This window comes from Pseudomonas sp. GW821-FHT01E10 (assembly GCF_059422365.1).
On sequence record NZ_JBWKWT010000003.1, the window covers coordinates 322,783 to 434,968 of the forward strand.

Below are 112,186 nucleotides of genomic sequence, written 5' to 3' on the forward strand. Positions count from 1 at the left end.
GGAGCCGGATTTGAACCGACGACCTTCGGGTTATGAGCCCGACGAGCTACCAGACTGCTCCATCCCGCGTCTGTGTGGCGGCATTCTACAGGCGAACGCCGTAGTGTCAACCGTTAATCCAAGTATGGGTCAAATAAACCAGAATCAGCGCTGAACGGTCGCCGAGGAACGCTAAGTTTCGGAATCAGAAGGATTTCTCGTTTCTGCTCGGTAAAGCATGAAACGCTGATTTTTTATAAAACAGGCACGCACAAAAAAGGCCACTCTTTCGAGTGGCCTTTTTCGATGTTTGGTTGCGGGAGCCGGATTTGAACCGACGACCTTCGGGTTATGAGCCCGACGAGCTACCAGACTGCTCCATCCCGCGTCTGTGTGTCGGCATTCTACAGAGGATCGCCGGGCTGTCAACCTTCAATCTCGGTAAAATCTGTTCCTGTTCAATCGCTTAGGTGAAAACAGAGGGTGTGGATCGGGCTGAAACGCAGGCAGGGCAAGGCTTTTGGCTCTATCGGTAGGTGGCTTTCGATTGAGAAAATAAATTCCTCCGGTACTTTTCCTACCGCTTGAAAAGAAGATTCAGACTACTGGTGCTATATACAGGTGTCAGTGAGATACTGCCGGTACGACACGCCGATACTTCATTTCTTCGCCATGAACACCGCTTTTATATGACGCAGCGAAAAATCATCCACGTCGATTGTGATTGCTTCTATGCCGCCATCGAGATGCGTGACGACCCGCGCCTGGCCGGTAAGCCTTTGGCGGTGGGCGGCTCGGCGGATCGGCGTGGGGTGATTGCTACCTGTAACTATGAAGCGCGGGCGTATGGCGTGCGCTCGGCCATGTCTTCCGGACATGCCTTGAAACTGTGTCCGGACCTGACCATCGTCAAGCCGCGCATGGAGGCCTATAGAGAAGCGTCGAAGGAAATACATACGATCTTTCGCGATTATACCGACCTGATCGAGCCGCTTTCCCTGGACGAGGCTTACCTCGACGTGTCGGAGAGTGCGCATTTTGGTGGCAGCGCCACGCGAATCGCCCAGGATATTCGTCGCCGGGTGTCCAATCAGTTGCACATCACCGTGTCGGCCGGTGTGGCGCCGAACAAGTTTCTTGCCAAGATCGCCAGCGACTGGAAGAAGCCCAATGGCCTATTTGTGATCACGCCTGATCAGGTGGACGACTTTGTCAGCGGCTTGCCGGTGAGCAAACTGCATGGTGTTGGCAAAGTGACCGCTGACAAACTGGGCAAGCTCGGCATCATCGATTGCGCGCAATTACGCGAGTGGAACAAATTGGCGCTGGTGCGTGAATTCGGCAGCTTCGGCGAGCGACTCTGGAGCCTGGCCCGTGGGATCGATGAGCGGTTGGTGCACAACGACAGTCGTCGGCAGTCGATCAGCGTTGAAAACACCTATGACGTGGACCTGCCGGATCTGGTGAGTTGTCTGGATAAATTGCCGGAGCTGCTGGAGTCCCTGAATGGCCGAATGGCGCGGATCGACAGCAGCTATCGCCCGGGCAAACCGTTCGTCAAAGTGAAATTCCACGATTTTACCCAGACTACGTTGGAGCAGGCCGGGGCAGGGCGGGATCTGGGGAGTTATCAGCTGTTGTTGACCCAGGCCTTCAATCGCGGCGGGAAACCGGTGCGGTTGTTGGGGATTGGGGTGAGGCTGGAGGATTTGCGGGGCGGGTTCGAACAGTTGGAGTTGTTTGAGCGGTGAGATTTTAAAATCAAAAGATCGCAGCCTTCGGCAGCTCCTACAGGGTGTACTCCATCCAATGTAGGAGCCGTCGAAGGCTGCGATCTTTTAATAGGCCTTAATTCGGCCCCGGATCCGCCACCAGTCGCCCGGCATCCTTGGTCAGTGACTTGAGAAACTCAGCCTGCAACTCGGGATCGTTGCGGGTCAGTTCGATCAGGCTCTGTTCCAATTCGCTGGCTTCTTCTTCCAGGCCCAGTTCCGACAGGCGCTTGACCCGGTGCACCCACTGGCTCACCTCGTCGTCTTCGAGATCGTCGTAAATCAGCCCATGGGCTTCGAGCAGCTTGCCGCGCAAGTTGTTACTGATCGCCAGTGACGAGTCGGTGTGCACATCGTCCTTGTTGTCCTCGACACTGATCTGCAGCTTGCCCAGATGATTGAGGTCATGTTCGGCGAACGGGCTGTCCAGCAGGTTCAGGCGCAACACACCGTTGCGGTCGGTGCTCAGCTCGAACGTGTCCTTGCCGGCCTTGACCTGCACCGGACGCTCGCTCCAGGGCAGACTCGAGTATTCCGTGCGCTTGTCACGCTGGACTTCGTCGATGCCCGCCAGGTTCTGCTGCGCGCGACCGTGAGACTGCACGTTCATGAACGGGTTGAGCCCGGCAAAACCATAGCTGAGCCAATCCTTCGTCACGCTGTCCGGCAGATTACCGAGGGCGAACACGTTGACCACGTTCGCACCGATGCCGGCCACTACGGCCACCGCCCCCAGCGGGATCTCATAGATCTCCCTCCAGGGTTGGTAAGGCGTGTAGCGGTCATAGTGGCGTGTGACTTCGAACTCGGTGACTTCGAAGGTCTTCTGCTCGTGGATTTTCACCCGGCGTTGCGGCAGCTCCAGCACTTTGGGCTCGCCGACATCGATCTGCAGGCTGTGATCGAGCAACTTACGCTCGACCCGCTCCTCGTGCTCGCTGCGTTGTGACATGTGATTGGCACAGCCGCTGACCAGCAGGGTGCCGCACAGGGCGGCACCACCGAGGCCTAAGGTGTTTCGCTTGAACATGACGTCTCTATCTGGTGTCAGCGGCGGATACGGGCCTGGAGGAAAGACAGCACGTCAGCAACCGGCAGCGCTTGCGCCTCGGCTTCGGTACGGCTCTTGTATTCCAGATTGCCGTCGGCGAGGCCGCGGTCACTGACCACGATCCGGTGTGGAATGCCGATCAGCTCCATGTCCGCGAACTTGATGCCCGGGCTGGTTTTCTTGTCGCGGTCGTCCAGCAGCACGTCGAAGCCGGCGGCAGTCAGTTCTGCGTAGAGCTTGTCGGTGGCTTCGCGAACCTGTTCGGTTTCGTAGCGCAGCGGTACCAGAGCAATCTGGAACGGGGCCAGAGCGTCGCTCCAGATGATCCCGTTCTCGTCGTTGTTCTGTTCGATGGCGGCAGCTACTACGCGGGATACACCAATGCCGTAGCAGCCCATTTCCAGGGTGACCGGTTTGCCGTTCTCGCCCAGCACTTCGCACTTCATCGCTTTGCTGTACTTGTTGCCCAGCTGGAAGATGTGCCCGACTTCGATGCCGCGCTTGATTTCCAACGTGCCTTTGCCGTCAGGGCTTGGGTCGCCGGAGACAACGTTGCGCAGGTCGGCAACGGTCGGAACCGGCAGATCGCGCTCCCAGTTCACGCCGAAGTAGTGCTTGTCGTCGATGTTGGCACCGATGCCGAAGTCGCTCATCAGCTCGACGGAACGGTCGATGATGATCGGCAGCGGCAGGTTCAGCGGGCCGAGGGAACCGGCGCCGGCGCCAATGGCGTCGCGCAGTTCGGCCTCGGAAGCCATGACCAGTGGGCTGGCAACGCCAGGCTGGTTGGCGGCCTTGATTTCGTTCAGTTCGTGGTCGCCACGGATGATCAGGGCAATCAGCTTGCCTTTCTCTTCAGCGTGCACCACCAGGGTCTTGATGGTTTTTTCGATCGGCAGGTTGAAGCCTTCGACCAGTTGCGCAATGGTCTTGGCGTTCGGCGTGTCGACCAGACGCAGCTCTTCGGCAGGCAGTGGACGAGAGGTTTCCCGCGGTACGGCTTCGGCTTTCTCGATGTTCGCGGCGTAGTCGGAACCGTTGCTGAAGACGATGTCGTCTTCGCCGGACTCGGCCAGTACGTGGAACTCGTGGGAACCGGCGCCACCGATGGAGCCGTTGTCGGCTTCAACCGGACGGAATTTCAGGCCCAGGCGGGTGAACACGTTGCAGTACGCCTGGTGCATGCGGTCGTAGGTGACCTGCAGCGATGCCTGGTCGGCGTGGAACGAATAGGCGTCCTTCATGATGAATTCGCGGCCACGCATCAAACCGAAGCGTGGGCGGATTTCGTCACGGAACTTGGTCTGGATCTGATACAGGTTGATCGGCAGCTGTTTGTAGCTGCTCAACTCGTTGCGCATCAGGTCGGTGATGACCTCTTCGTGAGTCGGGCCGGCGCAGAAGTCGCGACCGTGGCGATCCTTGAAACGCAGCAATTCAGGGCCGTATTCTTCCCAGCGACCCGATTCCTGCCACAGCTCAGCCGGTTGAGTGCTCGGCATCAACACTTCGAGAGAACCGGCGGCGTTCATTTCTTCACGCACGATGGCTTCGACCTTGCGCATCACTCGCAAGCCCATCGGCAGCCAGGTGTACAGGCCCGAGGCGAGTTTGCGGATCATGCCGGCGCGCAGCATCAGCTGATGGCTGATGACGACCGCGTCGGAAGGCGTTTCTTTCTGTGTGGCGAGCAAAAATTGACTGGTGCGCATGGTTGGCCGTTGTCGGTTGCTGATAACGAGAAGTAATGGGGCATTGTACGGGCGAGATCTGCTGGCGTACAGGCGTGCGGCCGGCTGTGTGGCTGGAGGGCGAGAATCTGCTCGCCCTCTGCGTCCTGTATCAAAGAGGCTGCGATTCTTCCGTGACCGGGGTCTGAGCCGGTTCAGGTGTCGGGGTCGGACCGGCACGGCGGTTTTCCTGGAACCAGTGCAAGGCGATCAACAGCAGCGTCGGAACGCCCAGCAGGGCAGTGATCAGGAAGAAGTTGTGGTAGCCGAATTTTTCCACCATGACCCCTGAATAGCCGCCGATCAGGCGAGGCAACAAGAGCATGATCGAGCTGAGCAGGGCGTACTGGGTCGCGGAGAATTTGAGGTTGGTCAGGCTCGACAGGTAAGCGACGAACGCCGAAGTCGCCAGGCCCGAGCTGAAGTTGTCCAGGGAAATGGTGACGATCAGCATCCGCAGATTGGCGCCCATGTCCGTGAGCATCAGGAACAGCAGGTTAGTGGCCGCCGATGCGGCACCGCCGATGAACAGAATGGGCAGAATGCCGAAGCGCACGATGAGCAGGCCGCCCATACCGGCGCCGACCAATGTCATGATCAGGCCGAAAATCTTGCTGACACTGGCAATCTGATCCTTGGTGAACCCTTGGTCGATGTAGAACACGTTGGCCATCACGCCCATGACCGTATCGGACATCCGGTAGGTGGCGATCAGCCCAAGCAGCAGCAGGGCTTGCCAGCGGTAACGCAGAATGAAGTCGTTGACCGGCGTCAGCACCGGCGCCAGGCCACGGCGGCCCATGGCCGACAAGCACAGGGCGGTGAGCGTGGTATAGAGGATTGCCCGCAGGAATGCGCGGTCTTCGAGCAACAGGTCGAGCAGGCTGACGCCGTTGAATAGCACGCTGGCGAAGTCGGTGTTGTAGAACTGGGTGAACATGGCCGGTACGGACACCAGCAGTACGATCAGCACGAACACCGACGCCAGCTGGTGCACGAAGCTGTAGCGTCCGGCCTGAAGCTGAGTGCGCAGTGGCACCGGCGGTTCGCGCATGAAGAAGGAGGTCAGCAGCGCCGGGATCATCAAGATGCCGAACAGCAGATAGGTGCCAGTCCACGCCGCATGTTTGTAGTTGAAACCGGTGGAGCCGAAGCCTTCGGCAAAAAACAGCGCGCCCGCCGTTGCCAGCAGGGCCGCGACCCGATAACCGGCCATGTAGCTGGCCGCCAGTGCAGCCTGGCGGGTATCGTCGACGATTTCCAGGCGATAGGCGTCGATGGCAATGTCTTGCGTTGCCGAAGCAAAGGCGACTACCACAGCGATGGCGATCAGCCAGGACAGGTGTTTTTGCGGGTCGCAGAAACCCATGCCGATCAGGCCGAGGATCACCAGTGCCTGGGCCAGCACCAGCCAGGAGCGTCGTCGGCCCAGCTTGCCGAGCAGGGGTAGGCGCCACTGGTCGAGCAGCGGGGACCAGACCCATTTAAAGGCGTAGGCCAGGCCGATCAGGCTTGCATAGCCGATGGTTTCGCGGGCAACACCGGCCTCGCGCAGCCAGACTGAAAGCGTCGAAAACACCAGCATGTAGGGCAGGCCGGCGGCGAAACCAAGCAGCAACAGCACGAGCGTCGAGGGGCTGGCATAGGCGGCGAGCGCGGCGCGCCAGGTTTTACGGGGCATGGGCTGGAGTCTGCCTCAAGAATTACGGAAACAAAGCGCGCACTCTAACCGCTGTGCTCTACCGGGCGCCAGCCATGGCGCTGAATATCAACACGATTGTTCAGAACACTGATGCCTTCCATGCGCAATCGGGCCCGCTGTTCATCCCCTGAAGGGCTGCCTGCAGGCAGGCTGATCCGACCGCCGGCACCCAGCACGCGATGCCAGGGCAATTTAGTGTCACCGGGCAGTTGGCTCAATGTTCGCCCGACCCAGCGGGCGGCGCGACCCAGTCCCGCCAGTTCGGCGAGCTGACCGTAACTCACGACTTTGCCCTCGGGCACTTGTGCCAGGGTCAGGTAGAGCGCCGTGCGTCGGATTTGCGCTGCGCTTTCGGTTTCAGCGGTTGAGTCGGTCACGTCCGGGTTCCTGAAAAAAATACGCATTGACCGTCTGTAGGGTAAATCCTGGATTGTCAGTTGAGAAATGAACTCAATAGAAATAGCCGGGTCAGTCCTTGCCAGGGCCTTATTTCCAAGAATAATGCCGATTTTTTTTCGCAAAGTTGAGCTTTTGATTCGCTTATGTTGCCCAGAACCTTACTGTGCCTCGCTGTCGTCAGTGCATCCACTCCCTTGCTCGCCGATACGGTCTGGTTGAAGAACGGTGACAAGCTGAGCGGCAAGATTACGCTCTTCGATGGCGGCAAGCTGTTGATCCAGACCCCGTATGCCGGTGCGGTTCCGATTGACTGGAAAGAGGTCAAAACCCTGGAAAGCGATCAGCAAATGTTGGTCAAACAGGATGCTTACACTGGCGAGAAGGCCAAGTCGCTGCATGCGGCGGAGGACGGCAAGGTCATCCTGGCCAACGGCGATGGCCCCAAGACTGTGGAGTTGGCCAGCATTCAGCAGATGCTCAAGCCCAAGCCGGTGGTCGAGGATTTGGTGTGGAAGGGTAATGTCGACATGGCCCTGGATTATCGGCGGGCCGAAAAAGATACCGATGATTATGATGTCGGCTTCAAAACCAGCGCGCGTCATGGTCGGTGGCGTCATACGGCGGAAGGTGAGTACAACCGCGAGTTCCAGGATAGCGTCGTTACCACTGATAACTGGCGTGCCGAGTATTCTCTGGACCGATTCCTTACCGATAAGTGGTTCTGGCAAGGTCGTTTGAATTACAAGCGCGACAAGGTCGAAGAGCTGTCCCGGCAGCGCACCATCGGTACCGGCCCCGGTTATCAGTTCTGGGATGACGAACTGGGCGCCTTCTCCCTAGGGTCGCTCTTGAATAACACCGACTATGAGTATTCCAATGGCCGCAAGGAAAATTTCTATTCCTTGGCGATGAAGTGGGACTACAACCGTTATCTGGTCGGCAAGAAGGTTGAGTTCTTCACCAAGGGTGAGGTGGGTAAGCCTTTGTCGGGTGTCGCGGATTACGCCCTCGATGCCGAGGTCGGTCTGCGCTACAAAGTCACTGATTGGGCATCGCTGAATCTGAAGGCTGAGAGAGACATTATCAGCGGCAGCGATGAGGCTGACCTGAGCAAGACCCGATATACCGCAGGGTTTGGCGTGGCCTGGTAACACGCTGGAAGATCAAAAGATCGCAGTCTTCGGCAGCTCCACACTTGTGGGTGCCGCCGAAGGGTGCGATTTTTTGTTGCCTCACAAAACACACAGGCACAAAAAAGCCCCGCTTTTAAGGGCGGGGCCTTTTACTAAAGCAAGTACAAGTTAGATAACTTGAACTTCTTCAGCTTGCATGCCTTTCTGACCGCGGGTAGCGATGAAAGAAACCTGTTGGCCTTCTTTCAGGCTTTTGAAGCCGTCGGATTGGATAGCTTTGAAGTGAACGAACAGGTCGTCACCGGATTGTGGAGTGATGAAGCCGAAGCCTTTTTCATCGTTGAACCACTTAACGGTACCGGTTTGGCGATTAGACATGGTGTAACTCCTTGAACAAAGATAACTGCGACTCAGGAAGAACCCTGGCCGAGACTGAGTGCAAAGAGCAGGAAAAATTCTTGTAGATGGTTGGATCGAAATTCAACATATCGTGTAGAGATTCTCAGTGACACAAGCAGCACAGTGGCGCCACCTTAACCCTTTTTCCGGAACGTGCCAATGGTTCTTGCGAAGGTTTCTCTTTTTTAATGACTGACGGTTAATAACATGGCGGTGAGGCCCCGGAATTCACGGGGGAACGGCGAGAATTGTCTCCCAGACTTTGAACCCGGAGCGCCTGCCCGGTAAGATGCCGGACAGAATTTTTCCGCCTCGCTATTCAGGACACCCGCCATGAGCATCAAATCGGACAAGTGGATTCGCCGCATGGCGCAAGAGCACGGCATGATCGAGCCTTTCGTGGAACGTCAGGTGCGCGGCAGTGACGACAGTCGTGTGATCTCCTATGGTGTGTCGAGCTACGGCTACGATGTGCGTTGCACCAATCATTTCAAGGTGTTCACCAACATCAATTCGGCCATCGTCGATCCGAAAAACTTCGACGCTGGCAGCTTCGTCGACATCCACAGCGACGTGTGCATCATCCCACCAAACTCTTTCGCCCTGGCCAGTACCGTCGAATACTTCCGCATTCCGCGCAACGTATTGACCATCTGTCTGGGCAAGAGCACCTACGCCCGCTGCGGCATCATCGTCAACGTGACTCCGCTCGAGCCCGAGTGGGAAGGCCATGTGACCCTGGAGTTCTCGAACACCACCAACCTGCCGGCGAAGATCTACGCCAACGAAGGCGTGGCGCAGATGCTGTTCCTCGAGTCCGACGAGGAATGTGAAGTGTCCTACAAGGACCGTGGCGGCAAGTATCAGGGGCAGCGTGGCGTGACCTTGCCGCGTACCTGAGTCAACCGTCTGACAAACCGTTGGAATTCCTGGGCGGGCGTACACTCTATGGGGTGTACCGCTCCGATTCGCGCAAGGCGGATCGGGCCATCGCTCAGGAGTGCTTCATGAAGATCGATCCGCGAATAAGTGCCGAACTGGCAAGGCTCGAGCCCAATCAGGTTGGTGTGCTGGCCTGGTCCTTGTTGGCGCATCCGCCAGTCAGCATGGCAGGGGGCATCCCCCATCAGCCTGATCCCGACACCCCCAATGAAGATCCGACAGAACCCGGAGAGCCCACCCTGCCGGATGAGCCACCTCCCGCACCTGTGGTCTGATACCCGCTTTTGTGGGCGCGAGCATCGCTCGCTCCCACGGGAAGGTGGCGTTTTACTTGAGGTTGCCGCTCAAGAACTGCTTCAACCGCTCACTCTTCGGATTGCCCAGCACGTCTTCCGGCGCGCCTTCTTCTTCCACCAGCCCCTGATGCAGGAACAGCACCTGGCTCGACACTTTGCGGGCGAAGCTCATTTCATGGGTGACCATGATCATGGTCCGGCCTTCCTCGGCCAGGCCCTGAATTACCTTGAGCACTTCGCCCACCAGTTCCGGGTCGAGTGCTGAGGTTGGTTCGTCGAACAGCATGACTTCAGGTTCCATGGCCAGCGCACGGGCAATGGCCACCCGTTGTTGCTGACCGCCCGACAGGAACGCCGGGTACTGATCCGCCACACGCGGCGCCAGGCCAACCTTGTCGAGGTAACGTCGGGCGCGGTCCTCGGCTTCTGCCTTGGTGCAACCGAGCACCCGCCGCGGGGCCATGGTGATGTTTTCCAGCACCGTCATGTGGCTCCACAGGTTGAAGTGCTGGAACACCATGGCCAGGCGGGTGCGGATCCGTTGCAGCTCATCGGGGTCGGCCACATGGATGCCGTGACGGTCCTTGGCCATGCGGATGTTCCGGCCGTCCATGCTCATGGTGCCGTCGTTGGGTTGCTCTAGAAAGTTGATGCAGCGCAAAAAGGTGCTTTTGCCCGAGCCGCTGGCGCCGATCAGGCTGATAACGTCGCCGGTTTTGGCCTTGAGCGAAACGCCTTTGAGCACCTGATGATCGCCATAGCTTTTATGCAGGCCTTCGATGGTCAGTTTGTACATGGGGCATGCATCCTCAAGGCGAAAGTAGATAGCCGCTGCGATAGGCTTCGGTGCCCGCGACGTGGGCGATTACCATGCCGGCAGTGGCCATGCGCCGCAGCGAACGGGCGTACATCAGCCCGGCGACGGTGCAATGAACAGGGGTGACGCGATCATTGATCGGGTCGATGACTTCGGCGATCAGCTGCCCGGCCTCCAGGTATTCCCCGGGCAGGACCGTAAACACCAGCAGTCCGCCCACGGGTGTCGCGACCGGTTCGACGCCGGCCAGCGGCGTGGCCGGGTAGGGCAGTTCCGGTAAGGGCGCCGGCTCACCGGCAATCGCGCCGAAGTGAATCAGATAATCGATAAGCGCTTGGCAGTCGAGGCTGGCCAACGGGTGATTAACGTCGCCCTGACCGCGCAATTCGACGGTGACCGAAAAGCTGCCCAGCGGAATATCGAAATGCTCGCCGAAGCGTTCTTTCAACTGCCACCAGAGCAGGGTGAAGCATTCATCGAATGACTGGCCACCAGAGTCGGTGGCCAACAGGCTGGCTTCGGCACCGATGTAACGCGCCAGCGGCTCGACCTGAGGCCAGGCTTCGGGCGTGGTGTAGAGGTGTGCCACGGCTTCGAAATCGCAATGCAGGTCCAGCACCATGTCCGCATCGCAAGCCAGTCGTTGCAGGGTCAGGCGTTGGGATTGCAGTTGCGTGCTGGCGGTATGGCGCGCCAATACGTCGCGCAGGCTGCTGCGGATCAGTTCGAGGTTGCGTTGTGGATTGTCGCCCAGCAAGCCTTCGATCTCGTTGCCGACTTCTTCACTCAAGTCGACGAACCAGCGATTGAAGTTCTGCCCGCTTTCCAGCTCGTAACGGCCCAATGGAACGTCCATCAACACTTGTTCCAGGCCGACCGGGTTGGCCACGGGCACCAGCACGATTTCGCTGCGCAGCCGGCCGGCGGCTTCCAGCTCCGCCAGACGCTGTTTGAGGTGCCAGGCCACCAGCATGCCGGGCAGTTCATCGGCGTGCAGGGAGGACTGGATGTAGATCTTGCCTTTGGCCGCCTGGGGGCCGAAGTGAAAGCTGTGGATCTGTCGCACGGTCCCCGGCAGTGGGGCCAGCAGGTCATGAATCTGGTGGCGCATGTACGAATTGTCCTAGTGAGTCGGCCCGAGGAAGGCCAGCCATCGGCGTTCGGCGAGGCGGAACAGGCCGACCAGCGCAAAGGTAACGGTCAGGTAGATCAGCGCGGCGATGCCGAACGACTGGAAGGTCAGGAAGGTCGCCGAGTTGGCGTCGCGCGCGACTTTCAGGACATCCGGGATGGTCGCGGTGAACGCCACGGTGGTCGAGTGCAGCATCAGGATCACTTCGTTGCTGTAGTAAGGCAGCGAGCGACGCAGCGCCGACGGCATGATCACGTAGGTGTACAGCTTCCAGCCGGTCAGCCCGTAGGCTTTGGCCGCTTCGACTTCACCGTGGTTCATGCTGCGAATCGCCCCGGCGAAGATTTCCGTGGTGTAGGCACAGGTGTTCAGGGCAAAAGCCAGGATCGTGCAGTTCATCGCATCGCGAAAGAACGCATCAAGGACGGGCTGCGCGCGCACGGCCGCCAGACTGTAGATGCCGGTGTAACAGATCAGCAGCTGAATATAGAGCGGCGTACCCCGAAACAGATAGGTGTAGAACTGCACCGGCCAGCGCAGGTAGAGCTTGGGGGAAACCCGGGCGATGGACAGCGGGATCGACACCAGAAAGCCGATGAAGATCGACGCACTGAGCAGCCACATGGTCATGGCCAGGCCGGTGATGTTGTAGCCGTCGGTATAAAGGAAGGGTTTCCAGTATTCCTGCAAGAGTTCGATCATCGTACGGCCTCCCGGGCACCGGCGGCGTAGCGGCGTTCGAGCCAGCGCAGGACGACGTTGGAGGCACTGGTGATCAGCAAGTAGATCAATGCGGCCAGCACCAGGAAATAGAACAGTTGATAGGTGCTTTTACCGGCGTCCTGCGCCGCCTTGACCAGGTCGGCCAAGCCGATGATCGAGACCAGCGCGGTGGCCTTGAGCATCACCATCCAGTTGTTGCCGATGCCCGGCAGGGCGAAGCGCATCATTTGCGGGAACACCACGAAACGGAAACGCTGGCCACGTTTGAGGCCATAGGCGGTGGCGGCTTCGACCTGGCCCCGTGGCACGGCGAGGATCGCCCCGCGGAACGTTTCGGTGAAGTACGCGCCATAAATGAAGCCCAGGGTGATGACCCCGGCGCTGAACGGGTTGATCTCGATGTATTCCCATTCCATGAGGTCGGTTAACGAGGTCAGCCAGGTTTGCAGGCTGTAGAAGATCAGCAGCATCAGCACCAGGTCTGGTACCCCGCGAATCAGCGTGGTGTAGATCTGCGCCGGCACGCGCAGCAGTTTGACTTTTGACAGCTTGGCACTGGCGCCCAGCAGGCCGAGCAACACGGCCACCAACAGCGACAACACCGATAATTTGATGGTCATCCAAGTGCCTTCCAACAGCAACGGACCGAAGCCCTGAAGGCTGAAGGCTGAGAGCCCCAGGTTTTGTAATAGGTTTTCAAACATAAATCAGCAACCTGATCGGGTGAAAAAAGCGCCCATCGCGAGATGGGCGCCGGGCATTACTTGCCGCTGTACAGATTCAGATCGCCAAAGTGTTTCTTCTGAATGGTGGCGTAGGTGCCATCGTCGTGTAACGCTTTGATACCTTTGTCCAGAAGTGCCTTGAGGTCTTTGTTACCTTTCGAGATACCGACAGCAGTTTTGGCTGGCAGCAATTCGCTGTCGACAGGCTTGCTGACTTCGTAATCGGCGCCTTTTGGCGACTTCAGGAAGCCCAGTTCGGCTTGCAGCATGTCCTGGATCGCGGCGTCGAGACGACCGGAAGTCAGGTCGGAATACACCTGATCCTGGTTGGCGTAGGCCTGGGTTTTCACGCCGGCCTTGTCCAGCACGGCTTTGGCATAGGCTTCCTGAATGGTGCCTTGCTCGTAACCGACGGTTTTACCCTTCAGCGTGGCGACGTCAGTGGTGAGGCCGGAGCCCTTCTTGAACACGTAGGCGGTAGGGCCGGAGAACAGCTCACTGGAGAAGTCGATGACTTTTTCGCGAGCCGGCGTGACGGTCATCGAAGAGATCACACCGTCGAATTTATTGGCCTTGAGGCCTGGAATCATGCCGTCGAAATCGCTTTCGACCCATTTGCACTTGACCTTCAGCTCGGCGCAGATTGCATTGCCCAGGTCGATGTCGAAGCCCACCAGGCTGCCGTCGGCTGCCTTGGATTCGAACGGCGCATAGGAAGGGTCAACACCAAAACGCAATTCTTTGTATTCCTTTGCCAGCGCGGAGCCGGCAGCCATGCACAACGCCAGTGCAGAAAGGGTCAGCAATGCTTTTTTCATTATTCAATCCCTAAGAACCAATATGAGCGCTTGTGGCGCAGAAGTACTGTTACTGAAAAGCGTAAGACCTATTAAAAGTAGCAATTTCCGAACCAGAGTCCCGAACAAGCGTTTTAAAAGGTGACACAGGAAATGGCAAAGCGCGATTTGTGCACGAAAACGGGCGCTGCCAGATTCTTGCGTCTGGATGGTGCACAGGGAAGCTGATACCCATTAAATCTTGATGCTATTTGTGTAGCAGCTGTCGAGCCTGCGAGGCTGCGTTCGGCTGGGCAGCAGTCGCAAAATCAGAACTTGCGGTGCGTCAGGCGGACCGCATCAGCTGGATGCACGACGGCTGCGCCGCCGAACGCAGGCTTCGCCAGCTGCTACAAAGGCAGGGCCACAAGAGTCGGGTCAAGCCAGTAAATCCCGCAACGTCGCCAGGCTGTCAGCTTCTTCCACCGACTTGTCCTGCCGCCAACGCAATATCCGGGGAAACCGCACTGCAATCCCGCTCGGGTGCCGTTTCGACGGGGCAATGCTCTCGAATCCCAGCTCAAACACCAGGCTTGGTTTCACACGGATCACAGATCCGGACTTTTCCACCGTGGTCTTGCGCACGAGGCTGTCGATCTGGCGGATTTCTTCGTTGGTCAACCCGGAGTAGGCCTTGGCGAAAGGCACCAGTGTCCGCTCGCAGGCACAGGGTGGGCCGTCCCAAACGGCGAAAGTGTAATCAGTGTAGAGACTGGCCTGGCGGCCATGACCCTGCTGCGCATGGATCAGCACCGCATCGACACTGAACGGGTCGACTTTCCATTTCCACCACACACCCGTTTCTTTGTTCCGCCCGACGCCATACTGCGCATCGCGGGCCTTGAGCATCATGCCTTCGACCTTCAGTTTGCGAGAGGCTTCCCGTTGGCGGGCGAGGTCGAACCAGTCTTCGCCGATCAACATGGGCGAGGCAAGTAACACCGGGTTTGCGCAGGTGGTGATGAGGTGTTCCAACTGAGTGCGGCGCATGGCCTGAGTCTGGTTGCGCAAATCCTGGCCCTGCCATTCGAGCAGGTCAAAGGCCTGAATGACCACGGGCACCTCATCGAGGATTTTCTTGTCCAGCGTGTGACGGCTGCTGCGTTTTTGCAGCAGGGCGAAAGGCTGCACCGCCAGCGACGCAGGCGATTGCCGCTCGCAAGCGTTCCCAGAGCCCGAGGGCGCGGTTTTCCAGGCGACGATTTCACCGTCGATCACCGTGCCGTCGGGCAAGTCGTGAATCAGGCTGCCCAGTTCGGGGAACCGTTCGGTCACCAGTTCTTCGCCTCGCGACCAGACCCACAAGCGCCCATCGCGCTTGACCACTTGGGCGCGGATGCCGTCCCATTTCCACTCCACTTGCCATTGGCTGGCCGGGCCGAGCAGCGCTTCGAACTGCTCAACCGGTTGCGACAACGCATGGGCAAGGAAGAACGGGTAGGGTTGGCCACCCCGTTGGTCGTGTTCATCGGGTGCTTCGGGGGCAATCAGCTTCAGGTAACTGGCGGCATTCGGGCGGTGCGACGGGTCGGTGTAACCCACCAGTCGCTGGGCCACGCGTTTGCCGTCGAGCCCGGCCATTGCTGCCACGGCGCGGGTGACCAGCGATTTGGAGACACCGACACGGAAACTGCCGGTGATCAGTTTGATGCACAGCATCAGGCCCTGGCGATCCAGTTGCGCCCACAGCGCGGGCAGGCGTTCAGCGAGGACCCGCGGGGGCGCGCTGCGCAGTGGCAACAGTTTGTCCTCAATCCACACCGTCAGTCTGTCGGTAGACGTGTGAGGCGTTTCGGGCAGCACCAGCGAAATGGTTTCCGCCAGATCACCCACCGCCTGGTAGCTTTCCTCGAACAACCAGGGCGAGAGCCCGGAACACGCGATTGCCATGTCGCGCAGCACCCGTACCGGCACCCATTGCCGAAGCCGCCCGCCGGCCAGCAAATACACCGCCCAGGCGGCATCTTCGGGCGTGGCCTGGGCGAAGTAATGCTGCATCGCCGCCAGTTTGGCGTCGCTTGAGGTGGTGGCATCGAGTTCGGCATACAGCTCGGCGAAGGCTTTCATGCCTGCACCTCGGCGCTCTCGGGTTCGAAGGCTGCATTGTTCTCATCGTCGCCGTATTCGGTGCGCAACCCCATGGCATCGAGGCCCTGTTCGCGCAGATGCCGTACCAGCACTCCGATCGATCCATGGGTGACCTTCACCCGTTCGGCCCCGGACTGTTCGATGGTCCAGAGCAGGCCGGGCCAATCGGCGTGATCGGACAACACGAAACCACGATCCACGCCATGCCGCCGCTGCGTGCCGCGCAAACGCATCCAGCCGCTGGCGAGGCCATCGCTGTAGTCGCCGAAGCGCCGTACCCAATTGCCGGTACCCGTTGCAGGCGGCGCGAGGACCAGAGCTTTGCGCATCATCGGGTCCTGCTTTTTTACTTCGCTGGCATAAATCGTTGGCGGTAAATGAATGCCGCTCTGACGATAAAACTGATTGATCGGCTCAACCGCACCATGCACCAGGATGGGGCCCAGGCCGGCATCGAGGCCATGAAGAATCCGCTGAGCCTTGCCGAAAGCATGACAGAGCAGCACGCTGGTTTTATCGACTGCGGCGTTGGACTGCCACCACTGATTGATCTCGGCAAGGATCTGCGCCTGGGGTTGCCAACGGTAAATTGGCAGGCCGTACGTCGATTCTGTGATGAAGGTGTGACAGCGCACCGGTTCGAACGGTGCACAGGTGCCGTCGGGCTCTGTTTTGTAATCACCGGAGGCGACCCAAACCTCACCGCCGCATTCCAGCCGCACCTGGGCTGAGCCGAGCATGTGGCCTGCGGGGTGAAAACTCAGTTTTACGCCATGGTGCAGCAATGGCTCGCCATAGGGCAGCGTTTGCAGGTTGATGTCCTGGCCCAGCTGCGCGCGCAGAATGCCCGCACCCGGTGCCGCCGCCAGATAGTGTTGGTTGCCACGGCGAGCATGGTCGCTATGAGCGTGGGTGATGATTGAGCGCTCGACGGGGCGCCACGGGTCGATATAGAAATCCCCGGGCGGGCAGTACAAACCTTCAGGACGTGCGATAACAAGGTCCATATTGTTACCAGAATGGAGAGGCCTATTAGCTAGGAGGTTTGCCCGAAACGAGAAGTTCTATTTATTTTCACAGAGATTAATAACAAAAGATCGCAGCCTGCGGCAGCGCTTACAGATGGGTGCGAATCCCCTGTAGGCGCCGCCGCAGGCTGCGATCTTTTGATGTTACTTGCCAGGCGTCAGCGTCAACCGCGTCTTGCCATACACCTTGTCAAAGTTCTGCGGCTGCATCGGCAGGCTCATGTATTGACCCTTGAGCCATGGATCGACGCTGTCGAGATAGTGCGGGCTGGCCGGGTTGCCGGATTGGCCGGTAGCGTTCTGGCCCATCAGCGGTTCGGCCTGGCCGAAGTCGACAATAAAGCGCATGGCCGGGGCCTGCGTGGTGTTGAAGTCCTGACCCCAGGCGAACGAGGCGGTGTTGAGCGTAGTGTGATCGCCGCCGGCCGCCAGCGGACCGCGCACGGTCTGGCCGCTGGCGTTTTTCCACTCGTAGCGGTGCAGTTTGCCCCACTGCCAGGCTTTGTGATCGCCGCCCAACTGGCTGTCACCCGCGCTGATCGCAGCCGCCAGGCTACGGGCCAGGATCGCCGGTTTGTCTTCTTTCTGCGCGGTGCGCACGTCATCCCAGAACGGACTGTCCTCACGCCCAAGCAGATGATCGGCCTGGGCCGCGTAGGATAATTTGCCGTTGGCGATAAAGGCTTTCCACGCCGGGCTGCTTTCCGGGCCCAGTTCGTCGAGGAAAATCTGTTTGGTGCTTTCCTGCAGGAACAGCTCGTAAATCGCCGCGTCGGCGGAGGTCGGGCTGAGTTTGCCGTCGAAGGCCATCAAGCGGGTATACGCCTCGCGAGCCTTGCCGCGATCGGCCACCGGCAACGCTTCGATGGCCTGCTTGAGTGGCTGGGCCATGCCCGGCGCTTCAAACATCTTCTTCAGCTTGGCGGCGAAGGTGGTGGTCTGGTCGTATTGCATGGCGATCAGGCTGCGGGTGTCGTGTTTGCCCACGCCCGCCAGTTCGGCCATGCGTTCGCCACGCTCCGGCGCCGCCCAGGAATTGGACAGCTGCATGCCGTAGCCATGGGGAATGACCCGCTGGTTGGCGGTGCCGAGCCAGCCCTGCGCCGGGTCCTGGTCATACGGATGGAGCATCGGGTCGGCGTAACCGTCCCAGTCGTAGCGACCTTCCCAGCCCGGCGACGGCAGCAAGCCTTCGCCTTCGCGACGGTTCGGGTAGCGACCGGTGACTTGCCAGCCGATATTGCTGGCATCGGCAAACACCAGATTCAGGGCGATGGCGCGGATTTCACGGCTAGCGTCCGACGCTCTCTCGGTACTCTGCGCCCGGGACAGGTCGAAAAAGGCGTCCAGGGTTTTGTCATCGGTGAAGTCCGGCGCCTGCAGGGCCAGGCCGAAACCATTCGCCAGCGCCGTGCCCTGGGCGCTGTTGAGCAGTGGCCCATGGCGGGTTTCGTACACCGCTTCGCGAATCGGCCGCTGGCCTTTGACGAAATAGGTTTCGTTGCGCACGATCGCCGGCTGCCATTTGCCGCCCACTTCGTAGGAAAGGCCATTGCCCTGGCGTTTGATTTTTTCCAGGAACACGTCCTGGTTGTCGCCCATGACCGAGGTCATGCTCCACGCCACTTTGCCGTTGAAACCAGCGAGCACCATCGGTAACCCGGCAATGGTTACGCCGGAGGCCTGGTATTTCGGCGCGCGAATCTGCACGTAACTGAACAGCGACGGGACGCCCAACGGTCCATGGCTGTCGCTGGCCAGCAGGCTCTTACCGCTGCGGCTGCGTTGCGGGGCGATCGCCCAGTTGTTCGAGGAGGTAGCGCTCAGCAGATTCAGATCCGACAGTTGACCAGTGGCTTTGCTGATTTCGCTCAGCCCCGGGATTTGCCCGGTGAGTTTGATGCCCTGAAGTTTATCCGCTTCAGCCACCGGCAGTTTTTCGTCGGGAGCGGACGGGGTCAGCCACGCCAGTTTGTCGGTGCTGACAGTCTGGGCCAGCATCAGCGAGGAAATTTCTTCCGGCAGGTTCGCCGACTGGCTGAAGTTCAGCAGGCAGAACATCAGCGCCGAATCTTCCGGTTTCCAGTACTCAGGCTTGTAGCCGGTGGCCGCGAGGTCCGCCGGCAGCTTGTCGCGGTAGCGGAACAGGTAGGCGTTGACCCCGCGGGCATAGACTTCGAAGAAACGCTTGAGGCGTGGCGACGAGGCCTTATACAGCTCATCCGCGCTTTTCTTCAGGTTGACCGCACGCATGTAGCGGTCGGCATCGAGCAGGTCCGCGCCGGACATTTCCGCCAGACGGCCCTGGGCCAACAGGCGCAGAGTGACCATTTGGCTGATGCGGTCGCTGGCGTGCACGTAGCCGAGGGTGAACAGCGCATCGTGGAAGCTGTTGCTCTCGATCAGCGGCATGCCCATGGCATTGCGGCGAACCGAAACGTTTTGCGCCAGGCCCTTCAGCGCTTGCACGCCGGAGGTGGGCGGGAGGGTGTCCTGGGCGTTCCATGTCTGACAACCGGTCAGGCTCAAAACACCGGCCACTGCTGCGGCAACGCCGAACCGGGGAAGAAAATGTGTAAGGGCTGGCGAGGCCATGGCAAAGCTCCTGCGGGGGTAGTGACGCGACAAAGGCGCTACGTTAGTGAGCAGGAGGTGGACGCGCAAGCGGCGGCTGGGTTATTTCTTTTCGGTGATCGCCGGCATCAGGTCGTCCTGTTTGCGTTTGATGGCTTGCCGGTAGCAAGAGGCGATGCTGAAGTGCGGCAAATTCAATGGCCTCGCATGGGAAAAGTCGGCATGGAACTTAAGACAAACGCGGCGCTGATCATCATCGATCAACAAAAAGGCATCCTGCATCCCAAGTTGGGCCGTCGAAACAACCCTCAGGCCGAAGAGCGCATCCTGGAGTTATTGGGGCATTGGCGTCGCACCGGGCGGCCGGTGATTCATGTGCAGCACCTGTCCCGCTCTGTGGATTCGGTGTTCTGGCCGCAGCAATCGGGGGTGGAGTTTCAGGAGCGCTTCCAGCCATCGATCGGTGAGTGGCTGATACAGAAACAAGTGCCGGATGCGTTTTGCTCGACCGGGCTGGAAGCGAGTTTGCGCGAGGCGGGGATCGATCAGTTGATCATCGTTGGCGTGGCGACGCACAACTCGGTGGAATCCACGGCGCGAACGGCTGGGAATCTGGGGTTTGAGGCGTGGGTTGTGGAGGATGCGTGCTTTACCTTCGACAAGGCGGACTTTTTCGGCAATGCCCATTCAGCTGAAGAAGTGCATGCGATGTCGCTGGGGAATCTGCATGGGGAATATGCGACGGTCGTTAGCGCCGCGAGCATTCTCATGAACGACTGAAACCTTGAACTGACCCCAAAATTAGGATTGGTGTCCAACTTTTGGGGTGCAGATCAACTTGTAGGAGCGAGGCTTGCCCGCGAAGAACGATGACGCGGTTTTTCTGATTGATCGTGGCGCCCTTTTCGCGGGCAAGCCTCGCTCCTACAGGGATTGGCGATTCAACAGGCGAAGAAGTTATTCGCCCGAATCCTCAAGCCCCGTGGCACTTCTTGAATTTCTTGCCGTTGCCGCAGGGGCAAGGGTCGTTGCGACCGACGTCTTTCAGGGCGTTGCGCACCGGTTCCTGGTGGGCGTGGCCGCAGTTTGGGCCGTGGACATGGCCATGGTCGTGATCATGGTGGTCGTGATGGTCATGATCGTGGTTGCAGTCAGGGCCATGGACGTGGGGTTGCTGGGTCATCGGGGTCACTCCGGAATTAAATCGGCGGCGATTATCACGCCATTGCGCGCCAGGTGCACGTAGTGCGCGATGAATAAACCGGTTTCAAGTGTGCCTTCCAGACGATAGGGAATCGGTTGCTCGGGTTTTTTCAGCAGTTTCACCACATCCCGAACCCTGGGCCACAGGTTGGTTCGGATCGGCACCTTGAAGTAGGCACTGTGCTTGGGGCCGACGGTGAACCAATGTTCGTGCTCGCCTTCGGTCAGCAGGACGTCCCCCAGATGAATGCGATATTCCAGGGCGCGCACCGTCAGGTCTTCGTCATTGGGGTTGTCGACGCGAAAATGCAGCAGGAATTTCTGCTCCAGCAACTTGGCCCGGACCACCTCGACCTTGACCAGATGCACTTGCGGGTCTGGCAAGTCGTTGCTGAACCATGAGGCGCAGCCGCCGACTCCTGAAAACAGAAGCAGCAAAGTGAACAGATAGAGCGCGAATCGTCCGGTGATCATGGTCGTGTTTCTCCCTTTGTAGCAGCTGCCTCGCTGTAGCAGCTGCTACGGCCGAACGCAGCTTTCGGCAGCTGCTACAGGGGGCACCTCAAGCGCCGAAATAACTCGCGCAGCACTTCTTGAACTTCTGCCCGCTGGCGCACGGGCACGCATCGTTGCGCCCGGCCTTGAGCGGCACCGTAGGGTCGATGAAGTACCAGCGGCCGGCGTTCTGCACGAATGACGAACGTTCGCGGTGGCTGTGTTCGCCGCTGCCGTCGTGCCAGCGAGCGGTGAAGGTGACGAAGGCGTGCTCCGGCTGGCCGCCGAAGACCTCGGCGCCTTCCACTTCCAGGCCCAGCCAGGTGCTCTGGGCGCTCCAGTCGCTGATCGACTGGCGATCCAGGCCGGCCTGTTGCGCGGGCAGGGTGGTGGCCACCAGATAGTCGACCAGCCCCAGCACATAGGCGCTGTAGCGCGAACGCATCAGGACTTCGGCGCTGGGGGCCGGATGGCCGGCATGGTAATGACCGCAGCAGGCATCGAGCAGCGTGCCGCTGCCGCAAGGGCAAATGGATGTACTCATTGCGTTACCACCAGTATTTCCCGAAGTTTTCCGGATTGGCCCAGAAGCGTGAGTTGAGCCAGTCGGGTACCTGTTTGTAGTCAAGCAGATCGTAGGTAAACAACGTCAACACTTGATCGTCGCGCTGGAAGCGTTCGCTGGCTTGCAGGGCCAGGGAGAAAAAATCCGTCTCCTGCCAACCGCTGGCGGGCAAGTCGGCCAACACCGCAATGCGACTGGCATTGAGGTTGCGTATCCCGCCGAGCAGATTCAGGCCGTCGCGCTTGGGTAAGTGTTCGAGGCAATCGACCACCAGCGCCAGATCAAACCGCTGCGCCGCCAGTTCGGCCGGCAATGCTCCGGGTGCGGCAAAAGCCACGATGCTATCCGGGTGCGCGAGTTTGAATGCCTCGAGCGCGGGGAACTCACTGGCGCCAATCAGCAACAGACGCGTCGGGGCGTAACGATCAAGCAATGCGGCCAACGCCTGCTGGGGCGTGCGCGAAGAAATACTTGCAGTCATCGAAGATCCTCAATCAGAACGCCAAGATTAACGTGTCTTGTCGAGCGTGTTTAAGCAAAAAGCGCCGATCTTCCGTGAACATAAGGCAAAACAGCAATGGCCTATTGCTGGCGGAGATTAAAAGTCCGGTCTTTACTCCTTGAAATCGGTTATTAGCCGATCCCTCAGGAGAAAACTAGATGAGCATAGTTCGGACAGCATTACCTTTGGTTCTGCTAACCAGTGTGTTAACTGGTTGCGCAGGTTTGCAGAAAACCGACTGGCCGACCTGTGCGGCGGTCGGTGGTGTCGTCGGTGCAGGGCTCGGTGCGACAGAGAGCTCTTCATGGGCGGGGTATGGCGCACTGCTGGTCGGCGGCACGGCAGCGGCTTATTGCTGGGTGCATGGCGATGGCGACGAAGACGGCGATGGTGTGCCGGACAGCCGCGACAAGTGCCCTCACACACCGAGAGGCGTGCGAGTCGATGCCGACGGCTGTCCTCCACCCGCGCCTGCGCCGGTGGTCGAAGAGAAGGCGGTGGTCAAGGAAGAAGTCATCGTTATCCGTGATGTTCACTTCCAGTTCGACTCGTCCAAGCTCACTCCTTCCGATAAAGAGGTACTCAACACCGTTGCTACGCGCCTGAAACAGGAGCCCGCCAGCGCCCGGTTGACCGTGACCGGTCATACCGACAGCGTCGGCAGCGATAAATACAACCAGAAACTGTCGGACAAACGCGCCCATTCGGTGGTGGAGTACCTGATTTCCCAAGGCGTGCCACGCAGCAGTTTCGTGTCTGTGACCGGTGCCGGTGAAAGCCAGCCGGTGGCCGATAACAAAACCGCTGAAGGCCGTGCGCTGAACCGGCGTACGGAAATCAAAATCGACCGCTAACCCCCTTGTATTCCGCGGCTTGTGCAGTCGCGGATGCGGGTCTTTACTCCTGTGTGACCGGTATGGGCCGGTGACACAGGAGCATTCACAATGAGCGTTCTCACAAGGACCGTCTTGCCGGTTCTACTGCTTGGTAGTCTTCTGACCGGCTGCGCGACTCACAGCGATGGCACCGCCCCCTTGAATCAACGTACCTGGCCGATCTGCAGTGTCATTGGCGGACTGGTTGGCGGCGGTCTGGGCGCGATCGAAAGTGGCGGTTGGGCGGCAGGTGGAGCGGCGCTCGGTATCTTGACCGGTGGCTTGGTCTGTTACGCCCAGGATGGCGACGAGGACGGTGATGGTGTTTTCGATCGACGCGATCGTTGCCCCGATACGCCTGCCAATACACCTGTCGATCATCACGGTTGCCCGCTACCGCAATATCCGGCCAGCGTAAAACCTGCTGAACCGCCGGTATCCGAAGTCATCACGCTGAGTAGTAATGTGTTGTTCGCGTACAACAAATCCGACCTGACGCCCGAGGCACGCAGCGAGCTGGATTCGTTGATGCCCAAATTGCAGAGTGCCGATGTGGTAAGCGTCAAGGTCGTCGGCCATACCGACAGTCAGGGTTCGGACGCCTATAACCAGAAGTTGTCGGAACGTCGTGCCAGCAGCGTGGCGGCCTACCTGTTGAGCCGGGGGCTGGCGCCGAACAAACTCACCAGCGAAGGACGGGGTGAAACCCAGCCGGTGGCTGACAATGATACGGAAGAAGGGCGGGCAAAAAACCGTCGTGTGGAGTTGCACATCAATCGCTAGGCTCCGTGATCAAGAGGCCCGTGATAGAGCCGTCGGATGGCCGTCAAGGTTGACCCGGCGGCCATTCGATGCCTTTCGGAAGAATTTTCCGTTGCCCTCTGGCTTATCCCGCGTGTAAGCCGTTATGGTGCGTGCAAATAATAATTCTCGACGGGGGAGCGTATGAAGGTGTTTTGGGGGCTGGGGAAGTTGTTGACCCTGCTGTTCTGGTTGGTGGTGCTGGTCAATCTGCTCATACCGTTTGTTCGTCCACTGCACCTGTTGGTCGATCTGGCTGGCAGCCTGTTGGCGCTGGCTCATCTTCTGGAGCTGGTGTTCTGCAATCGTAGCCTCAAAGGTCGAGCCCACCCCTGGCGTGATCGCCTGAAGATTGTCTTTTTCGGCGTTTTCCACCTGCAAACCATTCCGGCCCCGGCCACTGCGAAGGCTTCCCATGCGTAAACTCTGTCTGCTCGCCGCACTTATCAGCCCATTGGCCTGCGCTCAGGTGGTGAGTGTTGAAACCAACTCGCTGATGCGCTTGCCCAACACCGCCAGCTCCCTGCAACTGGAACGACTGGAAGTCGCCGATTACGGCACCTTGCTGATTCCCTCGAACGTGACCGAAGTGACGGTCGGCGAGCTGCACCTGGGACGCGAAGCGCGGATCGCCATTGTGCCGAGCGAACAGGCTCTGGCGTTGAAGGTCAGCCGGGCCGAGTTGGCCGAAGGCAGCCAGATCACCGCGCGGGGCGCCCCCGGGACTTATCTCAAGGCTGCCCGCTCCGGGCGCAATCTGAATCTGCAGATCAAAGCGCTGAAGGCGCCGCAATTGTCGGTAGACGCTCGCGGTGGCGCGGGCGCCCCGGGTTTTGTCGGTCTTGACGGGGCCAACGGCCAAGCACCGGGTTGCACCTGGGGCCAGGCCGGTCGCGGCTTCGATGGCAGTGACGGCAGCGACGGCCAACCCGGTGCGCCGGGGGCGCTGGTTCGACTGGAAGTGCCGCGTGACTATCCGGCGGAGCAGATCAAGGTCGAGGTGGCGGGCGGAGTCGGTGGCGCGGCCGGACCGGGTGGCAAACCGGGGGCGGGCGGCAAGGCCAAGGGCTGCATTGTCTATAAAGCCGATGGCGGCAAGAGCGGTCGCCCCGGTGCCGATGGCCAGCCTGGGCCTGCCGGGGCGGCAGGCTCGGTGAGCATTCAGCGGTTGTAAGAACGACCGAGAACCCCTGTGGCGAGGGAGCTTGCTCCCGCTGGGTCGCGAAGCGGCCCCAAAGCCGGCGACCCTGTTTTTTCAGAACGTGCGCAGTGATCGATTACGACTGCTACGCAGCCGAGCGGGAGCAAGCTCCCTCGCCACAGAGACTATGCATTGCTCAGAACATCGGCCGAGCCGCAGCAATCGCCACCAGCACCAACCCGACCATCAGGTTAATCCCCACCAACCGGCGAATCTTGCCCAGCGTCGCCGCGCCCGTCGGCCAATCCTCAGCCGCTACCGCCGTGCGCAGTTCCGGCAGCAGCAACGCCTGAATCCGGATAAACAACGCGGTCATCACCACATACAATCCCATCATCGCCTGCACATACCGCGGTGCCGCTTCAAACCCGGTGAACTGCAAATGAATCATGCCCACACCGCTGATCGGCAAAAGCACCACCGCGACCCAGACCCAGCGGAAAAAACCTTGAAACACTTCCACCCACAGCTTCAACCGGGCAGGGCCTTCCAGCGCCTTCATCGCAGCGGGGCGAAGGACCATCCAGGCGAAAAACATGCCGCCGACCCAGACCAGGGCGGCCAGGACATGCAGGGTATAAACGATGCCAAAAGGTGTCATTGGGGTACTCCGTTCTGCGCGGGATTAATTAGCGGGGTATGATAGCGGCCGATCCGAACCACTGAAAATTTATCCAGCGTTTTTTGCGCCCGACAATCAATGATCAGCACTGAACTCAAAACCACGATCCAGGGCGCCTACTCGCGTTTTCTCGAAGCCAAGAGCCTCAAGCCACGCTACGGCCAACGCCTGATGATCGCCGAAATCGCCAAAGTCCTCGGTGACATCGACACCGACGACGAAGGCCGGCGCAGTGGCGACCCCGCGATTGTCGCGGTGGAAGCCGGCACCGGTACCGGCAAAACCGTGGCCTACAGCCTGGCAGCGATCCCCGCCGCCAAGGCCGCTGGCAAGCGTCTGGTGATCGCCACGGCCACCGTGGCCCTGCAAGAACAGATCGTCTACAAGGATTTGCCCGACCTGATGCGCAATAGCGGGCTGAATTTCAGCTTCGCCCTGGCCAAGGGGCGGGGGCGCTACATGTGCCTGTCCAAGCTCGACATGTTGCTCCAGGAAGGTCACGCGCAAACCGCTACCGCACAGCTGTTCGAAGAAGAAGGCTTCAAGATCGAGGTCGATGAGGCCAGTCAGAAGCTGTTCACCAGCATGATCGAGAAACTTGCCGGCAATAAGTGGGACGGCGACCGCGACAGTTGGTCCACCGCGCTCGAAGACGCCGACTGGGCGCGCCTGACCACCGATCACAGCCAGTGCACCAACCGCCATTGCCCCAACTTCGGCCAGTGCGCCTTCTACAAGGCCCGCGAAGGCATGGGCAAGGTCGACGTGATCGTCACCAACCACGACATGGTCCTGGCCGACCTGGCCCTGGGCGGCGGCGCGGTTCTGCCGGACCCGCGCGACACAATCTACGTGTTCGACGAAGGTCATCACCTGCCGGACAAGGCCATCGGCCACTTCGCCCATTACACACGCTTGCGCTCCACCGCCGACTGGCTGGAGACCACCGCCAAGAACCTCACCAAATTGCTCGCCCAACACCCGCTGCCGGGGGATCTGGGCAAGTTGATCGAACAGGTGCCGGAACTGGCCCGGGAAATCAAGACCCAGCAGCAGTTCATGTTCAGTGCCTGTGAGCAAGTCGCCGACTTCAAGCCCGGCGAAGACGTCGAAGGTCGCGAGCGGCCGCGTCACCGTTTCGTCGGCGGGGTGATTCCCGAACATATGCGTGAGATGGGCATCGAGTTGAAGAAGGGCTTTGCCCGACTGACCGACCTGTTCACCCGGCTTACCGAACTGCTCAAGGAAGGCATGGACGGCGAGGTCAACATTGGCATCGCCAGCAACCAGGCCGAAGAGTGGTATCCGCTGTTCGGTAGCCTGCTGTCGCGCTCTTCGGGAAACTGGGAGTTGTGGACCGCCTTCACCGTCGAAGACCCGGAAGATAACCCGCCCATGGCCCGTTGGCTGACGCTGGCCGAAAGCGGTTCGTTGTTCGACATCGAGGTCAATGCCAGCCCGATCCTCGCGGCGGAAATGCTCCGGCGCAACTTGTGGAACGTGGCTTACGGGGCGCTGGTGACCTCGGCGACCCTGACCGCTCTCGGCACCTTCGACCGTTTCCGCATGCGCGCCGGCCTGCCGAAAACCGCCGTGACCGCCGTGGTCCCGAGCCCGTTCCATCATGCCGATGCCGGCGTATTACGGGTGCCGGACCTGAAAGCCGACCCGCGCGATGCACCGGCCCATACGGCGGCGATCATTCGCGACTTGCCGGAACTGGTCGAGGGCTCCCGTGGCACCCTGGTGCTGTTCTCCTCGCGCAAACAGATGCAGGACGTGTTCGACGGGCTGGATCGCGACTGGCGCAAGCAAGTGTTCATTCAAGGCAACCTGTCGAAGCAGGAAACCCTGAACAAGCACAAGGCGCGGGTCGATGGCGGGGATTCCAGCGTGCTGTTCGGCCTGGCGAGCTTTGCCGAAGGCGTGGATTTGCCCGGTGCCTACTGCGAGCACGTGGTGATCGCCAAGATCCCGTTCTCGGTGCCCGACGATCCGGTCGAAGCCGCGCTGGCTGAGTGGATCGAAGCCCGTGGCGGCAATCCGTTCATGGAAATCTCCGTACCGGACGCCTCGTTGAAACTGGTCCAGGCCTGCGGTCGCCTGCTGCGAACCGAAGAAGACCGCGGCACCATCACCTTGCTTGACCGTCGTTTGGTCACACAGCGCTACGGCAAAGCTATTCTCAATGCGTTGCCGCCATTTCGTCGTGAAATTTCCTGATGCGCCGGTGGGCAAATTTGCCCACCGCGTTGTCTACCTCACTGCCACTGCCTTTCCACTGGCCCATTGATGGTCGTTAGGGAGAACCACGTTCTTATGATTCGCCGTTCGTTGCCCGCCGTTTTTGCCTTGATGTTCGCAGCCCCTTTGCTGGCGGCCCCCGCCGGCCAGCAGACGCTGTTCAACTTTGTGCGTCCCGCCGACGTGGTTCAGGTGGCGACCCAGGACGCCAGCCTGCCGCAATCCAATGCGGAGCAAACGGCCGAAGGTGAAGTGTTGCGTCGCGTGACCTTCAACCCGGCTGCCCAGCCGACCTTGCGCCTGACACCGCAGACCGGTGCCTGGGACTGGTCGCAGTCGGGCGTCATGAGCCTGCGGATCCAGAGCGCGATGAACTGGGCCGTGACCTTGTACGTGAAAATCCAGAGTAACGACGGCAAGACTCTGGTCAGCCGTGTCGATCTGCCGGCCGGCCCGGCGCAGACCTTACTGGTACCGCTGCAGCCGAGTTCACCGCTGAGCCAGGGCATGAAAGCCGGCCCGCCGATGCCGATCAATTTCGAAGGGCAGCGTGTATTGCTGGCCAGCAGTACCGGTGAGCTGGACCGTAGCCAGGTGGTGTCGGTGACCTTGTCGATGGATCAGCCGAAAGTCGCCCAAAGCATTCTGCTCGAGCGCTTCGGCGTGCAGGACGGCGAGGCCGTGACCAAAGCCGCTTATGGCGGCCTGGTGGACGCTTACGGTCAATCGACCCGGGCCAAATGGCCGGAGAAGATCAGCAGCGACGAACAACTGAAATCCGCCGCTGGCAAAGAGCAGCAACAACTGAAAACCTGGCTGGCGGAGCGCGAGAAGGCGCCTCTGGACAAGTTCGGCGGCTTGAACAAAGGCCCAGAGTTCAAGGCCAGCGGCTTTTTCCGCACCGAAAAGCGTGATGGCCGCTGGTACCTGGTGACTCCGGAAGGGCATCCGTTCTATTCCCTCGGCGTCAACACCGTGACCCCGAGCGTCAACCAGACCTACGTCGCCGGGCGCGAGTGGATGTTCGAGTCCCTGCCTAAACCCGACGAACCCTTGGCCAGTCACTATGGCGAAGGCGATAACCGTGGCGGCAACGGTGTTGATCAGGGCCGAGCCTACAACGCCGGTCGTTGGTACGATTTTTATGGCGCCAACCTGCAGCGGCTGTACGGCAAACCTTGCGCACCGGGCGGAGACATTAAGGCTGGTGTTGCCGAAGCAGCCAAGGCCGAGGCGGTAGAGGCGACGGCTGAAAAGGCCGCCGAGCAATCAGCCGCGCCTGCGCCTACCGAGTCTGGAGCCGGTGTTGCCGAGGCGGCCAAGACCGGGGCTGTTGAAGCGACGGTCGAAAAGGCGGCCGCCGAACCCTGCAAAGTAACTGTCGACGAACAACGCTGGGCCAGTCATACCCTCGATCGCCTGCAAGCCTGGGGGTTCAACACCCTCGGCAACTGGAGCGCACCGGTGTTGGGTAACGCTGACCGTGTGCCGTACACCTTGCCGCTATCGATCGTCGGCGATTACGCCAGCATCAGCACTGGCACCGATTGGTGGGGCGGCATGCCTGACCCGTTCGATCCGCGTTTCGCCATGGCCACCGAACGCGCCGTGGCCATCGCCGCTCGCGACCATCGCGACGATCCGTGGCTGATCGGTTACTTCGCCGACAACGAACTGGCCTGGGCCGGTCCCGGCGATGACCCGAAGGCCCGCTATGCGCTGGCCTACGGCACCTTGAAAATGACCACCGACGTGCCGGCCAAACGCGCCTTCCTCAAGCAACTGCGCGACAAGTACCGCAACCAGGCGGGGTTGTCGAAAGCCTGGGGCATTGATCTGCCTGCCTGGGAGTTGATGGAAGACCCAGGCTTCGTGCCGCCGGAGCCGAGCGCCGAACACCCGGAAATCGAAGCCGACTTCAAATACTTCCAGAAGGTCTTCGCCGACACCTACTTCAAGACCGTTTCCGATTCGCTCAAATGGCACGCGCCGAACCAGTTGTTGCTGGGTGGTCGCTTTGCCGTCAGTTCCCCGGAGGCAGTCGAGTCCTGTGCACAATACTGCGACGTGTTGAGCTTCAACATGTACACCCTGCAACCCCAGGACGGTTACGACTTCGCCAAACTGCGCAGTCTGGACAAACCGGTGCTGATCACCGAATTCAACTTCGGCTCGGCAGATCGGGGCCCGTTCTGGGGTGGCGTGACGCAATTGGCGAAGGAGGAAGACCGCGGCACGGCTTACGCTCACTTCCTCAAACAGGCAATGAGCGAACCGTCGATTGTCGGGGTGCACTGGTTCCAGTACCTCGACCAGCCGGTGACCGGTCGTCTGCTGGATGGCGAGAACGGGCACTTCGGTCTGGTGGGCATTACTGATTTGCCGTTCCAGGGCTTTGTCGACAGTGTGCGTAAAAGCAATGTGCAGATCATCGATCAGCTTGGCAAAGAGGCGGAGAAGGCCAGCGCTGAGGCGGAAAAAGCCAGTCACGATGTCGAGGGTGGCAGGAAGGGCGAGGCAGGCAAAGGCCCGGGCAAGGGCGCAGGGCATGCGGGTGGGCATTCGGGCAATGGCCATTGATTCCTGATACACCTGTGGCGAGGGGGCTTGCCCCCGTTGGGCCGCGAAGCGGCCCCCATGCCTACAGATGCACCGCAAATACAGGTTTTTGCGACCGCTTCGCAGTCGAACGGGGGCAAGCCCCCCTCGTCACGGGGATCGCATCGTTGATGTCTGCGGCATTTCCATAACCGGGCGACCATCCGACCCGATCCTGTTCCAAATCCCTCAAGGGCTGGAACAATGCGGGCCACTTTGTAGAGCGTTTATCCGGGAGAGTTGCGGGTGCAGATTCAGGGTCATTACGAGCTTAAGTTCGAAGCGGTGCGTGAAGCGTTTGCAGCGCTGTTCGACGATCCTCAGGAACGCGGCGCGGCGTTGTGCATCCGGATCGGTGGTGAAACCGTCCTCGACCTTTGGGCCGGTACCGCCGACAAGGACGGCCATGAGGCTTGGCACAGCGATACCATCGCCAACCTGTTCTCCTGCACCAAAACCTTCACCGCCGTGACGGCGCTGCAATTGGTGGCTGAAGGCAAGCTGCAACTCGATGCCCCGGTCGCCCGCTACTGGCCCGAATTTGCCGCCGCCGGTAAAGAATCCGTGACGCTGCGCCACTTGCTCTGCCATCAGGCGGGTCTGCCGGCCTTGCGCGAGTTGCTGCCTCCTGAGGCACTTTACGACTGGCAGACCATGGTCAATGCTTTGGCCGCCGAAGCACCCTGGTGGACGCCGGGCCAAGGTCACGGTTATGCGGCAATCACCTATGGCTGGCTGATCGGTGAATTGCTGCGGCGCGCCGACGGTCGTGGGCCGGGCGAGTCCATCGTGGCGCGGGTTGCCAAGCCCTTGGGGCTGGATTTCCACGTCGGCCTGGCCGATTCAGAGTTCCATCGCGTGGCGCACATCGCCCGCAGCAAGGGCAACGTCGGCGATGTCGCGGCCCAGCGCTTGCTGCAGGTGACCATGCGCGAACCGACGGCCATGACCACTCGGGCCTTCACCAACCCGCCGTCGATCATGACCAGCACCAACAAACCGGAATGGCGGCGCATGCAGCAGCCGGCCGCCAATGGCCACGGCAACGCCCGCAGCCTGGCCGGTTTCTACGCAGGACTGCTCGATGGCAGCCTGCTGGAAAGCGAAATGCTCGACGAGCTGACCCGCGAACACAGCGTTGGCGAAGACAAGACTTTATTGACCCGGACCCGCTTCGGTCTGGGTTGCATGCTCGATCAACCGGACGTACCCAACGCCACCTACGGCCTCGGCCCACGGGCGTTCGGTCACCCGGGTGCTGGCGGCTCCATCGGTTTTGCTGATCCGGAACATGATGTGGCCTTCGGTTTTGTGACAAATACGCTGGGGCCGTACGTCTTGATGGATCCACGAGCGCAAAAGCTTGTGCGAGTACTGGCCACTTGTCTGTAAATCACGCTTAAGGGGGCCAGGGCTGGAACCCGAAAGCCTTTGTGGTTTCAAAGCGTCTGTTTAGCCGGGGGCGCCCCGGCTGACTTTTCATTACCTCATTTTGTGGATACCCAATGTCGTCCAATAAAACCCTCGCCCTGGCCCTGTGCTTCGCTATCACCGGTTGTGCACAAACCCCACAAAATGATGCCGCAGGTGGCAGCAGTTGGTGGCCGTTCGGTTCATCCGACAAGGTCGCGACTAAAGAACCCGCCCCGTCCCCGGCACCCCTGAAACCTGCTGCCGCAGTACCCGTCGCCAAGGCTGAAGCCGATGCCGGAGGCAAATGGTGGTGGCCGTTCGGCGGTAAGGAGCAGAGCACCAGCACTGCCAAAGCAGCCGTGCCGATGCCCGATCCGAAAATCACCCAAGCCTGGCTTGACGACTATGAGCCGCGCCTGCGCGAGGCGGTCAAGGGCAGCAACCTGCAACTCGAGCGCCGTGAAAATGTGCTGGTCGTCACGGCTCCGGTGGAAGGCTCGTTCAACCCGGACCGCCCGGCCATGCTGCTGCCGGTGACCCTCGCTCCGTTCACCCGTGTCGCGAAAATCCTCGAAGCCGATCCAAAGACTGCCGTGCTGGTACTCGGCCACAGTGATACGTCGGGTGCCGCACCGGCCAACGTGAAACTGAGCCAGGAACGCGCCCAGGCGGTGGCAGCGATCTTCCGTCTCAGCGGTCTGCAGCGTGATCGCCTGATGTTGCGCGGCATGGGCGGTGACGCACCGCGCGCCGCCAACGACAGTGCTGAAGGTCGCGCCTTGAACCGTCGCGTCGAGCTGTTGTTGACGCCGCAAGACACCATGGCCGCGCTGCTGAGCAAGTACAATATGCCGGCTCCGGCACCGGTAACCAAAGTCGTCGCGCAAGACGTCAAGCCAGTGGCCAAGCCTGTGACCCCGGAACCGGCTGCGAAAAAAACCGCTGCCTCGTCGAAGAAAAAGGCACCGGCCAAGAAAGCGGCCGCCAAGGCTCCAGCCAAAAAGGCACCCGCGAAAAAGACCGCACCGGCTAAAACCGCTGTCGATTCGAAGAGCGCCACCGCCACCGATGCCACAAAGCAGTGATTCATTAACCAAAAGGAATGCGCCATGACCCGGCCCTTGGCAGATATGCGTCGCGATTACACCCGAGATGGCTTGACCGAGGCGCAAGCCCCGGCCGAGCCGTTCGCACTGTTCCATCAGTGGTTTGCCGATGCGGTGAAAACCGAGCAGGTACCGGTGGAGGCGAATGCCATGACGTTGGCCACCGTCGATCAGGACGGTCGGCCGCATTGCCGCATTCTGCTGCTCAAGGGCCTGGACGAGCAGGGCTTCACCTTCTTCACCAACTACGAGAGCGACAAGGGGCAGCAATTGGCAGCCAATCCATTTGCAGCCATGACGTTCTTCTGGCCGGCCCTGGAGCGCCAGGTGCGCATCGAAGGGCGGGTGGTGAAGGTCACGCCTGAAGAGTCCGACGCCTACTACCAGGTTCGCCCTCTGGGCAGTCGTCTCGGTGCCTGGGCGTCGCCCCAGAGCCGGGTGATCGCCGATCGCGGCGAACTGGAGGCGCTGCTCAAGGACACGGAGCAGCGTTTCAGCGATAGCCAGCCGCACTGCCCCGAACACTGGGGCGGTTATCGTTTGCTACCGGAGCGCATCGAATTCTGGCAGGGCCGTCCGAGCCGTCTGCACGATCGCCTCAACTACCGCTTGCAGGGTGCTGACTGGGTGCGTGAGCGCCTGGCCCCGTAAACGGTCTACCGATCGGGATACCCTGCCGCAGCGGCCTCTAGCCACTGTGGCAGGTCCCGACGCTTGATCTTCTGCGCTTGAGCGTTCGCCAGTTGCTGGAGCATGAAGGCTCTTTTTTGTTCGTCTTTACCCGCCAGTGACAACGCCAGATCGCGGTCCCCCCAGCGTTTTATCCGCACGTACAACCACCAATGGAAGTACAAACCGGCGATGGTCGTGACGACAATGATGAAGTAATCCATGATATTCCTTGGGTCAGCGGCGCAGATTTCGTAATGTGACGCTACTGTATGGTGAGTTCGCAAAGTGCCTGTACCAGGCCTGAATGAAACCAATTTTATCCGGGCGATGCCGTGACAGGCGTCAAGCTGCGGGTTTTAATGGATACCTGTCCTATGGAGTTTGATGCTATGCGTAAGTCTGTTTTGCTGGTTGCTTCCTTTTCCACGATGGCGATGTTGCTCTCCGGTTGCCAATCGAGCCTGACCGGTGACTCCTACTCCCGTGACGAAGCGCGTCGCGTGCAGACGATTCGCATGGGCACCATCGAATCCCTGCGTCCGGTGAAAATCGAAGGCACCAAGACCCCGATCGGCAGCGCTGCGGGCGCAGTCGTGGGTGGCGTCGGCGGTAGCGCCGTCGGCGGTGGTCGCGGCAGCATCGTTGCAGCGGTCATCGGCGCTGTAGCGGGTGGCCTGGTGGGGTCGGCTGCCGAAGAAGGCCTGACCCGCACTCAAGGCGTCGAAATCACCGTGCGCGAAGACGATGGCAGCATGCGCGCCTACGTGCAGGAAGTTCAGCCAAACGAAGTGTTCCGTGTGGGGGAGCGTGTGCGGATCTCCACTGTGGGTGGGACCAGCCGCGTTTCGCACTAAGCGGGAATGTAGGGTAAAAGAAAACCCCGATCAGGTGAGCTGGTCGGGGTTTTCTTTTGGGCTGTGGAGTTGAACCAGAGCATTTACTTGCTTGCATAACAACCGAGCTGAAAATCGTATTGTGGATCGTAAAATGATCGACCGACTAATGTTTCCAGTTTTGTTATCTGCTGGGAATCAAGGTCATAGCCATAGATTTCTTCTTCAGCCTCAGTCCAACTCATTATCGCCCTCAGCTGTGCAATGCCGTCTGCCGGGACAGGCACTTCGAATACCAGCGCTTCTGTTTCTTTATCAAAAGCATAAATTACGTGGTTCACGGTTCTATCCTTCTTTTCGGATCCGCCGGCTTGTTTTGATTACCTGTTTCAGCGTCAAACTCACCCAGATGGCGACCTCGTTTGTCATACATTTCTACTGCTCCATGCTGATAATCCCATTCTAGAATTCGCCCTTCAGCCGTTCTCCAGCGCATTCGGGTGCCTCTACCTTTGACCCGAGTCTTCTGTTTTGCCGGTGTGGCATCAGGAAAAGCGGTAAGCCCGTTTGGCGCCGGATGATATTTGTGGTCCGCAACACTCACCACAATATAAACCGGCAACACCCCCGAATCCGCCGGAAACACAAGAATGAAATCCTTGTACTCCGGCGGATAAACCGGATTCACGATGATGCTGTCAGCCGCCTTCGTCGGCGGGTAAACCCAGATGTGCGGCGCTTGTGGCGCAGCTTCCAAAGCGGGGATGCCGAGGGTGCTTGAACCGTTCTCGGCCGGCGTCCAGATCAGCTCAATGCCGTCCCCGAGATCAGCCACCTGCTGACTGCCGCGCAAGGTGAACTGCACGACATCGACCATTTCCCAATCGCGGTTTTTGCCAGTGTAAAAACCGTATCCCTTGAGACGGCCATCAGCCTGTTGCTCTACCCGCAGACGCACGCGAGTGCGCGCCTGTTTGAGGGATCGCAGTTGGTCTTCGGTGTAGAGCGAGCTGTCGCCAAGGCTCGACGGCATGACCAGGGCCACCAGACCTGCCAGGGTGGCCGCAGCGGTGCTGACTGCGACGGCGGGTAATGCGGCGAACGCTGGGCCACTCAGGGCGAAGCTGCCGAAACCCACCGGAATGGCCGTACCACTGATTTTCTTCAGCGGCACGACACCGCTTTCATCGGCCTCGCGAGCGCCGAGCAGAACCAGTTCGCCGTAGTCTTTCAGGCTGTCGGTCGGAACAACGCCGGAGGGATTCGTGTAGTCGATGATTGCATCGGGCAGTTTGCAGGACTTGGCGAACACGCATCCCGCGCGGACAACGTCGTCTTTTTTCGTCGGGACCAGAACGCTGTCTTCGAAGGCCTGCTGCCTTGCGAGCATGGCGTCGTAGGCGTTTTGTCTGGCATCACGCTCGGCCAATTCGGTGGCCGTCATGAATCGGTGAGTGACGTGATGCCCCGTCACCTGACGGTGGGTTTTGTACCCGGGGGATGTCCTTGTGGCCAGCCACTGATTGTCCTTTCGCTCGTCCATCGGCAACCCCCAAAGAGGGGGCTGCGCGACGTTAACGAACGTGGCTAATCGTGACTGTAGGACGAATCCTCAATGTTGCTAAGAGTGTTCTCTATCGTTCAGGAAGGCAGCGCAGCACTCTTGCGGCTCGCCGCCGCCGTCACCGCATAACCGATCAATGCCGCCAGGATCGAGCCGGTCAGAATACCCATGCGGTCCATCCCGGCATATTCACTGGCGCCCGGCACGAAGGCCAGGGAACCGACGAACAGGCTCATGGTGAAGCCGATGCCGCAAAGGATCGCCACCCCCAAAATCTGGCCCCAGTTGGCGCCTTGGGGCAGGGCGGCGATGCCGATTTTTACCGCCAGCCAGGTCAGGCCGAAGACACCGACGGTCTTGCCCAACAGCAGGCCGACGGCGATGCCCATAGGTACATGATGGGTGAAGCTTTCGACGGTCACGCCGCTCAGGGACAAGCCAGCGTTGGCGAAGGCAAACAGCGGCAGGATGCCGTAGGCCACCCACGGATGCAGGGCATGCTCCAGGATCAGCAGCGGCGAAGGCTCGGCGTTTTTCGTGCGCAGTGGAATGCAGAAGGCCAGGGTCACACCCGCCAGCGTCGCATGCACGCCGCTCTTGAGTACGCAGACCCAAAGGATCAGCCCGATGATCATGTACGGCCCGAGTTTCACCACACCAAGTCGGTTCATTCCGATCAAGGCCGCGATGCAGGCCGCGGCCAGCGCCAGGGACAGGGTCGACAGAGCGCCGGAATAGAAGATCGCAATGATGATGATTGCGCCAAGGTCATCGATGATCGCCAGGGTCATCAGGAACAGTTTCAGCGACACTGGCACGCGTTTACCCAGCAGGGCCAGCACGCCAAGGGCGAAGGCAATGTCGGTAGCCGTCGGGATGGCCCAGCCGCTCAGGGCGGACGGGTTATCGCGGTTGAGGAACCAGTAGATCAGCGCCGGCACCACCATGCCGCCAATTGCGGCCGCGCCGGGCAGGACGATCTGCGACGGTTTCGACAGTTGGCCGTCGAGGACTTCGCGCTTCACTTCCAGGCCGATCAACAGAAAGAACAGGGCCATCAGGCCGTCGTTGATCCACAGTAGCAATGGCTTGGCGATTTTCAGCGCGCCGATCTGAGCCACCACGGGGGTGTCCAGCAGGCCGTTATAGAGCCACGACATCGATGAGTTGTTGATGATCAGGGCCAGGACAGCTGCGGCGATCAATAGCAGACCGCTGGCAGCTTCCAACTGAAAGAAACGCGTGAACGTGCTACGCAGAGGCAAGGTCGCTCTCCATCGATGAATTCAAAAGGTGGCACACCCTAACCCGTACCGTTGGTTGTTAAAACAAAAGTTATATTCTTTTTTGTTATATACCGTTACAACGTGTCCGGTCAGCAAAGGCCTGAGCCTAGCAGTTGCCGGACGTATTGAACCCCAGCTGTATCTGTGCGTGATGTAGGTTTTTTCCTAAGCTTGTGGACTGAGCCTTGCGACAAGGCCGACTCTTGCCTGATTCAACGAGAAAACCATCATGAGCGACAACCGACAGTGGGCCCGCGAAGCCATCCGGATCATCGAAGCCGACTTCCAGCGCAGCGCTGATACCCACCTGATCCCCTTGCCGCTGCCGGGGTTGCCGGGCATCGAGTTGTACTTCAAGGATGAGTCGAGCCATCCCACCGGCAGCCTGAAACATCGGCTGGCGCGCTCGTTGTTCCTCTATGCGCTGTGTAACGGCTGGCTCAAGCCCGGTGCGCCGGTGATTGAAGCGTCCAGCGGTTCGACCGCGATTTCCGAGGCGTACTTCGCCCGGCTGCTGGGTTTGCCGTTCATTGCGGTGATGCCCGCGAGCACGTCCAAGGAAAAGATCGCGCAAATCGCTTTCTACGGTGGCAAGAGCCATCTGGTGGACGATCCGACGCAGATTTACGCTGAGTCCGAACGCCTGGCTCACGAACACGACGGGCATTTCATCGACCAGTTCACCTACGCCGAACGCGCCACCGACTGGCGAGCGAACAACAACATCGCCGAATCGATCTTCCATCAGATGCGCTTCGAGCAGCACCCGGAACCGAGCTGGCTGATTTCCAGCCCTGGCACCGGCGGCACCACCGCGACGCTGGGCCGTTACGTGCGCTATCGCCAGCATTGCACCCGTGTGCTGTGCGCCGATGCCGAGCGTTCGGTGTTTTTCGATTACTACAAGACCGGCGACGCCAGCCTGCGCCTCGATCACGGGTCACGGATTGAAGGTATTGGCCGGCCGCGTGTCGAGGCGTCGTTCCTGCCCAAAGTCATCGACGCGATGGTCAAGGTGCCGGACGCCTTGTCACTGGCAGCCATGCATTACCTGGCACAACGTTTGGGGCGACGGGTGGGTGGTTCGAGCGGGACCAACCTGATCGGCGCCTTGATGGCGGCCCAGCAGATGGCGACGGCGGGGGAGTCGGGGTCGATCGTGGCGATTCTGTGCGATGGCGGCGAGCGCTATGCCGACACCTATTACGATCAGGCCTGGCTGAAGGCCCAGGGGTATGAGTTGAGTGGTCTGATGGATGCCGTGGCGGCCAGCGTTGAGCGCGGAGAGCCGCTGCCGGCCAGCGTGTTGCGCGCCAATATCTGAGATATTTGATCGTTCCCACGCTCTGCGTGGGAACGATCATCTGGGTCAGGCTTCTAGGCCAAGGATATCCCGGGCAACCGCTTCAGCAATCCGAATCCCGTCGACACCCGCCGACAGAATCCCGCCCGCATAACCCGCGCCTTCACCCGCCGGGAACAACCCCTTCACGTTCAGGCTCTGCATCGACTCGTTACGGGTAATGCGCAGCGGCGAAGAGGTGCGCGTCTCGATCCCGGTCAACACGGCGTCGTGCAGCGAGTAGCCACGAATCTGCTTCTCGAACGCTGGCAGGGCTTCGCGAATCGCTTCGATGGCGAACGCCGGCAGGGCCAGGGCCAAATCACCCAAGGCAACGCCCGGTTTGTAGGACGGCTCGACGCTGCCCAATTCGGTGGACGGCTTGCCGGCAATGAAGTCGCCGACCAGTTGCGCCGGTGCTTCGTAGTTGCTGCCGCCCAGCACAAAGGCGTGGGATTCCAGGCGTTCCTGCAACTCGATGCCGGCCAGTGGGCCGCCCGGATAATCGACTTCCGGGGTGATGCCGACGACGATCCCGGAGTTGGCGTTGCGCTCGTTACGCGAGTATTGGCTCATGCCGTTGGTGACCACGCGGTTCGGCTCGGAGGTCGCCGCCACTACGGTGCCGCCCGGGCACATGCAGAAGCTGTAGACCGATCGACCGTTCTTGGCGTGGTGCACCAGTTTGTAGTCGGCAGCGCCGAGTTTCGGGTGGCCGGCGTATTTGCCAAGGCGCGCGCGGTCGATCAGCGACTGCGGGTGTTCGATGCGGAACCCCACCGAGAACGGCTTGGCTTCCATGTACACACCACGGCCGTGCAGCATGCGGAAGGTGTCCCGGGCGCTGTGGCCGAGGGCCAGAATCACGTGCTTCGAATGGATCTGTTCGCCGCCATGGAGTTCGACGCCCACCAGTTGGCCGTCGTCGATCAGCACATCGGTAACCCGCTGCTGGAAGCGCACTTCGCCGCCCAGGGCGCGAATCTGCTCACGCATGTTTTCCACCACACCGGTCAGACGGAACGTCCCGATGTGCGGCTTGCTGACGTAGAGGATTTCTTCCGGCGCACCGGCCTTGACGAACTCATGCAGAACCTTGCGACCGAGGAATTTCGGGTCTTTGATCTGGCTGTAGAGCTTGCCGTCGGAGAACGTTCCCGCGCCGCCTTCACCGAATTGCACGTTGGATTCGGGGTTGAGCACACTTTTACGCCACAGGCCCCAGGTGTCTTTGGTGCGCTGGCGCACTTCGGTACCGCGTTCGAGGATGATCGGCTTGAAGCCCATCTGCGCCAGCACCAGGCCGGCGAAGATCCCGCACGGGCCGAAGCCGACCACGATCGGACGCTGGCTCAGGTCGGCCGGCGCCTGGCCGACCACTTTGTAGCTGACATCCGGCGCCACGTTGACGTTACGGTCATCGGCGAACGTGCGCAGCACCGCCGCCTCATCGCGAACGTTGAGGTCGATGGTGTAGATGAAACACAGTTCGGAGGACTTTTTGCGCGCATCGTAGCTGCGCTTGAACAAGGTGAAGTCGAGCAGGTCATCACTGGCGATGCCCAGGCGCTGCACGATGGCAGGGCGCAGGTCTTCTTCGGGATGGTCGATCGGCAACTTGAGTTCGGTGATTCGTAACATGGCGGGATCCGGTTCGCGGGGCGCACAACTGCGCCAAGGCGTTTGAAGCCCGCGATTATAAGCCTCAAAGGATGATTCCCGTGAGGCTAAAACGATCAGTCGTTACGCGATCCGCCAAAATACCCGCAGCCGCGTTGCACCTGGCCGTCGATACGCAACTCGGCGCTCATGTGCTGCACGCTGCCGGTGCTGCTGTCGACGCAACGTCGCGGCGCGACCCAGAGCTCGATGCGCTGATTATTGGCTTCGGTACTGAGGTTGAAGCGGCCATCGCCCAGTTGTTCTTCAACGTACGGCAGGGCCAGGGGCGGCTGACCAGCGCGGTCGACGATCATGCCCTTGCCACTGACCTTGACGTTCCACTCCGGGCCATGGCCGGCGGCGCGCAGGATCAGCTGCTTGAAATTGGGATCGTCGCACGCCGTGCCCGAGCGCTCGACGCGGTACAGCTGCGTAAGGTCGAGTTGGCTGTCAGCACCACTGGCAACGATCCGGCCGCGCACATCGGCGAACAGCTTGCCCTGATCATCGGCCAGGGTCGCGGCCTCTTGCAGGATGCTGGTGCCAGCGATGTCATTGACCACGAAACTGCGCTGCTCATTACACGGCTGGAACAGCAGCTTGCCGTCGGCCGCCGTCAATTGGCCCTGCATGCGGGTCTGGCCCACATGGGAAGCACTTTGCCGTGGGCCATCGAGCAGTTGGCAAGCGGCGAACAACGGAAGCAGGGCAACAAGTACCAGGGAACGGGCAACACGCATCTTTGAGTCTCCAGACAAGTGTCGCCACGTTACTCAGCCTGACCGTTCATCACAACCCTGCGATGTTCTCGCTTTCCTGTGTGCGAGTCTGGTTTAGCCGACGCGGTAGGTCTGGCCGGTCTGCAGGCCTTCCACGCTTTTGGCGTAGGCCAGCGCCACCTCGGCGGCGGGAACCGGTTTGAAACCACGGAAGTACGGCGCATAGCTCCCCATGGCTTCGACCAGCACGTTCGGGCTGACCGAGTTGATGCGCAGACCGCGTGGCAGTTCGATCGCCGCCGCACGGACGAAGGCGTCGAGGGCGCCGTTGACCAGGGACGCGGAGCTGCCGGTACGAATCGGATCGTGGCTGAGGATGCCGGTGGTGAAGGTGAAAGACGCACCGTCATTGGCGAATTCCCGGCCGATCAGCAGCAGGTTGACCTGGCCCATCAGCTTGTCCCGCAAGCCGAGTTCGAAGTCTTGTGCGGTCATGGTGGCCAGCGGCACGAAGTTGACACTGCCGGCGGCGCAGATCAGTGCATCGAAGTTGCCGGTCTGTTCGAACAGTTTGCGGATCGAGGCGCTGTCACTGATGTCGACCTGGAAATCACCGCTTTTACGGCCGATACGGACGATTTTGTGGCGCTGGGACAGTTCATGGTCAATGGCCGAACCGACGGTGCCGGAGGCGCCAATCAACAGAATTTTCATCGTGCAGTTCCTCAAGTGGGTTGGATTTAAAGTTAAGTCTAGTGTGGTTTTTTTTATAAATAAGCGTGCTAATGGGCAACCTTTGGTTTTCAAATGGAAACAATCCATGAGTGAAATGGACGATCTGGCGGCGTTCGCGGTATTGATCGAGGCGGGCAGTTTCACCCTGGCCGCCCAGCAACTGGGGTGCAGCAAGGGGCAACTCTCCAAGCGCATCAGCCTGCTGGAAACGCGCTTTGGCGTGGTGTTGCTGCAACGCACCACACGTCGCTTGAGCCTGACGGCGGCGGGTGCGGCGTTGTTGCCGCAAGCCCAGGCGCTGGTGGTGCAGGTGGAGCGTGCGCGTCAGGCATTGGCACGGCTGAAAGACGACATGGCCGGCCCGGTGCGGATGACGGTGCCGGTTTCATTGGGGGAAACGTTCTTTGATGGCGCACTGCTGGAATTTTCCCGGCAGTACCCCGAGGTGCAGATCGAGCTGGAACTCAACAACCACTACCGCGACTTGTCCCGGGACGGTTTCGACCTGGCGATCCGCTCGGAAGTGGCCAACGACGAACGTCTGGTGGCCCGACCGTTGCTGGCCTGGCACGAAATGACCTGTGCCAGCCCCGCGTATCTTGAGCGATTCGGTGAGCCGCTGACGCCTCAGGCACTGGCCGAACACCGCTGCCTGCTCAACAGCCATTACAGCGGTCGCGAAGAATGGCTCTATCACCAACAGCACGAATTAACGCGGGTGCGTGTGTCAGGTCCGTTCGCCAGCAACCATTACAACCTCTTGAAGAAAGCTGCACTGACCGGTGCGGGCATTGCGCGTTTGCCGTCGTATCTGTTGCAAGAGGAATTGGCTGATGGACGTTTACGCTGGCTCCTGCGTGATTATCAGACCCGCAGCATGCCGATGTATCTGGTGCATCCGTATCAGGGCGGGTTGCCGAAGCGTACCCAAGTGCTGGCGGACTATTTGATCGGTTGGTTCAAGCGCAGTGGTGAGGCGTTGGATCGGCTTCAACGATAACGTCTCACCACACTACCTTTATGGGAGTTCTGAGGTTGGTATCAGCGGGCGTAACGCCGGGCAAGCAGGTGATCGATCGACAACTTGCCAGGTCCAGTCGCCATCAAGTACAGCAACACCGCCGCCCAGGTGCCGTGGGTCGGATACGCATCGGGGTACACGAACAGTTGAATGGTCAGGGTCATGCCCAGCAGCGCCAGGGCCGAAAAGCGCGTGGCGAAGCCGATCAGGATCAGTATCGGAAAGAAATGCTCGGCGAAGGCCGCCAGGTGCGCCGCCAGTTCCGGGGAGAGCAACGGCAGGTGATATTCGCTCTGGAATAACGGAATGGTCGAGTCCGCCAGCCTTGGCACACCGAGTTCAACGGTGCCGTCGATCAAGTCGATGGCCAGGCCTTCCACCTTGGTTTGCCCGGACTTCCAGAACACCGCGGCAATGGAAAAACGCGCGATAAAGGCGATCAGGCTGTGGGGGATTTTTTCCAGCAGCGTGATGGCGCGGGTAATGGGGTTTGTGTTCATGGCGATACCTGGTTGTGGTGTAAATGAGTGATGGCGTTGTGGCTGATCAGCAGCGCCAGGGTTTGGCTGAGATCGAAGGCCGGCGCGTTTTCCAGCGCTTGGCTCAGGGGCTGGCCGAGTCGCAGGTTCTGAATGAAGATTCTGGCGCCGTGGTCGATGGCGAAGACCTCAACCTCCAGTTCGTTACGCAGCACCAGCGCGTTTTGCCCGTGGCCGAGGTCGATCCCGGCCAGCGTCGCGTCCTGTTGATGCGCCGCCCAGATTGCGACCACGGCGAAGGCTGAAGTCAGCAGATTGAGGGAGGGATGAAGCCCAAGCGTCAGCTCGCTCAATGCCTGTGGGTCCGACAGCACGGCGGCGATTTGCTCATGGCCCAAAGGCTGCGCATCAGCGGCGTGATAGGCCTGAACGCGCAAGCGCTCCAGCCGCGCCACATCGGCCAGATAAGGCACGCTGGCTGCCGGTTCAAAATTGTCGATGAACTCGGCGAAGTCCTTGCCGTAGTCGTTGATGAGCGGGCTTTGCGGTGGGCAACTTTGCACATACAACCCTGTCATCGCCCGGAAAAATTCATCACCGACCAACTGCGTAACCACCGGATAGCTGTCGGCCAAGGCGTTGATCAGCGAGCTCTGCACATTGTTGCGATACACCGCGAAACGGCTGGCCGGATCGGCACCGTTGGCACTGAACACGCCCTCGGGGCAGGGCCGTTGCGGATCGAGCAGGGCGGCGGAAAAAGCGGCTTGAGTGCTCATGGCCGGCTCCCTGCGCGGTGCAGCAACTCATCGGCATGACGGGCTTCGGCGTGCAACACACTGAAGGCCGGTAACCGGTTGTCGCGTTCGATCAACGTGGCGATCGGGCCGACCCGCTCCAGCACCTGCGAGTACAGCGCCCACACCGCGTTATCGACGGGCGCACCGTGATCGTCGATCAGTAGTCGGTCACCAAGGCTGTCGGTGTCTTCGGCAAACCCCGCCAGATGAATCTCTCCCACCGCGTGCAGCGGCAGGGCGTCGATGTAGGCCAGCGGATCTTTTTGGTGATTGGTGCAGGAAACGTAAACGTTGTTGACGTCCAGCAGCAGGCCGCAGCCGGTGCGGTGAATGACTTCACCGATGAAGTCGGCTTCATCGATTGTCGAGTTCTGGAACGCCAGGTATGTCGCCGGGTTTTCCAGCAGCATCGGGCGTTTGAGGGTGTTCTGTACCTGATCGATGTGCTCGCAGACACGGTTCAGCGTCGGCGCATCGTAGGCCAGGGGCAGCAGGTCATTGAGAAACACCGGGCCATGGCTGGACCAGGCCAGGTGTTCGGAAAAGGAGTGGGGTTGATAGCGCTCGATCAGCGCGGCCAGCCTTTGCAGGTGCTGACCATCCAGCGGACCTTCGGCACCGATGGACAGGCCAACACCGTGCAGCGACAGCGGATACTGCTTACGGATCAATCCCAGAAAATGATGAAACGGGCCGCCGGCCACCATGTAGTTTTCGGCGTGGACTTCGAAGAAACCGATGTCCGGTTGTGCACCGAGCACTTCACGAAAGTGCTCGGTCTTGAGCCCCAGCCCGGAGCGGGGCGGGAGCCCGGAGAATGAATGGTTCATGGTCGACACTCTGGCTGGGGGACTGATTACGACTTGGCTTTGTAGGCTTCCATCTGGCCGAAACCGGTTGGCGAGGTCTTGCTCATTGTGGTGGCGCAGGTGCCCTTGGGGACGAGCTTCCAGGCGTTGGCCTGGTAGTCGGTTTTGGCGGTGCCAGCGCAAGTGGTACCAGCACCAGCGGCGCAATCGTTATGACCTTTCATGGCCACGCCGAAGCATTTTTCCATGTTGGCGTCAGCGGCATGGGCCGTGGAGACAGCGGCGATGCTCAGGGCAGAACCAAGTGCCAGAACCAGGGCGGTGGCGGACAGGGTGCGGGTGGTAGCAGTCATGATGTTTCTCCGAAATTGAGCTTGGTATGGCAAGCGTTTGTGCTTGCTTACCGCTCTAGAGAAACGACAGGGCGGGGTGTTACAGCTGACTGCAGATTTTTTTCAAAAATCCTCAAAACACCATCAATCCCCTGTGGGAGGCGCCGATAAGACAGTCATGCAATGCTGATTTTATTAACGCTAGTGATCTGACCGTTCCAGATCATCTCGTAGTGGGCTGTTTGAATGACTGATGAGACTGGTCTGGGAGTCATCAGCGCCCAGCAGTAGTTGCCATGCATACGCACGGAGTTGTATCGCAGGCCAAGGCTCCCTGCATCCTTGACTGCCTTACCCAAGCGATGTGAGTGCGTGTAGTCGACGGGATCGTAGATAGGATCGTGCATCGGAATGGATACGGCATCCCTCATTGCTTCGTCAACGAAAGTGCAGGATAACCCCCGGAAAACAAACCTCTCGTAATTGAGATTCTGGACATTCGACCAATACTGATTTTGGTGATGCTGTACCTCAGCCAGAGCAGTTTCCATCGAGGCAGCCAAGTACAACACGCCGAAACTGCCATCGCTGAAACGCGAGCCAGTTGGGTTGACGTGGGTGAAAGGGGCTGTCGCATAAGAGCATCCAGGGATGCCAAAGGGAATTTCCGCACGCGGTATCAGCTCAAGCCGACCTACCTCATTTTGCAGCCTCGGATTTGTGAGGGCCTGTATCTGATACAGAACATCAAATTCGTTCGCGTCCGCCACGTCGTCAAACAACGCAATGGGCGGAAACTTTGAATTGATCAATCGGTAGGCCTGCAACTGCTCACCGGCCAATACTGGCAACTGGCTCACCATTACCATTGTGCGCCTCGCAGCACGTCGATCCGCCGAAACGTCTCGTACAAGGAAATCATATCCCCCTGGGACATGATTTCGAGCGGGGTACGCCCGTTGAAGAACTCGTTTTCGTTCGCCATCGTCGGAAAACCATAGACGTTCTCAGGGTTATCAAAGACAAGACGCAGAGCGGCATGGATGTTGAGAATAAAACTGATGCGCTGCATCTGGTCTGAATCCAGGTTTACGGACCAATCGGGATCGCGCTGCTTTGCCCGTGAGTACGTACTGCGGGAAATGCGCAGGATACGACAGGCCTGATCGCCCGATGCCTGCCACTTTTCGAGTATGCCTACAGCTGCTCGCAAACCAGTCACGCACTGGTCTTTGGTGAATCCTTGTGCCTGGGAGGTTGCTGTCATGTTGATCACTTCTTGTTTATCTGTAGACACAAATATATGCAAGATGACTCTATAGATCAATGACGTTTATGAGGCGGGGCTCCTCCGACAGGGCTTCTTCTTTATCATTCAGGTTGTGCTAAAGATACACAGCCCCGTAGGAGCGGCCTTCGGTGAGGTTTGTGCCAGGCACAAAAAAACGGCCCGAAGGCCGTTTTTTGTTTACCGCAAAGGCTTAACCGCCGAGGTACGCTTCGCGTACTTTCGGGTCGGTCAACAGCGCTTCACCGGTCCCGCTCATCACCACCCGGCCGTTTTCCAGCACGTAGGCACGGTCGGCGATTTTCAGGGCCTGGTTGGCGTTCTGCTCCACCAGGAACACCGTCACACCGTCCTTACGCAGTTGTTCGATGATGTCGAAGATCTGCTGGATGATGATCGGTGCCAGGCCCAGCGATGGCTCGTCAAGCAGCAGCAGCTTGGGCTTGCTCATCAGCGCGCGGCCGATGGCGAGCATTTGCTGTTCGCCGCCGGACATGGTGCCGCCGCGTTGGGCAAAGCGTTCTTTCAGGCGTGGGAAAAGTCCCAGAACCTTGTCCATCTGTTCCTGATAATCGCCCTTGTCGGTGAAGAACCCGCCCATGGCGAGGTTTTCTTCCACGGTCAGGCGGGCAAACACCCGACGGCCTTCCGGAACCACGGCGATGCTTTTACGCATGATCTGCGACGAGTCCTGGCCGACGAGCTCTTCGCCCATGTAGCGGATGCTGCCGCTGTGGGCTTGCGGCGAACCGCAGAGGGTCATCAGCAGGGTCGACTTGCCGGCACCGTTGGCGCCGATCAGGGTCACGATCTCGCCCTGGCGGACTTCGACGTTGACGCTGTGCAGCGCCTGGATCTTGCCGTAGAAGGTGGAAACGTTTTCGAACTGCAGCATTTACGCTTCCCCCAGGTAGGCTTTGATCACTTCAGGATTGTCGCGGATCTGCTCCGGCGTGCCGTTGGCCAACGGTGTGCCCTGGTTGATCACGAAGATATGGTCGGAAATGCTCATGACCAGTTTCATGTCGTGTTCGATCAATAGCACCGTCACATTATGCTCTTCACGCAGGGTGCCGATCAGCGCCTTGAGGTCGTCGGTTTCCCGCGGGTTGAGGCCGGCGGCCGGTTCGTCGAGCATGAGGATGCTTGGACGGGTCATCATGCAGCGGGCGATTTCCAGGCGGCGCTGCTGACCATAAGCCAGGGTGCCGGCCGGGCGGTTGGCGAACTCCTTGAGGTTGACCTTTTCCAGCCAGAACTCGGCGTATTCCATCGCCTCGCGTTCGCTGCGGCGAAACGCCGGGGTCTTGAACAGGCCTGCCAGGAAGTTGGTGTTCAGGTGCCGGTGCTGAGCAATCAGCAGGTTTTCCACGGCGGTCATGTCCTTGAACAGCCGCACGTTCTGGAACGTCCGCACCACGCCTTTGCCGGCGATCTTGTGGCCGGGCAGGCCTTCGATCGCTTCACCGTTGAGCTGGATAGTGCCGGCGGTGGGTTTGTAGAACCCGGTCAGGCAGTTGAATACAGTGGTCTTGCCGGCGCCGTTGGGGCCGATCATCGAGACCACTTGTTTCTCTTTGACGCTCAAGGCTACGCCGTTGACCGCCAACAGGCCGCCGAAGCGCATGCTCAGGCCATCTACTTTCAGGATCTCTCTGCTCATTTACGCAGCTCCATGTGAGGACGTTGCATGGGCAGCAGACCTTGAGGACGCCAGATCATCATCAGCACCATCAAGGCGCCGAACATCAACATGCGGTATTCGCTGAAGTCACGCATCAGTTCGGGCAACAGGATCATCACGACAGCCGCGAGAACCACGCCCAACTGCGAGCCCATGCCGCCCAACACCACGATGGCGAGGATGGTGGCCGACTCGATGAAGGTGAACGACTCCGGCGTGACCAGCCCTTGGCGCGCGGCGAAGAAGCTACCGGCGAAACCAGCGAAGCAGGCACCCAGGGTGAAGGCCGACAGCTTGATCACGGTCGGGTTCAGGCCCAGGGCACGGCAGGCGATTTCGTCTTCGCGCAAGGCTTCCCAGGCACGGCCGATCGGCATGCGCAGCAGGCGGTTGATCACGAACAGCGCGAACAGTGCCAGCAACAGCGCCACCAGGTAGAGGAAAACCACCTTGCTGACCGGGTTGTACGTCAGGCCGAAGAACTCGTGGAAGGTCTGCATGCCTTCGGTGGCCGTTCTTTCGAAGGTCAGGCCGAACAGCGACGGTTTGGGAATGTTGCTGATGCCGTTCGGTCCGCCGGTGAGGCCCGTCAGGTTACGCAGGAACAGACGGATGATCTCACCGAAGCCCAGGGTCACGATCGCCAGATAGTCACCGCGCAGGCGCAGCACCGGGAAACCGAGCAGGAAGCCGAATGTGGCCGCCATCAGGCCGGCGATCGGCAGGCAGATCCAGAAGCTCAGCCCGTAGTAGTGCGACAGCAGCGCATAGCTGTAGGCGCCCACGGCGTAGAAGCCGACGTAACCGAGGTCGAGCAGGCCGGCCAGACCGACCACGATGTTCAGGCCCAGGCCGAGCAGCACGTAGATCAGGATCAGCGTGGCGATGTCCACCGCACCGCGTGAACCGAAGAACGGCCAGACCAGTGCCACGACGATCAACGCCATGATGATCCAGCGCTGGGTGGTCGGCAGGGTCAGGAAGTGGCTCGCGCTGGCCGGGATCAGTTTGCCCTTGGGCACGGAGCTCATGGCCGCCGAGTATTCGCGGTCGAACAGCACACGCAGGAACATCAGCACCGAGCAGGTGGCGATGATGATCAGCGTGGAGGTGCTGGCGCCTTCCACTTCGAGGTTGATCCCGGCGATGGACAGTTTCAGGCCGAGTACCGGATAGGCCACGGCCCATACCAGCAGGGCGCTGAACAGCGCCTGTTTAAGATTCCTAGTCATACTTTCTCAACCTCCGGACGACCCAGCAGGCCGGTTGGCCGGAATAACAGCACCAGGACCAGAAGGCCGAAAGCCACCACGTCCTTGTACTGGTCACCGAATATATCGGCGCCGAATGCTTCGGCTACCCCCAGCACCAGACCACCGAGCATGGCGCCCGGAATGCTGCCGATGCCACCCAGCACCGCCGCGGTAAAGGCTTTGAGGCCTACCAGGAATCCGGCGTTAGGGTTGATCACGCCGTACTGCATGCTCAACAGTACTGCCGCCACGGCCGCCAGGGCGGCACCGATGACGAAGGTCAGGGCGATGATGTTGTTGGTGTTGATGCCCAGCAGGTTGGCCATCTTGATGTCTTCGGCACAGGCCCGACAGGCGCGTCCCAGACGTGAACGCGAGATGAACTGGGTGAGACAGAGCATCACCACCAGGGTCACCACGAACACCAGGATCTGCATGTAGGAGATCAGCACTTCCTGTGCGCCGCCTGGACCGAAGCTGAAGCTGCCCGGAATCAGGTTAGGGATCGATTTGTCCTTGGAGTCCTGCGAGAGCAGTACGGAGTTCTGCAGGAAGATCGACATGCCGATGGCGGAGATCAGCGGGATCAGACGGTTACTGCCCCGCAGAGGGCGGTAGGCGATCCGTTCGATACTGTAGCCGTAGGCACTGGTCACTACGATGGTCGCCAGGAAAGCGGCGGTCATCAACAACGGCAGAGAATGGATACCCAGCATGGCCAGTCCGGCAAGGACGATGAAGGCCACGTAGGAACCGATCATGTAGACCTCGCCATGGGCGAAGTTAATCATTCCAATAATGCCGTAAACCATTGTGTAGCCAATGGCTATAAGGGCATAGGTGCTGCCAATGGTCATCCCATTAACCAGCTGTTGGAAGAAGTGATAGATCTCAGGCATTACAGCGCTCCTAAAAACCTGATACGCATTTCACTGGTGGAGTCATGTTCCGGCCCGGGCTGTGTGGTCTGTGGCCACCTTCGCACGAGCGTTTGCCAGCGAACCGCTGGTGACGGTTTTAAGATTTTCAGGTAAGCCAACTCCCGGATCGCGGGACTCTGACTCATTAATCTCGTAAAACAAAGCCCACTGCTTGCGCAGTGGGCTTTATTAATCATGGCGCTAGCTTACTGAGGGGAAACTTCGGTTTTTGGTTTGCCGAAGTGCCACTCATAGACCACGAATTTGAAGTCTTTCAGGTCGCCCTTGCTGTCGAACGACAGATCACCGGTCGGGGTCTTGAAGGTGCCTTTGTGAATGGCTTCAGCCACCTTGGCGGTGTCTTCGCTCTTGGCAGCCTTGATACCTTCGGCAATCACTTCGACAGCCGAGTAGGCCGGGAACACGAACGGACCGCTTGGGTCCTGCTTCTTGTCGGCAAAGGCTTGTACCAGGGCTTTGTTGGCTGGGTCCTGGTCGAAGGATTTCGGCAGGGTGACCAACAGGCCTTCGGAAGCATTCTGGGCAATTTGCGAGATGGAGTCGTTGCCGACGCCTTCAGGCCCCATGAACTTGGCTTTCAGGCCTTTTTCCTGGGACTGACGCAGGATCAGGCCCAGCTCCGGGTGGTAGCCGCCGTAGTAGACGAAGTCGACGTTGGCTTGCTTGAGCTTCTGGATGATCGAGGAGAAGTCCTTGTCACCGGCGTTGAGGCCTTCGAACACGGCAACCTTGACGCCTTTCTTCTCAAGGGTCTGTTTCACGGCGGTGGCGATGCCTTCACCGTATTGCTGTTTGTCGTGCAGCACGGCAACGATTTTCGGTTTTACGTGATCGGCAATGTAGTTACCGGCGGCAGGGCCCTGGGCGCTGTCCAGGCCGATGGTGCGGAACACCAGCTTGTAACCACGGGTGGTGATGTCCGGGTTGGTGGCGGCCGGGGTGATCATGATCACGCCTTCGTCTTCGTAGATGTCCGAAGCTGGCTGGGTGGAGCTGGAGCACAGGTGGCCGACCACGAATTTCACACCATCGTTGACCACTTTGTTGGCGACGGCCACGGCTTGTTTAGGGTCGCACGCGTCGTCGTATTCCTTGGCTTCGAGCATCTTGCCGTCGACGCCGCCCTTCGCGTTGATCTGCTCGATGGCCATCTTGGCGCCGATGAACTGCATGTCGCCGTATTGAGTGACCGGGCCGGTTTTAGGGCCGGCGATGCCGATCTTGATGGTGTCGGCGGCGAACGAATGGCTGGCAACCCCGGCCAGAACCATAGCGGCAAACAGTTTTGAAATCTGCTTAGTAGCCTTAGTCATAGTGCTCCACTCTTACTGTTGTAGTTTTTATAGTCCTGGCGCCGTAGCAGCAGAACCGGGTCAGATATCGTCGATATCCTCCGGAAAATGCCCCCGGCAACTGTACCGGTACAGTGTAGAGCGCCGATTGTTAGCCTGGGAAGCTGGCGCCAGGGGGCAAAACCTGAGGGTGTCGCTTTGTTGAAAGAAAAAGACAGAATCGCGGCAGGATGTTAGCTGGCTAATACTTGAAGCAGCAGCATTCCCTGGCTTTCCCGGTTTTTTCAATCGGTAACGCAATTGCATCCGGGTTTTTCTGGCGCAACACCGACGTTATCATTCACATCGATTTCTTTTGCGGACAGGAACCCATGACTCAAGAACCTAGCACCCTCTATGCCAAGCTGCTTGGTGAAACCGCATCTATTACCTGGAAAGAGTTGGAGCCGTTCTTCGCCAAGGGTGCCCTATTGTGGGTCGACCCAGGCCTGGATTTGATTGCTGCGGCGGAGGCGGTGGCGACCGATGAAGGCGAGAAAGTCGCTGCCTGGCTGGCCGCCGACAAGGTCGCCAAGCTGTCTGAAACGCGGGCGCTGGATCTTTTCGAGCGTGATCCGGAGCTGTGGGCCGTGGTTGTTTCGCCGTGGATTATGATCCAGGAAAGGGCGAAGGCTTGAATGCTTGCACCGATTTGGTGCTTTGTTTTGTCGGGCAAAAGTGTGTAGCCGAGTAGCGTGATGGCACGTTGCCGTGGAGAAAGGCCACAGAAAGGCCGGTATAACGGTGACGTAAACGTAACGGGAACAGTTTATTGAGCAGCCGATGGGCTGCTCAATTGTTTCTGGGTGTTGTGATCGTTCCCACGCTCTGCGTGGGAATGCAGCCCGGGACGCTCTGCGCCCCAAAAGCGGACGCGGAGCGTCCATTGAGGCGTTCCCACGCGGAGCGTGGAAACGATCATCACAAGGCTGCGATCGTTAAAGGCTCGACCTCAATAAGCCGTCTTGCCCGTATGGTTATTCAGCGAAATAACCTTGGTCTTGCCAATCCGGTGACGGTAGATCTCGCGCAGGTACTTGATCGCCTTCTTCACGCAATCGCGCGACAAACGAATGTCATTGATCGAGACGAACTTGTCCTTGTCGTTGATCAGCTCGCGGTACTTCTTCTCGTACATCGGTTTGATCGCGTACCAGTTGGTGTCGAGGATCTTCGCCGGGTTTTCGAATTCGTTGAGCAGGTCGTCGATCCGGTCTTCGTCGAAGTCTTCATGGATGATGAAGTCCAGGATCGAGTTATCCAGCGTTTCGTCGAAGCGATACGGATTTTTTGCGAAGCAACGCTTGATGAACGCCACGATCAGCGTCAGGAAGTCGTCCGACAGGCATGGGCTCTTGGCGATCAGGGTGGTCAGCGACAGGTTGGCCGAGGCGCCGATTACCAATGCATAACGCTTGAGCGTGGTGTTGGGGAACAGACTGTTGAGGTGAGTCTTCAACCGGTTCAGGTCCATGTAGGACAGTTTGTAGTCTTTAGGCAGGGACACGATCGACACCACCGACGAGCAGTTCTTGAAGAAGTGCAGGTCGTGCAAGGCGGCTGCGTCATAGCCCGAATTCTTGTACTGCTCGAGCGAGGCGCGGTAGCGCTTGGACTCGATTGGCAACAGGCTGATGCCTTCAATCGCCTGAGTGACTTTGTTGAAGTGCGGCAGGTCGATGGAACGGAAGAACAGATCGTCGATGTTCAAGCGCTGCGGCTCTTTGTCGAACACCTTGAATTTGTCGCTGCTCGGCGGCGGGGTTTCCGGCACCACGGACTCGGCGTAGGCAATTGCCACCGGGCCGGCCAGGCTCATGAACAGGTCGTTGGCGTCCAGGCGAATGGTTTCGCCGATGTCGATGCCTGCGCGACGGAAATAGTTCTGGTCGTAGTCGGTGGTGACCGCCTGCGCCGTCAGAATGTTGAAGATCTGCTGTGAGATGTACTGGTTGGCGTGCTTTTCCATCGCGTTGACGTCGATATTCTGGATGTTGCCGTCATCGCTTTCTTCGGCATAACGCATGATGTCGTTGGAGATCAGCATCATCGCGTTCCATGGACGGATACGGCCCATGACGCTGGCTTCGCTGCTGTCTTCGTTGGCGAAGTTGTAGGAGAAGTCCCACTCTTCCGACAGGTATTTGCACAGCAGGCGACCGGCGTTGATGTGCAGCGCTTCGGACATTTCACTGCGGTGATCGGAAATGTTCGGCAGTACGCAGATGCCGCTGGTGAAGATCGGCTCGAAGACGAAGGAATGGCCGCTCTTGCCGTCGTGTTCGTCCATCGGCTTGGTGTCGAACGTCTTGTTCATGTACGAGTGCTGCTGGGCCAGGCCGAATTCCGAGGCCATGCCCGAACCGGTACCGCCACCGGCACTGAAGATCGAGAAGTACAGGCGCGACTGGTTGGCCTTGATCCCGCAGCTGTCGATCAGGTACGAGTGAATCATCTTCCAGTCGGGGCTGGAGAAGCGCTGGGTGTCCTTGTTCAGGATGATCTTGGCCAGGTACTGGCCGAGGATCGGCGCGTTACCGGCGCCACCGGCGTGGACTTCCGACAAGTCCATGATTTTCATTTTGCTGTAGTCGCGCAAAAAGCCGCTTTTTTCGCCCTTGCGCGAGAAACGGATGCGACCGGCGATGTCCTTGTCCAGGTCGCCGAGCATCACCAGCGGTTCCACCAGGAATACCGGTTTGGTGGCCTTGTTCGGCCCCAGGCGCAGGTTGTTGCGAATCCACTGCGCCGGGCTGTAGCCCTTTTCGGCGTAGCGTTTATCCGGCGACGGACGGTCTTCGTTGTTGAATTCGTTGAGGTAGAACTTGCGGGCGTTGTACACCAGCTCCGCCACGTCCAGCGCGATGTTCGAACCGCAGCGGCCCAGGCCGATCAGGCACACCGAGGGGAATTCCTGGTCGTTGTGCTGTTCGTTGTCGCCTTCCAGATGGGGCGGGCGCGGGAACACCAGGTCGCGCAGGCCGTCGAGGTTGTCGAGGATGCGGTCGGTATTGGTTTCGGTGAAGTACAGGTATTGCTGAGTCGACAGCGGACGCGACGGGGGCAATGGCTTCGACGATGAGGGGCTGTTCGCCGCGGGGCTCAGGGTCAGGTCGGATACCGCGGTGGCCGGATTGTTTTTAGAAGTCATTGTGCGCCATATACCTGGACTGGTCGGCTCGTCGACAAGTGTCATCGAGTCATCACGGAATGGGATCTCGCGTCTTTTTTTAGCGCGAATGTGGCCCAAGCGTCAGGGCCTTGGCCTGAACATCGCTCGGGGGAATCCTTTCCTTAACCATGATGAATCGGCCAATATTCGATGATCTTTAATCAAGGGGAGGCTAAATGATGGCAACGTTGCCTGCGCTGGGGTTCGCCGGAATCGGCCTGATGGGTTTGCCGATGTGCCGACGCCTGTTGGCGGCCGGTTACCCGCTGACGGTGTGGAACCGCAACCCGGCCAAGTGTGCAGCGCTGGTCGAGGCTGGTGCGCGGCAAGTGGCGACACCGGCCGAGCTGTGTCAGCACGCCGACGTGGTGATGTTGTGCCTGGCCGATACCGCGGTGGTTCGTGAGGTGGTGTTTGGCGCGGCTGGCGTTGCCGAGGGGGCGAAAAGCGGCCAGTTGCTGGTGGATTTTTCCAGCCTGGAGCCCACCGCAACGCGGGAAATGGCCACAGCACTGGCCAATAAAACCGGGATGGGTTGGCTCGATGCGCCAGTGTCCGGCGGGGTGGTCGGCGCCGAGGCCGGCAGCCTGGCGATCATGGTTGGTGGCGAGGCGGCAGACCTGGCGCGCGTGCGGCCGGTGTTGCTGACCCTTGGCCAGCGCGTGACCCACATGGGCGCGGTCGGCGCGGGGCAGGTGACCAAGGCCTGCAATCAGATGATCGTCGCCTGCAATGCCTTGGTCATTGCTGAAGTGGTGAGCCTGGCCGAGCGCTCCGGGGTCGATGCCAGCCTCATTGCCGAGGCGCTGGCCGGTGGTTTCGCCGATTCAAAACCGTTGCAGATTCTCGCGCCGCAAATGGCCGAAAGCCGTTTCGAGCCCGTGAAATGGCACGTACGTACGTTGCTGAAGGATCTCGATACCGCCGTGAAGTTTTCCCGCGAACAGGGTTCGGCCACGCCGATCAGCGGATTGGCCGCACAACTGATGCGCCTCCATGGGGGGCAGGGGTTCCTGGAAAAGGATCCTTCGACGTTAGTGCAGTTGTACCGTGAGCCAGACTCAACGGATTGACGGCATGCGTGTGCTGGTTGATTTCGGCCAGTACCGGCCGCAACTCAGCCAGCGGCACCGGATGGCTAAGCAGGTAGCCCTGGACGAAATCGCAGCCGTGGCGTTGGAGAAAGTCGTATTGCTCGAGGGTCTCGACGCCTTCGGTGACGACCTGCAAATGCAGGGTGTGGGCCATGACGATAATGGCCTGGACGATTTCCATGTCCTGGGTCGCCTTGGGGATGTCCTGAATGAACGAGCGGTCGATCTTCAGCGTGTTTAATGGCAGGCGCCTGAGGTAGGCCAGGGATGAATAGCCGGTGCCGAAGTCGTCGATCGACAACGAAACGCCAAGGGCGCGAATCTGCCGCAGCAACACCAGGGTATTGGAAATATTGCCCATCAGCGCATTCTCGGTCACCTCCAGCTCCAGTCGCTGGGGCGTCACCCCGTAGATGCGCAGGGCGTGTTCGATTTCATCGGCCAGTTCTTCTCGCGCCAGGTTCAGGGGCGAGCAATTCACTGCGATCTTGAGGTCTTCGCAATCGTGGCGGGACAGTTCGCCCAGGTCTGCGCAGGCTTTGCGCAATACCCAATTGTCCAGTTCGGCGATCAGGCCGTTGGCCTCGGCGATGGCGATGAACCGGTCCGGCGTCAGCAGTCCGTGAACCGGGTGTTGCCAGCGGACCAGCGCTTCCAGTTTGGTGACTCGGCCGATTCTCAGGTCATAGATCGGCTGGTAATACAGCATCAACCCGGAGTCTTCGCGCAGGGCGTGACGCAGTTCTTCTTCAAGTTGCAACTCCAGGGTGGCGCGGGCTTTCAGGTTGGAACTGAAAAAGTGCAACCCGTTACGACCGCTGCCCTTGGACTGATAGAGCGCCAGGTCGGCGTTCTTCAGCAGTTCTTCGCAGGTCTTGCCGTCTTCCGGAAACAGGCTGATGCCGATGCTGGTGGTCATGACCATGCGCCGTCCGGACAACTCGATGGGGTCCTTCATTTTCAGCATGATGCGCTGGGCCATATGCCGCGCTTCTTCACGGTCGTACAGGTTGATGAGGAGGCAGAATTCGTCGCCTCCGAAACGCGCCACCACGTCTTCGTGGCTGCGCACTGAGGCCTTGATGTGGCTGGCGAGGACTTTGAGCAGTTCGTCGCCGGCATCATGGCCAAGGCTGTCGTTAATCCGCTTGAAGTGGTCGATGTCGAGGAATATCACCGCGAGCATGCCGCCCTCGTTGGTTTTTTCGATGAGTTTTTCGGCGAAGAGCTGGTTGAAGCCCCGGCGGTTGAGCAGGTTGGTCAAGGGGTCGTAATGCGCCACCTGTTGCAGCGACATGCGTGCCTGATCCAGTTGACCGAGCAGGGCGTTGACCCGCTGCAGGTCGGACTCCTTGTGTTGCAGCTTCTTGTCCGCCAGTGCGGCACTGATGCTGCTGCCGATGATCAACAGCGCCATCACTGCCACTGTCAGCCCCAGTTGCAGGTGATTGTTGTCGCCGGGCAGCGGTTGAAGGCTGTCGTCGGGCAGCACCAGGTTGAGCGATGCCATGCCGGTGAAATGCATGCTGACAATGCCGGCCCCGAGCACCAGGCTGGCGGTGTATTTGAGCAGTAGATGATACGCACCGGTGTCATCGCGCAAGTGACTGGAAATCAACAGGGCAGCCAGGCTGGCACCGATGGCGATCACGACGGAGAGCACGAACAGGGCGGGTTGGTAATAGACCAGCGCATTCGATCGCAGTGCGGCCATGCCCACATAGTGCATGGTTGCGATGCCCAGGCCGATCCACACCGCGGCCCGCAGGTATTGCCAGAAATTCAGTTGGGGATGGCTCAGGGTGTACATGGCCAGCCACGAGGCGGTCAGGGCGAACAACAGCGAGATCAGGGTAGTGGGCAGGTGGTAATGGATTTCGATCGGCACCTGGAACGCCAGCATGCTGATGAAGTGCATGGACCAGATACCGCCCGCCAGACACCCGGCGCCGACCCAGCGCCAGAGTCGTTGAGAGGCGGACTTTTCCACATGACCCACCCGCTCGGTCATGTCCAGCGTGGCGAAACCGGCCGTGCAGGCGACCAGATAGGCCAGCAACACCAGAAACGGGTTATGGGTGCAATTGAGTATGACCTGCCCGCTGTCCGGCAGCCCGGTCATGAAATGCAAACCAAGCCACTCCATAGCATGTCCCGTCTGTGAGTCATCTTGGCCTGCGTCATGCGCGCTGGCGAATGCTGGCAGTATAGAGGGCTTACACGGAGCGCAAGGGATGATAGCGCAATGATGTCAAATATTTTTCGAATGGCTTGATTGCGGTCGCTGCCAAGCCTTAGGCGATCTGCTCAAAAGGCGTTTCGAATTCAGGTTGCAGGGCGGGCAGCCCGAACGCGGCCCGTGCCGCATCGCAATCCACGTTCGCCTCGCCATTGGCCCAAGAGGCGTCGAACTCCCGACAAGTGCTGGAGCGCTGATCGTAAATCGAGCACTGCACGGTGCTGCCCACTTCACCCACCAGACCGACACAGCGAACAGGTTTGCAGTCTGTGCCCAGCATGGCCACCCGGCTGGGGCTGATGGACGTGACCAGTTCGTCAGGCACCGTGCCCCCGGCCGAGGTGCATTCACCCCAGAAAAAAGACACGCGGAAATGAGAACAGCAGGCACCGCAATTCAGACACGGACTGGCTTCGGACATGGGCAATGATCAAAGGAGGAATGGGAACGGGGTGGGCAGACAAGGCCGCTATTCTAGGCTTCGCCATGCCGTTGGGAAGGGGGGCGCAGAGGTATTTTTCCAGCCTGCGACTGATGGTGAAAAACCTGGCTTCCTGACAGCACTGATCCCACAGGTTATGTGTGGCGCCATGGGCTGATATCAGCCTTGCGAATAATGACAGACAGCCCTGACGGGCCTGACTAGATTGGAGGTTCCGGGGACAGTGACGGCCCCAACAACAATAAAAAGAGACGGACCCATGCAGAACTCGACCCAAGCGGCGAATGCCTGGCGCATTCTGTTCCTGTTGTTCCTGGCCAACCTGTTCAACTTCTTCGATCGCACCATTCCGGCGATCATCATCGAGCCGATCCGCATGGAATGGCACCTCAGCGACTTTCAGCTGGGGATCATCGGGACTGCATTCACCATCGTCTACGCTATTGCCGGCCTGCCTCTGGGGCGATTGGCCGATACTGGCTCGCGCAGCAAACTGATGGGCTGGGGCCTGGCGGCATGGAGCGGGCTGACCGCGGTCAACGGGTTGGTGGGCAGTTTCTGGAGTTTCCTGATCGTGCGGATGGGCATCGGCATCGGTGAAGCCAGTTACGCGCCGGCTGCCAACTCGCTGATCGGCGACTTGTTCCCGGCGCATCGTCGGGCGCGGGCCATGGGCATTTTCATGCTCGGCTTGCCGCTGGGCCTGCTGCTGGCGTTCTTCACCATTGGTGCGATGGTGAAGGCGTTCGACAGCTGGCGTGCGCCGTTCTTTATCGCGGCGGTGCCGGGGTTGATCCTGGCGGTCTTCATGTTCTTCATCAAAGAGCCGAAACGTGGCGCGGCGGAAAGCGTGCAGGTTTCACAGGAGCGTGTGGACCGGCCGATCCGTCGAGTGCTGGCGGTGCCGACTTTTCTGTGGCTGGTGATGGCGGGGCTTTGTTTCAACTTCGCCACCTATGCCTGCAACTCGTTTCTGGTGCCGATGCTGCAGCGTTATTTTCTGATGCCGTTACAGGACGCGGCGGTGGCGACCGGGGTGATCGTCGGAGTGACCGGGTTGTTCGGCCTGACATTAGGCGGATGGATTGCCGACAAGATTCACCAGCGGGTGGCCAACGGGCGACTGCTGTTCGCCGCGTTCAGCCTGATCATTTCGACGTTGTGCACGGCTTGGGCGCTGCATGCCGGGCGGATCGAGATCGGGGTATTTGTCGCGGTATTCAGCCTGGGGTGGTTATTCGCCTACAACTTCTACACCTGCGTGTACACGGCGATTCAGGACGTGGTCGAACCACGCCTGCGGGCGACGGCGATGGCGTTGTTCTTTGCCGGGTTGTATCTGTTGGGCGGTGGTTTGGGGCCGGTGGTGGTGGGCGGTCTGTCCGATCACTTCGCCCATACCGCGATGCTCTCGGCGGGTGCCGAGCAGATGACCGAGGCATTCAAGGCTGTCGGCCTGCATGACGCGATGTACCTGATCCCGGTGGCGCTGTTTTTCACCATGGTGTTTCTGTTTTTGGCATCGCGGTGTTTTGTGCGGGATGCCAAGCGGATGAAAGAAGGGTTGGTGGCGGTGGTTGAGCCAAAGGGTGCTGCGGTCACGGCCTGAGGATTGATCGTTCCCACGCTCTGCGTGGGAATGATCGGCGGGCGGGACAAGGCAAACAAAAAGGCCCGCATCGCTGCGGGCCTTTTCATCTTTGGCGATGGAGCAGGGCGGTTTAGCCCGCCACCAACACCCGAATCGCTTCCAGTCGCAATGCCGCTTTGTCGAGCATGGCCAGGCCTTGCTCGCGCTGCTTGCGCAGGGCAACCAGTTCGCTGTCGCGCACGGTCGGGTTGACCGCTTGCAAGGCGGTCAGGCGCGCCAGTTCTTCGTCGGTATCGGCCGCCAGGCGACGTTGTGCCTCGGCCACGCGCTCGGCATGACGCGGGGTGATCTTCTCTTCGCCGGCGTTGATCCGTGGCGTCAGCTGGTCGCGCTGGGCCTGGATGAACTTGTTGGCGCTGGCGCGGGGCACGCTTTCCAGTTGATCGTTCAGGGTTTCGAACGACACCCGGGCCGACAGGTCATTGCCATTGGCGTCGAGCAGGCAGCGCAGGGCGGCCGGCGGCAGGTAACGGCCCAGCTGCAGCGAACGCGGGGCAACCACTTCGCTGACATAGAGCAGTTCCAGCAACACGGTGCCCGGTTTCAGCGCCTTGTTCTTGATCAGCGCCACGGCGGTATTGCCCATCGAGCCGGACAGGACCAGGTCCATGCCGCCCTGAACCATCGGGTGTTCCCAGGTGATGAACTGCATGTCTTCACGAGACAGCGCCTGGTTGCGGTCGTAGGTGATGGTCACGCCTTCGTCGTCGCCCAGCGGGAAGCTGGCGTCGAGCATTTTTTCGCTGGGCTTGAGGATCAGCGCGTTTTCCGAATGGTCTTCGCTGTCGATGCCGAAGGCGTCGAACAGGGTTTCCATGTAGATCGGCAGGGCGAACTGATCGTCCTGTTCGAGAATCGCTTCGACCAGCGCATCGCCTTCACCCGCGCCGCCGGAGTTGAGTTCCAGCAAGCGGTCGCGACCGGTGTGCAGTTCGTCTTCCAGACGCTCACGCTCGGCGCGGGCCTCGTCGATCAGTGCTTTCCACTCGCCATCGTCGGTCTCTTCCAGCAGCGGCAGCAGGCGCGGGCCGAACTGATGCTGCAAGGCGTTGCCGGTCGGGCAGGTGTTGAGGAATGCGTTCAGCGCTTCGTGGTACCACTGGAACAGCCGCTCTTGCGGGCTGGTTTCCAGGTATGGCACGTGCAGTTCGATGACGTGCTTCTGGCCGATCCGGTCGAGACGACCGATGCGTTGCTCCAGCAGGTCCGGGTGCGACGGCAGGTCGAACAGCACCAGATGGTGCGAGAACTGGAAGTTACGGCCTTCACTGCCGATTTCCGAGCAGATCAGCACCTGGGCGCCGAATTCTTCGTCCGCGAAGTAGGCGGCGGCGCGGTCACGCTCAAGGATGTTCATGCCTTCGTGGAACACCGTGGCCGGAATGCCGGAACGCACGCGCAGGGCGTCTTCCAGGTCCATGGCGGTTTCGGCGTGGGCACAGATCACCAGCACTTTGGTGCGCTTGAGCATTTTCAGGGTGTCGATCAGCCATTCGACGCGCGGGTCGAATTTCCACCAGCGTTCTTCTTCGTTGGCGTCCGGCTGGGACTGGAAGCTGACTTCCGGGTACAGCTCGATGTGATCGCCCAACGGCAGTTCGAGGTATTCGGCCGGGCACGGCAGCGGGTAGGGGTGCAGTTTGCGCTCCGGGAAACCCTGCACGGCGGCGCGGGTATTACGGAACAGCACGCGGCCAGTGCCATGGCGGTCCAGCAGTTCGCGGACCAGACGGGCGCAGGCTTCGGTATCGCCATCGTTGACTGCGCTCAGCAGGGCTTCGCCTTCGTTACCGAGGAAGCCGTGAATGGTCTTGTGCGCTTCAGGCGACAGGCGCCCTTTGTCCAGCAACTCCTGAACGGCTTCGGCCACCGGGCGATAGTTTTCGCTCTCGGCGCGGAAGGCATGCAGGTCATGGAAACGATTCGGGTCGAGCAGGCGCAGACGGGCAAAGTGGCTGTCTTGGCCCAGTTGTTCCGGGGTTGCGGTCAGCAGCAATACGCCCGGGATCGTTTCAGCAAGCTGCTCCACCAGGGAGTACTCAGGGCTGACCTGGTCTTCGTGCCACACCAGGTGGTGCGCTTCGTCGACCACCATCAAATCCCAGCCGGCGGCGAACAGCGCGTCCTGGGCTTTCTCGTCTTCCACCAGCCATTCGAGCGCCACCAGGGCAAGCTGGGTGTCTTCGAACGGGTTGGTGGCATCGCTTTCGATGAAGCGTTCTTCATCGAACAGTGCAACTTGCAGGTTGAAGCGGCGGCGCATCTCCACCAGCCACTGGTGCTGGAGGTTTTCCGGCACCAGGATCAGCACGCGGTTGGCGCGGCCCGAGAGCAGTTGGCGATGGATCACCAGACCGGCTTCGATGGTCTTGCCCAGGCCCACTTCATCGGCCAGCAGAACCCGCGGCGCAATGCGGTCGGCGACTTCACGGGCGATGTGCAACTGGTGCGCGATCGGTTGCGCGCGCACACCGCCCAGGCCCCAGAGCGACGATTGCAACTGGCGGCTGGTGTGTTCCAGGGTGTGATAACGCAGGGAGAACCAGGCCAGCGGGTCGATCTGGCCGGCGAACAGACGGTCGCTCGCCAGTCGGAACTGAATGAAGTTCGACAGTTGGGTTTCCGGCAGGGTGACCACTTCGTTCTGCCCATTGAGGCCGTGGTAGACCAGCAGGCCGTCAATGTCGTCGACTTCCTGTACGGTCAGTTTCCAGCCCTCGAAGTGAGTAATCGAGTCACCCGGCGAAAACCGCACGCGGGTGAGGGGCGCATTCCGTAGCGCATACTGGCGAGTGTCGCCAGTGGCCGGGTAGAGCACGGTCAACAAGCGGCCGTCCTGTGCCAGAACGGTGCCTAAACCCAGCTCGGCTTCGCTGTCACTGATCCAGCGTTGCCCCGGTTGATACTGCTGCGCCATGCTGCCTGACTCCCACCTTGAAAAAGCGGGCTATCTTAACGGAATGAGCCTTCAGGGCCAAAGGATTACTCAATAGGAGCTACCGAAGGTTGCGATCTTTTGATCTTCAAGTCCTGAAAAGATCGCAGCCTTCGGCAGCTCCTGTCTGTGCGTTGGGTCACAAGTTTTCGACCGATGGCTCAAGTCGCCATCCCCGCAGCCGACAGCCTGCTGACAGGAGACCAAAAATATGCTGCCACCGATGCTCCCCTTGAGCGCCGTGCCGATCACTTCACAGCAGGATCCGATCCGCCAGCGCCCGGATATTCCCCCCGTGGTGTCGGTGCAGGAAAGCTCCAATGAAAGCACCATCGACCTGCAAAACCGCGACCCGGAAGAGGCGGGCCTGCAGCTGCGCGAGGAGCAGCGTCGGCAACAGGAACGGGAGCGGCGCCGTCGCGAGGCCGATGAGGATCCTGAAGAGCATTTGGCGATCCCCGGTAATGAGCTCAATGCCGACAATACCGTGCCGGTGGTGCCGTTGATGGAGAGTCAGCCACGTCAGGGGTTGTGGGTCGATATCGAGATCTGAAGTGTCGGAGACTGGTCAGCGCCCGCGCCAGACCGCATTATTGGCGCAATCCTGTCGCCTTTAGCCGGCAGCTGAATTCATTTCCAAGCGATGCACTGAACGCCATGAGCCAAGATGACAAGCTGATCGACCTCAATTCTGAACGTGCCAAACGGGTTCATGACCTAAATGAAAAGCGCCTGAACGAAGTGCGCCAGGCATTTGAGCAGGCCATGCCGTTGGGTAAAGCGAAGAAAAAGCCGAAGAACAAACCGAAAAAGCGTTGAAACACCCTGCATCTGTTGATGCAGGTCAGTTATTTCCCTTCCTTTACGCCCAGTCTCGGGCGGCATTGATCCCGGTCAATTTTCTCTCCTGCCCGATTGGTTAACTTAGCCCCATCGCAACAGAGCATGTGCAGGAGGCCAGTCATGTTTTTCGATAACGTGGTGATCGCCGGAGTGCTGACAGTCGGCCTCATGGTTCTGTTTTTTGCAGGGTTTGGTTTTTTTATCTGGAAGGATTCGCATAAGCGGAGAAAACCGTAGTTCTTTCTGGAGCAATGAGCACGCAAGGCATTTTGGGCGACTTCGGTCGCCCTTTTTTTTTGTGCGATCGAAAGGGATGCGGAGCGTCCCGGGCTGCATTCCCACGCAGAGTGTGGGAACGATCTAATACCGAAATGCGGGCAATAAAAAAGGCGCGAACCTCACGGAACGCGCCTTTTTCAGTAGCGGTGTATCAGCTACCCAGTGCCTTGGAGGCCAGCCAGAACAGGCCGGCCGACAGGGCTACGGTGGCTGGCAGGGTCAGGACCCAGGCCAGCAGGATGGTTCTGACAGTACCGCCTTGCAGGCCGCTTTTGTTCGCGACCATGGTGCCGGCCACGCCTGAGGACAGGACGTGGGTAGTGGAGACGGGCAGGCTGAAGATGTTGGCCAGGCCGATCATGCTCGCGGTGGTGATCTGCGCCGACATGCCTTGGGCATAGGTCATGCCTTGCTTGCCGATTTTCTCGCCGATGGTCAGTACCACGCGCTTCCAGCCGACCATGGTACCCAGGCCGAGGGCCAGTGCGACCGCCAGAATCACCCAGAACGGAGCATATTCAGTGGTGGTGGTCAGGTCCTTGCGCAGTTTGTCCAGGTCAGCCTTTTCACGGGCAGCGAGGCCAGGCAGCTTGCTGACTTTCTTCGCCGTGTCGTCCAGGCAGAGCAGGTAACGACGCACTTCGATGCGGCTCTCCGCCGGCAGCGAGTGGTAGTCAGCTACACCCTTGAGGGTGTCGAGCAGGGCGGCGATGGTCGGTTCGGTCTGTTGCGGGTTGCAACGGAATTTCTCCGGCAGATCACCTTCCACGCTTTTGCCCAGGGCCAGGAATTCACCCAGCGTATCGGCATTGCGCTTGTAGAACTGGCTCAGGTGCAGGGTCGCATCGCGCGTCCGTTCGATCTGGTAGGTGGTGCTGCCCAGGTCGAGTACGAACTGCGCCGGGACGATACCGATCAGCACCAGCATGATCAGGCCGATACCTTTCTGGCCATCGTTCGAGCCGTGCACGAAGCTGACCGCCATGGCCGAAATCACCAGTACCAGACGGTTCCAGAACGGCGGGTGTTTCTTGTCGTCGATCTTGCGGCGCTGTTCCGGTGTCTTGTGCATCTTGGATAGCGGACGCCACCATTTAAGGCCGATCAGCACCAGGGCGGCAACGAGGAAGCCGGCCATCGGCGAGAACACCAGGGACGCGCCGATGTCGATCGCTTTCTGCCAGTTCACGCCGTCGGCCAGCGGAATGTCGTTGATCAGGGCATTGGCCAGGCCGACACCGAGGATCGAACCGATTAGCGTATGGGAACTGGAGGCCGGGATACCGAAGTACCAGGTGCCCAGGTTCCAAGTGATGGCCGCGGCGAGTAACGAGAACACCATGGCCAGCCCGTGACCGGTGTTCACATTGATCAACAGTTCTACCGGCAGCAGATGGACGATGGCATACGCCACCCCCACACCGCCCAGCAGCACGCCGAGGAAGTTGAACACACCGGAAAAGAACACCGCCAGATGAGGCGGCATGGCTTTGGTGTAGATAACAGTGGCCACCGCGTTTGCGGTGTCATGAAAGCCGTTGATGAACTCGAAGGCGAGGACAAAGGCCAGGGCGAGCAAGAGGCTCACAAGCACCCAAGCATCCAGTCCGCTGAATAAATCGATCATGAAGGTTTTCTGACCCGTTCGTAAGGGGGCGCGATTATGCCAGAAAAGACTGATAATCGATGCACTTGCTGCTCATCGGTTACATTCTTCAATGAATTAGTGGGTGGCAATCCCCTGAATCCCAGGGTTTTTCAGGGGCCTACAAGTCATTGAATTCGCTTGGAAAGGCAGCTGCCACAAGGGTTTCTCTCGTTGGGACGAGAGGCTTGAACGCTTGTGTGAAATATCTGAGAAGAAGGTCAGGCAAGAGCCGTTTGCCTCATCGAATGGATGAGGAAGCCGCTGCCCGCTTGTAGCGGGCGCGAAAAGCACCATCGATACAACCCGTTTTTAACGGGTGCAGACGCAGGCTCTTGAAAGGATTCAAGTCGAGGCGGTCATGGCTCTTCGGCTTTGAGTTCCTTTTCCATCTTCTGCAATTCCTGGGTGAAGGCCTGATCCTGAACGGTGGCGCGTTTACGCCAGGGTTTGCGTTCGGGTTCGGGCTGAGCGGCGTAGGTGGTGATTTCCCCGCCGTAAACTTCCTTGTAACGTTGTTCCTGGCGCTCAAGTTCCGCGCGCAGTTCGTCTTTCGTCACAGTGCTACCTAATTGAGTTGAGATTAATTCTGGTGAAACGCGCTGCATCGATCTATTGACCATGCTCGTCGAAAGGACAATGCCTGATACGACATCGTTCCCACGGCACAATCAATACTTCAATGTTGCAGGCGGCCACGGCACCAGAGAAAAACAGCTGACGCAGCATCAGTCTCCTGTTTCAGCGAGCGCGTTGGCGGAACATATTAAATGAGCGTCAAGCGCTTGCTGCGGACAGCGGCGATGGATATCGCGCTGCCGGCGGGCGGAATCGGTACAAAAAAACCGGTCGCCTCTGAAATGCATTATAGCGGTCGATTCGAAGAACACTATCTCTTGGCAGTTAAAAGTAGTTCCTCATGTGTGATTGTTTTGTTGCTCGCAACTTGCCGGTAACTACGGTGGACTGATGCCAGTTGCAGTGGTGACTTTCTGGCGCCATTAAGCCGGACAAATTATTACATCGTTCTCCTTTAAACCAGTGACCGAAAATAACAACCGTATTGTGGGTGAGTGAAAGCAGGATGGCTGAATGCACGCAGCACGATTGCGATTATCGGTCTGTGGTTCGATAATCGCCCAATCCTGGCAGCCGCTGGCTTGTGTGTCAGACCGGGGCCGCTTGTAATAGTCGCTGATCCGTGTGGGGAACCTGATATGAACGATCAAATGCGCAATTCCTTCGCTTCAGTGGCGCCGCCGATCGTCGCCTCGCCCGCCAAGCGAATCCAGGCCCTGACCGGTGACCCGGATTTCATGACTTCCCTGGCCCGTGGCCTGGCGGTGGTGCAAGCGTTCCAGGAGCGCAAGCGGCACCTGACCATTGCACAGATCAGCCACCGCACGGAAATTCCCCGCGCCGCTGTGCGACGTTGCCTGCATACGCTGATCAAGCTCGGCTACGCCACCACCGACGGGCGCACCTATTCGCTGCTGCCCAAAGTCTTGACCCTGGGCCATGCCTATCTGTCGTCGACTCCACTGGCGGTGTCTGCCCAGCCGTACCTGGACCGCATGAGCGAGCAACTGCACGAGGCCTGCAACATGGCCACGCTGGAGGGCGATGACATTTTGTACATTGCGCGCTCGGCGACTACCCAGCGGCTGATTTCCGTCGACCTCTCGGTGGGTGGGCGCTTGCCGGCCTATTGCACCTCCATGGGCCGGATTCTGCTCGCCGCGCTGGACGACACGTCGCTGCGCGAATACCTCGACCATGCAGACTTGCAAGCCAAGACCAGTCGCACCCTGCATACCCCCGAAGCCTTGCTCGAATGCCTTCAAGAAGTACGGCGACAAGGCTGGTGCATCGTCGATCAGGAACTGGAGCAAGGCCTGCGCTCGATTGCCGTGCCGGTGTATGACGCTTCTGGCCAGGTAGTGGCGGCGCTGAACGTCAGCACCCATGCCGGCCGGGTCAGCCGCAGCGAGCTGGAGCAACGTTTCCTGCCAGGTCTGTTGAGTGCCAGCCGCGACTTGAGTGCGCAGCTGTTCGCCTAAGCTGTTCGATAAACGCACAGAGTCGCGTTTATCGAATTGACGCTGTTTCTCTCGGATCATTAATGTCGCGGCAGCGTCATCCGGCGCTGCTGGCCTTCAGCCGGTTACCGGACGACGACCCAATAATAATGAGAAGAGGCATCGTCATGTGCACGTTTCCCCACTGTCGCTGTTCCCACCGGCTTAGCTGCCGAAACCGGATCGCCTGATCCCGACCTTCTTTTCTTGTGACAGCGTCAGCCTCGGCTGGCACTTGTTCGACTGCGTTCTTTGCGTGGAATAAAAATAATGAACCAGCCTCAGTCTGCTGTAGGGAACTGCCTCGACGTGCAGTCCTTCATCAACGCTCAACCCATTTCGCGCTACCAATGGCGGGTGGTGATCCTGTGTTTCCTGATTGTCTTCCTCGATGGCCTCGACACCGCGGCCATGGGGTTTATCGCGCCGGCATTGTCCCAGGACTGGGGCATCGATCGCGCCAGCCTCGGCCCGGTGATGAGTGCGGCACTGATCGGCATGGTCTTTGGCGCCTTGGGTTCCGGGCCGTTGGCTGACCGCTTCGGGCGAAAAGTCGTACTGGTAGGCGCGGTGTTGTTGTTCGGTGCGTTCAGCCTGGCATCGGCTTACAGCACCAATGTCGATCAACTGCTGGTGCTGCGTTTCCTCACCGGCCTGGGCCTGGGCGCCGGCATGCCGAACGCGACCACGCTGCTGTCCGAATACACCCCGGAACGCAAGAAGTCCCTGCTGGTGACCAGCATGTTCTGCGGCTTCAACCTCGGCATGGCCGGGGGCGGTTTCATCTCGGCCAAACTGATCCCGGCCTTCGGCTGGCACAGCCTGTTGATGATCGGCGGGATTCTGCCGCTGATGCTCACCGTCGTTTTGCTGTTGTGGTTGCCTGAATCGGCGCGCTATCTGGTGGTGCGCAATCGCGGTACCGACAAAGTGCGCAAAGCCCTGGCACCGATCGACCCAGCGCTGGTGGCCCAGGCTTCGAGCTTCAGCGTGCCGGAACAGAAAACCGTGAAGGCACGCAATGTGTTCGCGGTGATCTTCTCCGGCACTTACAGCACCGGCACATTGTTGCTGTGGCTGACGTACTTCATGGGGCTGGTGATTGTTTATCTGCTGACCAGTTGGTTGCCGACGCTGATGCGTGACAGCGGCGCGAGCATGGAGCAGGCCGCATTCATTGGTGCGCTGTTCCAGCTGGGTGGGGTGTTGAGCGCAGTGGGCGTGGGTTGGGCGATGGACCGGTTCAATCCGCACAAGGTCATCGGCACTTTCTACCTATTGGCCGGGGTGTTTGCCTACGCGGTAGGGCAGAGCCTGGGCAACATCGCCGTGCTGGCGACCCTGGTGCTGGTGGCCGGGATGTGTGTCAACGGCGCGCAATCGGCAATGCCGTCGCTGGCGGCGCGTTTTTACCCGACGCAAGGGCGGGCGACCGGTGTGTCGTGGATGCTTGGGATTGGCCGCTTCGGCGCGATCCTCGGGGCGTGGATGGGCGCGACGTTGCTGGGCCTGGGCTGGAACTTCGAGCAGGTGTTGACGGCTCTGGTGATTCCGGCCGCGTTGGCGACCACGGCGGTGGTGATCAAGGGCATGGTCAGCCATGCGGATGCGACCTGATCCGGCTTGAGAGTGATCGTTCCCACGCCGAGCGTGGGAACGATCTGAAATGCTTTTTTGGGATCGGTAGCGAGGTAACAATCTGTTCGATAAACGAACACTCAGTCGATTATCGGATTGTTTGGGTTGTTCCAGGGGCTTAATCTTCAGTCATTCCGGCGCTGCGCATCGGCGCCTTTTTCCCACACTGTCGGTTCATAACAAAACGGGAGCCTGCCCCATGGCTGAAATCCTTTCGCTGCATGACGCGGTGAAGCAGTTCGTCAACGACGGCGATACCGTCGCGCTCGAAGGCTTCACTCACCTGATTCCTACGGCGGCCGGTCACGAAATCATTCGCCAGGGCAAGAAAGATCTGACCCTGGTGCGGATGACGCCTGACCTGATCTACGACCAGTTGATCGGTGCCGGTTGTGCTCGCAAACTGATTTTCTCCTGGGGCGGCAACCCTGGCGTCGGTTCGCTGCACCGTCTGCGCGACGCAGTCGAGCGGCAGTGGCCGCATGCGCTGGAAATCGAAGAGCACAGCCACGCCGACCTGGCCAATGCCTACGTCGCGGGCGCTTCGGGCTTACCGTTCGCGGTGCTGCGAGCCTACGCCGGTTCCGACCTGCCGAAGGTCAACCCGCTGATCAAGACCGTCACGTGCCCGTTCACCGGCGAAGTGCTGGCGGCGGTGCCGTCGGTGCGCCCGGACATCACCGTGATTCACGCGCAGAAAGCCGACCGCCAAGGCAACGTGCTGCTCTGGGGCATTCTCGGGGTGCAGAAAGAAGCGGCGCTGGCGGCCAAGCGTTGCATCGTCACCGTCGAAGAAATCGTCGATGACCTCAATGCACCGATGAACGCTTGCGTGCTGCCGACCTGGGCTCTGAGCGCGGTCTGCCACGTACCGGGCGGCGCGCATCCGTCCTACGCCCACGGTTACACCGAGCGTGACAACCGCTTCTACCAGGCCTGGGACCCGATTGCCCGCGACCGTGAAACCTTCACCGCGTGGATCAACGAGTACATCCACGGCTGCGCTGACTTCAGCGAGTTCCAGGCCAAGCTGGCCGCTGCTTCGGAGGCCAAGTAATGACTTACACCACCAATGAAATGATGACCGTCGCCGCCGCCCGCCGCCTGAAAAACGGTTCGGTGTGCTTCGTTGGTATCGGCCTGCCGTCGAAAGCCGCCAACCTGGCGCGACTGACGTCCTCGCCCGATGTAGTCCTGATCTACGAATCGGGTCCGATAGGTGCCAAGCCAAGCGTACTGCCATTGTCGATCGGTGACGGTGAGCTGGCGGAAACCGCCGACACCGTCGTCCCGACCGGCGAGATTTTTCGCTACTGGCTGCAGGGCGGGCGCATTGACGTCGGCTTCCTCGGCGCCGCGCAAGTCGATCGCTTCGGCAACATCAACACCACGGTAGTCGGCGACTACCATCAGCCAAAAGTTCGCCTGCCGGGTGCAGGTGGCGCGCCGGAGATCGCCGGTTCCGCCAAGAGCGTGTTGATCATCCTCAAGCAGTCGGCGCGCTCCTTTGTCGACAAGCTCGACTTCATTACCTCGGTTGGTCATGGCGAGGGCGGTGATTCGCGCAAACGTCTCGGCCTGCCAGGCGCCGGTCCTGTCGGCATTATTACCGACCTGTGCATCATGGAACCGGAAGCCGGCACCCATGAATTCGTGGTCACCGCGCTGCACCCAGGGGTGACCCGCGAGCAAGTGATCGCGGCCACCGGTTGGCCGATTCGTTTTGCCGACACCGTTGAAAACACTGCCGAGCCAACCGAAGTCGAGTTGACCGCGCTGCGTGATCTGGAAGCCCGCACTGCGGCGGCCCACGGCCAAGCACCCGGAGAAGCCTGATGCGTGACGTTTATATCTGCGACGCGATTCGCACCCCCATTGGCCGATTCGGCGGTGGTCTGTCGGCGGTCCGTGCCGATGACCTGGCCGCCGTGCCGATCAAGGCGCTGATGGCGCGCAACCCGTCGGTGGACTGGAACGCGGTGGACGAGGTGTTCCTCGGCTGCGCCAACCAGGCCGGCGAAGACAACCGCAACGTGGCTCGAATGGCGTTGCTGCTGGCGGGGCTGCCGGAAACCATTCCAGGCGTCACCCTCAATCGCCTCTGCGCTTCGGGCATGGACGCTATCGGCACTGCGTTTCGGGCCATCGCCAGCGGTGAGATGGAGTTGGCGATTGCCGGTGGCGTCGAATCGATGTCCCGCGCGCCATTCGTGATGGGCAAGGCGGACGCGGCGTTTTCGCGCAACATGAAGCTGGAAGACACCACCATCGGCTGGCGATTCATCAACCCGCTGATGAAAGCCCAGTACGGCGTCGATGCAATGCCGCAAACCGCCGATAACGTGGCCGACGATTACCAGGTTTCCCGCGAGGATCAGGACGCTTTCGCACTGCGCAGTCAGCAACGGACAGCCGCCGCGCAAGCCGCAGGATTTTTCGCCGAAGAAATCGTTGAAGTGCGCATTGCCCACAAGAAGGGTGAAACAGTGGTCAGCCAGGACGAACATCCTCGCGCCGATACCACACTCGAGACCCTGGCCAAACTCAAACCGGTCAACGGCCCCGACAAAACCGTCACCGCCGGCAATGCCTCCGGTGTGAACGACGGTGCTGCAGCGCTGATCCTGGCTTCGGCCGAAGCCGTGAAAAAACACGGCCTGACCGCCCGCGCCAAAGTGCTCGGCATGGCCAGCGCCGGCGTCGCACCACGGGTGATGGGTATCGGCCCGGTGCCGGCGGTGCGTAAATTGACTGAGCGCCTGGGCGTGGCGGTCAACGATTTCGACGTGATCGAACTCAACGAAGCCTTCGCCAGCCAGGGTCTGGCGGTGCTGCGTGAACTGGGACTGGCGGATGACGCGGCCCAGGTCAACCCGAACGGTGGCGCCATTGCCTTGGGCCATCCGCTGGGCATGAGCGGTGCGCGTCTGGTGCTGACCGCACTGCATCAACTGGAAAAGACGGGCGGCAAGAAAGGCTTGGCGACCATGTGTGTCGGTGTCGGTCAGGGCCTGGCCCTGGCGATCGAACGGGTCTGACGCACAGAAGCGACTAATAAGAATTGAGGAAAGCGCAATGACTGACAAACCAGGTTACCGTCGCCCGCAGGCGGGCACTCAGCCGGAATACCTGCACCCTCCTTATCAATCCACCAACCTTCGCTCGCCGTCCAAGCCGTTGGTGTTTTTGCCTCATTCGCTGTCGGAAATCACCGGCCCGACCATCGGCGCCGAGCGTATTCAGGAGCGGGACAACGACCTGACCGCCCAGCACTCGGGCGAGCCATTGGGTGAACGGATCATCATCCACGGCCGTGTGCTGGATGAAGACGGTCTGCCGGTGCCGGGCATTCTGGTGGAGATCTGGCAGGCCAACGCCGCCGGTCGTTACAACCATGCCCGCGATCTGCACGACGCACCGATGGACCCGAACTTCACCGGTACCGGCCGCACCGTGACTGACGCCGATGGCTGGTACCAGTTCCAGACCATCAAGCCTGGCGCCTACCCGTGGGGTAACCACCACAATGCCTGGCGTCCGGCGCACGTCCATTTCTCCCTGTTCGGACCGAGCATTCTGACGCGCCTGGTGACCCAGATGTATTTCCCGGGTGACCCGTTGCTGGCCTACGACCCGATCTACAACTGCGTGCCCGATACCAGCGCCAAAGAGCGTCTGATCGCCAGTTTCGATCTGGAAAAAACCATCCCTTCCTATGCCCTCGCTTATCGTTGGGACATCGTTTTGCGCGGCCGCGACGCCACGCCGATGGAGAAATAAGATGACGCTGAACGCGACCACGTCCCACACCGTCGGACCGTACTACCACATCGGCCTGACCTGGCTGAACCGTGAAGACCTGACCGTTGAACAGACCCTCGGCGAGCGTGTGGCGATCACCGGGCAAGTCGTCGACGGCAATGGCGACTTCGTCAACGACGCCATGCTCGAAGTCTGGCAAGCCAACGCCGCTGGCAAGTACGACCACCCCGAAGACGATCAGGACAAACCTCTGGACCCGAACTTCGAAGGGTTTGGTCGGGTGCCGGTGGATGCGCAAGGGCGCTTTCGTTTTACCACGATCAAGCCGGGCACGGTGGAAGGCCTGAAGGGCACGACCCAGGCGCCGCACCTGGTGGTGCTGGTGTTTGCTCGCGGGTTGGTGAAGCACTTGCTGACGCGGATTTACTTCGATGGTGAGCCAGCCAACGTGGCGGACCCACTGCTCGAATGCGTGCCTGCCGAACGTCGTGGCACCTTGTTGGCGAAGCAGGATGCTGCGGGTGTTTATCAGTGGAATGTGATTCTGCAGGGGACGGATGCGGAGACGGTGTTCTTCGATTACTGAGTGATCGTTGCTCTTGTGGCGAGGGAGCTTGCTCCCGCTGGCTTGCGAAGCAAGCCCAAACCCGGCTGACATGATGTATCAGGCAAACCACGCCAACCGGTTTACGACTGCTTCGCAGCCGAGCGGGAGCAAGCTCCCTCGCCACAGAGATTGCATTGCTCTCAGGTCATGCATCTGCGGAACGGGACTATTGCGAAATATGTCTAGACTCTCACGGTCCCCACAGAGTGAAAAAACAATGACAACCTCCACAGCTGTCTACACCGGTGAAGAACGCAGCAAAAGAATCTTTGCGATTGTCGGCGCCTCGTCCGGCAATCTGGTCGAGTGGTTCGACTTCTACGTCTACGCCTTCTGTGCGATCTACTTTGCCCCGGCCTTTTTTCCGTCCGATAACCCCACGGTGCAGTTGGTCAACACCGCGGGCGTGTTTGCCGCCGGGTTTCTGATGCGTCCCATCGGCGGCTGGATCTTCGGTCGGCTGGCGGACAAGCACGGGCGCAAGAATTCGATGCTGATCTCGATTCTGATGATGTGCTTCGGCTCGCTGCTCATCGCTTGCCTGCCGACCTACAACAGTATCGGTGTCTGGGCGCCGATCCTGTTGCTGTTCGCGCGCTTGCTGCAGGGCTTGTCGGTGGGCGGCGAATACGGCACCACCGCGACTTACATGAGCGAAGTCGCCCTCAAGGGCCAGCGCGGGTTCTTCGCGTCGTTCCAGTACGTGACGCTGATTGGCGGACAGTTGCTGGCGGTGTCGCTGGTGGTGATCCTGCAGCAGTTCCTCAATGAGGATGAGTTGCGTGCCTACGGCTGGCGGATTCCGTTCGTGGTCGGTGCAGTGGCTGCGTTGATTTCATTGTTCCTGCGTCGTGCGCTCAAGGAAACCAGCAGTAAGGAAATGCGCGAAAGCAAGGATGCCGGCAGCATTGGTGCGCTGTTCCGCGATCACAAGGCAGCCTTCATCACCGTGCTGGGTTACACCGCCGGCGGTTCGCTGATTTTCTACACCTTCACCACGTACATGCAGAAGTACCTGGTGAACACCGCTGGCATGCACGCCAAGACCGCCAGCTACATCATGACCGGTGCACTGTTCCTTTATATGTGCATGCAGCCGCTGTTCGGCATGCTCGCCGACAAGATTGGCCGGCGCAATTCGATGCTCTGGTTCGGCGCCCTCGGGACGTTGTTCACCGTACCGATCCTGTTGAGCCTGAAAAGTGTCAGCAGTCCGTTCCTGGCGTTTGTGCTGATTACCGTGGCGCTGGCGATCGTCAGTTTCTACACCTCGATCAGCGGTCTGGTGAAAGCCGAAATGTTCCCGCCAGAAGTGCGCGCCTTGGGTGTAGGCCTGGCGTATGCGGTGGCCAACGCGATCTTCGGCGGTTCGGCGGAATATGTAGCGCTGAGCCTTAAAGCCGCAGGCATGGAAAACTCGTTCTACTGGTACGTGACGGTGATGATGGCGGTGGCGTTCCTGTTCAGCCTGCGTCTGCCGAAACAGCCGAAGTATCTGGAAAACGACCTTTGATCTTTCCGCGGGGGCCGTACTGGCCCTCGCCTGCAAGGACTGTTTATGAATCAGCGACCGGGCAATCAATTGTTCGATGCCTACTTCACCGCACGCGACATGCGCGAGGTGTTCTGCGATCAGGGCCGGGTTCAGGCCATGCTGGATTTCGAAGCCGCATTGGCCCGGGCCGAAGCGCGGGTTGGCCTGATTCCGCAAGCGGCTGTCGCGTCTATTGAAGCGGCCTGTAAAGCCGAGCATTACGATTTCGCCGCGCTCGGTGAGGCGATTGCCACGGCGGGCAATTCGGCGATCCCTTTGGTCAAGGCGCTGGGCAAGCAGATCGCCAAAAGCGATGCCGAAGCCGAGCGCTACGTGCATCTGGGCGCGACCAGCCAGGACGTGATGGACACTGGCCTGGTGTTGCAATTGCGCCGCGCGCTGCAACTGATCGAAGCTGATCTGGCGCAGCTGGGGGAAACCCTTGCGACCCAGGCCAAGCGATACGTCGCCACGCCGCTGGCCGGGCGCACCTGGTTGCAACACGCGACACCGGTCACCCTTGGCATGAAGATCGCCGGTTGGCTGGGCGCGGTAACCCGCAGCCGCCAGCGTCTGCTGGAACTCAAGCCGCGCCTGCTGGTGCTGCAATTCGGTGGCGCCTCCGGCACCCTCGCAGCCCTTGGCGATCAGGCGATGCCGATTGCCGAAGTCTTGGCCGCGGAACTGCAACTGACCTTGCCGGAACAACCCTGGCACACCCAGCGTGATCGTTTGGTGGAGTTCGGCGCGGTGCTTGGCTTGATCGCCGGCAGCCTCGGCAAACTCGGTCGCGACATCAGCCTGTTGATGCAGACCGAAGCTGGCGAAGTGTTCGAACCGTCGGCGCCGGGCAAGGGCGGTTCCTCGACCATGCCGCACAAACGCAACCCGGTGGGCGCGGCGGTGCTGATCGGTGCGGCGACGCGGGTGCCGGGTTTGCTTTCGACTTTGTTCAGCGCGATGCCCCAGGAACACGAGCGCAGCCTGGGCCTGTGGCATGCCGAATGGGAAACCCTGCCGGAGATCTGCTGCTTGGTGTCGGGCAGCCTGCAGCAAGCGCTATTGGTGGCCGACGGACTGGAAGTGGACGCGATGCGCATGACCCGCAACCTCGACCTGACCCAGGGCCTGGTGCTCGCCGAAGCCGTGAGCATCGTCCTGGCGCAACGGGTCGGTCGCGACACCGCGCATCATCTGCTGGAGCAATGCTGCAAGCGTGCTGTGGCCGAGCAACGTCATCTGCGCGCGGTACTCGGCGATGAGCCGCAAGTGACCGCCGAGTTGTCGGACGCTGAACTCGATCATCTGCTGGACCCCGCCCATTACCTCGGTCAGGCCCATACCTGGGTCGAGCGAGCGGTGGCTGAACATTTTGCGTTGACTGCCTGAAGGAGACTGCTGTGGCATTCGTACAACTCGCCGATGGCGAACTGCACTACCAAATTCAAGGGCCGCAACTCGATGGACCGGTGGATGCGCCGGTACTGGTGCTGTCCAACTCACTGGGCACCGACCTGCACATGTGGGACGCGCAGATCCCGGCGTTCACCGAGCATTTTCGGGTGCTGCGTTTTGACACCCGTGGTCACGGCAAGTCATTGGTGACGCCAGGGCCGTACAGCATCGAGCAACTGGGCCGCGACGTGCTGGCGCTGCTGGATGCGTTGCACATCGAGCGCGCGCATTTCTGCGGTCTGTCCATGGGCGGGTTGATCGGCCAATGGCTGGGGATCAATGCCGGTCAGCGTTTGAACAAACTGATCGTGTGCAACACCGCGGCGAAAATCGGCAATCCATCGGTGTGGAACCCTCGGATCGAAACCGTGCTGCGCGACGGCGCGGCGGCGATGGTCGCCCTGCGCGATGCGTCGATTGCGCGCTGGTTCACTCCGGATTTTTCCGCCGCCAATCCGGCAGCGGCGAAGCAGATCACCGACATGCTCGCGGCTACCTCGCCTGAAGGTTACGCGGCCAATTGCGCGGCGGTGCGCGATGCCGATTTCCGCGATCAGTTGTCCTCGATCAAGGTGCCGCTACTGGTGATCGCCGGTACTGAAGACGCGGTAACGCCACCGTCCGGCGGGCATTTCATTCAGGAACATGTGCGGGGCGCCGAGTACGCCGAGTTCTACGCCGCGCACCTGTCCAACGTCCAGGCCGGCGCTGCGTTCAGCGAGCGGGTGCTGGCGTTTCTTTCAGGTCATTGAGGAATTTTTTGTGGACGAGAAACAACGTTACGACGAGGGCATGAAAGTCCGTCGCGCAGTGCTCGGTGACGCCCACGTCGACCGCAGCCTGAACGCGCTGACCGAGTTCAACTCGGAGTTCCAGGAGATGATCACCCGCCATGCCTGGGGCGACATCTGGACCCGTCCGGGCCTGCCGCGCCACACCCGCAGCCTGATCACCATCGCCATGCTGATCGGCATGAACCGCAACGAAGAACTTAAACTGCACCTGCGCGCCGCCGCCAACAATGGCGTAACCCGTGGCGAGATCAAGGAAGTGATCATGCAGAGCGCGATCTATTGCGGAATTCCGGCGGCCAACGCGACGTTCCACCTGGCCGAGTCGGTGTGGGATGAGTTGGGGGTTGAGTCGCGGGAGTGATCCGCGAAAGTTGTGTTGCTTGAGCTGACGTCTTCGCGGGCAAGCCTCGCTCCTACAGGTGGTGTGATCTGTAGGAGCGAGGCTTGCCCGCGAAGGCGTTTTAGAGTCTTACAGCAGGCTGATCGGATAGCTGACGATCAACCGGTTCTCATCGAACTCGTTGTTGCTGAAGTCACGGCGGATGGTGGAGTTGCGCCATTTGACGTTGAGGTCTTTGAGTGCGCCGCTTTGTACGGTGTAACCCAGTTCGCTTTCGCGGCCCCACTCCTTGCCGTCGCTGGTGGTGGCGGTGTGGACGTTGTCGCCGCTGATGTAGCGGTTCATCAGGGTCAGGCCCGGCACGCCCAGAGCGGCGAAGTTGTAGTCGTGGCGCACTTGCCAGGATTTTTCCCTGGCGTTGTCATAGCTGGAGTTGTAGCTGTCGTTGGCCAGGGTGCCGCCGCTGGTGCCGTTGACCCGCATCCATGCGTTGTCGCCGGTGAGTTTTTGCAGGCCGACGTAAAAGGTGTTGCCACCGTATTTGGCCGAGAACAGACCCGACCAGGTCTTGTTGTCCAGCTCGCCCGCCCGAGCGCTGCCGTCATCCTTGCCGTAGAAGAACCCGAGATTGGCGCCCAGCGTCCAGTCACCCAGCGGTTGGGTGTGGATCAGGTTGACGTATTGCTGGCTGTAGATGTCCTTGAGTTCAGCATTCCACAGGCCGATCTGAGTACGCTTGTCGTTGAAGACGTATTCACCGCCCTGGAAGTTGAAGCGGTCTGAGGTGAACGCCGCTTTGCCGGTCATCGACATGTCATTCATGCTGCTATCGTCGCGCGGGCTGTTGGCGCGGAACTGGCCGCCGTAGAGCGTCAGGCCATTGATTTCCTTCGAGGTGATCTGGCCGCCACGGAAGGTTTGTGGCAGCGAGCGACCGTCGTCCGAACGCAGGATCGGCAGCACCGGCATCCATTCGCCGACCTTCACTTCGGTCTGGGACAACTTCGCCTTGAACGCCACGTTGGCGCGACCGAAGTTGTCCGCCGGGCGGCCATCGTGATCCAGCGGCAGCAACTGCGTACCGCCGGTGCCTTTACCGCCGTCGAGCTTGACCGAATACAACCCCAGCACGTCCATGCCGAACCCGACGGTGCCCTGGGTGAACCCGGATTTGGCGTCGAGGATAAAGCTTTGCGTCCACTCTTCAGCCTTGCCCTGGCTCTTGGTCGGATTGGTGAAGTTACGGTTGATGTAGAAGTTACGCAGGTTCAGGTTGACCTTGGCACCTTCGACAAAGCCTGCTTCCTCGGCCAAGGCGGGCAGGGCCGCGCCGGCCAGTGCGATGGCGATCAGACTGGGGAACAAATACTGCGTGGTGGAGGAAGTCATGGACTCGGGTCTCTCTAATTGTCAGGGATAAGGCAGTACACAGCCGCAACCAAGGGGTCGCAGACAAAAAATCGAATTCGGATAAGGGGGCGGGCGAGATCAGCCGGAGCGCAGAGGGCGCGTAGTCATGGTGTCGGACCTTGTTGTTATTGATTTTTGCAGGTGCGGACAATGGTGCGAGGGATGGGCGGGGGGATTCAATTGGGGGGGATGGGGTTTTGGGCGATTAACGAACACTAATCGACGTCAGCGTGGGCGCGGACGGTATGAGGCATTCCTAATAAAATCCCATAGTTATTCGGGTTGATAAGGGGCGTCCGCAGGTGTGTTCTATTAATGGCGCCTTGTTGTTTTTTTTGATGTTAGATGGAAGTGTTTATTGCTTTAGTTGTAAGACGTTTCCTACAGTGTTGGCTGTCATTAAAGGTAGATCAATAGTCGCCGGTTAAACTTAAGAACTGGTGTTGTCGGTTATCGTAAAAAGATTTAAAGAGAACCATGGGCTTGGCTGGAAAAGAAAAGAGGCCTTGCTATATTCAAATTCCTCAGGCGGGCAAAAGAAACTCTCTTGCTTCGTCAGGGGATGTTTTTCGTCATGCCGAAATAACAAGGAGAAGTACCATGGGTAATAAAGTCAATCAGGAACGTTTGGCCTCGGTTCTGGGACGGGCCGTGCTGGACGAAAAATTTGCCAACGCCTTACACAGTGATCCGGCAGGGGCGGCTAAAAATATTGGCGTGCACTTAAGTACTGACGAGATCGCGGCGGTTAAAGGTATTGATGCTGCAAAACTGACGGCAGCTTCCTCCAGCATTCGGAGCAACCTGGGGATACGCGCGGTATTCGATACACAGAACCAGCAGCAACAAGCGCGCATGGATTAACGGTGGGTGATGCCATTTGGCGTGCCACGAAAGGTGGGCTTTTACGGTGGTACGCCGAATGGCCTTATCAGACCCATGACCTGAAGCACTCGGGCACGGAGTGAATGACGCATGTCTGTCACCTTGGCTCCAATGAATGACGCGGACTTTGCTACGTTCGCCGACAGAGCCCTTGCTGAATATGGCGACGGGATGGTCGCCGCCGGCGAGTGGGGCCAGGAGGAGGCGTCGCAAAGGGCACGAAGCGTCTTCGAGCAATTGTTGCCGCAAGGGCGATTGACTGAAAAGAATCAACTCTGGGTAATCCAGGATCAAGCGCGGCGCATCGGTGAATTATGGGTTGCCGAACGACACGCTGGCGCCGGTCGGATCGCCTTCATTCTGGATATTTACATTGACCCCGGCGAGCGCCGCCAGGGTTATGCAAAACAATCGCTGCTGGCCCTGGAATCATGGGCGAGCCAGGCGGGATGCAAGGAAGTGCGGTTGCATGTCTTTGGTCGCAACGATGCGGCGCGTCGTCTTTATGAACAACTGGGTTATGGCATTGCCAGTCTGACAATGGCGAAGCCGTTGCCGCCAACCTAAGGGAAGGTTGAGAAATGGACATCGGTAACAGTGGTCAACGTGAGCTCTCGGTCGAGGATTTATTTCAGGGCACGACCTTCCTTGCGGATTCGGAGCCTTCGCGATTTGAAGTCTTGCTGGAGCGTGTCAGTCGAAATCGATACACCAGCTTTGTTGCGCTGTACACCGAACTTTTTCAGTTGTTTCCCAACGCGCCACATCTGGCAGAGTTTTTTGAACAGGCATTTAATCTTATCGTCCCTCCGACCCGTGAACAGCGCTTGATTATTAATGATCCGGTGTTTCAAGTGTGGAATGTACTGACCGCTCATTATGCCAATCTGGTCATCACGAAAAAGACCGAGGACAGGAGTGAGCTGGAAAAAATGCTGTTTGAATTTCCAGAGATGTTAGTGCGTGTCAAAGCATCCGACAGTTCCCGCGTGAATCATTATTGCCCCCCTGTGCATCGGTTTGATGTCGATCCGCTGGTAGCGATAGTGATGCCGCCCAGTTATGAGTTTCCGGAGGATGAAGCCGTCCGCAAACAGTTGGAGCGTAGCGGTTACTCCGTACGGTTTTTTTGCGACGTGGTGAATATTGCCCTGTTGCGCATAGAGCACACATGGCCCGCCTGCCGTGAGCAAATCAAAAAACTGGTCAAGTCGATTTTCTATTTACCCGATGGTTCATTTCGAAGCTGTTCGGCGTCCCGTTTCACCGGAATCATCCTGCTGTCGAGCCGGGATGATTCGATACTCGATCTGGAAGAGTCCCTGGTGCATGAGGCCACCCATCAGTTGCTCTATCACATTGTCGAGGCGTGCCCGGTCGTTAAGGAAGAGACCTCGCGGGAGCCTTTGTACACCTTGCCGTGGTCGGGACAGAAGCGTGACTTTTATGGCTACTTCCACGCGTTTTACGTGTACATCGCGTTGGTCAAATACCTGGGGCGGGTTCGTTCGCGTTCGACCGATGAGCTGCAACGGGCGCAAAACCGTCTTCTGTACATTCTGCGAGGCTTGATCAAGGCATTGCCGGACTTTGAGGCCAGCACTGAATTCACCCCACAAGGACGTCAACTTCTGGAAAACCTCGCCAAAGAGGTCAGAGCGCAGGAAAACCAATATGCCGGGCTGTTGGCGATATCGGGGACTGATACTGAGCAACAACGCTTGCTGGGTCTGACCGCCTGAAGCCGGGGAGGCTCACATGGGGATGTTTGATGCCTCGTCCTATCCCGAGGCCGGAGTAGGGCTGGAATACCATTTGCCACGGCGCAGGGCACAGGATGACCGGTCGGAGGATGGACTTGACCCGACTGTCGAGCGAATTCTCGCTGAGGGTTTGCCGCATTTCGATTACGTCGAGTTTCAGCCGACCCACTGCATCCTGCAGCCTCGTTTACTTGACGTCAGCGCTCGAGTACCGAGCCTGCTGCACTCGTCCAGTTTGTCCCTGGGCAGCGTGGGCATCGCGATGGATCGCGAATTTCTGAACATGACGCGGAGACTGTGCGACAAAACCCGCTCGCCGTGGCTGGCCGAGCATATTTCCTGGTCGCGTTTCCACGGTGGCGACACGCAGCATTTCATTTTGCCGACCCTGGCCCAAGAGGTGGCTGACACGGTGGTGGCCAATGCCATCGAATTGCGCGAGCTCACGGCCACACTGCTGGTGCTGGAAAACGCACCGCGGTTGTTTTCATTGTCGGGCGCACAAGAGCAGTCCGAAGGCGAGTTCATTTCCAGTGTGGTGGAGCGCAGCGGCTCGGGATTTTTGCTGGATCTTGACAGCGCGATCACGACCGCCAGAACCCAGGGTTACGACCTGAACGACTATTTGCGTTCGTTGCCGCTGGACCGGTTGATTGAAATTCACACCAGCCATCCACGGCGGGATTGGGACATTTTGCGTGAGCTGTTCAGATCATCCCCGGTGAAAGCGATCACCCTGGAGTGGGATATTTCGCGCAAAACCGATGACGCGGAACTGTTGACCTTGATCAAGGCCATCAAGTCCTTGAGGCCCAAGGCCCTGTTCTGGCAGGAGCTTGATCAACAGGGTGATCAACAGACGCCGTCGGAGGACGCGCAGACCCTGCTGAAACTCAGGGAAAGCACCTGGCTCAGCGTTGGCTCGGCGTCGTTTTTTATCCGAGACCGGCAGCAGGACTTGAGCCTGGAGTTTGACGTGACGTTGCTGCCGTTACTGCGCCATTTCCTGAGCCCGCAAACGCTGGAAAGTGCCTTGTTGCTGCCGGGGGTTTTGCAAAGTCCTGCACAGGACGACAACCTGGCGTTTCTGAGAACACTGGTCAGCCATGGTGTTTTGCTGCCCGTGGTGAATCAATCGGGTTCGGTCACGTATAACCAGGGTAAGCATTCGCTCAACCTTTGGACCCGTTGGGATGCAGCGCTGGAGTTTTACCTGAGTACCCGGACCGGCTCGCACACGCCCTACATCAGCGTTGCCGAGCTGGAAACGGAGCTGGAGCAAAAGGCCTCGGCGCAACCTCAGCCGTCGGCGTTCAAGGACTACTGGTCCCATCCGTTCATCGCCCTGGAAAACCCGCTGCTGCCTGCCTGTGCGATTGCTCAGCCGACGCTGCTGGACTCGCTGTGCAATCGCCGTACGTCGCGAACCTTCAGTGATCAGCCGTTGAGTTCGGAACAACTGTCTTTGTTGCTCTACTACACTTGGGGCGCGACCGTCGTGCAGCACAACCGCATGGGTGACTATTTCCTGAAGAAAACCTCGCCGGCCGGCGGTTCGCTGCAGGGCACCGAGGTGTATGCGGTGCTGATGAACGTGCAGGGTTTCGAGCGGGGGCTTTACCACTATTCGGTACGCCGTCATGGGCTTGAGCTGCTTTCCCTGGAAGATCCGCGAGCCTGGATCAGCGAGGCTTGTGGTGGACAGGCGTGGATCAAGGATGCGGCAGCGGTGTTCGTTTCCACGGCGCGGGTCGAGCGAATGGCCTGGAAATACGAATTCAGCCGCGCACTGCGGGTGGCGCTGATGGATGCCGGGCATCTGAGTCAGACCTTTTCCCTGCTGGCCACCGCGCTGGATCTGGGCAGTTTCACGACCGCAGCGTTACGCGACGAAATGTTCGAAAACCGCTTGGGGCTCGATTATCTGGAAGAGCCGGTGTTTCTGGTCAATGGAGTCGGAGGGTGAAGCGAACAGGCTGGTTTTTTTCACGACCAACAAAAAGCCCACCAAACGGTGGGCTTCGTGTTTACGGCGCTATCAGAACAACTTCATCTTCGGCGCTTCTTCTTTCAACGGCTCGTTCTTCGCCGTCTGTTCATTCCAGCCACCGCCCAACGCCTTGTACAGGTTGACCGCGCTGGTCAGCTGCGCCAGGCGGTCGGTGATCAGCGCCTGTTGGGCACTGAACAGCTGGCGCTGGGCGTCGAGGAAGGTCAGGTTGCTGTCGACCCCGATGCGATAACGACGCTCGGCCAGACGGTAGTAGTCCTGGTTGGCGCTGACGAAATCACGCTGAGCCTGCAACTGCTCGGTGTAGGTCTGGCGTGCGGCCAGGCCATCGGCGACTTCCTGGAAGGCCGTTTGAATGGACTTCTCGTAGTTCGCCACGCTGATGTCTTTCTGGATCTTGGAGTAATCCAGGCTGGCACGCAGGCTGCCGGCGTTGAAGATCGGCAGGTTGATTTGCGGCTGGAACAACCAGGTGCCCGAACCACCCTTGAACAGACCGGACAGGTCCGGGCTCAGGGAGCCGGCATTGGCGGTCAGGCTGATGCTCGGGAAGAATGCAGCCCGCGCCGCGCCGATGTTGGCGTTGGCGGCCTTGAGGTTGTATTCGGCCTGGAGGATGTCCGGGCGACGTTGCAGCAAGTCCGACGGCAGGCCGGCCGGCACGTCGCTCAGCAGGTCGTCCGACAGTGGCTTGGCTGCTTGCAGATTGGCCGGGATGCCGGTGCCGAGCAGCAACACCAGGCTGTTTTCATCTTGGGCGACCTGACGGGTGTATTTGGCCTGTTGCGCACGGGCGTTTTCCACCGAGGTACGTGACTGGGCCAGATCCAGCGCCGAGGCTACGCCCACTTCGTTGCTGCGCGAGGTGAGCTTGTAGCTCTCCTCGAAGGCACCGAGGGTTTCCTGGGTCAGTTTCAGCAGTTCCTTGTCGGCCTGCCAGGTCAGATAGGCATTGGCCACGCTGGCCACCAGACTGATCTGCGTGCTGCGCCGTGCTTCTTCAGTGGCGAAGTACTTCTGCAGGGCCTCTTCGCTCAGGCTGCGCACCCGACCGAACAGGTCGAGTTCATAGGCGCTGATGCCGACGGTGGCCGAGTAGGAACTGCTGATGTTCGCTTCGCCGGTTTGCGAGGCCCGTGCCGGAACCCGCTGACGACTGCCGCTGCCGGTGGCCGAAACCGCCGGGAACAGGTCGGCGCGCTGGATGCGGTATTGAGCCGCATAAGCGTCGATGTTCAGCGCCGCGACACGCAGGTCACGGTTGTTCTCCAGCGCGGTCTGAATCACCTGCTGCAGCGCCGGGTCGTGGAAAAACTGCTTCCAGCCCTGTTCGGCGGCGGCCTGGTTGGGCGCCTGGGCCGGCGAATACGCCGGGCCTTGCGGGTATTGGCCCGCCACCGGTGCTTCAGGCCGCTGATAATCGGGTATCAGCGAGCAGCCACTCAGCACGAAAGCGGTGACTGCCAGGGAGAGTAGCGACTTGCTCATTAGCCAGCCTCTTGAGGAGTTTCAATGGCGTCATCCTGGTCGGCAACTTTGCGCTGGCCCATGGACGACACGGTGACGAAGAACAACGGAACCCAGAAGATCGCCAGGATCGTGGCCGTGAGCATACCGCCAATCACCCCGGTACCGATCGCATGTTGGCTACCCGAACCGGCGCCCGTGGAAATGGCCAGCGGTACCACGCCGAGCACGAATGCGAGCGAGGTCATGATGATCGGTCGCAGACGCATCCGGCAGGCTTCGATCGCTGCATCGCGCAGGCTACGCCCTTGCTCATGCAGTTCCTTGGCGAACTCGACGATCAGAATGGCGTTTTTCGCCGCCAGACCGATGGTGGTCAACAGCCCCACCTGGAAGTACACGTCGTTGGACAGGCCGCGCAGGCTGGTCGCCATCAGCGCACCGATGATCCCCAGCGGTACGACCAGCATGACCGCGATCGGGATCGACCAGCTTTCATACAACGCCGCCAGACACAGGAACACCATCAACAGCGACAAGGCGTACAGCGCTGGTGCTTGCGAGCCGGACAGACGTTCCTCGTACGACAGACCGGTCCAGGAAATACCGACACCGGCCGGCAGTTTCTTGGCCAGGGCTTCGACTTCGGCCATGGCCTCACCGGTGGAATAGCCGGGCGCCGGGGCACCGAGGATTTCTATCGCTTCCACGCCGTTGTAACGGGCCAGTTTCGGTGAACCGTAGATCCATTCACCCCTGGCGAACGCCGAGAACGGAACCATGGTGCCGGCGCTGTTGCGCACGTACCACTTCTTCAGGTCTTCAGGACTCATGCGAGCGCCGGGCAGGCCTTGCACGTAAACCTTCTTCACACGACCGCGGTCGATGAAGTCGTTCACATAGCTACTGCCCAGGGCAATCGACAGGGTGTTGTTGATGTCGGTGAGGGTCACGCCCAGGGCGCTGGCCTTCTCATCGTCGATTTCCAGCTGGTACTGCGGCTCGTCATTCAGGCCGTTCGGACGGACTTGCGACAGGACCTTGCTTTGCGCCGCCATGCCGAGGAACTGGTTACGGGCTTCCATCAGCTTGTTGTGACCGATGCCGGCACGGTCCTGAAGGAATACGTCGAAACCGGTGGCGTTACCCAGTTCCAGTACCGCTGGTGGCGCAAAGGCAAACACCATGGCGTCGCGGAAGGTAAAGAAGTGCTGTTGGGCACGGGCCGCCAGTTTGAACACGCTGTTGTCGGCGTTACGTTCGTCCCACGGTTTGAGCATGATGAACGCCATGCCCGAACTCTGGCCACGGCCGGCAAAGTTGAAGCCGGTCACGGTAAACACCGAGGCCACTGCATCGCCTTCGCCGCCATCCTTGCTCGGACGCAGCAGGAACTCGCGCATTTCATCCACGACCACTTGCGTGCGCTGGGAGCTGGAACCGGCCGGGGTTTGCACCTGGGCAAACAGTACGCCCTGGTCTTCTTCCGGCAGGAACGCCGTTGGAATGCGGGTGAACAGCCAGATCATGCCGACCACGATAATCAGGTACGCCAGCAGGTACGGAGCCTTGTAAGCGAGCATGTTGCCGACGCCGCGCTCGTAGCTTTTGACGCCACGGTCGAAGTTGCGGTTGAACCAGCCGAAGAAGCCGCGTTTCGGCGTGCCGTGCTCGCCTTTCGGAATCGCCTTGAGCATGGTGGCGCAAAGCGCCGGGGTGAAGATCAATGCAACCAGCACCGACAACGCCATGGCCGAAACGATGGTGATCGAGAACTGCTTGTAGATCACACCGGTGGAGCCACTGAAGAACGCCATCGGCAGCAGTACCGCGGACAGCACCAGAGCAATACCGACCAGCGCACCCTGGATCTGCCCCATGGATTTCTTGGTGGCCTCCTTGGGTGACAGGCCTTCTTCGCTCATGACCCGTTCGACGTTTTCCACCACGACGATGGCATCGTCCACCAACAAGCCGATGGCCAGCACCATGCCAAACATGGTCAGGGTGTTGATGCTGAAGCCGAATGCCGCGAGGATCCCGAATGTACCCAGCAATACCACCGGCACGGTCATCGTGGTGATGACGGTGGCGCGGAAGTTCTGCAGGAACAGGAACATCACCAGGAACACCAGCACGATCGCTTCGACCAAGGTTTCAACCACTCCTTTGATCGACTCGGTCACCACCGGGGTGGTGTCGTACGGGAACACCACTTCCATCCCTTGCGGGAAGAACGGCTTCAGGTCATCGATGGTTTTGCGCAGGGCCTTGGCGGTATCGAGGGCGTTGGCACCGTTGGCCAGCTTCACCGCCAGACCGGAAGCCGGGCTGCCGTTGAACTGGGCGCTGACGCTATAGTTCTCGCCACCCAGGCCTACTTCGGCGACGTCTTTGAGGCGAACCTGCGAGCCGTCCTTGTTGACCTTGAGCAGGATTTCCTTGAACTGCTCGGCAGTCTGCAGGCGGGTCTTGCCGATGATCGTAGCGTTCAGTTGCTGGCCGGGCAGGGCGGGCAAGCCGCCGAGTTGACCGGACGAGATCTGGACGTTCTGCGCCGCGATGGCGGTTTTCACGTCCACCGGGGTCAGGTTGAAGTTGTTCAACTTGGCCGGGTCGAGCCAGATCCGCATCGCGTACTGGGCACCGAAGACCTGGAAGTCACCGACACCGGCGGTCCGCGAGATCGGGTCCTGCATGTTCGACACGATGTAGTTGGACAGGTCGTCCTTGGTCATGCTGCCGTCACGCGACACCACACCGATGACCATCAGGAAGTTTTTCACCGACTTGGTCACGCGGATACCCTGCTGCTGCACTTCTTGCGGCAGCAGCGGGGTGGCCAGGTTCAGTTTGTTCTGGACCTGAACCTGCGCGGTATCGGAGCTGGTGCCCTGCTCGAAGGTCGCGGTGATGGTCATGCTGCCGTCGGAGTTACTTTCCGACGAGACATAACGCAGATTGTCGATACCGTTGAGCTGTTGCTCGATCACCTGCACCACGGTGTCCTGCACGGTTTGTGCAGAGGCGCCGGGGTAAGTCACGGAGATCGCAATGGCCGGAGGCGCAATGCTCGGGTATTGGTTGATCGGCAGCTTGAGGATCGATAAAGCCCCGACCAGCATGATCACCAGGGCAATTACCCAGGCGAAAATCGGACGGTCGATAAAAAATTTCGACATGGTTTACTCCCCTTTGCCGCCGACAGCGACTTTGGCTGCCTGTGCGGGGACCGGGCTCTTGGCGTTGACGTTGGTGGCTTCAGTGGCCTTGACTTCAACACCAGGTCTGACGAATTGCAGCCCTTCAGTGATCAGGCGATCGCCTGCCTTCAAGCCGTCTTCAATCAACCATTGGTTGCCGACAGTACGGCTGGCCTTGAGCTGACGCAGTTCGACCTTGTTGTCCGGACCCACGACCAGCGCGGTCGGGGTGCCTTTGAGGTCGCGGGTCACGCCTTGTTGCGGCGCCAGAATCGCCGCGCTGTTCACGCCGGATTGCAACTGAGCGTGAACGAACATGCCCGGCAGCAGGGTGTGATCAGGGTTCGGGAACACCGCGCGCAGAGTCACGGAACCAGTGGTCTGGTCTACCGAGACTTCAGAGAACTCGAGCTTGCCGTCCACGGCGTACTGGCTGCCGTCTTCCAGGGTCAGCTTGACCGCGGCGGCATTGTCGCCCGCCTTTTGCAGACGACCGCTTTCCAGTTCGCGGCGCAGCTCAAGCAGCTCCACCGAGGACTGGGTCACGTCGACATAGATCGGGTCCAGTTGTTGGATGACCGCCATGGCGTCGCTCTGGCCGCTGCTGACCAGCGCGCCTTCCGTCACCGACGAACGGCCGATTCGACCGGAGATCGGTGCGTAGACCTTGGTGTAGCGCACGTTGATCTGGGCGGTCTGCAGGGAGGCTTCCGATTGCAGGCGGTTGGCCAGTGCCGTGTCGTATTCCTGACGGCTGACGGCCTGTTCGTCGACCAGTTGCTTGTAGCGATCGGAGATCGACTTGGTCGAACGCAGGTTGGCTTCGGCGCTTTTCAGGGTCGCGTCATAGACCGACGGGTCGATCTGATACAGCTGCTGACCGGCCTTGACGTCGCCGCCTTCCTTGAACAGTCGTTTGAGAATGATGCCGTTGACCTGTGGGCGAACTTCGGCAATACGGAACGCACTGGTGCGCCCTGGAAGTTCGGACGTCAGGGTGAAGGCTTGTGGTTGCAGGGTTACGACGCCGACCTGAGGGGTGGGTGCGGCAGGTGCCGCCTCTTCCTTTTTACATCCACTGAGCAGCGATGCCAGGGCGAGGGCAGTAACCAGAGCGGTAACAGCTGGCTTGAATTGCATGAAGATCCTCGGGTCAGGCGCGCAAGTTGCGCACAAGAAAGGTGGAAGGTTAAAAAATTTTACCGGGTGGATAAGTAGCTTGCTAAGGAATATACTTACATTCATGCTTGTTTGTAAATACCTTGGCGGCGTACCCACACCGTTACAAAAGCCGTCCAAAGATTTGAATTGTAGGCCTGAGACGAAGCCCGAAAGCGCTCGCCTCACTTCTATTCAGCGGATGCTCAGACATCGCTGAGGCACCCTGATTGAGGTTTTACTGCCATGGTCCGTCGCACCAAAGAGGAAGCTCAAGAAACCCGAAGCCAGATACTCGAAGCGGCAGAAAAAGCCTTTTTCGAGCGGGGCGTGGCACGCACGACGCTGGCGGATATCGCTACCCTGGCCGGGGTGACTCGCGGGGCTATCTACTGGCATTTCAGTAACAAGGCGGATCTGCTGCAGGCGATGCTCGATACCCTGCACGAGCCGCTGAATGAAATGGCCAAGGCCAGTGAAAGCCAAGACGAACTCGACCCGCTGGGCTGCATGCGCAAACTGCTGATTCATTTGTTTCATCAAGTTGCCATGGACCCGAAAACCCGACGCATCAACGAGATTCTGTTTCATAAGTGCGAATTCACCGATGAAATGTGCGACCTGCGCCAGCAGCGCCGAACGGTCAGCCTCGATTGCAATGTGCGAATCGCGCTGGCCCTGAGTAATGCGGTGAATCGCGGGCAGTTACCGGAAAACCTCGACGCTGCCCGCGCGGCCATCAGCTTGCATGCCTACATCGATGGCATCCTGTATCAGTGGCTGTTGGCTCCCGACAGTTTTCAACTGCACATCGAAGCCGAGCGTTGGGTCGACACAGGTTTGGATATGCTGCGCTTGAGTCCCAGCCTGCGCAATTGAAACAAAATGCGTAATTGGATCCGTTTTTGTCAAGGCATGACGCGGGGAATGTCCCTGCTTCGCGCGCCTTTTTGCAATGGGATGCTTTTATATACGTACGTTCGCCAGGTTGATAGGTAGCGAGCTACGTATTTTGTAGGGATTTTGTGTCGAGTATGTGAATGAGTGTGAACGCCCCGGCTACAAGGGCGCCGAATAGCCGACCAAAGGCATCGCATTTGCCTCAGTGACCTTTGATCTTCCATACGCAAAAGCCCCGGCTCTTTCGAGTCGGGGCTTTTGCATTTCAACGGTCGAGGCTTACAGCGTCGGATAGTCGATATAACCGACCGGGCCCTTGCCGTAGAACAGTTCCGGACGCGGCTCGTTCAGCGGTGCATCGGCCTTCAAGCGCGCTGGCAGGTCCGGGTTGGCGATGAACGGCACACCAAACGCCACCGCGTCGGCCTTGCCGCTGGCCAGCCACTCGTTGGCGCTGTCCTTGGTGAAGCGTTCGTTGGCGATGTACGGGCCGCCGAAGGCTTCTTTCAATTGCGGGCCGAGGCTGTCGGCGCCTTCTTTTTCGCGCGAGCAGATGAACGCGATGCCGCGTTTTCCCAGTTCGCGAGCGACGTAGGTGAAGGTCTCGGACAGGTTGTCGTCGCCCATGTCATGGGAGTCGGCGCGCGGTGCCAGGTGCATGCCGACGCGGCCAGCGCCCCAGACTTCGATCACGGCGTCAGTCACTTCCAGCAACAGGCGCGCACGGTTTTCCAGGGAGCCACCGTAGTTGTCGGTGCGCTGGTTGGTGCTGCTTTGCAGGAACTGGTCGAGCAGGTAACCGTTGGCACCGTGGATTTCCACGCCGTCGAAACCGGCGGCCTTGGCATTCTCGGCCCCCACGCGGTAAGCGTCGACGATGTCGGCGATTTCAGCGGTTTCCAGGGCGCGCGGAGTTGGGTAGTCGGCCAATGGACGAACCAGGCTGACATGGCCTTTAGGCTGGATGGCACTCGGTGCGACCGGTGCTTCGCCGTTCAGGTACGAAGGATGGGAAATCCGACCCACGTGCCACAGTTGCAGGAAGATTTTGCCGCCCGCGCCGTGGATCGCTTTGGTCACATTGCTCCAGCCGCGCACCTGGTCGTTGGACCAGATGCCGGGAGTGTCCGGGTAACCGACGCCCATCGGCGTGACCGACGTGGCCTCGCTGAGGATCAGGCCGGCAGAGGCGCGCTGCACGTAATACTCGGCCATCAGCGCGTTCGGCACACGGCCTTCGTCGGCGCGGCAGCGGGTCAACGGTGCCATGATGATGCGGTTGGCCAACTCGAGGTCGCCCAGTTTGATCGGATCGAAAATAGTCGTCATTTAATAGCTCTCTTTTAGCGATTAATGGGTAGCGGGGGCCAGCTCGGCATCGCCGCTCTGACGGAAAGTAATCAGGGTCACCAGCAGGGCGAGTACTGCCAGTGCGGCGGCGGCCAGTGGCACGCGGGTCAGGCCGAAACCATGGGCGATGACGCTGCCGCCGACCCAGGCACCGAGTGCGTTGCCGACGTTGAAGGCGCCGATGTTCAGGGTCGACACCAGGTTCGGTGCAGCTTTGCCGAAGGTCACCACGTTGACTTGCAGGGCGGGGACGGCGGCAAAGCATGCGGTGGCCCAGAGGAACAGGGTGATTTCGGTCGGGATCAGGGCCACGCTGGTCCAGGTCAGCACGGTGGAGACCACCGCCATGGTGATGAACACACCGATCAGCGTCGCCGCCATGCCTTTGTCAGCCAGCTTGCCGCCGATGATGTTGCCGACTGTCAGGCCCAGGCCGATGAGCACCAGGGTCCAGGTCACGCCACGCGGGGAAACACCAGTGACTTCGCCCAACAGCGGCGCGACATAGGTGAACAAGGTGAAGACCGACGCGGCGAACAAGGCGGTCATGCTCAGGGATAACCAGATACCGGCCCCCTTGAGGGCGCGCAGTTCGGCGCGCATGTCGAGTTTCTCTTCATCGCGCTTGGCCGGCAGGAAGCGGATCAGGCCGATCAGCGCAACCATACCGATCACGGTCACTGCCCAGAAGGTCGAACGCCAGCCGGCTTCCTGGCCGAGCGCGGTGCCCAGCGGTACGCCGAGGACGTTGGCCAGGGTCAGGCCGGTGAACATCAGGGCCACGGCCGACGCACGTTTGTTGGCCGGCACCAGGCCTGCCGCCACCACCGAACCGATGCCGAAGAACGCGCCATGGCACAAGGCGGTGACCACACGGGCAAACATCAGGACGTTGTAGTCACTGGCCAGGGCGCAGAGCAGGTTGCCGATGATGAAAATCCCCATCAACGCTACCAGCGCGGCCTTGCGCGGCAGCCTGGCGGTGGCCAGTGCCATGAACGGCGCGCCGATGGCCACGCCCAGGGCGTAACCGGTCACGAGCCAGCCGGCGCCGGGGATCGACACGCCGAGGTCCGCCGCCACATCGGGCAGCAAGCCCATGATGACGAACTCGGTGGTGCCGATGGCGAAGGCGCTCAAGGCCAGAATGAGTAGCGAGAGGGGCATGGTTGATTCCTTATCGGCGTACTGACGTAAAGGGTCAGAGCTCTTTGCTGAAGGTGCGAAGGAACTCCTGGATGGTTTCCTCGTTGCGTTTGAAAAAATGCCACTGGCCGACTTTGCGGCTGCTGATCAGGCCGGCGCGTTGCAGGGTCGCCAGGTGTGCGGACACCGTGGACTGCGACAAACCGCAACGTTGATCGATCTGCCCGGCGCAGACGCCGTGCTCGTTGCTGTGGGTCTGGTCGGGAAATTCGACGGCCGGGTCTTTGAGCCAGTGCAGGATTTCTCGCCGTACCGGATGTGCCAGGGCTTTTATTATTTCGTCGAGGTCGAGGTCGAGGTTCATGGCTTGGGGCTCGTGATGAGTAAAACGTTATATCGCGATGGGGCGAACTTTAAATCGGTATTTCGCGATATACCAATATGATTTCGGTCTGATGACTGCGTAAATCGGTATATCGGGTTATAACGATATTGGTGAGGCAGTGCTAAGCTGCGTCCATGAACTATCTCGCACATCTGCACCTCGGTGGCCAACGCCCCGGTCAAATGCTCGGCAGTCTGTATGGCGACTTCGTCAAGGGACGGCTGCAGGGGCAGTTCGATCCGGAGATCGAAGCGGCCATCCAGTTGCATCGCAGCATCGATGTCTTCACCGACCGTCATCCGTTGGTGGATGTCTCGTTGTCACGGTTTTCCATCACGCGCAGGCGTTACGCCGGGATCGTGCTCGATGTGTTTTTCGACCATTGCCTGGCGCGGGACTGGGCGCTGTACGCCGACCGTCCGCTGGGGCAATTCACCTCGGATGTTTACCGGGTGCTGCTGGCCGAGCCGCAGTTGCCGGAGCGCCTGGCGAAGATTGCGCCGCACATGGTGGCCAATGACTGGTTGGGGGCTTATCAGGAATTCGAAGTGCTGGAGCAGGTACTGCGGGGGATTTCACGCAGGCTGACGCGGCCCGAGGAACTGGCCGCGGCAATGCAGGAGTTGCGGCGGTTGTATGAACCGTTGAGCGAGGATTTTCGGTTGTTCTATCCGCAGCTTCAGGATTTTGTGCAGAGTCAGCCGGCGACATAAAACCACTGTGGGAGAGAGCAAGCCCGCTCCCACAGAAAAGTGTGTTTAAGCGGCGATGGCGGGGCGAATCGGGACTTGCCGGGGTTCCGGAATCGCCCCAAACAACGCCTTCTGCACCGCCTGTTGCGCTTCGAACGCCAGTGCCGCACGCTCGCGACCTTCGCAAGCGATCGGCTTGAGCAGGTGAATCTCCACCTCACCCCGATCATTGGCGAACAAGCGCATCAGGTGTGACAGCAAATCATCATCGCCAATGAACGGTGCCAGGGTATCCAGCTCGCCGTTGCGCAGATAACGAATCGCCACCGGTTGCAGCGCCACTTCGGAATCGATCGCCGCTGACAGCAAACGACCATGAAACGTGCGCAGCGAACGCCCATCGGTGGTGGTGCCTTCCGGGAACATCAGCAGCGGGTGTTCCTGTTCCAGATGGCGAGTCATCTGTTTGCGGATTAACTGACTGTCGCCTGAACCACGGCGAATGAACAGGCTGCCAGCCTTGGCCGCCAACCAGCCCGCCACCGGCCAGGTGCGCACTTCAGCCTTGGACAGGAACGACAGCGGCGTGAGCATGCCCAGCAGCGGAATGTCGGTCCAGGACACATGGTTGCTGACCCAGAGCATCGGCGCCTTCGGCAATTGACCATGGACGGTGACATGAAAGGGCAGGGCATTGCTCAGCCGCGCCATGAAAAACCGCGACCAGCGCTGGCGACGGACCATCGAATGGGCAATCCCCAGTCGTTCGAACGCGCCGAACACACTGGCCATGGTCAAGCCCAGCGCCACCACCATCAGCACTCGCGCAATTCGCGCGTACACCCGCAAGCGGCTCATTACACAGCCGCCTTGAAGTGCTTGGCGTAACGCGGGCAGAGCTCGTCGCGCTTGAGCAGGATGAACACGTCGGCCACCTGGAAGTCTTCGTCCCAGCACGGCTCGCCGCAGATTTTTGCGCCCAGGCGCATGTAGGCCTTGAGCAGCGGCGGCATTTCGGCGATGACGTTCGATGGAATGTCCAGCGTCGGCAATGGCTTCTTCGGCTCGGCCCGCAGGTGTTCGGTGCACAGGTAACGTTCGCGCAGGCGTTGCATGATCGCGTGGGCCTGGATGCCGCCGTCCTGCATCGGAATGCTCGCGCAACCCATCAGATAGCTGTAGCCGCCCTGGTTCAGCACTTCGGCCAGTTCACCCCAGAGCACGGCGATGGTGCCGCCGTTGCGGTAGGCCGGGTCGACGCAGGTGCGACCGATTTCCAGGATCGGGCCTTTCAGATGAACCAGGCCATGCAGGCTGAATTCTTCTTCGCTGTAGAACTTGCCCAGGCTGCTGGCGGCCGTGTGGTCGAGCAAACGAGTGGTCGCCACCAGGCGCCCGGTGTTCAAGTCACGTACGCCGATGTGGGCGCAGTGAACATCATAGTCATCCATGTCCAGACCCAATTCCGCGCCTTTCAGCCTGGCGTTGAATTCGCCGCTGAACACGTTGAAGCGCAAGGCCTGGGCTTCCTGCAGTGCCTCGGCGCCCACCAGGCGTTCGGCTTGCAGGCGGCGTTCATTGCCGGTGTCGCTGATGCGGGCGATCTGAGTCATTGCGAATCTCCGTACGGGCTGGCCACCCGTCTTGGGTTGCAGCCGATCGACTTTCTTTATGCAGCCGTGTTGTGCAAAGTCAGGCTATGTAGCCCCGGTGTCATCGCCATGAAGCTTTGGTGATGCTTATATGACAGCCCACAAGGAGCCTCTTATGCCCTGGCAAACCCTGTTGAACCGCAGCGATCGCCTGCCCGCCGACCCCGATCTTGGCGAAGGCTTCGCGACCTTGTTGCACCGCTTGGGCACGGTCACCCCGTTTGAATTGGCGGTGAACGGCGGACGGCTGATGGCGACTCCGGGGTTGGCGTTTCTGGTGGGGTATCAAGCGGCGCTGCGGATGCTCTGGCCGAGCGCGCCGCTGAGCCTCGGTGCGTTGTGCGCGACCGAGCAACGCAGCTTGCGGGTGGCGGACATGCAGACCCGGCTGCGGGATCTGCGTCTGAGCGGACGCAAGGATTTCGTCACCGCCGGCGATGCCGCCGACTGGCTGCTGGTCGCCGCTCGCAGCGAAGAGCCAGGCAGCGATCCGCGCCTGAGTCTGGCGGTGGTTTACCCCGGCGAACCGGGCGTGCGTCTGGAGAAACTCGCGCCGTTGCCGTTGATGCCCGAGATCAGCCACGGTCGGCTGTTTCTCGACAACGCGCTGTGCGAATTGTTGGCGGGGGACGGCTGGGATGCTTACGTCAAACCGTTCCGCACCCTGGAAGACATTTATGTGCTGAGTGCGATGACCGCGTGGCTGTTCGGCATTGGCCAGGACAACGACTGGCCGCACACCTTGCAACTGCGTTTGCTGGCGCTGCTGGCCGGGTGCGCGGAAGTCAGCCGCCAGGCGCCGAACAATCCGGCCGGGCATGTGTTGCTGGGTGGGTTGTTTGCGCAATTCGACGGGCTCAAGGCTGAAGTGAATCAGGCCATGACCGACGGCCCGCCGCAGTGGGCGGCGATGTGGCAGCGCGATCAGGCCGTGATGGATCTGGCGGCAGGGGCGCGGGGCAAGCGGTTGGCCAAGGCGTTGGCGGGATCTTCGTTAGGGTGACGGGCCTCCCAAAACTGTCATCAACCTCGACTAGGCTCAGCAGGTTCATCCTCCGAGCGTCCTCCATGTTCAAAGGCTTGTCGCTGATTTCCATCCTGCTGTTCAGCTTCACGGCCCAGGCCGAAAACTGGCCGGCCGAGCAATGGTTGCCCGGCCCGACAGTCACCGGTCCGGCCGTTCAAGCCCTGGAAAACTACGCTTTCCCACTCCGCAACGACACCACCCGCAAGGGCATCCGCACCGATGCCTTGCTGGTGATCCATGACGGCCAACTCGTCTACGAGCGCTACGCCGGCCCGACCCGTGCCGACACCCCGCACCTGACCTGGTCGATCAGCAAAAGCCTGTTGGCCACGGTGCTCGGCGTGGCCTATGGCGAAGGTCTGTTCAAATTGCAGGACCCGGTGGTGCAGTTCTATCCAGCGCTGGAAAAACACACCGCCATGACCATGGCCGACTTGCTGCACTGGGCCTCGGGCCTGGATTGGCAGGAAGACTATGAGTACGCACCGTTGAAATCCTCGGTGGTGGCGATGCTCTACACCCGAGGTCATCGCGACATGGCTGCGTTTACCGCCGACCACGACGCGTACGCCAGGCCCGGTCAGGCCTTCCGCTACTCCAGCGGCGACAGCAATCTGCTTTCCGCCGCGTTGAAAGCCATTGTTGGCCCGGCCCGATATCCGGATTATCCGTGGACCGCATTGTTAGAACCCTTGGGCATTCACGGCGCGGTTTGGGAAGTGGATGCCACGGGGACATTTGTCGCCTCGTCCTATGCCTACCTCACCGCCCGGGACCTGGCACGGGTCGGCCTGTTGATGGCGCGCGACGGTCGCTGGCGCGAGCGGCAGCTGCTGCCCAAGGCGTGGGTCGACTTCAGCCGTGAGCCGTTCGCCCACTACCGAGCCAACCAGGATGAAGCGGTGCCCGGCGGGCATTGGTGGCTCAATCGAGCGGTGGATGGTGCGGCACAACCCTGGCCCGATGCGCCCGTCGACACCTTCGCCGCGCTGGGCCATTGGGGCCAGGCGATGTATGTGATTCCCAGCGAAAAGCTGGTGATCGTCCGCTACGGCGATGATCGCGATGGAAGTTACCGGCATAACGAACTGCTCAAACTCGCGCTCAAGGCGTTTGCCATGAAGGTGCAGCCATGAGCCGTCGCAGTTTCATTCGCCGTCGGCCGTTCAGCACGCTGTTGCTGGTGCTGCTGATCGCCGTGCTCGGCTGGGTCTGGCAGGAACGCGTGGCGCTGTGGGCTTTTCCCGACATCATCAGTGCTTACACCGCCAAGGAATACTGCTCGTGCCGGTATGTGATGAACAATCCGGCGGCGTATTGCCAGGGTTATGTGAAGCAGTATTTACCCACCAGCGGTTTCGTCGATGATGCCGCGAGCAAGCGGGTGACGGTCGGCGGATTGGGGCGCAGCAACAGCGCACAGTGGATCGGCGAGCGCCAGGGCTGCCGCCTGCAACCCTGACGTGGTCGTACTCGTTGTGGCGAGGGAGCTTGCTCCCGCTCGGCTGCGAAGCAGTCGTAATGCCAGCGGCGGAGATCTGATTGGAGGAACTCATTGTCTGATTTCGGGAGCGCTTCGCACTCCAGCGGGAGCAAGCTCCCTCGCCACAAAGATTGGGGCGAAGTCACAGAAAGTTTGCAACCTGCCTCAAGCCAGTTAAGGTTCGCTCAGGTTTATCTGCCCCCGAGTTTCTATGTTCAAGCGGTTCATCTACAAAACCCTCGCTTCCCTGCTGCTGGCCGGTGTCACCGTGTCGGCCCAGGCCAATTGGTATCTGGACGGCGAGTCCTCGCGGCTGTCGTTTGTCAGCACCAAAAACGCCAACATCTCCGAAGTGCAGCGCTTTCTGGTGCTGCATGGCAAGGTCGACCCCAAGGGGCTGGCCGAGGTGGAAGTCGAGCTGGAGTCGGTTAATAGTGGTATTCCGCTGCGTGACGAACGCATGCGCAAGGAACTGTTCCAGATCCAGACGTTTCCCGAAGCGCTGATCACCACGCAGATCGATTTGCGGCCAATCAACGACCTGGCGCCCGGTGCGCAACTGGAATTGCGCTTGCCGGTGACCGTCGACCTGCATGGCAAGCAACACCAATACAACGCCGAACTGCTGGCGACCCGTCTCGATGACCGGCGCTTTCAAGTAGTGACCCTCGAGCCTTTGGTGATCAGCGCCGAAGATTTCGACCTGGCCCCAGGCCTGGAAAGCTTGCGCAAGCTCGCCGGTTTGTCGGCCATCAGTCTGTCGGTACCGGTGGGTGCGGTGCTGATTTTCACGGCGCGCTGAAATGCGTGGTGCAATTTTTCCATGGCGCGAAGGCAATCGCTTCGAACTGCTGATCGACGGCCCGCAGTTTTTCCCGCGCATGCTGGTGGCGATTGCCCGCGCCGAAGAACAAGTCGAGCTGGAGCTGTACCTGGTGGAGGCAGGGGCCTGCGCCGAGGCGATGGTTCAGGCGCTGGTCCAGGCGGCCGAGCGTGGCGTGCGGGTACGCTGTCTGTTCGATGACTATGGCAGCCTGGCCTTCACCCTGACTTTGCGTCAGCGCCTGATGGCCGCCGGGGTCGAGTTGCGTTTTTACAATCGGCTGAGCTGGCGACGCTGGGTGGGCAACTTCTATCGCGATCACCGCAAGTTGCTGCTGGTGGATCAATCCCTGGCGGTCGTTGGTGGCACCGGGGTCACCGATGAGTTCTGGTCGCCGGGCGAAGACACCTGCGAATGGCACGAAGTGATGGTGGAAATCACCGGTCCCCTGGTCATCGACTGGCAATTGCTGTTCGACCGCCAATGGATCGCCAACCGCTATCGGCGTGCCTGGAAACCCGTTTCACACTTCGGTCTACCGCGCCTGCCGCGAGTGCCGGTGATGGGCGAGGGCATGGGCCGGGTCGCTTATGCCGACGCCCGCCAGCACCGGGACATTCTGCAATCGCTGATTCGCGCGCTGAACAGCGGCAAGCAGCGAATCTGGCTGGCCACGCCCTATTTCCTGCCAACCTGGAAAGTCCGCCGCTCGCTGCGCCGGGCGGCGAATCGCGGCGTCGATGTGCGTCTGCTGCTGACCGGGCCGCGTACCGATCACCCGTCGGTGCGCTACGCCGGGCATCGCTACTACCCGCGATTGCTCAGGGCCGGGGTGAAGATCTTCGAATACCAGCCGTGCTTCCTGCACCTGAAAATGGTGTTGATCGACGATTGGGTGAGCATCGGCTCATGTAATTTCGATCACTGGAATCTGCGCTTCAATCTGGAGGCCAACCTCGAAGCCCTGGACCCAGGGCTGACCCGAGCGGTGGCGGCGAGTTTCGAGAATGACTTTGCCTTGAGCCAGGAAGTCAGTCTCGAGGCGTGGAAGCGCCGACCGTTGTGGCGGCGGGTCAAGCAGAGGGTTTGGGGATGGGTGGATCGGGTGGTGGTGAATCTGCTGGATCGGCGGGGGTAGGTTTTTTAGATCCAGATCATTCCCACGCAGAGCGTGGGAATGATCAATTAAGCGGGGTTACAGCAACTCAAAGCTCTGCTGCGTCACGTCCTGGGAGTCCAGGCCGATCTCCACGTTGAACTTGCCCGGTTCCGCGGCGTACTTGAGCTGGGCGTTGTAGAACTTCAGGTCATCCTCGGTGATGGTGAAGTGCACGACTTTCTGTTCGCCGGCCTTGAGCAGCACTTTCTGGAAGTTCTTCAGTTCCTTGACCGGGCGGATCATCGAGCCGGTCACGTCCTGGATGTACAACTGCACCACGGTTTCGCCGTCACGCTTGCCGGTGTTCTTCACCACGACGCTGGCGTCGAGCTTGCCGGTCTTGTTCAGCGTGGTCGACGACAATGCCATGTCGGTCAGGCTGAACTGGGTGTAGCTCAGGCCGAAGCCGAACGGGAACAGTGGCCCGGTGGTGTCTTCGAAATACTGCGAGGTGTAGTTGCCCGGTTTGCCGGGAGTGAACGGCCGGCCAATGCTCAGATGGTTGTAGTAGGTCGGAATCTGACCCACCGAGCGCGGAACGGTGATCGGCAGCTTGCCCGACGGGTTGTAGTCGCCGAACAGCACGTCAGCGATGGCATTACCGCCTTCGGTGCCGCTGAACCAGGTTTCCAGAATCGCGTCAGCCTGCTCTTTCTCTTCGAGAATCGACAGCGGACGGCCATTCATCAACACCAGCACCAGCGGTTTGCCGGTGGCTTTCAACGCCCTGATCAGCTCGCGCTGGTTACCCGGGATGTTCAGGTCGGTGCGGCTCGACGATTCGTGGGACATGCCACGGGATTCGCCCACTGCAGCCACTACCACATCAGCATCCTTGGCAGCTTTTACCGCTTCGTCGATCAACACGTTGGCCGGGCGCGGATCGTCCACTACTTCCGGGGCATCGAAGTTCAGGAAGTTCAGGTAATCGAGGATTTTCTTGTCGTCGGTGATGTTCGCGCCACGGGCGTAGATCAGTGTCGACTGCGCGCCGAGGGCATTTGTCATGCCGTCGAACAGGGTGACCGATTGCGCAGGTTTACCGGCGGCAGCCCAACTGCCCATCATGTCGATCGGTGCTTTTGCCAAAGGGCCGACCAGGGCGATTTTCGCGGTTTTCTTCAGGGGCAGGGTATCGCCCTGGTTCTTCAGCAACACCAGGCTGCGGCGCGCGACATCACGGGCCTCGGCGCGGTGCAGGCGGCTTTCGGCGTAGGTGTCGGCCGGGTCATCCTCGGCCTTGCCGATGCGCAGGTACGGGTCTTTGAACAGACCCATGTCGTACTTGGCGGCGAGCACTTCGCGCACGGCGTTGTCGATGTCTTTCTGTTCGATCTCGCCGGATTTGAGCAGTCCCGGCAGCTCTTTGCCGTAGAGCGTGTCATTCATGCTCATGTCGATGCCGGCCTTGATCGCCAGCTTCGCCGCTTCACGACCGTCGCGGGCGACGCCGTGTTTGATCAGCTCGAAAATCGCCCCGTGGTCGCTGACTGCCAGGCCCTTGAAGCCCCATTCCTTGCGCAGCAGGTCGTTCATCAGCCAGGTGTTGGCGGTGGCCGGTACGCCGTTGATCGAGTTCAGCGCAACCATCACCCCGCCGGCACCGGCGTCGATGGCGGCGCGGTAGGGCGGCAGGTAATCCTGGTACATCTTGACCGGGCTCATGTCGACGACGTTGTAGTCGCGACCGCCCTCGACCGCGCCGTACAAGGCAAAATGCTTGACGCTGGCCATGATACTGTCGGCCGCGTTCGCACCGCTGCCCTGCAAGGCCTTGACCATCACACCGGCAATTCGCGAAACCAGGTAAGTGTCTTCGCCGAAGCCTTCGGAGGTGCGGCCCCAGCGTGGGTCGCGGGAGATGTCGACCATCGGCGCGAAAGTGATGTCGAGGCTGTCAGCCGCGGCTTCCTGGGCGGCGATGCGCCCGGACCGGCCGATGGCATCCATGTCCCAGCTCGAGGCCAGGGCCAGGGGAATCGGGAAAATGGTGCGGTGGCCGTGGATCACGTCATAGGCGAAGAACATCGGGATCTTCAACCGGCTGCGCATGGCCGCGTCCTGCATCGGACGGTTTTCGGCGCGGGTGATCGAGTTGAAGGTGCCACCGATATTACCGGCCGCGATTTCCTTGCGGATCAGCTCCCGAGGCATTTCCGGGCCGATGCTGATCAGGCGCAACTGGCCGATCTTTTCATCGAGGGTCATTTGTTTCATCAGATGGCTGATGAAGGCGTCCTTGTTCTCTATCGGTGCGGGCGTCGTGGCGGCCAATACGGTATGACTGGCCAGGCTGACGAACAGGCCCAGCAAACACAGCTTCTTCATGAATGTTCTTCTCAAAAGGCCCAAGCGGCAGTGAATACGCGCCGGTCAGCCAAAATTTGGGGAGCGACTATTGTTGTTTGGGTATTGCTCAGAAAAATGCAGCACACTTCTTACTGCTTTTTCGCTGGGCATCTTTTAGCCCATTGGCTCGATGCAATCCAGTAGCGGCGCAGATTATGCCCCAAGAGCCGGGGTCAAAGTTCGCCGGTTGTTTTATCAACGCAATGTGCAAGGGAGCATCAACCAGATGAATGTACGACACCCCTATCGGTCGAGCCTGCAGGTTGCAGCCTTGATGTTGCTGACCGCTCTGCTGGCCGGTTGCGGCATCAACACGATCCCGACCCTCGACGAACAGGCCAAGGCCGCGTGGGGCCAGGTGCAGAACCAGTACCAGCGCCGCGCCGACTTGATCCCCAATCTGGTGGAAACCGTCAAGGGTTATGCCCGGCATGAGGAAGAAACCCTGACCGCAGTGGTCGAAGCCCGGGCCAAGGCGACGTCGATCCAGGTGGATGCGAGCACGCTGGATAATCCGGAAAAACTCAAACAGTTCCAGCAGGCGCAGGATCAGCTGACCGGCGCGCTGAGTCGGTTGATGGTGGTGTCCGAGCGTTATCCGGACCTCAAGGCCAACCAGAACTTCCTGGCGCTGCAATCGCAACTTGAAGGCACCGAGAACCGCATCGCCGTGGCGCGTCGCGACTTCATCCTCGCGGTGCAGAAATACAACACCGAGCTTCGCACCTTCCCCGGTCGCTTGTGGCACACCGTGTTGTACAGCGACTTGCCGATCCGCGAAACTTTCGAGGCCACCAGCCCCGGTGCCGAAAAAGCGCCTGAAGTGAAGTTCCAGTAGGCGCCGGACCGGGTTTGAAGTGCCACCAAGGAAGAGGTTGCCAATGCGCGTGATGAAAGTGGGCCTGATGCTGTTGTTCTGGGTCTTTGCCCTGACGGCCCAGGCCGGGTTGAAGTTTCCGGAACTGACCGGACGGGTGGTGGACAACGCCCAAATGATCGAGCCAGCGGTGCGCGAGCAGCTGGTTCAGCAGCTTAATGCCCACGAGAAGTCCACCGGCGAGCAGTTGGTGGTGGTCACGTTGCCGGACCTGCAGGGCGCCGACATCGCGGATTTCGGTTATCAGCTGGGACGCTACTGGGGCATTGGCCAGAAGGACAAGAACAACGGCGCGCTGCTGATTGTCGCGCGTGCCGAGCGAAAATTGCGGATCGAAGTCGGTTATGGCCTGGAAGATCGCCTGACCGATGCGCAGAGTTCGGTGATCATCAATCAGGTGATCACGCCGGCGTTCAAGGCCGGCAATTTCAGCAAGGGCATCAGCGATGGCGTTTCGGCGATGCTGGTGGTGCTGGGGGGCAATCCGCTGAACGAGCCGTCGACGGTGTATGAGCCGCGTGGCAATCAGGAGAGCGATTTCGTTGCGCGGCATCCGGGAATATTCGTGTTCCTGGTGCTGCTGTTTATCCTGACGATATTCGTCGGCCAGATGTTCGGTATTCTGCCAAGTGGAGGGGGTAGAGGCCGGGGTGGTTTCGGTGGCGGAGGTTTTGGCGGCGGTGGCGGGGGCTTCAGTGGCGGCGGGGGCAGTTTCGGCGGCGGTGGTTCGTCGGGCGGCTGGTGATGACACGGCGGGAAACACAACAACAATAGCGAGCAGGCATTCATAAACATGGCATTACTGACTGAACACGAACAACGCAAAGTCGCCGAGGCGATTGCCCGGGTCGAGCGCGACACCGACGCCGAACTGGTGACAGTGCTCGCGGCCCGCGCCGACGACTATGCGTATATCCCGCTGCTCTGGGCCAGCCTGTTGGCGCTGGTGGTGCCGGGTATCGTGCATTACCTGACCGGTTGGCTGACCATGCACAGTCTGTTGCTGGTGCAATGGGTCAGCTTCATCGTGTTGTGCCTGGTGTTCCGGATTCCGAAAGTCACCACGCGCCTGATCCCGCGCTCGGTCCGTCACTGGCGTGCGTCGAACCTGGCGCGTCGGCAGTTCCTGGAGCAGAACCTGCACCACACCGTGGGCGGCACCGGCATGCTGATTTTTGTCTCCGAGGCCGAGCGTTACGTGGAAATTCTGGTGGATGAAGGGATTTCCAAACGGCTGGACAACAAGAATTGGGACGCGATTGTGGCGACGTTTACCCAGCAGGTGAAGCAGGGGCAGACGTTGCAGGGGTTTGTGACGTGCATCGAGGCGTGCGGCGAGTTGCTCAAGGTGCACGTGCCGGTGACCCAGGTGCGCAATGAATTGCCGAATCGGTTGGTGGTGTTGAGCTGAATCAAAAAATCGTCCGAACGCGGCCCGAGCTTTCGGCAGCTTTTGTGGCGAGGGAGCTTGCTCCCGCTGGGCTGCGAAGCGGCCCCAAAACCGGCAAACACACGCTGTCAGACACACCTCGTTGTCTGCTTTGCGACTGCTGCGCAGCCGAGCGGGAGCAAGCTCCCTCGCCACAGAATCTTTGCCGTTTGGCAAATAACAGTGTTCCTGAACCGCATCCCCCCTAAAATACCCGCCATTCCCCGATTCGCACCGCCCGAGGCCGTTTTTTCCATGTCTGTCACCGCCACTCCCGCCAGCCTCGCGCCGGATCACCACGCCCAGTTCATCGACCTGCTGCAAACCAGCCTGGACGCCAATGCCTTCATCAAACTGGTGCTGGCCAAGTACGTTGGTGGCGAAGCGGACTTGCAGCGGTTGATCATCAAGCAGCTGACGGTCAAGGATCAGCCGTGCCTGTCCTTCGTCTACCGCTACAAGACCCGCGACATCACCAAGAACCTGCCGATTGCCGAAGGTGTGGCGACCATTGCCGCGCTGTTGCCGGCATCGTTCAAAAATGCGCATTTACTGTCACTGACCGACGAAGCCCAGCTCGAATACAGCAAAAAGGGCAAATCTTCGCTGTTCAAGAGCAAACCTCAGCAATTGCGTGAAGTGCCGTCCGCCGAGCACAACCGCGAGAAGAACCGCTTCCTCGACCTGAACCGGCCGTTCCTCAAAGACCTCGGCGTGACCAACGCCCAGCATGAGCTGATCCCGGCGATGTCGCGCAAGTGGAAGCAGATCAACAAGTTCATCGAAGTCTTCAGCCATGCGCTGACCTCCTCGCCGCTGGCGCTGGACAAACCGGTGCGGGTGGCGGATTTCGGCTCGGGCAAGGGTTACCTGACGTTCGCGATCCATGACTACCTGCGCAGCACCCTGAAAGCCGAGGGTGAGGTGACCGGCGTCGAGCTGCGCGAAGACATGGTCACACTGTGCAACAGCGCGGCGGCGAAGCTGGAGCATCCGGGGCTGGTGTTCAAATGCGGTGACGTGCGCAGCGTGGCGCCGAGCGAGCTGGATGTGATGATCGCGTTGCATGCCTGCGACATCGCCACCGACTATGCGATTCATACCGGCATCCGTTCCGGCGCTGCGATCATCATGTGCTCGCCGTGCTGCCACAAGCAGATCCGCCTGCAGATCCAGAGCCCGGCGCTGCTCAAGCCGATGCTGCAATACGGCCTGCACCTGGGCCAGCAGGCGGAAATGGTCACCGACAGTTTGCGTGCGTTGTTCCTGGAAGCCTGCGGCTACGAGACCAAGGTGTTCGAGTTCATCTCACTGGACCACACCAACAAGAACAAGATGATTCTGGCGGTCAAACGCGCCGAGCCGGTGGACCCGGCTCAGTTGTTGGTGAAGATTCAGGAACTGAAGGATTTCTACCACATCAGCGAGCATTGCCTGGAAACCCTGCTGCGGGCTGACGGGTTCCTGGTCGCTAAGGCTTGAGCTGAACCCCCGCCGGTAACGTGCCCGGTTGCGCCGGGCGCACTGCGGTCTTGCGCCCGAGCATCACCGTCACGATCACCCCGGCCGCAAACAGCCAGGTAATCGGCTCGACGTGCTCACCGAAGAACAACGCCGAAAACGCGATGGTGAAGAAGATCTGCAGCAACTGGATCTGACTGACCCGGGCGATGCCGCCCATGGCCAGCCCGGCGTACCAGGCAAAGAAGCCGATGAACTGCGAAAACAGCGAGACATAACCGAAGGCCCACCAGGTCCTGGCCGAAATCTCGCCCTGATGTTGCAGCGCCAGATACAACACCGGCCCAATCAGCAACGGCGTCGACAGCACCAACGCCCAGCAGATCACCTGCCAGCCGCCCATCTCCCTGGCCAACCGGCCGCCTTCGGCATAGCCCAACCCACCCACGGCAATCGCCCCGAGCATCAGCAAGTCACCGGCCTGAATACTGCCGGCTCCGCTGATCAGCGCATAGCCGAGCACCAGCGCACTGCCCAGCGCGGCGCAGGCCCAGAAGGCTTTCGACGGACGCTCATGGGACAGCCACGCGGCATACAGCGCCACGCACAGTGGTTGCAAACCGTTGACCAGTGCGCCGTGGGAGGCGGGCAGTGTCTGCATGGCCCAGGCCGACAGCACCGGGAAGCCGAGGATGACCCCGGCGATCACCAGTGTCAGGCCTTTGACCTGTTTCCAGGTGGGCCATTTTTCCCGGCGCCACAGCAATAACAGCGCAGCCGGAATTGCCGCGAACAGCGCCCGGCCAAGGCCGTTGAGCAGCGGATGGAGTTCCTGCACGACGATCCGTGTGAAGGGCAGGGTCAGGCTGAAGATAACGACGCCGAGCAGGCCGAGGGCCATGCCGGTGTTTTCGCGCGAGGACATGATGGATGACCAGAATTCAGGGTGGCGGGAAGTTTCTTTATCTAGCCATAAACCTGAGGCTTTCCGCTGTTACAGCTGGGTGCAGAGTTATCCGTACAGTTAAGCGCGGTCCCTGTGGCGAGGGAGCTTGTCGGATCGCCGCACCGTCCCGTTCGGCTGCGCAGCAGTCGCAAAACCAGAGACCATCGATTGATTGACGAAGCCGGTAGGGCCGCTTCGCGCCCCAGCGGGAGCAAGCTCCCTCGCCACAAAAAGCCAATCCAGTTCATATCGTCCGTAGTAGTCGGTTATTACCCGACCCGCCGGATAAGGACTACCTTGAATACTCCTGCAGGCCCACGCATTTTCCAGAGGAGTCCTCCCCATGGCTGCTAAAAAAATCCTGATGCTGGTTGGCGATTACGTCGAAGACTACGAAGTGATGGTGCCCTTCCAGGCGCTGCTGATGGTCGGCCACACGGTGCATGCCGTTTGCCCGGACAAAACCGCCGGCCAGACCGTGCGCACGGCGATCCATGACTTCGAAGGCGACCAGACCTACAGCGAAAAACCCGGTCATCTGTTTGCCCTGAACTTTGATTTCACCAAGGTCGATGCGGCGGACTACGACGCGCTGCTGATCCCGGGCGGTCGTGCGCCGGAGTACCTGCGCCTGAACGAAAAAGTCCTGGCGCTGGTGCAAGCGTTCGACAAGGCTGGCAAACCGATCGCCGCCGTATGTCACGGCGCGCAATTGCTGGCCGCCGCCGGTATTCTTGAAGGTCGCGAGTGCAGCGCCTACCCGGCCTGTGCCCCGGAAGTGCGCCTGGCTGGCGGCACGTACATCGATATCCCGGTGACGGAAGGCCACGTTCAAGGCAATCTGGCCACAGCCCCGGCCTGGCCGGCGCACCCGAGCTGGCTGGCCGGTTTTCTCGGGTTGCTGGGCACCAAAATCACGCTGTAACGAGGGACCTGCCCATGTGCGAGCTCTACGTCAAGGCCGATCCGATTCTCTACGAATCGCGCTCCCGCTCGCTGCGCATCTGCGGGGTGGTGACCACCCTGCGGCTGGAGAACCAGTTCTGGGACATCCTCAGCGAAATCGCCGAGGTCGACGGCATGACCACCAATCAGTTGATCGCCAAACTGTATGAAGAGGTGATGGACTACCGCGGCGAGGTGGTGAATTTCGCCTCGTTCTTGCGGGTCAGTTGCATGCGCTATTTGAGCCAGCGCCGGGTGCAGGCACCTGAGTTGTCGGTGGTGCGGACGGGGGTGAAGTAGGGCGGCTTTTGTATCGGCCTCGGGGGCGCCTTCGCGGGCAAGCCTCGCTCCTACGGATGTACGCCATATCCGCGATCACAGATATCTGTAGGAGCGAGGCTTGCCCGCGAAGAGGCCGGTACAGGCGACAGAAAACCTGGCTTGGTCTTTACTCTGACGCGCGAAACCTCTCAATCGCCAAGGAGAACAAGCATGTCTGGATGGTACGAAGTGAGCAAAACCAGCAATGGTCAGTTCAAGTTTGTGTTGAAAGCGGCCAACGCCGAAACCATTCTGGTCAGTGAGCTGTATACCACGCGCGGTGCGGTCGATAGCGGAATCGCCTCGGTCCAGGCCAATAGCCCGCTGGACGAACGCTACGAGAAAAAAGCCACCAAGGATGGCCATCCTTACTTCAATCTGAAGGCCGGTAACCACGAGATCATTGGCAGCAGCGAGTCTTATTCATCCGATGCCGCGAGGGAAAAAGGCATCGCCAGCGTCAAGGCCAACGGTCCGACCACGGTGATCAAGGACAAGACCTTGCCGGTGTTTTAAACACACCGCATACCCACTGCGGGAGCGAGCCTGACGGCTCGCTCCCGCAGTGGTTTTGTGTGTTCCCGACGATCAGCGCAACGCGTTCAACAAACCCTGCAACTGACTGCGGCCAGTCTCGCCGAGTGCAAACACCGGCAACCGCGGGTCGCCCGCTTCCAGCCCGACCAGGCGCAAACCGGCCTTGATGGTCGCTGGCAGACCGCCCTTGAGGATGAAGTCCAACAACGGCAACTGGCGATAGAACAGTTCGCGAGCCTTGCTCAGATCATTGGCCAATACCGCTTCGTACAAGTCGAGATTGAGCTGCGGGATCAGGTTCGGCGCCGCTGTGCACCAGCCTTTGGCGCCGGCCGCGAACGCTTCCAGTGCCAAGGGATTGCAGCCGTTATAGAACGGCACCCGGCCTTCGCCCAGCAGTTGCAGTTTGTGCATGCGCTGAATATCGCCGGTGCTCTCCTTGACCATGGTGACGTTGTCGACCGCGTTGAAAATCCGCAGGATCAACTCCACCGACATGTCGGTGCCGCTGGTGGCCGGGTTGTTGTAGAGCATGATCGGCACGCCGATGCTCTCGCCGATGGCGCGGTAGTGGGCGAGGATTTCCGCCTCGCTGAGTTTCCAGTACGACGCCGGCAGCACCATCACCACATCGGCACCGTGGGCCTCGGCGAAACGCGCGCGGCGCACGGCTTTGGCGGTGGTCAGGTCGGACACGCTGACGATGGTCGGGACGCGTTTGGCGACGTGGCGGAGGCTGAATTCGCTGACTTGATCCCATTCCGCGTCGCTCAGGTAAGCGCCTTCGCCGGTGCTGCCCAATGGGGCGATGGCGTGGACACCGCTGTCGATCAGGCGGTCGATGGAACGCCCGAGCGCGTCGAGATCAACGCCTTCGCCCTGGGCGGTGAACGGGGTGATGGTGTAGCCGATGATGCCGTGAATGTTTACGGTCGACATGGCGTCTCTCCTTTCAAGAATGAGTGGGGTCAGTTCAGGCAATCGGCGTGTTGGCGCAGGTTCTGCCGGGCGTAGTAGTTGAACGCGGCGGCGTGGCGCTTGGGCTTGGATATCCAGTCGTGGGCTTCACGGCCCAGCTCGGGAAGAATCGGTTTGATGACACCGGCGGCCATGGCCAGCAACTGCAACTTCGCTGCGCGTTCGATCAGTTGCGCAATGACACAGGCCTCTTCGATGGTCGCGCCGGTGGACAACTGGCCATGGTGGGAAAGCAGGATCGCCCGCTTGTCGCCCAAGGCCCCGGCAATCAGTTCGCCTTCTTCATTGCCCACGGGCACCCCCGGCCAGCCTTCGAGAAACGCGCAGTCGTCGTAGAGCGGGCAGAGGTCCATGTGGGAAATCTGCAGCGGTACTTCCAGCATCGACAGCGCCGCGACGTGAGTCGGGTGCGTGTGAATGATGCAGTTCACGTCCGGCCGGGCGCGGTACACCCAGCTATGGAAGCGGTTGGCCGGGTTGGGCATGCCGTGGCCTTCAAGCACTTCCAGGTCTTCGTTGACCAGCAACAGATTGCCTGAAGTGATCTCGTCGAAACCCAGGCCCAGTTGCTGGGTGTAATAGGTGCCCGGTTGCGGGCCGCGAGCGGTGATTTGCCCGGCCAGGCCGGAGTCGTGGCCGTTTTCGAAGAGAATGCGGCAGGTCAGGGCCAGCTTTTGCCGGTCGGTCCACGTATTATCCGCCAGGGTGTTTTGCATCTGTGTCAGCGCTTGCTTGACCAGTTGCTCTTTGGGTAGTGCTAATGTCTTGGCCATATCGGTGTCCTTTGGGTGGGGCATGCAAATGACACTAAAGAGGCTATATGACACTTTGTGTCATTGGCAAGGATAAATCGTTGCCTCCTTGATGGGTTAATCGCTCTACATGTCTATCCGTTTGAAATTATTGAGAAAAAAACTTGGCGTGACGCTGGAGGCCCTGGCCGAAAAATCCGGCATGACCAAGAGCTATCTGTCGAAAGTCGAGCGCGGGTTGAATACCCCGTCGATCGCCGCCGCGCTGAAACTGGCCAGGGCGCTGAACGTGAAGGTCGAGGAATTGTTTTCCGAAGACAACGTCAGCCTCGACAGCTACAGCCTGGTGCGCAACGACGAACGCCAGTCCCTGGCCGCCAACGACCAGAGCCCGGGTTATGCGGTGTTGGCCCATCAGGTCAGTGAGCGCAGTCTGTTGCCGTTCATCATTTACCCGCCGAGCGAGTTCACCGACAAAACCTTCAAGGAACACCTGGGGGAAGAGTTTCTGTTCGTCCATGAAGGGCAGGTGGAAGTGGACTTCATGAACGAGCGGGTGCTGCTCAATCGTGGGGATGCGCTGCACTTCAACGCGCAGAAACCGCATCGCCTCAGGTCAGTGGGCGAGGTGCAGGCGCAGTTGTTGGTGGTGGTGCATAGCAGCGAGGAATGAGGTTATCGGGCTTTTGTGGCGAGGGGGCAAGCCCCCTCGCCACAGGTCAGACCTCGACCGGCACGGTCAGCTTAGGGTTACCGAGCGCATGCGTCTTCGAATCAAAAAAACGCAACGCCACACCCGTCCCCTCGAACACCTTCGCGTAATGCCGCTTTTGATGCTGGATGAACGCCTTGCTGCGCGGGTAAATC

At 60.0% G+C, this 112,186-nt stretch carries 109 protein-coding genes, 2 tRNA genes and 1 pseudogene (1 of these 112 cut by a window edge); 54 read left to right on the forward strand and 58 right to left on the reverse strand.

All coding sequences use genetic code 11. The features are described from left to right. Positions 1-66, reverse strand: a tRNA-Met gene (locus tag AC07V0_RS08000). Positions 67-290: 224 nt separating this feature from the next. Further along, positions 291-367, reverse strand: a tRNA-Met gene (locus AC07V0_RS08005). A 301-nt stretch (positions 368-668) separates the two neighbouring features. Here AC07V0_RS08005 and dinB point away from each other — a divergent pair. Beyond that, complete coding sequence (gene dinB, locus AC07V0_RS08010; RefSeq protein ID WP_018926942.1) at positions 669-1,730, forward strand: DNA polymerase IV; 1,062 nt, start codon at positions 669-671, stop codon at positions 1,728-1,730. A 97-nt stretch (positions 1,731-1,827) separates the two neighbouring features. Here the strand turns inward: dinB and AC07V0_RS08015 are convergent, their stop codons facing one another. From AC07V0_RS08015 to AC07V0_RS08030, 4 genes are all read right to left on the reverse strand, one after another. Beyond that, positions 1,828-2,781, reverse strand: coding sequence for a hypothetical protein (locus AC07V0_RS08015; protein WP_018926941.1), 954 nt, complete (start codon positions 2,779-2,781; stop codon positions 1,828-1,830). 17 nt (positions 2,782-2,798) lie between these two features. After that, positions 2,799-4,514, reverse strand: a complete 1,716-nt coding sequence (locus AC07V0_RS08020; protein ID WP_018926940.1) for a proline--tRNA ligase — start codon at positions 4,512-4,514, stop codon at positions 2,799-2,801. A gap of 130 nt (positions 4,515-4,644) precedes the next feature. Then, positions 4,645-6,213, reverse strand: coding sequence for an AmpG family muropeptide MFS transporter (locus AC07V0_RS08025; protein WP_018926939.1), 1,569 nt, complete (start codon positions 6,211-6,213; stop codon positions 4,645-4,647). A gap of 44 nt (positions 6,214-6,257) precedes the next feature. Beyond that, positions 6,258-6,638 carry an MGMT family protein gene (locus tag AC07V0_RS08030; RefSeq protein WP_219731186.1) on the reverse strand — a complete coding sequence of 127 codons (381 nt, stop codon included), beginning with the start codon at positions 6,636-6,638 and terminating at the stop codon, positions 6,258-6,260. 138 nt (positions 6,639-6,776) lie between these two features. On the opposite strand from AC07V0_RS08030, the gene AC07V0_RS08035 reads away from it, so the two are divergent. After that, entirely contained in the window at positions 6,777-7,784 is a 1,008-nt protein-coding gene (locus AC07V0_RS08035; protein ID WP_018926937.1) for a DUF481 domain-containing protein, read from the forward strand. 150 nt (positions 7,785-7,934) lie between these two features. Here AC07V0_RS08035 and AC07V0_RS08040 read toward each other — a convergent pair whose 3' ends face one another. After that, a complete protein-coding gene (locus tag AC07V0_RS08040) occupies positions 7,935-8,144 on the reverse strand; it encodes a cold-shock protein (protein ID WP_002554837.1) in 210 nt (69 codons plus the stop codon). A gap of 354 nt (positions 8,145-8,498) precedes the next feature. Here AC07V0_RS08040 and dcd point away from each other — a divergent pair, with 354 nt between their 5' ends. After that, complete coding sequence (dcd, locus tag AC07V0_RS08045) at positions 8,499-9,065, forward strand: dCTP deaminase (RefSeq protein ID WP_007904652.1); 567 nt, start codon at positions 8,499-8,501, stop codon at positions 9,063-9,065. Between the two features lie 107 nt (positions 9,066-9,172). Beyond that, positions 9,173-9,382, forward strand: a complete 210-nt coding sequence (locus AC07V0_RS08050; protein ID WP_019580966.1) for a hypothetical protein — start codon at positions 9,173-9,175, stop codon at positions 9,380-9,382. Positions 9,383-9,434: 52 nt separating this feature from the next. Here the strand turns inward: AC07V0_RS08050 and AC07V0_RS08055 are convergent, their stop codons facing one another. From AC07V0_RS08055 to AC07V0_RS08090, 8 genes are all read right to left on the reverse strand, one after another. Continuing rightward, entirely contained in the window at positions 9,435-10,199 is a 765-nt protein-coding gene (locus AC07V0_RS08055; RefSeq protein WP_086944783.1) for an ABC transporter ATP-binding protein, read from the reverse strand. A 13-nt stretch (positions 10,200-10,212) separates the two neighbouring features. Next, the gene (locus tag AC07V0_RS08060) at positions 10,213-11,331 is read right to left on the reverse strand and encodes a succinylglutamate desuccinylase/aspartoacylase family protein (protein WP_064619966.1); all 1,119 of its coding nucleotides are present in this window, start codon (positions 11,329-11,331) and stop codon (positions 10,213-10,215) included. A gap of 12 nt (positions 11,332-11,343) precedes the next feature. Further along, complete coding sequence (locus tag AC07V0_RS08065; RefSeq protein ID WP_018926932.1) at positions 11,344-12,054, reverse strand: ABC transporter permease; 711 nt, start codon at positions 12,052-12,054, stop codon at positions 11,344-11,346. Then, entirely contained in the window at positions 12,051-12,779 is a 729-nt protein-coding gene (locus tag AC07V0_RS08070) for an ABC transporter permease (protein ID WP_018926931.1), read from the reverse strand. The genes AC07V0_RS08065 and AC07V0_RS08070 overlap by 4 nt, the downstream gene beginning before the upstream one ends. 56 nt (positions 12,780-12,835) lie before the next feature. Beyond that, positions 12,836-13,618, reverse strand: coding sequence for a transporter substrate-binding domain-containing protein (locus AC07V0_RS08075; protein ID WP_018926930.1), 783 nt, complete (start codon positions 13,616-13,618; stop codon positions 12,836-12,838). 396 nt (positions 13,619-14,014) lie between these two features. Continuing rightward, entirely contained in the window at positions 14,015-15,703 is a 1,689-nt protein-coding gene (locus tag AC07V0_RS08080) for an ATP-dependent DNA ligase (protein WP_086944784.1), read from the reverse strand. Beyond that, positions 15,700-16,731, reverse strand: a complete 1,032-nt coding sequence (locus tag AC07V0_RS08085; RefSeq protein WP_086944785.1) for a ligase-associated DNA damage response exonuclease — start codon at positions 16,729-16,731, stop codon at positions 15,700-15,702. Before AC07V0_RS08085 ends, AC07V0_RS08080 begins: the two co-directional genes overlap by 4 nt. A 165-nt stretch (positions 16,732-16,896) precedes the next feature. Continuing rightward, on the reverse strand, positions 16,897-19,347 hold the full coding sequence (locus AC07V0_RS08090) for a penicillin acylase family protein (RefSeq protein WP_064619958.1): 2,451 nt from the start codon (positions 19,345-19,347) through the stop codon (positions 16,897-16,899). A 201-nt stretch (positions 19,348-19,548) separates the two neighbouring features. Between AC07V0_RS08090 and AC07V0_RS08095 the strand changes: the two genes are divergently transcribed. Next, positions 19,549-20,106: a cysteine hydrolase family protein gene (locus tag AC07V0_RS08095; RefSeq protein ID WP_018926925.1), complete on the forward strand. Its 558-nt coding sequence runs from the start codon at positions 19,549-19,551 to the stop codon at positions 20,104-20,106. A gap of 193 nt (positions 20,107-20,299) precedes the next feature. On the opposite strand, the gene AC07V0_RS08100 is transcribed toward AC07V0_RS08095, so the two are convergent. The 4 genes from AC07V0_RS08100 to AC07V0_RS08115 form a co-directional block, all read right to left on the reverse strand. Further along, a complete protein-coding gene (locus tag AC07V0_RS08100) occupies positions 20,300-20,509 on the reverse strand; it encodes an SEC-C metal-binding domain-containing protein (RefSeq protein ID WP_007906737.1) in 210 nt (69 codons plus the stop codon). Positions 20,510-20,514: 5 nt separating this feature from the next. Beyond that, positions 20,515-21,003, reverse strand: a complete 489-nt coding sequence (locus AC07V0_RS08105; protein WP_064619955.1) for an LEA/WHy family protein — start codon at positions 21,001-21,003, stop codon at positions 20,515-20,517. 88 nt (positions 21,004-21,091) lie between these two features. After that, on the reverse strand, positions 21,092-21,568 hold the full coding sequence (locus AC07V0_RS08110) for a YchJ family protein (protein ID WP_018926923.1): 477 nt from the start codon (positions 21,566-21,568) through the stop codon (positions 21,092-21,094). Positions 21,569-21,572: 4 nt separating this feature from the next. After that, the gene (locus AC07V0_RS08115; protein ID WP_018926922.1) at positions 21,573-22,070 is read right to left on the reverse strand and encodes a DUF6231 family protein; all 498 of its coding nucleotides are present in this window, start codon (positions 22,068-22,070) and stop codon (positions 21,573-21,575) included. A 179-nt stretch (positions 22,071-22,249) separates the two neighbouring features. Between AC07V0_RS08115 and AC07V0_RS08120 the strand changes: the two genes are divergently transcribed. From AC07V0_RS08120 to AC07V0_RS08135, 4 genes are all read left to right on the forward strand, one after another. Beyond that, entirely contained in the window at positions 22,250-22,945 is a 696-nt protein-coding gene (locus tag AC07V0_RS08120; protein WP_026286483.1) for a PA1041 family peptidoglycan-binding anchor lipoprotein, read from the forward strand. Positions 22,946-23,035: 90 nt separating this feature from the next. Beyond that, on the forward strand, positions 23,036-23,749 hold the full coding sequence (locus tag AC07V0_RS08125; protein ID WP_028939242.1) for a PA1041 family peptidoglycan-binding anchor lipoprotein: 714 nt from the start codon (positions 23,036-23,038) through the stop codon (positions 23,747-23,749). 162 nt (positions 23,750-23,911) lie between these two features. Then, complete coding sequence (locus AC07V0_RS08130; protein ID WP_018926919.1) at positions 23,912-24,190, forward strand: DUF1145 domain-containing protein; 279 nt, start codon at positions 23,912-23,914, stop codon at positions 24,188-24,190. Then, positions 24,183-24,941: a collagen-like triple helix repeat-containing protein gene (locus AC07V0_RS08135; RefSeq protein WP_064619944.1), complete on the forward strand. Its 759-nt coding sequence runs from the start codon at positions 24,183-24,185 to the stop codon at positions 24,939-24,941. The genes AC07V0_RS08130 and AC07V0_RS08135 overlap by 8 nt, the downstream gene beginning before the upstream one ends. A 163-nt stretch (positions 24,942-25,104) precedes the next feature. On the opposite strand, the gene AC07V0_RS08140 is transcribed toward AC07V0_RS08135, so the two are convergent. Beyond that, positions 25,105-25,569 (reverse strand): CopD family protein, encoded by a 465-nt coding sequence (locus AC07V0_RS08140; protein ID WP_064619942.1) that lies wholly within the window; start codon positions 25,567-25,569, stop codon positions 25,105-25,107. 99 nt (positions 25,570-25,668) lie between these two features. On the opposite strand from AC07V0_RS08140, the gene dinG reads away from it, so the two are divergent. The 5 genes from dinG (at position 25,669) to pdxH (ending at position 33,602) form a co-directional block, all read left to right on the forward strand. Continuing rightward, a complete protein-coding gene (dinG, locus tag AC07V0_RS08145; RefSeq protein WP_007935913.1) occupies positions 25,669-27,813 on the forward strand; it encodes an ATP-dependent DNA helicase DinG in 2,145 nt (714 codons plus the stop codon). Positions 27,814-27,909: 96 nt separating this feature from the next. Further along, positions 27,910-30,414 carry a beta-galactosidase gene (locus AC07V0_RS08150; protein WP_086944786.1) on the forward strand — a complete coding sequence of 835 codons (2,505 nt, stop codon included), beginning with the start codon at positions 27,910-27,912 and terminating at the stop codon, positions 30,412-30,414. Positions 30,415-30,678: 264 nt separating this feature from the next. Continuing rightward, entirely contained in the window at positions 30,679-31,824 is a 1,146-nt protein-coding gene (locus tag AC07V0_RS08155; RefSeq protein ID WP_086944787.1) for a serine hydrolase domain-containing protein, read from the forward strand. Between the two features lie 113 nt (positions 31,825-31,937). Then, entirely contained in the window at positions 31,938-32,930 is a 993-nt protein-coding gene (locus AC07V0_RS08160; protein WP_086944788.1) for an OmpA family protein, read from the forward strand. 24 nt (positions 32,931-32,954) lie between these two features. After that, entirely contained in the window at positions 32,955-33,602 is a 648-nt protein-coding gene (gene pdxH / locus AC07V0_RS08165) for a pyridoxamine 5'-phosphate oxidase (RefSeq protein ID WP_018926913.1), read from the forward strand. A gap of 5 nt (positions 33,603-33,607) precedes the next feature. Here pdxH and AC07V0_RS08170 read toward each other — a convergent pair whose 3' ends face one another. Then, complete coding sequence (locus tag AC07V0_RS08170) at positions 33,608-33,844, reverse strand: hypothetical protein (protein ID WP_064619929.1); 237 nt, start codon at positions 33,842-33,844, stop codon at positions 33,608-33,610. 168 nt (positions 33,845-34,012) lie between these two features. Here AC07V0_RS08170 and AC07V0_RS08175 point away from each other — a divergent pair, with 168 nt between their 5' ends. Further along, complete coding sequence (locus AC07V0_RS08175) at positions 34,013-34,477, forward strand: outer membrane lipoprotein (RefSeq protein WP_018926911.1); 465 nt, start codon at positions 34,013-34,015, stop codon at positions 34,475-34,477. Between the two features lie 83 nt (positions 34,478-34,560). On the opposite strand, the gene AC07V0_RS08180 is transcribed toward AC07V0_RS08175, so the two are convergent. From AC07V0_RS08180 to nhaA, 3 genes and pseudogenes are all read right to left on the reverse strand, one after another. Beyond that, on the reverse strand, positions 34,561-34,797 hold the full coding sequence (locus AC07V0_RS08180; protein ID WP_018926910.1) for a DUF7683 domain-containing protein: 237 nt from the start codon (positions 34,795-34,797) through the stop codon (positions 34,561-34,563). Beyond that, positions 34,794-35,976 (reverse strand): annotated as a pseudogene (locus AC07V0_RS08185) (S-type pyocin domain-containing protein). The gene AC07V0_RS08180 and the pseudogene AC07V0_RS08185 overlap by 4 nt, the downstream one beginning before the upstream one ends. A 121-nt stretch (positions 35,977-36,097) precedes the next feature. Beyond that, complete coding sequence (gene nhaA / locus AC07V0_RS08190; RefSeq protein ID WP_495019544.1) at positions 36,098-37,285, reverse strand: Na+/H+ antiporter NhaA; 1,188 nt, start codon at positions 37,283-37,285, stop codon at positions 36,098-36,100. Positions 37,286-37,532: 247 nt separating this feature from the next. Between nhaA and AC07V0_RS08195 the strand changes: the two genes are divergently transcribed. Continuing rightward, the gene (locus AC07V0_RS08195) at positions 37,533-38,630 is read left to right on the forward strand and encodes a PLP-dependent cysteine synthase family protein (protein ID WP_173861174.1); all 1,098 of its coding nucleotides are present in this window, start codon (positions 37,533-37,535) and stop codon (positions 38,628-38,630) included. Positions 38,631-38,675: 45 nt separating this feature from the next. Here AC07V0_RS08195 and AC07V0_RS08200 read toward each other — a convergent pair whose 3' ends face one another. From AC07V0_RS08200 to AC07V0_RS08210, 3 genes are all read right to left on the reverse strand, one after another. Next, complete coding sequence (locus tag AC07V0_RS08200) at positions 38,676-40,289, reverse strand: NAD(P)/FAD-dependent oxidoreductase (protein ID WP_018926906.1); 1,614 nt, start codon at positions 40,287-40,289, stop codon at positions 38,676-38,678. Positions 40,290-40,384: 95 nt separating this feature from the next. Continuing rightward, positions 40,385-41,050 carry a COG3650 family protein gene (locus AC07V0_RS08205; protein ID WP_086944790.1) on the reverse strand — a complete coding sequence of 222 codons (666 nt, stop codon included), beginning with the start codon at positions 41,048-41,050 and terminating at the stop codon, positions 40,385-40,387. 93 nt (positions 41,051-41,143) lie between these two features. Next, complete coding sequence (locus AC07V0_RS08210) at positions 41,144-41,743, reverse strand: short chain dehydrogenase (protein WP_018926904.1); 600 nt, start codon at positions 41,741-41,743, stop codon at positions 41,144-41,146. A gap of 106 nt (positions 41,744-41,849) precedes the next feature. Here AC07V0_RS08210 and AC07V0_RS08215 point away from each other — a divergent pair, with 106 nt between their 5' ends. Then, on the forward strand, positions 41,850-42,764 hold the full coding sequence (locus AC07V0_RS08215; protein ID WP_019580939.1) for a LysR family transcriptional regulator: 915 nt from the start codon (positions 41,850-41,852) through the stop codon (positions 42,762-42,764). A gap of 41 nt (positions 42,765-42,805) precedes the next feature. Here AC07V0_RS08215 and AC07V0_RS08220 read toward each other — a convergent pair whose 3' ends face one another. From AC07V0_RS08220 to AC07V0_RS08270, 11 genes are all read right to left on the reverse strand, one after another. Further along, the gene (locus tag AC07V0_RS08220; RefSeq protein ID WP_086944791.1) at positions 42,806-43,285 is read right to left on the reverse strand and encodes a DoxX family protein; all 480 of its coding nucleotides are present in this window, start codon (positions 43,283-43,285) and stop codon (positions 42,806-42,808) included. Then, positions 43,282-44,043, reverse strand: a complete 762-nt coding sequence (locus tag AC07V0_RS08225) for an HvfC/BufC N-terminal domain-containing protein (RefSeq protein WP_086944792.1) — start codon at positions 44,041-44,043, stop codon at positions 43,282-43,284. Before AC07V0_RS08225 ends, AC07V0_RS08220 begins: the two co-directional genes overlap by 4 nt. Beyond that, positions 44,040-44,894, reverse strand: coding sequence for an MNIO family bufferin maturase (gene bufB / locus AC07V0_RS08230; protein ID WP_086944793.1), 855 nt, complete (start codon positions 44,892-44,894; stop codon positions 44,040-44,042). The genes AC07V0_RS08225 and bufB overlap by 4 nt, the downstream gene beginning before the upstream one ends. A 26-nt stretch (positions 44,895-44,920) precedes the next feature. After that, positions 44,921-45,226 (reverse strand): BufA1 family periplasmic bufferin-type metallophore, encoded by a 306-nt coding sequence (locus AC07V0_RS08235; protein WP_018926899.1) that lies wholly within the window; start codon positions 45,224-45,226, stop codon positions 44,921-44,923. A gap of 155 nt (positions 45,227-45,381) precedes the next feature. Further along, the gene (locus AC07V0_RS08240; protein ID WP_086944794.1) at positions 45,382-46,074 is read right to left on the reverse strand and encodes an RES family NAD+ phosphorylase; all 693 of its coding nucleotides are present in this window, start codon (positions 46,072-46,074) and stop codon (positions 45,382-45,384) included. Beyond that, complete coding sequence (locus tag AC07V0_RS08245) at positions 46,068-46,472, reverse strand: antitoxin Xre-like helix-turn-helix domain-containing protein (RefSeq protein WP_019647893.1); 405 nt, start codon at positions 46,470-46,472, stop codon at positions 46,068-46,070. The genes AC07V0_RS08240 and AC07V0_RS08245 overlap by 7 nt, the downstream gene beginning before the upstream one ends. 214 nt (positions 46,473-46,686) lie before the next feature. Then, on the reverse strand, positions 46,687-47,388 hold the full coding sequence (locus AC07V0_RS08250) for an ABC transporter ATP-binding protein (protein WP_018926896.1): 702 nt from the start codon (positions 47,386-47,388) through the stop codon (positions 46,687-46,689). Continuing rightward, a complete protein-coding gene (gene livG, locus AC07V0_RS08255) occupies positions 47,389-48,156 on the reverse strand; it encodes a high-affinity branched-chain amino acid ABC transporter ATP-binding protein LivG (RefSeq protein ID WP_018926895.1) in 768 nt (255 codons plus the stop codon). It abuts the gene before it with no gap. After that, on the reverse strand, positions 48,153-49,409 hold the full coding sequence (locus AC07V0_RS08260) for a high-affinity branched-chain amino acid ABC transporter permease LivM (RefSeq protein ID WP_064619898.1): 1,257 nt from the start codon (positions 49,407-49,409) through the stop codon (positions 48,153-48,155). Before AC07V0_RS08260 ends, livG begins: the two co-directional genes overlap by 4 nt. Further along, complete coding sequence (livH, locus tag AC07V0_RS08265) at positions 49,406-50,329, reverse strand: high-affinity branched-chain amino acid ABC transporter permease LivH (protein ID WP_018926893.1); 924 nt, start codon at positions 50,327-50,329, stop codon at positions 49,406-49,408. Before livH ends, AC07V0_RS08260 begins: the two co-directional genes overlap by 4 nt. A gap of 227 nt (positions 50,330-50,556) precedes the next feature. Continuing rightward, positions 50,557-51,684: a branched-chain amino acid ABC transporter substrate-binding protein gene (locus AC07V0_RS08270; RefSeq protein ID WP_019580926.1), complete on the reverse strand. Its 1,128-nt coding sequence runs from the start codon at positions 51,682-51,684 to the stop codon at positions 50,557-50,559. A gap of 350 nt (positions 51,685-52,034) precedes the next feature. Here AC07V0_RS08270 and AC07V0_RS08275 point away from each other — a divergent pair, with 350 nt between their 5' ends. Further along, the gene (locus tag AC07V0_RS08275) at positions 52,035-52,340 is read left to right on the forward strand and encodes a DUF2288 domain-containing protein (protein WP_026286481.1); all 306 of its coding nucleotides are present in this window, start codon (positions 52,035-52,037) and stop codon (positions 52,338-52,340) included. Positions 52,341-52,654: 314 nt separating this feature from the next. Here the strand turns inward: AC07V0_RS08275 and AC07V0_RS08280 are convergent, their stop codons facing one another. Further along, positions 52,655-54,853: a hypothetical protein gene (locus tag AC07V0_RS08280; RefSeq protein WP_018926890.1), complete on the reverse strand. Its 2,199-nt coding sequence runs from the start codon at positions 54,851-54,853 to the stop codon at positions 52,655-52,657. Between the two features lie 197 nt (positions 54,854-55,050). Here AC07V0_RS08280 and AC07V0_RS08285 point away from each other — a divergent pair, with 197 nt between their 5' ends. Further along, a complete protein-coding gene (locus tag AC07V0_RS08285) occupies positions 55,051-55,947 on the forward strand; it encodes an NAD(P)-dependent oxidoreductase (protein ID WP_168206183.1) in 897 nt (298 codons plus the stop codon). Here AC07V0_RS08285 and AC07V0_RS08290 read toward each other — a convergent pair. Beyond that, positions 55,838-58,114 (reverse strand): putative bifunctional diguanylate cyclase/phosphodiesterase, encoded by a 2,277-nt coding sequence (locus tag AC07V0_RS08290; protein WP_086944795.1) that lies wholly within the window; start codon positions 58,112-58,114, stop codon positions 55,838-55,840. The genes AC07V0_RS08285 and AC07V0_RS08290 overlap by 110 nt on opposite strands. Positions 58,115-58,262: 148 nt before the next feature. Next, on the reverse strand, positions 58,263-58,628 hold the full coding sequence (locus AC07V0_RS08295) for a YkgJ family cysteine cluster protein (RefSeq protein ID WP_018926887.1): 366 nt from the start codon (positions 58,626-58,628) through the stop codon (positions 58,263-58,265). A gap of 262 nt (positions 58,629-58,890) precedes the next feature. Here AC07V0_RS08295 and AC07V0_RS08300 point away from each other — a divergent pair, with 262 nt between their 5' ends. Continuing rightward, positions 58,891-60,258 (forward strand): spinster family MFS transporter, encoded by a 1,368-nt coding sequence (locus tag AC07V0_RS08300; RefSeq protein ID WP_256580779.1) that lies wholly within the window; start codon positions 58,891-58,893, stop codon positions 60,256-60,258. Positions 60,259-60,370: 112 nt separating this feature from the next. Here the strand turns inward: AC07V0_RS08300 and rapA are convergent, their stop codons facing one another. Next, complete coding sequence (gene rapA, locus AC07V0_RS08305) at positions 60,371-63,217, reverse strand: RNA polymerase-associated protein RapA (RefSeq protein WP_018926884.1); 2,847 nt, start codon at positions 63,215-63,217, stop codon at positions 60,371-60,373. 229 nt (positions 63,218-63,446) lie between these two features. Here rapA and AC07V0_RS08310 point away from each other — a divergent pair, with 229 nt between their 5' ends. From AC07V0_RS08310 to ccoM, 3 genes are all read left to right on the forward strand, one after another. After that, positions 63,447-63,788, forward strand: coding sequence for a hypothetical protein (locus AC07V0_RS08310; protein WP_018926883.1), 342 nt, complete (start codon positions 63,447-63,449; stop codon positions 63,786-63,788). Between the two features lie 104 nt (positions 63,789-63,892). Continuing rightward, the gene (locus tag AC07V0_RS08315; protein ID WP_007935839.1) at positions 63,893-64,054 is read left to right on the forward strand and encodes a hypothetical protein; all 162 of its coding nucleotides are present in this window, start codon (positions 63,893-63,895) and stop codon (positions 64,052-64,054) included. Between the two features lie 144 nt (positions 64,055-64,198). Then, entirely contained in the window at positions 64,199-64,315 is a 117-nt protein-coding gene (gene ccoM / locus AC07V0_RS08320; protein ID WP_018926882.1) for a cytochrome c oxidase subunit CcoM, read from the forward strand. 193 nt (positions 64,316-64,508) lie between these two features. Here ccoM and AC07V0_RS08325 read toward each other — a convergent pair whose 3' ends face one another. Then, positions 64,509-65,984 carry an inorganic phosphate transporter gene (locus AC07V0_RS08325; protein ID WP_018926881.1) on the reverse strand — a complete coding sequence of 492 codons (1,476 nt, stop codon included), beginning with the start codon at positions 65,982-65,984 and terminating at the stop codon, positions 64,509-64,511. Positions 65,985-66,361: 377 nt separating this feature from the next. Then, positions 66,362-66,562 (reverse strand): hypothetical protein, encoded by a 201-nt coding sequence (locus tag AC07V0_RS08330; protein ID WP_018926880.1) that lies wholly within the window; start codon positions 66,560-66,562, stop codon positions 66,362-66,364. Between the two features lie 210 nt (positions 66,563-66,772). Here AC07V0_RS08330 and AC07V0_RS08335 point away from each other — a divergent pair, with 210 nt between their 5' ends. The 12 genes from AC07V0_RS08335 to pcaC all read left to right on the forward strand — a co-directional run bounded on the left by AC07V0_RS08335 (position 66,773) and on the right by pcaC (position 78,231). Beyond that, positions 66,773-66,958 (forward strand): hypothetical protein, encoded by a 186-nt coding sequence (locus AC07V0_RS08335; protein ID WP_138866217.1) that lies wholly within the window; start codon positions 66,773-66,775, stop codon positions 66,956-66,958. 261 nt (positions 66,959-67,219) lie between these two features. Next, positions 67,220-68,062 (forward strand): pca regulon transcriptional regulator PcaR, encoded by an 843-nt coding sequence (pcaR, locus tag AC07V0_RS08340; RefSeq protein ID WP_007935836.1) that lies wholly within the window; start codon positions 67,220-67,222, stop codon positions 68,060-68,062. A gap of 288 nt (positions 68,063-68,350) precedes the next feature. Then, complete coding sequence (gene pcaK, locus AC07V0_RS08345) at positions 68,351-69,697, forward strand: 4-hydroxybenzoate transporter PcaK (protein WP_019647901.1); 1,347 nt, start codon at positions 68,351-68,353, stop codon at positions 69,695-69,697. Positions 69,698-69,917: 220 nt separating this feature from the next. After that, positions 69,918-70,775 carry a CoA transferase subunit A gene (locus tag AC07V0_RS08350; protein ID WP_018926877.1) on the forward strand — a complete coding sequence of 286 codons (858 nt, stop codon included), beginning with the start codon at positions 69,918-69,920 and terminating at the stop codon, positions 70,773-70,775. Then, positions 70,775-71,554: a CoA-transferase subunit beta gene (locus tag AC07V0_RS08355; RefSeq protein ID WP_019580916.1), complete on the forward strand. Its 780-nt coding sequence runs from the start codon at positions 70,775-70,777 to the stop codon at positions 71,552-71,554. Before AC07V0_RS08350 ends, AC07V0_RS08355 begins: the two co-directional genes overlap by 1 nt. Continuing rightward, the gene (pcaF, locus tag AC07V0_RS08360) at positions 71,551-72,756 is read left to right on the forward strand and encodes a 3-oxoadipyl-CoA thiolase (RefSeq protein ID WP_173861175.1); all 1,206 of its coding nucleotides are present in this window, start codon (positions 71,551-71,553) and stop codon (positions 72,754-72,756) included. The genes AC07V0_RS08355 and pcaF overlap by 4 nt, the downstream gene beginning before the upstream one ends. 37 nt (positions 72,757-72,793) lie before the next feature. Next, positions 72,794-73,498 carry a protocatechuate 3,4-dioxygenase subunit beta gene (gene pcaH, locus AC07V0_RS08365; RefSeq protein ID WP_018926874.1) on the forward strand — a complete coding sequence of 235 codons (705 nt, stop codon included), beginning with the start codon at positions 72,794-72,796 and terminating at the stop codon, positions 73,496-73,498. Between the two features lies 1 nt (position 73,499). Continuing rightward, complete coding sequence (gene pcaG, locus AC07V0_RS08370) at positions 73,500-74,066, forward strand: protocatechuate 3,4-dioxygenase subunit alpha (RefSeq protein ID WP_018926873.1); 567 nt, start codon at positions 73,500-73,502, stop codon at positions 74,064-74,066. Between the two features lie 238 nt (positions 74,067-74,304). Further along, entirely contained in the window at positions 74,305-75,600 is a 1,296-nt protein-coding gene (locus tag AC07V0_RS08375) for an MFS family transporter (RefSeq protein WP_064619884.1), read from the forward strand. Between the two features lie 45 nt (positions 75,601-75,645). Next, on the forward strand, positions 75,646-77,010 hold the full coding sequence (locus tag AC07V0_RS08380) for a 3-carboxy-cis,cis-muconate cycloisomerase (protein WP_086944796.1): 1,365 nt from the start codon (positions 75,646-75,648) through the stop codon (positions 77,008-77,010). A gap of 11 nt (positions 77,011-77,021) precedes the next feature. Continuing rightward, positions 77,022-77,828: a 3-oxoadipate enol-lactonase gene (gene pcaD / locus AC07V0_RS08385; protein ID WP_086944797.1), complete on the forward strand. Its 807-nt coding sequence runs from the start codon at positions 77,022-77,024 to the stop codon at positions 77,826-77,828. Between the two features lie 10 nt (positions 77,829-77,838). Beyond that, positions 77,839-78,231, forward strand: coding sequence for a 4-carboxymuconolactone decarboxylase (gene pcaC / locus AC07V0_RS08390; RefSeq protein ID WP_028939260.1), 393 nt, complete (start codon positions 77,839-77,841; stop codon positions 78,229-78,231). Between the two features lie 108 nt (positions 78,232-78,339). Here pcaC and AC07V0_RS08395 read toward each other — a convergent pair whose 3' ends face one another. Continuing rightward, complete coding sequence (locus tag AC07V0_RS08395; protein WP_018926868.1) at positions 78,340-79,599, reverse strand: OprD family porin; 1,260 nt, start codon at positions 79,597-79,599, stop codon at positions 78,340-78,342. A gap of 621 nt (positions 79,600-80,220) precedes the next feature. Between AC07V0_RS08395 and AC07V0_RS08400 the strand changes: the two genes are divergently transcribed. The 4 genes from AC07V0_RS08400 to AC07V0_RS08415 all read left to right on the forward strand — a co-directional run bounded on the left by AC07V0_RS08400 (position 80,221) and on the right by AC07V0_RS08415 (position 84,234). Then, the gene (locus AC07V0_RS08400) at positions 80,221-80,484 is read left to right on the forward strand and encodes an Os1348 family RiPP precursor (protein WP_018926867.1); all 264 of its coding nucleotides are present in this window, start codon (positions 80,221-80,223) and stop codon (positions 80,482-80,484) included. 111 nt (positions 80,485-80,595) lie between these two features. Beyond that, positions 80,596-81,072, forward strand: a complete 477-nt coding sequence (locus AC07V0_RS08405; RefSeq protein WP_026286480.1) for a GNAT family N-acetyltransferase — start codon at positions 80,596-80,598, stop codon at positions 81,070-81,072. A 14-nt stretch (positions 81,073-81,086) separates the two neighbouring features. Further along, complete coding sequence (locus AC07V0_RS08410; protein ID WP_019580907.1) at positions 81,087-82,247, forward strand: aKG-HExxH-type peptide beta-hydroxylase; 1,161 nt, start codon at positions 81,087-81,089, stop codon at positions 82,245-82,247. A gap of 16 nt (positions 82,248-82,263) precedes the next feature. Beyond that, positions 82,264-84,234 carry a multinuclear nonheme iron-dependent oxidase gene (locus tag AC07V0_RS08415; RefSeq protein ID WP_086944798.1) on the forward strand — a complete coding sequence of 657 codons (1,971 nt, stop codon included), beginning with the start codon at positions 82,264-82,266 and terminating at the stop codon, positions 84,232-84,234. A 72-nt stretch (positions 84,235-84,306) separates the two neighbouring features. Here AC07V0_RS08415 and emhC read toward each other — a convergent pair whose 3' ends face one another. Genes emhC through AC07V0_RS08430 form a run of 3 tightly spaced genes read right to left on the reverse strand, consistent with a single transcriptional unit; the run spans position 84,307 to position 90,089 of the window. Next, positions 84,307-85,767: an efflux RND transporter outer membrane subunit EmhC gene (gene emhC, locus AC07V0_RS08420; protein WP_019580905.1), complete on the reverse strand. Its 1,461-nt coding sequence runs from the start codon at positions 85,765-85,767 to the stop codon at positions 84,307-84,309. Next, positions 85,767-88,928: an efflux RND transporter permease subunit EmhB gene (gene emhB / locus AC07V0_RS08425; protein ID WP_018926862.1), complete on the reverse strand. Its 3,162-nt coding sequence runs from the start codon at positions 88,926-88,928 to the stop codon at positions 85,767-85,769. Before emhB ends, emhC begins: the two co-directional genes overlap by 1 nt. Positions 88,929-88,931: 3 nt before the next feature. Beyond that, positions 88,932-90,089 carry an efflux RND transporter periplasmic adaptor subunit gene (locus AC07V0_RS08430; protein WP_018926861.1) on the reverse strand — a complete coding sequence of 386 codons (1,158 nt, stop codon included), beginning with the start codon at positions 90,087-90,089 and terminating at the stop codon, positions 88,932-88,934. 264 nt (positions 90,090-90,353) lie between these two features. Between AC07V0_RS08430 and emhR the strand changes: the two genes are divergently transcribed. Then, a complete protein-coding gene (emhR, locus tag AC07V0_RS08435) occupies positions 90,354-90,986 on the forward strand; it encodes an efflux system transcriptional repressor EmhR (RefSeq protein ID WP_064619872.1) in 633 nt (210 codons plus the stop codon). A 300-nt stretch (positions 90,987-91,286) separates the two neighbouring features. On the opposite strand, the gene AC07V0_RS08440 is transcribed toward emhR, so the two are convergent. Genes AC07V0_RS08440 through AC07V0_RS08450 form a run of 3 tightly spaced genes read right to left on the reverse strand, consistent with a single transcriptional unit; the run spans position 91,287 to position 93,867 of the window. Next, a complete protein-coding gene (locus AC07V0_RS08440) occupies positions 91,287-92,336 on the reverse strand; it encodes an alkene reductase (RefSeq protein ID WP_086944799.1) in 1,050 nt (349 codons plus the stop codon). Positions 92,337-92,357: 21 nt separating this feature from the next. Further along, positions 92,358-93,524, reverse strand: a complete 1,167-nt coding sequence (locus tag AC07V0_RS08445) for an MFS transporter (protein ID WP_086944800.1) — start codon at positions 93,522-93,524, stop codon at positions 92,358-92,360. Between the two features lie 34 nt (positions 93,525-93,558). Next, positions 93,559-93,867, reverse strand: a complete 309-nt coding sequence (locus AC07V0_RS08450; RefSeq protein ID WP_086944801.1) for an ArsR/SmtB family transcription factor — start codon at positions 93,865-93,867, stop codon at positions 93,559-93,561. A 155-nt stretch (positions 93,868-94,022) separates the two neighbouring features. Here AC07V0_RS08450 and AC07V0_RS08455 point away from each other — a divergent pair, with 155 nt between their 5' ends. Continuing rightward, a complete protein-coding gene (locus tag AC07V0_RS08455; protein ID WP_086944802.1) occupies positions 94,023-94,601 on the forward strand; it encodes an acyl carrier protein phosphodiesterase in 579 nt (192 codons plus the stop codon). A gap of 45 nt (positions 94,602-94,646) precedes the next feature. Here AC07V0_RS08455 and AC07V0_RS08460 read toward each other — a convergent pair whose 3' ends face one another. Both AC07V0_RS08460 and olsB read right to left on the reverse strand, forming a co-directional pair. Continuing rightward, positions 94,647-95,438, reverse strand: coding sequence for a lysophospholipid acyltransferase family protein (locus tag AC07V0_RS08460; RefSeq protein ID WP_086944803.1), 792 nt, complete (start codon positions 95,436-95,438; stop codon positions 94,647-94,649). Beyond that, positions 95,438-96,193 (reverse strand): L-ornithine N(alpha)-acyltransferase, encoded by a 756-nt coding sequence (olsB, locus tag AC07V0_RS08465; RefSeq protein WP_019580897.1) that lies wholly within the window; start codon positions 96,191-96,193, stop codon positions 95,438-95,440. Before olsB ends, AC07V0_RS08460 begins: the two co-directional genes overlap by 1 nt. A 154-nt stretch (positions 96,194-96,347) precedes the next feature. Between olsB and AC07V0_RS08470 the strand changes: the two genes are divergently transcribed. The 5 genes from AC07V0_RS08470 (at position 96,348) to AC07V0_RS08490 (ending at position 100,703) form a co-directional block, all read left to right on the forward strand. After that, complete coding sequence (locus AC07V0_RS08470; protein WP_086944804.1) at positions 96,348-97,235, forward strand: acyl-CoA dehydrogenase middle domain-containing protein; 888 nt, start codon at positions 96,348-96,350, stop codon at positions 97,233-97,235. Positions 97,236-97,300: 65 nt separating this feature from the next. Beyond that, entirely contained in the window at positions 97,301-98,395 is a 1,095-nt protein-coding gene (locus AC07V0_RS08475; protein WP_086944805.1) for a serine hydrolase domain-containing protein, read from the forward strand. Continuing rightward, positions 98,392-98,721 (forward strand): hypothetical protein, encoded by a 330-nt coding sequence (locus tag AC07V0_RS08480; protein ID WP_064619846.1) that lies wholly within the window; start codon positions 98,392-98,394, stop codon positions 98,719-98,721. The genes AC07V0_RS08475 and AC07V0_RS08480 overlap by 4 nt, the downstream gene beginning before the upstream one ends. 232 nt (positions 98,722-98,953) lie before the next feature. Then, positions 98,954-99,544 (forward strand): YceI family protein, encoded by a 591-nt coding sequence (locus tag AC07V0_RS08485; protein ID WP_018926850.1) that lies wholly within the window; start codon positions 98,954-98,956, stop codon positions 99,542-99,544. 1 nt (position 99,545) lies between these two features. Beyond that, the gene (locus AC07V0_RS08490; RefSeq protein WP_018926849.1) at positions 99,546-100,703 is read left to right on the forward strand and encodes a phospholipase D-like domain-containing protein; all 1,158 of its coding nucleotides are present in this window, start codon (positions 99,546-99,548) and stop codon (positions 100,701-100,703) included. Positions 100,704-100,760: 57 nt separating this feature from the next. Here AC07V0_RS08490 and bglX read toward each other — a convergent pair whose 3' ends face one another. After that, positions 100,761-103,052: a beta-glucosidase BglX gene (gene bglX / locus AC07V0_RS08495; RefSeq protein ID WP_018926848.1), complete on the reverse strand. Its 2,292-nt coding sequence runs from the start codon at positions 103,050-103,052 to the stop codon at positions 100,761-100,763. Positions 103,053-103,299: 247 nt separating this feature from the next. Here bglX and AC07V0_RS08500 point away from each other — a divergent pair, with 247 nt between their 5' ends. The 4 genes from AC07V0_RS08500 to AC07V0_RS08515 all read left to right on the forward strand — a co-directional run bounded on the left by AC07V0_RS08500 (position 103,300) and on the right by AC07V0_RS08515 (position 106,861). After that, positions 103,300-103,911: a LemA family protein gene (locus AC07V0_RS08500; protein ID WP_138866209.1), complete on the forward strand. Its 612-nt coding sequence runs from the start codon at positions 103,300-103,302 to the stop codon at positions 103,909-103,911. 43 nt (positions 103,912-103,954) lie between these two features. After that, positions 103,955-104,695: a TPM domain-containing protein gene (locus AC07V0_RS08505; protein ID WP_064619843.1), complete on the forward strand. Its 741-nt coding sequence runs from the start codon at positions 103,955-103,957 to the stop codon at positions 104,693-104,695. 48 nt (positions 104,696-104,743) lie between these two features. Then, on the forward strand, positions 104,744-105,361 hold the full coding sequence (locus tag AC07V0_RS08510; RefSeq protein ID WP_018926845.1) for a TPM domain-containing protein: 618 nt from the start codon (positions 104,744-104,746) through the stop codon (positions 105,359-105,361). Positions 105,362-105,634: 273 nt separating this feature from the next. Further along, entirely contained in the window at positions 105,635-106,861 is a 1,227-nt protein-coding gene (locus AC07V0_RS08515; protein ID WP_086944806.1) for a class I SAM-dependent methyltransferase, read from the forward strand. Here AC07V0_RS08515 and AC07V0_RS08520 read toward each other — a convergent pair. Next, entirely contained in the window at positions 106,851-107,765 is a 915-nt protein-coding gene (locus tag AC07V0_RS08520; RefSeq protein WP_086944807.1) for a DMT family transporter, read from the reverse strand. The two genes, AC07V0_RS08515 and AC07V0_RS08520, sit on opposite strands and share 11 nt — an antisense overlap. Positions 107,766-108,129: 364 nt before the next feature. On the opposite strand from AC07V0_RS08520, the gene AC07V0_RS08525 reads away from it, so the two are divergent. From AC07V0_RS08525 to AC07V0_RS08535, 3 genes are all read left to right on the forward strand, one after another. Further along, positions 108,130-108,711: a DJ-1/PfpI family protein gene (locus AC07V0_RS08525; protein WP_018926842.1), complete on the forward strand. Its 582-nt coding sequence runs from the start codon at positions 108,130-108,132 to the stop codon at positions 108,709-108,711. Between the two features lie 14 nt (positions 108,712-108,725). Continuing rightward, positions 108,726-109,031 (forward strand): ribbon-helix-helix domain-containing protein, encoded by a 306-nt coding sequence (locus AC07V0_RS08530; protein WP_018926841.1) that lies wholly within the window; start codon positions 108,726-108,728, stop codon positions 109,029-109,031. 192 nt (positions 109,032-109,223) lie between these two features. Beyond that, on the forward strand, positions 109,224-109,568 hold the full coding sequence (locus AC07V0_RS08535) for a YegP family protein (protein WP_018926840.1): 345 nt from the start codon (positions 109,224-109,226) through the stop codon (positions 109,566-109,568). A gap of 72 nt (positions 109,569-109,640) precedes the next feature. Here AC07V0_RS08535 and AC07V0_RS08540 read toward each other — a convergent pair whose 3' ends face one another. Further along, positions 109,641-110,528: a dihydrodipicolinate synthase family protein gene (locus AC07V0_RS08540; protein WP_086944808.1), complete on the reverse strand. Its 888-nt coding sequence runs from the start codon at positions 110,526-110,528 to the stop codon at positions 109,641-109,643. Positions 110,529-110,557: 29 nt separating this feature from the next. Next, positions 110,558-111,340, reverse strand: coding sequence for an aldolase (locus tag AC07V0_RS08545; RefSeq protein ID WP_019647929.1), 783 nt, complete (start codon positions 111,338-111,340; stop codon positions 110,558-110,560). A gap of 109 nt (positions 111,341-111,449) precedes the next feature. On the opposite strand from AC07V0_RS08545, the gene AC07V0_RS08550 reads away from it, so the two are divergent. Next, complete coding sequence (locus tag AC07V0_RS08550) at positions 111,450-111,992, forward strand: helix-turn-helix domain-containing protein (RefSeq protein ID WP_086944809.1); 543 nt, start codon at positions 111,450-111,452, stop codon at positions 111,990-111,992. 46 nt (positions 111,993-112,038) lie between these two features. On the opposite strand, the gene AC07V0_RS08555 is transcribed toward AC07V0_RS08550, so the two are convergent. After that, positions 112,039-112,186: the end of a DUF4917 family protein gene (locus tag AC07V0_RS08555; protein WP_018926836.1), read on the reverse strand. Its footprint extends 872 nt past the window's final position; 148 of the gene's 1,020 nt are visible here — the last part of the coding sequence; its start codon lies off the right edge, out of view; the stop codon is at positions 112,039-112,041.

Coding starts and splice junctions, on each gene's coding strand:
- dinB (WP_018926942.1), top strand. CDS start 669: ATGACGCAGCGAAAAATCATCCACGTCGATTGTGATTGCTTCTATGCC.
- AC07V0_RS08015 (WP_018926941.1), bottom strand. CDS start 2,781: ATGTTCAAGCGAAACACCTTAGGCCTCGGTGGTGCCGCCCTGTGCGGC.
- AC07V0_RS08020 (WP_018926940.1), bottom strand. CDS start 4,514: ATGCGCACCAGTCAATTTTTGCTCGCCACACAGAAAGAAACGCCTTCC.
- AC07V0_RS08025 (WP_018926939.1), bottom strand. CDS start 6,213: ATGCCCCGTAAAACCTGGCGCGCCGCGCTCGCCGCCTATGCCAGCCCC.
- AC07V0_RS08030 (WP_219731186.1), bottom strand. CDS start 6,638: ATGCGTATTTTTTTCAGGAACCCGGACGTGACCGACTCAACCGCTGAA.
- AC07V0_RS08035 (WP_018926937.1), top strand. CDS start 6,777: ATGTTGCCCAGAACCTTACTGTGCCTCGCTGTCGTCAGTGCATCCACT.
- AC07V0_RS08040 (WP_002554837.1), bottom strand. CDS start 8,144: ATGTCTAATCGCCAAACCGGTACCGTTAAGTGGTTCAACGATGAAAAA.
- dcd (WP_007904652.1), top strand. CDS start 8,499: ATGAGCATCAAATCGGACAAGTGGATTCGCCGCATGGCGCAAGAGCAC.
- AC07V0_RS08050 (WP_019580966.1), top strand. CDS start 9,173: ATGAAGATCGATCCGCGAATAAGTGCCGAACTGGCAAGGCTCGAGCCC.
- AC07V0_RS08055 (WP_086944783.1), bottom strand. CDS start 10,199: ATGTACAAACTGACCATCGAAGGCCTGCATAAAAGCTATGGCGATCAT.
- AC07V0_RS08060 (WP_064619966.1), bottom strand. CDS start 11,331: ATGCGCCACCAGATTCATGACCTGCTGGCCCCACTGCCGGGGACCGTG.
- AC07V0_RS08065 (WP_018926932.1), bottom strand. CDS start 12,054: ATGATCGAACTCTTGCAGGAATACTGGAAACCCTTCCTTTATACCGAC.
- AC07V0_RS08070 (WP_018926931.1), bottom strand. CDS start 12,779: ATGTTTGAAAACCTATTACAAAACCTGGGGCTCTCAGCCTTCAGCCTT.
- AC07V0_RS08075 (WP_018926930.1), bottom strand. CDS start 13,618: ATGAAAAAAGCATTGCTGACCCTTTCTGCACTGGCGTTGTGCATGGCT.
- AC07V0_RS08080 (WP_086944784.1), bottom strand. CDS start 15,703: ATGAAAGCCTTCGCCGAGCTGTATGCCGAACTCGATGCCACCACCTCA.
- AC07V0_RS08085 (WP_086944785.1), bottom strand. CDS start 16,731: ATGGACCTTGTTATCGCACGTCCTGAAGGTTTGTACTGCCCGCCCGGG.
- AC07V0_RS08090 (WP_064619958.1), bottom strand. CDS start 19,347: ATGGCCTCGCCAGCCCTTACACATTTTCTTCCCCGGTTCGGCGTTGCC.
- AC07V0_RS08095 (WP_018926925.1), top strand. CDS start 19,549: ATGGAACTTAAGACAAACGCGGCGCTGATCATCATCGATCAACAAAAA.
- AC07V0_RS08100 (WP_007906737.1), bottom strand. CDS start 20,509: ATGACCCAGCAACCCCACGTCCATGGCCCTGACTGCAACCACGATCAT.
- AC07V0_RS08105 (WP_064619955.1), bottom strand. CDS start 21,003: ATGATCACCGGACGATTCGCGCTCTATCTGTTCACTTTGCTGCTTCTG.
- AC07V0_RS08110 (WP_018926923.1), bottom strand. CDS start 21,568: ATGAGTACATCCATTTGCCCTTGCGGCAGCGGCACGCTGCTCGATGCC.
- AC07V0_RS08115 (WP_018926922.1), bottom strand. CDS start 22,070: ATGACTGCAAGTATTTCTTCGCGCACGCCCCAGCAGGCGTTGGCCGCA.
- AC07V0_RS08120 (WP_026286483.1), top strand. CDS start 22,250: ATGAGCATAGTTCGGACAGCATTACCTTTGGTTCTGCTAACCAGTGTG.
- AC07V0_RS08125 (WP_028939242.1), top strand. CDS start 23,036: ATGAGCGTTCTCACAAGGACCGTCTTGCCGGTTCTACTGCTTGGTAGT.
- AC07V0_RS08130 (WP_018926919.1), top strand. CDS start 23,912: ATGAAGGTGTTTTGGGGGCTGGGGAAGTTGTTGACCCTGCTGTTCTGG.
- AC07V0_RS08135 (WP_064619944.1), top strand. CDS start 24,183: ATGCGTAAACTCTGTCTGCTCGCCGCACTTATCAGCCCATTGGCCTGC.
- AC07V0_RS08140 (WP_064619942.1), bottom strand. CDS start 25,569: ATGACACCTTTTGGCATCGTTTATACCCTGCATGTCCTGGCCGCCCTG.
- dinG (WP_007935913.1), top strand. CDS start 25,669: ATGATCAGCACTGAACTCAAAACCACGATCCAGGGCGCCTACTCGCGT.
- AC07V0_RS08150 (WP_086944786.1), top strand. CDS start 27,910: ATGATTCGCCGTTCGTTGCCCGCCGTTTTTGCCTTGATGTTCGCAGCC.
- AC07V0_RS08160 (WP_086944788.1), top strand. CDS start 31,938: ATGTCGTCCAATAAAACCCTCGCCCTGGCCCTGTGCTTCGCTATCACC.
- pdxH (WP_018926913.1), top strand. CDS start 32,955: ATGACCCGGCCCTTGGCAGATATGCGTCGCGATTACACCCGAGATGGC.
- AC07V0_RS08170 (WP_064619929.1), bottom strand. CDS start 33,844: ATGGATTACTTCATCATTGTCGTCACGACCATCGCCGGTTTGTACTTC.
- AC07V0_RS08175 (WP_018926911.1), top strand. CDS start 34,013: ATGCGTAAGTCTGTTTTGCTGGTTGCTTCCTTTTCCACGATGGCGATG.
- AC07V0_RS08200 (WP_018926906.1), bottom strand. CDS start 40,289: ATGTTACGAATCACCGAACTCAAGTTGCCGATCGACCATCCCGAAGAA.
- AC07V0_RS08205 (WP_086944790.1), bottom strand. CDS start 41,050: ATGCGTGTTGCCCGTTCCCTGGTACTTGTTGCCCTGCTTCCGTTGTTC.
- AC07V0_RS08210 (WP_018926904.1), bottom strand. CDS start 41,743: ATGAAAATTCTGTTGATTGGCGCCTCCGGCACCGTCGGTTCGGCCATT.
- AC07V0_RS08215 (WP_019580939.1), top strand. CDS start 41,850: ATGAGTGAAATGGACGATCTGGCGGCGTTCGCGGTATTGATCGAGGCG.
- AC07V0_RS08220 (WP_086944791.1), bottom strand. CDS start 43,285: ATGAACACAAACCCCATTACCCGCGCCATCACGCTGCTGGAAAAAATC.
- AC07V0_RS08225 (WP_086944792.1), bottom strand. CDS start 44,043: ATGAGCACTCAAGCCGCTTTTTCCGCCGCCCTGCTCGATCCGCAACGG.
- bufB (WP_086944793.1), bottom strand. CDS start 44,894: ATGAACCATTCATTCTCCGGGCTCCCGCCCCGCTCCGGGCTGGGGCTC.
- AC07V0_RS08235 (WP_018926899.1), bottom strand. CDS start 45,226: ATGACTGCTACCACCCGCACCCTGTCCGCCACCGCCCTGGTTCTGGCA.
- AC07V0_RS08240 (WP_086944794.1), bottom strand. CDS start 46,074: ATGGTAATGGTGAGCCAGTTGCCAGTATTGGCCGGTGAGCAGTTGCAG.
- AC07V0_RS08245 (WP_019647893.1), bottom strand. CDS start 46,472: ATGACAGCAACCTCCCAGGCACAAGGATTCACCAAAGACCAGTGCGTG.
- AC07V0_RS08250 (WP_018926896.1), bottom strand. CDS start 47,388: ATGCTGCAGTTCGAAAACGTTTCCACCTTCTACGGCAAGATCCAGGCG.
- livG (WP_018926895.1), bottom strand. CDS start 48,156: ATGAGCAGAGAGATCCTGAAAGTAGATGGCCTGAGCATGCGCTTCGGC.
- AC07V0_RS08260 (WP_064619898.1), bottom strand. CDS start 49,409: ATGACTAGGAATCTTAAACAGGCGCTGTTCAGCGCCCTGCTGGTATGG.
- livH (WP_018926893.1), bottom strand. CDS start 50,329: ATGCCTGAGATCTATCACTTCTTCCAACAGCTGGTTAATGGGATGACC.
- AC07V0_RS08270 (WP_019580926.1), bottom strand. CDS start 51,684: ATGACTAAGGCTACTAAGCAGATTTCAAAACTGTTTGCCGCTATGGTT.
- AC07V0_RS08275 (WP_026286481.1), top strand. CDS start 52,035: ATGACTCAAGAACCTAGCACCCTCTATGCCAAGCTGCTTGGTGAAACC.
- AC07V0_RS08280 (WP_018926890.1), bottom strand. CDS start 54,853: ATGACTTCTAAAAACAATCCGGCCACCGCGGTATCCGACCTGACCCTG.
- AC07V0_RS08285 (WP_168206183.1), top strand. CDS start 55,051: ATGATGGCAACGTTGCCTGCGCTGGGGTTCGCCGGAATCGGCCTGATG.
- AC07V0_RS08290 (WP_086944795.1), bottom strand. CDS start 58,114: ATGGAGTGGCTTGGTTTGCATTTCATGACCGGGCTGCCGGACAGCGGG.
- AC07V0_RS08295 (WP_018926887.1), bottom strand. CDS start 58,628: ATGTCCGAAGCCAGTCCGTGTCTGAATTGCGGTGCCTGCTGTTCTCAT.
- rapA (WP_018926884.1), bottom strand. CDS start 63,217: ATGGCGCAGCAGTATCAACCGGGGCAACGCTGGATCAGTGACAGCGAA.
- AC07V0_RS08310 (WP_018926883.1), top strand. CDS start 63,447: ATGCTGCCACCGATGCTCCCCTTGAGCGCCGTGCCGATCACTTCACAG.
- AC07V0_RS08315 (WP_007935839.1), top strand. CDS start 63,893: ATGAGCCAAGATGACAAGCTGATCGACCTCAATTCTGAACGTGCCAAA.
- ccoM (WP_018926882.1), top strand. CDS start 64,199: ATGTTTTTCGATAACGTGGTGATCGCCGGAGTGCTGACAGTCGGCCTC.
- AC07V0_RS08325 (WP_018926881.1), bottom strand. CDS start 65,984: ATGATCGATTTATTCAGCGGACTGGATGCTTGGGTGCTTGTGAGCCTC.
- AC07V0_RS08335 (WP_138866217.1), top strand. CDS start 66,773: ATGAGCGTCAAGCGCTTGCTGCGGACAGCGGCGATGGATATCGCGCTG.
- pcaR (WP_007935836.1), top strand. CDS start 67,220: ATGAACGATCAAATGCGCAATTCCTTCGCTTCAGTGGCGCCGCCGATC.
- pcaK (WP_019647901.1), top strand. CDS start 68,351: ATGAACCAGCCTCAGTCTGCTGTAGGGAACTGCCTCGACGTGCAGTCC.
- AC07V0_RS08350 (WP_018926877.1), top strand. CDS start 69,918: ATGGCTGAAATCCTTTCGCTGCATGACGCGGTGAAGCAGTTCGTCAAC.
- AC07V0_RS08355 (WP_019580916.1), top strand. CDS start 70,775: ATGACTTACACCACCAATGAAATGATGACCGTCGCCGCCGCCCGCCGC.
- pcaH (WP_018926874.1), top strand. CDS start 72,794: ATGACTGACAAACCAGGTTACCGTCGCCCGCAGGCGGGCACTCAGCCG.
- pcaG (WP_018926873.1), top strand. CDS start 73,500: ATGACGCTGAACGCGACCACGTCCCACACCGTCGGACCGTACTACCAC.
- AC07V0_RS08375 (WP_064619884.1), top strand. CDS start 74,305: ATGACAACCTCCACAGCTGTCTACACCGGTGAAGAACGCAGCAAAAGA.
- AC07V0_RS08380 (WP_086944796.1), top strand. CDS start 75,646: ATGAATCAGCGACCGGGCAATCAATTGTTCGATGCCTACTTCACCGCA.
- AC07V0_RS08395 (WP_018926868.1), bottom strand. CDS start 79,599: ATGACTTCCTCCACCACGCAGTATTTGTTCCCCAGTCTGATCGCCATC.
- AC07V0_RS08400 (WP_018926867.1), top strand. CDS start 80,221: ATGGGTAATAAAGTCAATCAGGAACGTTTGGCCTCGGTTCTGGGACGG.
- AC07V0_RS08405 (WP_026286480.1), top strand. CDS start 80,596: ATGTCTGTCACCTTGGCTCCAATGAATGACGCGGACTTTGCTACGTTC.
- AC07V0_RS08410 (WP_019580907.1), top strand. CDS start 81,087: ATGGACATCGGTAACAGTGGTCAACGTGAGCTCTCGGTCGAGGATTTA.
- AC07V0_RS08415 (WP_086944798.1), top strand. CDS start 82,264: ATGGGGATGTTTGATGCCTCGTCCTATCCCGAGGCCGGAGTAGGGCTG.
- emhC (WP_019580905.1), bottom strand. CDS start 85,767: ATGAGCAAGTCGCTACTCTCCCTGGCAGTCACCGCTTTCGTGCTGAGT.
- emhB (WP_018926862.1), bottom strand. CDS start 88,928: ATGTCGAAATTTTTTATCGACCGTCCGATTTTCGCCTGGGTAATTGCC.
- AC07V0_RS08430 (WP_018926861.1), bottom strand. CDS start 90,089: ATGCAATTCAAGCCAGCTGTTACCGCTCTGGTTACTGCCCTCGCCCTG.
- emhR (WP_064619872.1), top strand. CDS start 90,354: ATGGTCCGTCGCACCAAAGAGGAAGCTCAAGAAACCCGAAGCCAGATA.
- AC07V0_RS08440 (WP_086944799.1), bottom strand. CDS start 92,336: ATGACGACTATTTTCGATCCGATCAAACTGGGCGACCTCGAGTTGGCC.
- AC07V0_RS08445 (WP_086944800.1), bottom strand. CDS start 93,524: ATGCCCCTCTCGCTACTCATTCTGGCCTTGAGCGCCTTCGCCATCGGC.
- AC07V0_RS08450 (WP_086944801.1), bottom strand. CDS start 93,867: ATGAACCTCGACCTCGACCTCGACGAAATAATAAAAGCCCTGGCACAT.
- AC07V0_RS08455 (WP_086944802.1), top strand. CDS start 94,023: ATGAACTATCTCGCACATCTGCACCTCGGTGGCCAACGCCCCGGTCAA.
- AC07V0_RS08460 (WP_086944803.1), bottom strand. CDS start 95,438: ATGAGCCGCTTGCGGGTGTACGCGCGAATTGCGCGAGTGCTGATGGTG.
- olsB (WP_019580897.1), bottom strand. CDS start 96,193: ATGACTCAGATCGCCCGCATCAGCGACACCGGCAATGAACGCCGCCTG.
- AC07V0_RS08470 (WP_086944804.1), top strand. CDS start 96,348: ATGCCCTGGCAAACCCTGTTGAACCGCAGCGATCGCCTGCCCGCCGAC.
- AC07V0_RS08475 (WP_086944805.1), top strand. CDS start 97,301: ATGTTCAAAGGCTTGTCGCTGATTTCCATCCTGCTGTTCAGCTTCACG.
- AC07V0_RS08480 (WP_064619846.1), top strand. CDS start 98,392: ATGAGCCGTCGCAGTTTCATTCGCCGTCGGCCGTTCAGCACGCTGTTG.
- AC07V0_RS08485 (WP_018926850.1), top strand. CDS start 98,954: ATGTTCAAGCGGTTCATCTACAAAACCCTCGCTTCCCTGCTGCTGGCC.
- AC07V0_RS08490 (WP_018926849.1), top strand. CDS start 99,546: ATGCGTGGTGCAATTTTTCCATGGCGCGAAGGCAATCGCTTCGAACTG.
- bglX (WP_018926848.1), bottom strand. CDS start 103,052: ATGAAGAAGCTGTGTTTGCTGGGCCTGTTCGTCAGCCTGGCCAGTCAT.
- AC07V0_RS08500 (WP_138866209.1), top strand. CDS start 103,300: ATGAATGTACGACACCCCTATCGGTCGAGCCTGCAGGTTGCAGCCTTG.
- AC07V0_RS08505 (WP_064619843.1), top strand. CDS start 103,955: ATGCGCGTGATGAAAGTGGGCCTGATGCTGTTGTTCTGGGTCTTTGCC.
- AC07V0_RS08510 (WP_018926845.1), top strand. CDS start 104,744: ATGGCATTACTGACTGAACACGAACAACGCAAAGTCGCCGAGGCGATT.
- AC07V0_RS08515 (WP_086944806.1), top strand. CDS start 105,635: ATGTCTGTCACCGCCACTCCCGCCAGCCTCGCGCCGGATCACCACGCC.
- AC07V0_RS08520 (WP_086944807.1), bottom strand. CDS start 107,765: ATGTCCTCGCGCGAAAACACCGGCATGGCCCTCGGCCTGCTCGGCGTC.
- AC07V0_RS08525 (WP_018926842.1), top strand. CDS start 108,130: ATGGCTGCTAAAAAAATCCTGATGCTGGTTGGCGATTACGTCGAAGAC.
- AC07V0_RS08530 (WP_018926841.1), top strand. CDS start 108,726: ATGTGCGAGCTCTACGTCAAGGCCGATCCGATTCTCTACGAATCGCGC.
- AC07V0_RS08535 (WP_018926840.1), top strand. CDS start 109,224: ATGTCTGGATGGTACGAAGTGAGCAAAACCAGCAATGGTCAGTTCAAG.
- AC07V0_RS08540 (WP_086944808.1), bottom strand. CDS start 110,528: ATGTCGACCGTAAACATTCACGGCATCATCGGCTACACCATCACCCCG.
- AC07V0_RS08545 (WP_019647929.1), bottom strand. CDS start 111,340: ATGGCCAAGACATTAGCACTACCCAAAGAGCAACTGGTCAAGCAAGCG.
- AC07V0_RS08550 (WP_086944809.1), top strand. CDS start 111,450: ATGTCTATCCGTTTGAAATTATTGAGAAAAAAACTTGGCGTGACGCTG.